General features: G+C 72.6%; 105 protein-coding genes, 1 tRNA gene and 1 pseudogene (1 of these 107 running past the window's edge). 45 read left to right on the top strand and 62 right to left on the bottom strand.

Going from position 1 to position 111,147, the window contains the following annotated elements; translation table 11 throughout:
• A protein-coding gene (locus ACFV9Q_RS05605; protein WP_377228827.1) for a PhoH family protein crosses the window boundary here: on the bottom strand, positions 1-737 show its 5' portion. Its footprint begins 523 nt before the window's first position; the window shows 737 of its 1,260 coding nt (coding positions 1-737); its start codon is at positions 735-737; its stop codon lies beyond the left edge, outside the window.
• Positions 738-1,241: 504 nt separating this feature from the next.
• Between ACFV9Q_RS05605 and ACFV9Q_RS05600 the strand changes: the two genes are divergently transcribed.
• Positions 1,242-1,805, top strand: coding sequence for a DUF1697 domain-containing protein (locus tag ACFV9Q_RS05600; RefSeq protein ID WP_377233542.1), 564 nt, complete (start codon positions 1,242-1,244; stop codon positions 1,803-1,805).
• A gap of 112 nt (positions 1,806-1,917) precedes the next feature.
• Positions 1,918-3,210 (top strand): Na+/H+ antiporter NhaA, encoded by a 1,293-nt coding sequence (gene nhaA / locus ACFV9Q_RS05595; protein WP_377233541.1) that lies wholly within the window; start codon positions 1,918-1,920, stop codon positions 3,208-3,210.
• A 178-nt stretch (positions 3,211-3,388) separates the two neighbouring features.
• Here nhaA and ACFV9Q_RS05590 read toward each other — a convergent pair whose 3' ends face one another.
• From ACFV9Q_RS05590 to ACFV9Q_RS05570, 5 genes are all read right to left on the bottom strand, one after another.
• Complete coding sequence (locus tag ACFV9Q_RS05590; RefSeq protein ID WP_377233540.1) at positions 3,389-4,648, bottom strand: acetyl-CoA C-acyltransferase; 1,260 nt, start codon at positions 4,646-4,648, stop codon at positions 3,389-3,391.
• An 87-nt stretch (positions 4,649-4,735) separates the two neighbouring features.
• Positions 4,736-5,386, bottom strand: coding sequence for a CoA transferase subunit B (locus ACFV9Q_RS05585; protein ID WP_377233539.1), 651 nt, complete (start codon positions 5,384-5,386; stop codon positions 4,736-4,738).
• Positions 5,387-5,389: 3 nt separating this feature from the next.
• Positions 5,390-6,196, bottom strand: a complete 807-nt coding sequence (locus ACFV9Q_RS05580) for a CoA transferase subunit A (RefSeq protein ID WP_377233538.1) — start codon at positions 6,194-6,196, stop codon at positions 5,390-5,392.
• Between the two features lie 82 nt (positions 6,197-6,278).
• On the bottom strand, positions 6,279-7,043 hold the full coding sequence (locus ACFV9Q_RS05575) for a 3-hydroxybutyrate dehydrogenase (RefSeq protein WP_377233537.1): 765 nt from the start codon (positions 7,041-7,043) through the stop codon (positions 6,279-6,281).
• A gap of 80 nt (positions 7,044-7,123) precedes the next feature.
• Positions 7,124-8,488 carry an MFS transporter gene (locus tag ACFV9Q_RS05570; protein ID WP_377233536.1) on the bottom strand — a complete coding sequence of 455 codons (1,365 nt, stop codon included), beginning with the start codon at positions 8,486-8,488 and terminating at the stop codon, positions 7,124-7,126.
• A 166-nt stretch (positions 8,489-8,654) separates the two neighbouring features.
• On the opposite strand from ACFV9Q_RS05570, the gene ACFV9Q_RS05565 reads away from it, so the two are divergent.
• Positions 8,655-9,584 carry a LysR family transcriptional regulator gene (locus ACFV9Q_RS05565; protein ID WP_377233535.1) on the top strand — a complete coding sequence of 310 codons (930 nt, stop codon included), beginning with the start codon at positions 8,655-8,657 and terminating at the stop codon, positions 9,582-9,584.
• A gap of 267 nt (positions 9,585-9,851) precedes the next feature.
• On the opposite strand, the gene ACFV9Q_RS05560 is transcribed toward ACFV9Q_RS05565, so the two are convergent.
• Genes ACFV9Q_RS05560 through ACFV9Q_RS05525 form a run of 8 tightly spaced genes read right to left on the bottom strand, consistent with a single transcriptional unit; the run spans position 9,852 to position 17,725 of the window.
• Positions 9,852-10,844: an alpha/beta fold hydrolase gene (locus tag ACFV9Q_RS05560; RefSeq protein ID WP_377233534.1), complete on the bottom strand. Its 993-nt coding sequence runs from the start codon at positions 10,842-10,844 to the stop codon at positions 9,852-9,854.
• The gene (locus tag ACFV9Q_RS05555) at positions 10,841-11,485 is read right to left on the bottom strand and encodes a TetR/AcrR family transcriptional regulator (protein ID WP_377233846.1); all 645 of its coding nucleotides are present in this window, start codon (positions 11,483-11,485) and stop codon (positions 10,841-10,843) included. Before ACFV9Q_RS05555 ends, ACFV9Q_RS05560 begins: the two co-directional genes overlap by 4 nt.
• 17 nt (positions 11,486-11,502) lie before the next feature.
• Complete coding sequence (locus tag ACFV9Q_RS05550) at positions 11,503-13,053, bottom strand: class I adenylate-forming enzyme family protein (protein WP_377233533.1); 1,551 nt, start codon at positions 13,051-13,053, stop codon at positions 11,503-11,505.
• Positions 13,050-14,111, bottom strand: coding sequence for a branched-chain amino acid ABC transporter permease (locus tag ACFV9Q_RS05545; protein WP_377233532.1), 1,062 nt, complete (start codon positions 14,109-14,111; stop codon positions 13,050-13,052). Before ACFV9Q_RS05545 ends, ACFV9Q_RS05550 begins: the two co-directional genes overlap by 4 nt.
• Positions 14,108-14,983, bottom strand: a complete 876-nt coding sequence (locus tag ACFV9Q_RS05540) for a branched-chain amino acid ABC transporter permease (protein ID WP_377233531.1) — start codon at positions 14,981-14,983, stop codon at positions 14,108-14,110. Before ACFV9Q_RS05540 ends, ACFV9Q_RS05545 begins: the two co-directional genes overlap by 4 nt.
• Positions 14,980-15,753, bottom strand: a complete 774-nt coding sequence (locus ACFV9Q_RS05535; protein WP_377233530.1) for an ABC transporter ATP-binding protein — start codon at positions 15,751-15,753, stop codon at positions 14,980-14,982. Before ACFV9Q_RS05535 ends, ACFV9Q_RS05540 begins: the two co-directional genes overlap by 4 nt.
• Positions 15,750-16,523: an ABC transporter ATP-binding protein gene (locus tag ACFV9Q_RS05530; protein WP_377233529.1), complete on the bottom strand. Its 774-nt coding sequence runs from the start codon at positions 16,521-16,523 to the stop codon at positions 15,750-15,752. Before ACFV9Q_RS05530 ends, ACFV9Q_RS05535 begins: the two co-directional genes overlap by 4 nt.
• Complete coding sequence (locus tag ACFV9Q_RS05525) at positions 16,523-17,725, bottom strand: substrate-binding domain-containing protein (RefSeq protein ID WP_377233528.1); 1,203 nt, start codon at positions 17,723-17,725, stop codon at positions 16,523-16,525. Before ACFV9Q_RS05525 ends, ACFV9Q_RS05530 begins: the two co-directional genes overlap by 1 nt.
• Positions 17,726-17,970: 245 nt before the next feature.
• Between ACFV9Q_RS05525 and ACFV9Q_RS05520 the strand changes: the two genes are divergently transcribed.
• Both ACFV9Q_RS05520 and ACFV9Q_RS05515 read left to right on the top strand, forming a co-directional pair.
• Positions 17,971-19,233, top strand: a complete 1,263-nt coding sequence (locus ACFV9Q_RS05520; protein ID WP_377233527.1) for a PHB depolymerase family esterase — start codon at positions 17,971-17,973, stop codon at positions 19,231-19,233.
• 197 nt (positions 19,234-19,430) lie between these two features.
• The gene (locus ACFV9Q_RS05515) at positions 19,431-20,720 is read left to right on the top strand and encodes a hypothetical protein (protein WP_377233526.1); all 1,290 of its coding nucleotides are present in this window, start codon (positions 19,431-19,433) and stop codon (positions 20,718-20,720) included.
• A gap of 7 nt (positions 20,721-20,727) precedes the next feature.
• On the opposite strand, the gene ACFV9Q_RS05510 is transcribed toward ACFV9Q_RS05515, so the two are convergent.
• Positions 20,728-22,194, bottom strand: coding sequence for a helix-turn-helix domain-containing protein (locus tag ACFV9Q_RS05510; protein WP_377233525.1), 1,467 nt, complete (start codon positions 22,192-22,194; stop codon positions 20,728-20,730).
• Positions 22,195-22,494: 300 nt separating this feature from the next.
• Here ACFV9Q_RS05510 and aceA point away from each other — a divergent pair, with 300 nt between their 5' ends.
• The 4 genes from aceA (at position 22,495) to ACFV9Q_RS05490 (ending at position 28,764) form a co-directional block, all read left to right on the top strand.
• Positions 22,495-23,853, top strand: a complete 1,359-nt coding sequence (aceA, locus tag ACFV9Q_RS05505) for an isocitrate lyase (protein ID WP_377233524.1) — start codon at positions 22,495-22,497, stop codon at positions 23,851-23,853.
• On the top strand, positions 23,853-25,739 hold the full coding sequence (gene aceB, locus ACFV9Q_RS05500) for a malate synthase A (protein ID WP_377233523.1): 1,887 nt from the start codon (positions 23,853-23,855) through the stop codon (positions 25,737-25,739). Before aceA ends, aceB begins: the two co-directional genes overlap by 1 nt.
• A gap of 450 nt (positions 25,740-26,189) precedes the next feature.
• Positions 26,190-27,842, top strand: coding sequence for a D-alanyl-D-alanine carboxypeptidase family protein (locus tag ACFV9Q_RS05495; protein ID WP_377233522.1), 1,653 nt, complete (start codon positions 26,190-26,192; stop codon positions 27,840-27,842).
• Between the two features lie 61 nt (positions 27,843-27,903).
• On the top strand, positions 27,904-28,764 hold the full coding sequence (locus tag ACFV9Q_RS05490) for a hypothetical protein (protein ID WP_377233521.1): 861 nt from the start codon (positions 27,904-27,906) through the stop codon (positions 28,762-28,764).
• 39 nt (positions 28,765-28,803) lie between these two features.
• Here the strand turns inward: ACFV9Q_RS05490 and lysA are convergent, their stop codons facing one another.
• From lysA to ACFV9Q_RS05470, 4 genes are all read right to left on the bottom strand, one after another.
• Entirely contained in the window at positions 28,804-30,165 is a 1,362-nt protein-coding gene (gene lysA / locus ACFV9Q_RS05485) for a diaminopimelate decarboxylase (RefSeq protein ID WP_377233520.1), read from the bottom strand.
• Entirely contained in the window at positions 30,162-31,817 is a 1,656-nt protein-coding gene (gene argS / locus ACFV9Q_RS05480; RefSeq protein ID WP_377233519.1) for an arginine--tRNA ligase, read from the bottom strand. The genes lysA and argS overlap by 4 nt, the downstream gene beginning before the upstream one ends.
• Before the next feature lie 115 nt (positions 31,818-31,932).
• The gene (locus tag ACFV9Q_RS05475) at positions 31,933-33,558 is read right to left on the bottom strand and encodes a hypothetical protein (protein WP_377233518.1); all 1,626 of its coding nucleotides are present in this window, start codon (positions 33,556-33,558) and stop codon (positions 31,933-31,935) included.
• A complete protein-coding gene (locus ACFV9Q_RS05470) occupies positions 33,558-34,151 on the bottom strand; it encodes a SigE family RNA polymerase sigma factor (RefSeq protein ID WP_377229537.1) in 594 nt (197 codons plus the stop codon). The genes ACFV9Q_RS05475 and ACFV9Q_RS05470 overlap by 1 nt, the downstream gene beginning before the upstream one ends.
• Positions 34,152-34,419: 268 nt before the next feature.
• On the opposite strand from ACFV9Q_RS05470, the gene ACFV9Q_RS05465 reads away from it, so the two are divergent.
• Positions 34,420-34,492 (top strand) — tRNA-Arg (locus ACFV9Q_RS05465).
• Positions 34,493-34,593: 101 nt separating this feature from the next.
• Here the strand turns inward: ACFV9Q_RS05465 and ACFV9Q_RS05460 are convergent.
• On the bottom strand, positions 34,594-34,935 hold the full coding sequence (locus ACFV9Q_RS05460; protein WP_377233517.1) for a tyrosine-type recombinase/integrase: 342 nt from the start codon (positions 34,933-34,935) through the stop codon (positions 34,594-34,596).
• A gap of 351 nt (positions 34,936-35,286) precedes the next feature.
• Between ACFV9Q_RS05460 and ACFV9Q_RS05455 the strand changes: the two genes are divergently transcribed.
• The 3 genes from ACFV9Q_RS05455 to ACFV9Q_RS05445 are packed head-to-tail and all read left to right on the top strand — an operon-like array spanning position 35,287 to position 37,542.
• Positions 35,287-36,117: a hypothetical protein gene (locus ACFV9Q_RS05455; protein ID WP_377233516.1), complete on the top strand. Its 831-nt coding sequence runs from the start codon at positions 35,287-35,289 to the stop codon at positions 36,115-36,117.
• Entirely contained in the window at positions 36,114-36,914 is an 801-nt protein-coding gene (locus ACFV9Q_RS05450) for a protein phosphatase 2C domain-containing protein (RefSeq protein ID WP_377233515.1), read from the top strand. The genes ACFV9Q_RS05455 and ACFV9Q_RS05450 overlap by 4 nt, the downstream gene beginning before the upstream one ends.
• A 22-nt stretch (positions 36,915-36,936) precedes the next feature.
• A complete protein-coding gene (locus ACFV9Q_RS05445) occupies positions 36,937-37,542 on the top strand; it encodes a hypothetical protein (RefSeq protein WP_377233514.1) in 606 nt (201 codons plus the stop codon).
• A gap of 579 nt (positions 37,543-38,121) precedes the next feature.
• On the opposite strand, the gene ACFV9Q_RS05440 is transcribed toward ACFV9Q_RS05445, so the two are convergent.
• Entirely contained in the window at positions 38,122-38,907 is a 786-nt protein-coding gene (locus ACFV9Q_RS05440) for a hypothetical protein (protein ID WP_377233513.1), read from the bottom strand.
• 408 nt (positions 38,908-39,315) lie between these two features.
• Between ACFV9Q_RS05440 and ACFV9Q_RS05435 the strand changes: the two genes are divergently transcribed.
• Positions 39,316-39,918 (top strand): hypothetical protein, encoded by a 603-nt coding sequence (locus tag ACFV9Q_RS05435; protein WP_377233512.1) that lies wholly within the window; start codon positions 39,316-39,318, stop codon positions 39,916-39,918.
• Between the two features lie 42 nt (positions 39,919-39,960).
• Here the strand turns inward: ACFV9Q_RS05435 and ACFV9Q_RS05430 are convergent, their stop codons facing one another.
• Both ACFV9Q_RS05430 and ACFV9Q_RS05425 read right to left on the bottom strand, forming a co-directional pair.
• Complete coding sequence (locus ACFV9Q_RS05430) at positions 39,961-40,797, bottom strand: SDR family NAD(P)-dependent oxidoreductase (RefSeq protein ID WP_377233511.1); 837 nt, start codon at positions 40,795-40,797, stop codon at positions 39,961-39,963.
• 37 nt (positions 40,798-40,834) lie between these two features.
• Positions 40,835-42,286 (bottom strand): MFS transporter, encoded by a 1,452-nt coding sequence (locus ACFV9Q_RS05425; protein WP_377233510.1) that lies wholly within the window; start codon positions 42,284-42,286, stop codon positions 40,835-40,837.
• A gap of 105 nt (positions 42,287-42,391) precedes the next feature.
• Between ACFV9Q_RS05425 and ACFV9Q_RS05420 the strand changes: the two genes are divergently transcribed.
• From ACFV9Q_RS05420 to ACFV9Q_RS05400, 5 genes are all read left to right on the top strand, one after another.
• Positions 42,392-42,958 carry a TetR family transcriptional regulator gene (locus tag ACFV9Q_RS05420; protein ID WP_377233509.1) on the top strand — a complete coding sequence of 189 codons (567 nt, stop codon included), beginning with the start codon at positions 42,392-42,394 and terminating at the stop codon, positions 42,956-42,958.
• Between the two features lie 277 nt (positions 42,959-43,235).
• Positions 43,236-44,240 (top strand): TerC/Alx family metal homeostasis membrane protein, encoded by a 1,005-nt coding sequence (locus ACFV9Q_RS05415; RefSeq protein ID WP_377233845.1) that lies wholly within the window; start codon positions 43,236-43,238, stop codon positions 44,238-44,240.
• 128 nt (positions 44,241-44,368) lie between these two features.
• Entirely contained in the window at positions 44,369-45,181 is an 813-nt protein-coding gene (locus ACFV9Q_RS05410) for a TSUP family transporter (RefSeq protein WP_377233508.1), read from the top strand.
• Between the two features lie 41 nt (positions 45,182-45,222).
• Positions 45,223-45,783, top strand: coding sequence for an STM3941 family protein (locus tag ACFV9Q_RS05405; protein ID WP_377229543.1), 561 nt, complete (start codon positions 45,223-45,225; stop codon positions 45,781-45,783).
• A gap of 54 nt (positions 45,784-45,837) precedes the next feature.
• Positions 45,838-46,503, top strand: coding sequence for a CYTH domain-containing protein (locus ACFV9Q_RS05400; RefSeq protein ID WP_377233507.1), 666 nt, complete (start codon positions 45,838-45,840; stop codon positions 46,501-46,503).
• Between the two features lie 21 nt (positions 46,504-46,524).
• On the opposite strand, the gene ACFV9Q_RS05395 is transcribed toward ACFV9Q_RS05400, so the two are convergent.
• From ACFV9Q_RS05395 to ACFV9Q_RS05385, 3 genes are all read right to left on the bottom strand, one after another.
• Positions 46,525-47,388, bottom strand: a complete 864-nt coding sequence (locus tag ACFV9Q_RS05395; protein WP_377233506.1) for a M15 family metallopeptidase — start codon at positions 47,386-47,388, stop codon at positions 46,525-46,527.
• A gap of 127 nt (positions 47,389-47,515) precedes the next feature.
• A complete protein-coding gene (locus ACFV9Q_RS05390; protein WP_377233505.1) occupies positions 47,516-48,562 on the bottom strand; it encodes a hemolysin family protein in 1,047 nt (348 codons plus the stop codon).
• Positions 48,559-50,040: a hemolysin family protein gene (locus tag ACFV9Q_RS05385; protein ID WP_377233504.1), complete on the bottom strand. Its 1,482-nt coding sequence runs from the start codon at positions 50,038-50,040 to the stop codon at positions 48,559-48,561. The genes ACFV9Q_RS05390 and ACFV9Q_RS05385 overlap by 4 nt, the downstream gene beginning before the upstream one ends.
• 173 nt (positions 50,041-50,213) lie before the next feature.
• Between ACFV9Q_RS05385 and ACFV9Q_RS05380 the strand changes: the two genes are divergently transcribed.
• The 4 genes from ACFV9Q_RS05380 to ACFV9Q_RS05365 all read left to right on the top strand — a co-directional run bounded on the left by ACFV9Q_RS05380 (position 50,214) and on the right by ACFV9Q_RS05365 (position 57,204).
• The gene (locus ACFV9Q_RS05380; protein ID WP_377229548.1) at positions 50,214-50,987 is read left to right on the top strand and encodes a response regulator transcription factor; all 774 of its coding nucleotides are present in this window, start codon (positions 50,214-50,216) and stop codon (positions 50,985-50,987) included.
• Between the two features lie 14 nt (positions 50,988-51,001).
• A complete protein-coding gene (locus ACFV9Q_RS05375; protein WP_377233503.1) occupies positions 51,002-52,234 on the top strand; it encodes a sensor histidine kinase in 1,233 nt (410 codons plus the stop codon).
• 352 nt (positions 52,235-52,586) lie between these two features.
• Positions 52,587-56,411, top strand: a complete 3,825-nt coding sequence (locus tag ACFV9Q_RS05370; RefSeq protein WP_377229550.1) for a multifunctional oxoglutarate decarboxylase/oxoglutarate dehydrogenase thiamine pyrophosphate-binding subunit/dihydrolipoyllysine-residue succinyltransferase subunit — start codon at positions 52,587-52,589, stop codon at positions 56,409-56,411.
• A gap of 82 nt (positions 56,412-56,493) precedes the next feature.
• Positions 56,494-57,204: a VOC family protein gene (locus ACFV9Q_RS05365; RefSeq protein WP_377233502.1), complete on the top strand. Its 711-nt coding sequence runs from the start codon at positions 56,494-56,496 to the stop codon at positions 57,202-57,204.
• A 19-nt stretch (positions 57,205-57,223) separates the two neighbouring features.
• On the opposite strand, the gene ACFV9Q_RS05360 is transcribed toward ACFV9Q_RS05365, so the two are convergent.
• Positions 57,224-58,219, bottom strand: coding sequence for an aldo/keto reductase (locus ACFV9Q_RS05360; RefSeq protein WP_377229552.1), 996 nt, complete (start codon positions 58,217-58,219; stop codon positions 57,224-57,226).
• 166 nt (positions 58,220-58,385) lie between these two features.
• On the opposite strand from ACFV9Q_RS05360, the gene ACFV9Q_RS05355 reads away from it, so the two are divergent.
• Entirely contained in the window at positions 58,386-59,330 is a 945-nt protein-coding gene (locus tag ACFV9Q_RS05355) for an aldose 1-epimerase family protein (protein WP_377233501.1), read from the top strand.
• 142 nt (positions 59,331-59,472) lie between these two features.
• A complete protein-coding gene (locus tag ACFV9Q_RS05350) occupies positions 59,473-60,066 on the top strand; it encodes a GDSL-type esterase/lipase family protein (RefSeq protein WP_377229555.1) in 594 nt (197 codons plus the stop codon).
• An 88-nt stretch (positions 60,067-60,154) separates the two neighbouring features.
• On the opposite strand, the gene ACFV9Q_RS05345 is transcribed toward ACFV9Q_RS05350, so the two are convergent.
• The 3 genes from ACFV9Q_RS05345 to ACFV9Q_RS05335 are packed head-to-tail and all read right to left on the bottom strand — an operon-like array spanning position 60,155 to position 62,549.
• Positions 60,155-60,952, bottom strand: coding sequence for a hypothetical protein (locus ACFV9Q_RS05345; protein WP_377233500.1), 798 nt, complete (start codon positions 60,950-60,952; stop codon positions 60,155-60,157).
• A 41-nt stretch (positions 60,953-60,993) separates the two neighbouring features.
• Positions 60,994-61,683 carry a PadR family transcriptional regulator gene (locus ACFV9Q_RS05340; protein WP_377233499.1) on the bottom strand — a complete coding sequence of 230 codons (690 nt, stop codon included), beginning with the start codon at positions 61,681-61,683 and terminating at the stop codon, positions 60,994-60,996.
• On the bottom strand, positions 61,683-62,549 hold the full coding sequence (locus ACFV9Q_RS05335; RefSeq protein ID WP_377230387.1) for a DUF4097 family beta strand repeat-containing protein: 867 nt from the start codon (positions 62,547-62,549) through the stop codon (positions 61,683-61,685). Before ACFV9Q_RS05335 ends, ACFV9Q_RS05340 begins: the two co-directional genes overlap by 1 nt.
• A 157-nt stretch (positions 62,550-62,706) precedes the next feature.
• On the opposite strand from ACFV9Q_RS05335, the gene ACFV9Q_RS05330 reads away from it, so the two are divergent.
• Positions 62,707-62,781 carry a 50S ribosomal protein bL37 gene (locus ACFV9Q_RS05330; protein WP_156968370.1) on the top strand — a complete coding sequence of 25 codons (75 nt, stop codon included), beginning with the start codon at positions 62,707-62,709 and terminating at the stop codon, positions 62,779-62,781.
• A gap of 93 nt (positions 62,782-62,874) precedes the next feature.
• On the opposite strand, the gene rsrA is transcribed toward ACFV9Q_RS05330, so the two are convergent.
• Together rsrA and ACFV9Q_RS05320 are read right to left on the bottom strand one after the other, a co-directional pair.
• A complete protein-coding gene (gene rsrA, locus ACFV9Q_RS05325; RefSeq protein WP_377230388.1) occupies positions 62,875-63,156 on the bottom strand; it encodes a mycothiol system anti-sigma-R factor in 282 nt (93 codons plus the stop codon).
• A complete protein-coding gene (locus tag ACFV9Q_RS05320) occupies positions 63,153-63,899 on the bottom strand; it encodes a sigma-70 family RNA polymerase sigma factor (protein ID WP_377230389.1) in 747 nt (248 codons plus the stop codon). The genes rsrA and ACFV9Q_RS05320 overlap by 4 nt, the downstream gene beginning before the upstream one ends.
• Before the next feature lie 377 nt (positions 63,900-64,276).
• Here ACFV9Q_RS05320 and ACFV9Q_RS05315 point away from each other — a divergent pair, with 377 nt between their 5' ends.
• The 4 genes from ACFV9Q_RS05315 to ACFV9Q_RS05300 all read left to right on the top strand — a co-directional run bounded on the left by ACFV9Q_RS05315 (position 64,277) and on the right by ACFV9Q_RS05300 (position 67,803).
• Positions 64,277-64,750: a DoxX family membrane protein gene (locus ACFV9Q_RS05315; RefSeq protein WP_377230390.1), complete on the top strand. Its 474-nt coding sequence runs from the start codon at positions 64,277-64,279 to the stop codon at positions 64,748-64,750.
• A gap of 88 nt (positions 64,751-64,838) precedes the next feature.
• A complete protein-coding gene (aroA, locus tag ACFV9Q_RS05310; RefSeq protein WP_377233498.1) occupies positions 64,839-66,146 on the top strand; it encodes a 3-phosphoshikimate 1-carboxyvinyltransferase in 1,308 nt (435 codons plus the stop codon).
• Positions 66,146-67,261 carry a ribosome small subunit-dependent GTPase A gene (locus tag ACFV9Q_RS05305; protein WP_377233497.1) on the top strand — a complete coding sequence of 372 codons (1,116 nt, stop codon included), beginning with the start codon at positions 66,146-66,148 and terminating at the stop codon, positions 67,259-67,261. The genes aroA and ACFV9Q_RS05305 overlap by 1 nt, the downstream gene beginning before the upstream one ends.
• A 2-nt stretch (positions 67,262-67,263) precedes the next feature.
• Positions 67,264-67,803, top strand: a complete 540-nt coding sequence (locus ACFV9Q_RS05300) for an endonuclease V (RefSeq protein WP_377233496.1) — start codon at positions 67,264-67,266, stop codon at positions 67,801-67,803.
• A 7-nt stretch (positions 67,804-67,810) separates the two neighbouring features.
• On the opposite strand, the gene ACFV9Q_RS05295 is transcribed toward ACFV9Q_RS05300, so the two are convergent.
• Both ACFV9Q_RS05295 and ACFV9Q_RS05290 read right to left on the bottom strand, forming a co-directional pair.
• Positions 67,811-68,239 carry a VOC family protein gene (locus tag ACFV9Q_RS05295; protein WP_377233495.1) on the bottom strand — a complete coding sequence of 143 codons (429 nt, stop codon included), beginning with the start codon at positions 68,237-68,239 and terminating at the stop codon, positions 67,811-67,813.
• Positions 68,240-68,304: 65 nt separating this feature from the next.
• Complete coding sequence (locus ACFV9Q_RS05290; protein ID WP_377233494.1) at positions 68,305-68,934, bottom strand: DUF6928 family protein; 630 nt, start codon at positions 68,932-68,934, stop codon at positions 68,305-68,307.
• 128 nt (positions 68,935-69,062) lie between these two features.
• On the opposite strand from ACFV9Q_RS05290, the gene ACFV9Q_RS05285 reads away from it, so the two are divergent.
• Complete coding sequence (locus tag ACFV9Q_RS05285; protein WP_377233493.1) at positions 69,063-69,617, top strand: DUF6912 family protein; 555 nt, start codon at positions 69,063-69,065, stop codon at positions 69,615-69,617.
• 42 nt (positions 69,618-69,659) lie between these two features.
• On the opposite strand, the gene hisN is transcribed toward ACFV9Q_RS05285, so the two are convergent.
• The 3 genes from hisN to ACFV9Q_RS05270 form a co-directional block, all read right to left on the bottom strand.
• A complete protein-coding gene (hisN, locus tag ACFV9Q_RS05280; protein WP_377230397.1) occupies positions 69,660-70,460 on the bottom strand; it encodes a histidinol-phosphatase in 801 nt (266 codons plus the stop codon).
• 106 nt (positions 70,461-70,566) lie between these two features.
• Positions 70,567-71,868 (bottom strand): CpaE family protein, encoded by a 1,302-nt coding sequence (locus tag ACFV9Q_RS05275; RefSeq protein ID WP_377233492.1) that lies wholly within the window; start codon positions 71,866-71,868, stop codon positions 70,567-70,569.
• Positions 71,865-72,554 (bottom strand): hypothetical protein, encoded by a 690-nt coding sequence (locus ACFV9Q_RS05270; protein WP_377233491.1) that lies wholly within the window; start codon positions 72,552-72,554, stop codon positions 71,865-71,867. The genes ACFV9Q_RS05275 and ACFV9Q_RS05270 overlap by 4 nt, the downstream gene beginning before the upstream one ends.
• Before the next feature lie 195 nt (positions 72,555-72,749).
• Between ACFV9Q_RS05270 and ACFV9Q_RS05265 the strand changes: the two genes are divergently transcribed.
• Positions 72,750-72,968 carry an AlpA family transcriptional regulator gene (locus tag ACFV9Q_RS05265; RefSeq protein WP_020016485.1) on the top strand — a complete coding sequence of 73 codons (219 nt, stop codon included), beginning with the start codon at positions 72,750-72,752 and terminating at the stop codon, positions 72,966-72,968.
• Positions 72,969-73,067: 99 nt separating this feature from the next.
• Here the strand turns inward: ACFV9Q_RS05265 and ACFV9Q_RS05260 are convergent, their stop codons facing one another.
• Positions 73,068-73,622 carry a hypothetical protein gene (locus tag ACFV9Q_RS05260; RefSeq protein WP_377233490.1) on the bottom strand — a complete coding sequence of 185 codons (555 nt, stop codon included), beginning with the start codon at positions 73,620-73,622 and terminating at the stop codon, positions 73,068-73,070.
• Positions 73,623-73,901: 279 nt separating this feature from the next.
• Between ACFV9Q_RS05260 and ACFV9Q_RS05255 the strand changes: the two genes are divergently transcribed.
• Together ACFV9Q_RS05255 and ACFV9Q_RS05250 are read left to right on the top strand one after the other, a co-directional pair.
• Complete coding sequence (locus ACFV9Q_RS05255) at positions 73,902-74,681, top strand: hypothetical protein (RefSeq protein WP_377233489.1); 780 nt, start codon at positions 73,902-73,904, stop codon at positions 74,679-74,681.
• 57 nt (positions 74,682-74,738) lie between these two features.
• Positions 74,739-75,419, top strand: a complete 681-nt coding sequence (locus tag ACFV9Q_RS05250; protein WP_377233488.1) for an Rv3235 family protein — start codon at positions 74,739-74,741, stop codon at positions 75,417-75,419.
• Positions 75,420-75,449: 30 nt separating this feature from the next.
• Here the strand turns inward: ACFV9Q_RS05250 and ACFV9Q_RS05245 are convergent, their stop codons facing one another.
• Positions 75,450-76,088 (bottom strand): nucleoside/nucleotide kinase family protein, encoded by a 639-nt coding sequence (locus ACFV9Q_RS05245; RefSeq protein WP_377233487.1) that lies wholly within the window; start codon positions 76,086-76,088, stop codon positions 75,450-75,452.
• Positions 76,079-76,963, bottom strand: coding sequence for a PfkB family carbohydrate kinase (locus ACFV9Q_RS05240; protein WP_377233486.1), 885 nt, complete (start codon positions 76,961-76,963; stop codon positions 76,079-76,081). Before ACFV9Q_RS05240 ends, ACFV9Q_RS05245 begins: the two co-directional genes overlap by 10 nt.
• Positions 76,964-77,018: 55 nt before the next feature.
• On the opposite strand from ACFV9Q_RS05240, the gene ACFV9Q_RS05235 reads away from it, so the two are divergent.
• Positions 77,019-77,636, top strand: coding sequence for a DinB family protein (locus ACFV9Q_RS05235; protein ID WP_377233485.1), 618 nt, complete (start codon positions 77,019-77,021; stop codon positions 77,634-77,636).
• Here ACFV9Q_RS05235 and ACFV9Q_RS05230 read toward each other — a convergent pair.
• Positions 77,600-78,403, bottom strand: a complete 804-nt coding sequence (locus tag ACFV9Q_RS05230) for a MerR family transcriptional regulator (RefSeq protein WP_377233484.1) — start codon at positions 78,401-78,403, stop codon at positions 77,600-77,602. The genes ACFV9Q_RS05235 and ACFV9Q_RS05230 overlap by 37 nt on opposite strands.
• Before the next feature lie 126 nt (positions 78,404-78,529).
• Between ACFV9Q_RS05230 and ACFV9Q_RS05225 the strand changes: the two genes are divergently transcribed.
• Entirely contained in the window at positions 78,530-79,048 is a 519-nt protein-coding gene (locus ACFV9Q_RS05225) for a hypothetical protein (RefSeq protein ID WP_377233483.1), read from the top strand.
• Here ACFV9Q_RS05225 and ACFV9Q_RS05220 read toward each other — a convergent pair.
• Entirely contained in the window at positions 79,005-79,436 is a 432-nt protein-coding gene (locus tag ACFV9Q_RS05220; RefSeq protein ID WP_377231504.1) for a DUF779 domain-containing protein, read from the bottom strand. The genes ACFV9Q_RS05225 and ACFV9Q_RS05220 overlap by 44 nt on opposite strands.
• Positions 79,437-79,533: 97 nt before the next feature.
• A complete protein-coding gene (locus tag ACFV9Q_RS05215) occupies positions 79,534-81,057 on the bottom strand; it encodes an aldehyde dehydrogenase family protein (protein WP_377231505.1) in 1,524 nt (507 codons plus the stop codon).
• Between the two features lie 242 nt (positions 81,058-81,299).
• On the opposite strand from ACFV9Q_RS05215, the gene ACFV9Q_RS05210 reads away from it, so the two are divergent.
• Positions 81,300-82,973 carry a von Willebrand factor type A domain-containing protein gene (locus ACFV9Q_RS05210; protein WP_377233482.1) on the top strand — a complete coding sequence of 558 codons (1,674 nt, stop codon included), beginning with the start codon at positions 81,300-81,302 and terminating at the stop codon, positions 82,971-82,973.
• Positions 82,974-83,244: 271 nt separating this feature from the next.
• On the opposite strand, the gene ACFV9Q_RS05205 is transcribed toward ACFV9Q_RS05210, so the two are convergent.
• A complete protein-coding gene (locus ACFV9Q_RS05205) occupies positions 83,245-83,877 on the bottom strand; it encodes a hypothetical protein (protein ID WP_377231507.1) in 633 nt (210 codons plus the stop codon).
• Positions 83,878-84,166: 289 nt separating this feature from the next.
• On the opposite strand from ACFV9Q_RS05205, the gene ACFV9Q_RS05200 reads away from it, so the two are divergent.
• Positions 84,167-85,471 carry a transcriptional regulator gene (locus ACFV9Q_RS05200; protein WP_377233481.1) on the top strand — a complete coding sequence of 435 codons (1,305 nt, stop codon included), beginning with the start codon at positions 84,167-84,169 and terminating at the stop codon, positions 85,469-85,471.
• A gap of 91 nt (positions 85,472-85,562) precedes the next feature.
• Positions 85,563-86,456 (top strand): sulfurtransferase, encoded by an 894-nt coding sequence (locus ACFV9Q_RS05195; RefSeq protein ID WP_377233480.1) that lies wholly within the window; start codon positions 85,563-85,565, stop codon positions 86,454-86,456.
• Between the two features lie 4 nt (positions 86,457-86,460).
• On the opposite strand, the pseudogene ACFV9Q_RS05190 reads toward ACFV9Q_RS05195, so the two are convergent.
• Positions 86,461-86,771 (bottom strand): annotated as a pseudogene (locus ACFV9Q_RS05190) (DUF3175 domain-containing protein).
• Between the two features lie 65 nt (positions 86,772-86,836).
• On the opposite strand from ACFV9Q_RS05190, the gene ACFV9Q_RS05185 reads away from it, so the two are divergent.
• A complete protein-coding gene (locus tag ACFV9Q_RS05185) occupies positions 86,837-87,292 on the top strand; it encodes a SufE family protein (protein ID WP_377233479.1) in 456 nt (151 codons plus the stop codon).
• 79 nt (positions 87,293-87,371) lie between these two features.
• Here the strand turns inward: ACFV9Q_RS05185 and metG are convergent, their stop codons facing one another.
• Positions 87,372-89,090 (bottom strand): methionine--tRNA ligase, encoded by a 1,719-nt coding sequence (gene metG / locus ACFV9Q_RS05180; RefSeq protein ID WP_377233478.1) that lies wholly within the window; start codon positions 89,088-89,090, stop codon positions 87,372-87,374.
• 227 nt (positions 89,091-89,317) lie between these two features.
• Here metG and ACFV9Q_RS05175 point away from each other — a divergent pair, with 227 nt between their 5' ends.
• Entirely contained in the window at positions 89,318-90,847 is a 1,530-nt protein-coding gene (locus ACFV9Q_RS05175; RefSeq protein ID WP_377233477.1) for a CotH kinase family protein, read from the top strand.
• On the opposite strand, the gene ACFV9Q_RS05170 is transcribed toward ACFV9Q_RS05175, so the two are convergent.
• Positions 90,820-92,373 (bottom strand): PLP-dependent aminotransferase family protein, encoded by a 1,554-nt coding sequence (locus ACFV9Q_RS05170; RefSeq protein WP_377233476.1) that lies wholly within the window; start codon positions 92,371-92,373, stop codon positions 90,820-90,822. The genes ACFV9Q_RS05175 and ACFV9Q_RS05170 overlap by 28 nt on opposite strands.
• Before the next feature lie 68 nt (positions 92,374-92,441).
• Here ACFV9Q_RS05170 and ACFV9Q_RS05165 point away from each other — a divergent pair, with 68 nt between their 5' ends.
• Positions 92,442-93,485 carry a DMT family transporter gene (locus ACFV9Q_RS05165; protein WP_377233475.1) on the top strand — a complete coding sequence of 348 codons (1,044 nt, stop codon included), beginning with the start codon at positions 92,442-92,444 and terminating at the stop codon, positions 93,483-93,485.
• On the opposite strand, the gene ACFV9Q_RS05160 is transcribed toward ACFV9Q_RS05165, so the two are convergent.
• Positions 93,385-93,999: a TIGR03086 family metal-binding protein gene (locus tag ACFV9Q_RS05160; protein ID WP_377233474.1), complete on the bottom strand. Its 615-nt coding sequence runs from the start codon at positions 93,997-93,999 to the stop codon at positions 93,385-93,387. The genes ACFV9Q_RS05165 and ACFV9Q_RS05160 overlap by 101 nt on opposite strands.
• Before the next feature lie 51 nt (positions 94,000-94,050).
• On the opposite strand from ACFV9Q_RS05160, the gene ACFV9Q_RS05155 reads away from it, so the two are divergent.
• Entirely contained in the window at positions 94,051-94,467 is a 417-nt protein-coding gene (locus ACFV9Q_RS05155) for a MarR family winged helix-turn-helix transcriptional regulator (RefSeq protein ID WP_377233473.1), read from the top strand.
• Between the two features lie 60 nt (positions 94,468-94,527).
• Here the strand turns inward: ACFV9Q_RS05155 and ACFV9Q_RS05150 are convergent, their stop codons facing one another.
• Positions 94,528-95,409, bottom strand: coding sequence for an alpha/beta fold hydrolase (locus ACFV9Q_RS05150; protein ID WP_377233472.1), 882 nt, complete (start codon positions 95,407-95,409; stop codon positions 94,528-94,530).
• Positions 95,406-95,894, bottom strand: coding sequence for a hypothetical protein (locus tag ACFV9Q_RS05145; RefSeq protein WP_377233471.1), 489 nt, complete (start codon positions 95,892-95,894; stop codon positions 95,406-95,408). Before ACFV9Q_RS05145 ends, ACFV9Q_RS05150 begins: the two co-directional genes overlap by 4 nt.
• Positions 95,895-96,018: 124 nt before the next feature.
• On the opposite strand from ACFV9Q_RS05145, the gene ACFV9Q_RS05140 reads away from it, so the two are divergent.
• Positions 96,019-96,972, top strand: coding sequence for a dihydrodipicolinate synthase family protein (locus tag ACFV9Q_RS05140; RefSeq protein WP_377233470.1), 954 nt, complete (start codon positions 96,019-96,021; stop codon positions 96,970-96,972).
• A gap of 6 nt (positions 96,973-96,978) precedes the next feature.
• On the opposite strand, the gene ACFV9Q_RS05135 is transcribed toward ACFV9Q_RS05140, so the two are convergent.
• The 10 genes from ACFV9Q_RS05135 to ACFV9Q_RS05090 form a co-directional block, all read right to left on the bottom strand.
• The gene (locus ACFV9Q_RS05135) at positions 96,979-97,467 is read right to left on the bottom strand and encodes an Lrp/AsnC family transcriptional regulator (protein WP_377233469.1); all 489 of its coding nucleotides are present in this window, start codon (positions 97,465-97,467) and stop codon (positions 96,979-96,981) included.
• Between the two features lie 93 nt (positions 97,468-97,560).
• On the bottom strand, positions 97,561-98,280 hold the full coding sequence (locus ACFV9Q_RS05130; protein ID WP_377233468.1) for a response regulator: 720 nt from the start codon (positions 98,278-98,280) through the stop codon (positions 97,561-97,563).
• Positions 98,277-100,856: a DUF4118 domain-containing protein gene (locus tag ACFV9Q_RS05125; RefSeq protein WP_377233467.1), complete on the bottom strand. Its 2,580-nt coding sequence runs from the start codon at positions 100,854-100,856 to the stop codon at positions 98,277-98,279. Before ACFV9Q_RS05125 ends, ACFV9Q_RS05130 begins: the two co-directional genes overlap by 4 nt.
• A gap of 4 nt (positions 100,857-100,860) precedes the next feature.
• Entirely contained in the window at positions 100,861-101,487 is a 627-nt protein-coding gene (gene kdpC / locus ACFV9Q_RS05120; protein ID WP_377233466.1) for a potassium-transporting ATPase subunit KdpC, read from the bottom strand.
• A gap of 31 nt (positions 101,488-101,518) precedes the next feature.
• Positions 101,519-103,711, bottom strand: a complete 2,193-nt coding sequence (gene kdpB / locus ACFV9Q_RS05115) for a potassium-transporting ATPase subunit KdpB (protein WP_377233465.1) — start codon at positions 103,709-103,711, stop codon at positions 101,519-101,521.
• A complete protein-coding gene (gene kdpA / locus ACFV9Q_RS05110; RefSeq protein WP_377233464.1) occupies positions 103,708-105,375 on the bottom strand; it encodes a potassium-transporting ATPase subunit KdpA in 1,668 nt (555 codons plus the stop codon). The genes kdpB and kdpA overlap by 4 nt, the downstream gene beginning before the upstream one ends.
• Positions 105,376-105,380: 5 nt before the next feature.
• Positions 105,381-105,473, bottom strand: coding sequence for a K(+)-transporting ATPase subunit F (kdpF, locus tag ACFV9Q_RS05105; protein WP_020016455.1), 93 nt, complete (start codon positions 105,471-105,473; stop codon positions 105,381-105,383).
• A 295-nt stretch (positions 105,474-105,768) separates the two neighbouring features.
• Positions 105,769-106,200: a zf-TFIIB domain-containing protein gene (locus ACFV9Q_RS05100; RefSeq protein WP_377233463.1), complete on the bottom strand. Its 432-nt coding sequence runs from the start codon at positions 106,198-106,200 to the stop codon at positions 105,769-105,771.
• A 26-nt stretch (positions 106,201-106,226) separates the two neighbouring features.
• On the bottom strand, positions 106,227-107,414 hold the full coding sequence (locus tag ACFV9Q_RS05095) for a hypothetical protein (protein ID WP_377233462.1): 1,188 nt from the start codon (positions 107,412-107,414) through the stop codon (positions 106,227-106,229).
• 2 nt (positions 107,415-107,416) lie between these two features.
• Positions 107,417-108,541: an SPFH domain-containing protein gene (locus ACFV9Q_RS05090; RefSeq protein WP_377233461.1), complete on the bottom strand. Its 1,125-nt coding sequence runs from the start codon at positions 108,539-108,541 to the stop codon at positions 107,417-107,419.
• Between the two features lie 225 nt (positions 108,542-108,766).
• On the opposite strand from ACFV9Q_RS05090, the gene ACFV9Q_RS05085 reads away from it, so the two are divergent.
• The gene (locus ACFV9Q_RS05085) at positions 108,767-109,150 is read left to right on the top strand and encodes a universal stress protein (protein WP_377233460.1); all 384 of its coding nucleotides are present in this window, start codon (positions 108,767-108,769) and stop codon (positions 109,148-109,150) included.
• Positions 109,151-109,192: 42 nt separating this feature from the next.
• On the opposite strand, the gene ACFV9Q_RS05080 is transcribed toward ACFV9Q_RS05085, so the two are convergent.
• Positions 109,193-110,056, bottom strand: coding sequence for a carbohydrate ABC transporter permease (locus ACFV9Q_RS05080; RefSeq protein WP_377233459.1), 864 nt, complete (start codon positions 110,054-110,056; stop codon positions 109,193-109,195).
• Positions 110,053-111,003 carry a carbohydrate ABC transporter permease gene (locus ACFV9Q_RS05075; protein ID WP_377233458.1) on the bottom strand — a complete coding sequence of 317 codons (951 nt, stop codon included), beginning with the start codon at positions 111,001-111,003 and terminating at the stop codon, positions 110,053-110,055. Before ACFV9Q_RS05075 ends, ACFV9Q_RS05080 begins: the two co-directional genes overlap by 4 nt.
• Between the last annotated feature and the right edge of the window lie 144 nt (positions 111,004-111,147).

Below are 111,147 nucleotides of genomic sequence, written 5' to 3'. Positions count from 1 at the left end.
AGGGCGAGCGCCGACTTGCCCGTACCGGCCCGGCCGCCGAGCGAGACGATGCCGATCTCCTGGTCGAGGAGCAGGTCGATGGCGACGCGCTGCTCGGCCGAGCGACCGTGCACGCCGAACACCTCCTGGTCGCCGCGGACCAGCCGCACCTTCTTGTCCGGCGTCACCCGGCCGAGCGCGGAGCCGCCCGGCGAGTGCACGACCATGCCCGTGTGCACCAGGAGCGGCGAGGCCGCCTCGACCGTCGCGGGGTCCAGGGCCGCGATCTCGACGGAGTCGTTCTCCCAGAGGGCGCCCATCTGCTCGTCCGAGAGGTCGATCTCACGCATGCCGGTCCAGCCGGAGTCCACCGCGAGCTCCGCCCGGTACTCCTCGGCCTGCAGGCCCACGGCGGACGCCTTGACCCGCATCGGCAGGTCCTTGGAGACGACCGTGACGCTGCTGCCCTCGGCCGCCAGGTTGGCGGCCACGGCCAGGATGCGCGTGTCGTTGTCACCCAGGCGGAAGCCGGCGGGCAGGACCGAGGGGTCGATGTGGTTGAGCTCCACCCGGAGCGTGCCGCCCGTGTCCCCCACGGGGACCGGTGAGTCGAGCCGGCCGTGCTGCACCCGCAGCTCGTCCAGCATCCGCAGGGCGCTCCGGGCGAAGTACCCGAGCTCGGCGTGGTGGCGCTTGGCCTCCAGCTCCGTGACCACGACGATCGGGAGTACGACGTCGTGCTCCGCGAACCGCATCATCGCCTTCGGGTCGCTCAACAGCACTGACGTGTCGATGACGAAGGTCCTGCGTTCGTCACCTGCCGCGCCGGCAGCGGCGTCGGCACTCTGGTCGGACGGACGGGTGGTGTGTGCGGAATGGCTCACTGCGGTTCTCCCTCCGGCGCCGAAACGCCGTGACAGCCTCGTCGCTACCTGGCAGATACCGCCTGTCGGCGGAACCGACCCGGTCGAACCGGGGCTGGTGGATGGGCCGAGCGACCGACTCGGTGCGCCGCGTCGTGGCGCAGAGCCGGGGCCGGCCCTTCTCCACGGAGCGAGCACTCCATAGGTTGGCCTCCCGAAGGGGCGACTGGGTGCCGTCCCTGAGGTGGAAACTACGCGCCCTGCCATCCCGTGACCAGACCCACGCCCCGGCGGGTCGCAAGTTGTCACGAACTGTTCACATGGTGGCAATAGCTTGATTTTTACTCCAAGGAATAGCAAAACTCGCAGGGAGGCGCGCCCAGGCGGCAGGATGGTCACATGGCTTCCTTCGCCGTCCTGCTCCGAGCCGTGAACATCGGACCCGGCCTGCGTGTGTCGTCGGCGGACCTGCGCGGAGCCGCCGAGGACGCGGGTCTCGCCGACGCCCGGACGCTGCTGAACAGCGGCAATCTCGTGGTGACGACCGGGACCTCCGGGGCCGGCAGCGCCGCCGACGTCGCCCGGCTGGTCGAGGACCGGCTCGCCGAGCGCCTGGGACAGGACGTGTCCGCCGTCGGGCTGAGCGCGGAGCAGCTCGAGGACATCGCCTCGGCCAATCCGTTCCCGGCCGCCGCCCGGGACGACCCGTCCCACCTGCAGGTGCACGTCCCGTTCGGTGACCTCGACGAGGCGGGCATCGCCAAGCTCGACCTGGCCAGCCCCGGCCGAGAGATGCTCGCGACGGCCGCGGGCGTGCTGTACGTGCACTACGTGGACGGGATCGGCCGGTCCAAGCTCACGCCGAAGATCGTCGACCGGGCGGTCGGGGCGCCGACCACGGCCCGCAACTGGAACACGATCACCAAGCTGCGCGCCGCCTGCGCCGGGCTGGCCTCCCGGTAGTCCCGGGCCCGCGCCCGGTAGGGTGGGGGCCAGGGAGTGCCGGGAAGTCTGGTCGGCGTGGACCGGGTCGACCGGTCCGTGTCAGCCGACCCCGCACCCGAGAGGACGACCGTTGACCGGTACCGCCCCAGCACCCACCCGAGCCCAGCGCCTGCGCACCTGGCTGTCCCGCGAGACGACCGGCGGGGCGCTCCTGATCGGGGCCGCGTTCCTCGCCCTGCTCTGGGCCAACTCCCCCTGGCGTGAGTCCTACCAGGCGCTGTCCGACGCCGTCGTAGGCCCGGCCGCGATCGGCCCGCTCCCGGTGCACCTCGACCTCTCGCTGGCCACCTGGGCCGCCGACGGGCTGCTCGCGGTCTTCTTCTTCGTCGTCGGCGTGGAGCTCAAGCAGGAGTTCGTCGCCGGGAGCCTGCGCAACCCCCGGGAGGCCGGTGTCCCGATGATCGCGGCCGTGGGCGGCATGGCCGTGCCCGCGCTGATCTACGTCGGCACCCTGCTGCTGCTCGACGAGCCGGGGGCGCTGCGGGGCTGGGCCATCCCCAGCGCGACCGACATCGCGTTCGCCGTGGGGGTCCTGGCGATCTTCGGCCGGGGCCTGCCGGCAGCGATCCGGACGTTCCTGCTCACCCTGGCCGTGGTCGACGACCTGCTGGCGATCGTCGTCATCGCGATCTTCTACACGAGCGAGATCCACTGGCTGCCGCTGCTCGGCACACTCGTCTGCGCCGGGCTGTTCGGCTGGCACGTGCGCTCCCGCACGCCACGATGGTTCGTGCTGCTGCCGCTCGCCGTCGTGGCGTGGGCCCTGATGCACGCGTCCGGCGTGCACGCGACGATCGCCGGCGTGCTGCTCGGCTTCACCGTGCCGGCGGTCGCGCTGCACGGCGAGGCGACGTCGCGCACCACCCGCTACGAGCACCAGATCAGGCCGTTCTCCTCGGGCTTCGCACTGCCCGTCTTCGCCTTCTTCGCCGCGGGCGTCTCGCTGGTCGACGGCGCGGGGCCGGGCGCCGTCGTCGGCCAGCCGGTCGTCGCCGCGATCGCCGCCGGACTGATCCTCGGCAAGCTCATCGGCGTGCTCGGCACCACCGCGCTAATCACGCGGATCACGCCGCTGCGGCTGCCCGACGGGATCGGGGTGCGCGACCTCCTGCCCGTCGGCCTGCTGGCCGGCATCGGGTTCACCGTGTCCCTGCTGATCAGCGAGTTGTCCTTCGGCGACTCCGAGCACACCGACGGCGCCAAGATCGCGATTCTCGGGTCGTCGGTGCTGGCGGCGATTCTGGGCGCGGTCGCGCTGCGCCGGGACGCCCGGCAGGCCAGGACCACGGACATGAACCTCGACGGCCGCCCGGACGACGTCCACGACTACATCGGCGACGCAAAGGACCGCGAGACCCACTGACCCGCCGTCCGCCGTCCGACCACCCGGCTGACTCGGCCACGCACGAACGCCGAGTCAGCGAGTTGGTCCGACCACCCGGCTGACTCGGCAGAGTGGGATCGCCCAGTCAGCCAGCCGGTCCGACCACCCGGCTGACTCGGCAGGGAAAGATCGCCGAGTCAGCCAGCTGGTCCGGCGGTCACACCTCCAGCAGGAGTGCCTCGCCCTGGCCGCCGCCACCGCACAGGCCGACGGCGGCGCGGCCTCCGCCGCGGCGGGCCAGCTCGTGCGCGGCGTGCACCGCGATGCGTGCGCCGGACGCCCCGACGGGGTGCCCCAGCGCGATACCGCCGCCGTGCACGTTGACGATGTCCAACGGCACGCCCAGGGTCTTCGCCGAGACTCCGACCACCACGGCGAACGCCTCGTTGATCTCCACGAGGTCGAGGTCGTCGGCCGTCCAGCCCTCGCGCTCCAGGGCCTGGCCGATCGCCCGGGCGGGCTGGGAGTGCAGGGAGTTGTCCGGCCCGGCCACCTGGCCGTGCGAGCGGAGCGTCGCGAGCACGGGCACGCCGGCCGCCTCGGCCCGGCCGCGCGTGGTGAGCACGAGCGCGGCGGCGCCGTCCGAGATCTGCGACGAGTTGCCCGCCGTCAGCGTCCCGTCGGACTTGAAGGCGGGGCGCAGCCGCGCGAGCGACTCCGGCGTCGTGTCGGGGCGCACGCCCTCGTCGGTGCGGACCTCGACCGGCTCGCCACGACGCTGCGGCACCGAGACCGGCGCCAGCTCGGCCTCGAAATAACCGTCCTTGGCCGCCGCGGCGGCCCGCTGGTGCGAGGCGGCCGCGATCGCGTCCTGCTCCTCGCGCGACACGAACACGTCGCCCGCGTTGTGGTCCTCCGTCGAGATGCCCATCGAGACGTCGTCGAACGCGTCCGTCAGGGCGTCGTGCGCCACGGAGTCGACCAGCTCGGCCGACCCGTACCCGAACCCGGACCGCGCGCCGGCCAGCAGGTGCGGGGCGTTGGTCATGGACTCCTGCCCGCCCACCAGCACCACGGACGCCTCGCCCGTGCGCAGCAGCCGGGCGCCGTCGATGATCGACGTCAGCCCCGACAGGCACACCTTGTTCACTGTCACGGCCTGCACGTCCCAGGACACGCCGGCGGCCACCGCCGTCTGCCGGGCCGGGTTCTGCCCCGCGCCCGCCTGGATCACCTGGCCCAGGACCACCTTGTCGACGTCGGCGGCGAGCGCCCCCGCGCCCTCCAGCGCCTTGCGCGCCGCCACGGCGCCCAGCTCGACGGCGCTCAGCGCCGACAATGAACCCTTCAGCCGACCCTGCGGCGTCCGCACCGCCGAGACGATCACCACGTCGTCGGCGCTGTGTGTCGCGCCCGAACCGGTGGCGCCCGGACCGGTGCTCGTGGCACCCGTCGGAGCAGCAAATGCGTCACTCATGAGACCTCCTTTGGCCGTTCTTCCCAGCGTATCTCTCGGATTCGCGCGCGAGCCCGGCGGTCGCGCGGGCTCGGCGGTCTCGCGGGCTCAGCCCGCCGAACCCACCAGCTCCACCGCGAGCTCCGGCTCCGTCTTCTCCACGACCTCCTCGGCCGTGACCCCAGGCGCGAGCTCGCGCAGCACCAGCCCGGACGGCGTCACGTCGAGCACCGCGAGGTCGGTGATGATCCGGTTGACCACGCCCTTGCCGGTCAGCGGCAGGGAGCACTCGCGCAGGATCTTGGGCGACCCGTCGCGCGCCACGTGCTCCATCAGCACGATCACGCGGCCCGCGCCGTGCACCAGGTCCATGGCGCCACCCATGCCCTTGACCATCTTGCCGGGGATCATCCAGTTCGCCAGGTCTCCCGTGGCCGAGACCTGCATGCCGCCCAGGATCGCGGCGTCGATCTTGCCGCCGCGGATCATGCCGAACGACGTCGCCGAGTCGAAGATCGACGAGCCGGGCAGCAGCGTCACCGTCTCCTTGCCCGCGTTGATGAGGTCCGGGTCCACGGCGTCCTCCGTGGGGTACGGCCCCACGCCGAGGATGCCGTTCTCGGACTGCAGCACCAGGTGCCGGTCGCCTGGCACGTAGTTGGGCACGAGCGTCGGCAGCCCGATGCCCAGGTTCACGTACATGCCGTCCTGCAGCTCGCGCGCGGCGCGCGCGGCCATCTCCTGTCGCGTCAGTGCCACGGTTCAGCCCTCCTTGCCCGACGACGCCGCCGCGGGCTCCGTCACGGTCCGGCGCTCGATGCGCTTCTCGATGTCGGTGCCGACGTGCACCACCCGGTGCACGTAGACGCCCGGCAGGTGCACGGTGTCCGGGTCGATCTCCCCCGGCTCGACGAGCTCCTCGACCTGGGCGATGCAGATGCGCCCCGCCATCGCGGCGAGCGGCGAGAAGTTGCGCGCCGACTTGTTGAACACGAGGTTCCCGTGGCGGTCGCCGCGCAGGGCGTGCACCAGGGCGAAGTCGGTGCTGATCGACTCCTCCAGCACGTACTCGGCGTCGTCCGCCCCGAACGTGCGGACCTCCTTGGGCGGGGACGCGATCGCCACGCCGCCCGAACCGTCGTACTTGCGCGGCAGGCCGCCGTCGGCCACCTGCGTGCCGACGCCCGTCCGCGTGAAGAAGGCCGCGATGCCCGCGCCGCCGGCGCGGAGCTTCTCGGCGAGCGTGCCCTGCGGGGTGAGCTCCAGCTCGAGCTCGCCCGAGAGGAACTGCCGCTCGAACTCCTTGTTCTCCCCCACGTACGAGCTGGTCATCTTCGCGATCCGCTGGGCGTTCAGCAGCACGCCGAGGCCCCAGTCGTCGACGCCGCAGTTGTTGCTCACCACGGACAGGCCGCTGGTGCCCTGCGCCAGCAGCGCCTCGATCAGCGCGATCGGGTTGCCGCACAGCCCGAAGCCGCCCACGGCGAGCGAGGCGCCGTCGGGGATGTCGGCCACCGCCTCGGCCGCGCTCGCGACCACCTTGTCGAACCCGGTGCGTGCCACAGTCATCGTTGACTCCTCCATCAGGTCAGTACTGGCAGGTCATGCCATGTGCCAGTGTCACACTCCCGGCGCGCCGCCGGGCAGCACCTCACCGCGCGCTCCAGCCGCCGTCGATGGTCCACGAGGCACCGGAGACCATCGCGGCCTCCGGCCCCGTGAGCCAGCCCACCAGGGCGGCGACCTCGTGCGGTTCCACCAGCCGCTTCACCGCGGACTCCGCGAGCATGACCTTCGCCATCACCTCGGACTCCGGGATGCCGTGCACCCGCGCCTGCTCGGCGATCTGCTTCTCCACGAGCGGCGTGCGCACGTAGCCGGGGTTGACGCACACGCTGGTGACGCCGTGCTCGCCGCCCTCCAGGGCCGTCACCTTGGACAGGCCCTCCAGCCCGTGCTTGGCCGCCACGTACGCCGACTTGAACGGCGAGGCCACCAGCCCGTGTACCGACGAGATGTTGACCACCCGTCCCCAGCCCCGCGCGTACATGCCGGGCAGGACGGCGCGGACCAGCAGGAACGGCGCCTCCAGCATGATCCGCTGGACCAGCCGGAAGTCGTCCGGCACGAAGTCCTGGATCGGGCTGACCCGCTGGATGCCGGCGTTGTTCACCAGCACGTCGGTCTCCAGCCGGAGGTCGTCGAGCGCCCGGGTGTCGGACAGGTCGACCACCCAGGCCTCGCCGCCCACCTCCTCGGCGACGGCCTTGGCGCCGTCGCCGTCGAGATCGGCCACCGTGACGTGCGCGCCGCGGGCGGCGAGCTCCCGCACGCACGCGGCGCCGATACCGCTCGCGCCGCCCGTCACCAGCGCCCTGCGCCCCTCGAGCCGATGCTCCTCGTGCCTCGCGTTCATCGTCGATCCTGCCCCTCCGTCGTCCTGCACCCGTCGTCCTGCACCCGGTCGTTCCCCCGTACCCGCTCGTGCGCTCCGGCTCAGTCGTTCCGCCCCGCGAGCTCGCGCTCGCGGGCCTGGTCCTGCGCGTCCAGCGCGTGCAGCGACGCGCCCTTGGTCTCGCGCAGCGCGATCGCCGCGACCAGGGTGATGAGCGCGGCGATGCCCATGTAGACGGCGGTGGGCCACCACGAGCCGGTGTTCTTGAGCCAGGTCGTGGCGAGGATCGGGGCCAGCGAGCCGGCCACGATGGACGTGACCTGGTAGCTGATCGAGACGCCCGAGTACCGCATCCGGGTCGGGAACATCTCCGCCATGATCGCCGGCTGGACCGCGTACATCAGGGCGTGGAACAGGAGCCCGGCCATGAGCACGGCCATGATGACCCAGACGTTCTTCGTGTCCATCGCCGGGAAGGCGAACCAGCACCAGGTGGCGCCGAGCACGGCGCCCGTGATGTACAGCGGCTTGCGGCCGATGCTGTCGGCGAGCCGGCCCACGGCGAGGATCACCACGAAGTGGAAGGCGTGCGCGGCCGCGACGACGCCGAGGATGCGCGTGGTGTCCATGCCGAGCGCGGTGCCGAGGTAGACGATCGAGAAGCTGACCACGAGGTAGTACAGGATGTTCTCCGCGAACCGCAGGCCCATGCCGGTGAGCACGCCACGCGGGTACCTCTTGATCACCTCGAGCACGCCGTAACCCTTGTCGCCCTCCTCGATCTCGGCCTTCGCCTCCTCGTAGATGGGGGCGTCGGAGACGCGGGTGCGCACGTAGTAGCCCACGACGATGACCACGGCCGACAGCCAGAACGCGACGCGCCAGCCCCAGGCGAGGAAGGCCTCGTCGGTCAGGGTGGCCGACATCGTGTAGAGCACGACCGTGGCGAGCAGGTTGCCCGCGGGGACGCCGGCCTGCGGCCACGCGGTCCAGCGGGCCCGCTCGGCGTCCTTGCTGTGCTCCGCGACGAGCAGCACGGCACCGCCCCACTCGCCGCCGAGGGCCACGCCCTGGACGAAGCGCAGGATCACCAGGAGCGCCGGTGCGAGGAAGCCGACCTGCTGGAACGTGGGCAGGCAGCCCATGAGCACGGTCGCGACACCGATCAGCACGATCGTGAACTGCAGCGTGTACTTGCGGCCGAGCTTGTCGCCCAGGTGGCCGAAGATGATGCCGCCCAGCGGCCGGGCGAGGAAGCCGACGGCGTAGGTCACGAAGGCCGCGATGATCGCGTCGTAGGCGTTGCCCGTCTCGGGCATCAGCACCTTGTTGAACACGAGCGCCGCGGCGGTCGCGTAGAGGAAGAAGTCGTACCACTCGACGACGGTGCCGGCCATCGAGGCGGCGACGATGCGCCTGATCAGCGACCGGTCGTCCGGTGCGTGGGTGCCCTGCTGTGCGGACATGCTGCTGCTCCTAGGTGTCGACTCTGACACGGGGTGCGGCCGGCCCGCGCGATCCGCGCCGCCTGCCACCTGTGACTCGCCGAGTGTTCCGGGGAAGCACTGTGCGCAGCAATGACGAAGTCGGCAGACGGTATGTGCACGGATGCACACTTGGTAACGTCACGGCATGTCAGCCCGCAACGACCCGCCGGCCGGCCAGGTCGCCGACCAGCTCCTGGTGCTGCTCGCCGTGGCGCGCACCGGCCGGTACACGACGGCGGCGCAGGCGCTCGGCGTCAACCACACCACCGTCGCCCGCAACATCACGGCGCTGGAGCGCGCCCTCGGCGGGCGCCTCCTGGTGCGCGGCGCGGACGGCTGGGAGCTCACGACGCTCGGCCGGCGCGCGGCCCGGGCGGGCGAGGCCGTGTCCGACGCCGTCGACCGGCTCGTCGGGGGCGACACCGAGGCCGATCCGGTCACCGGCGTCGTGCGAATGACCGCCACGGACGGGTTCAGCGCGTACGTCGCCTCCCCCGCGATCGCCCGGCTGCGGGGCGCGCACCCCGAGCTGTCGGTCGAGCTCGTCACGGTCACGCGCGTGGCGACGCACCACCGCTCGGGGGTCGACATCGACGTCGTGGTCGGGGACCCGAAGGTGCAGCGGGCCAAGGCCGTGCGCCTGGGCGAGTACGTGCTCGGCATGTACGGCTCGCGGGACTACCTGGCGCGGCACGGCACGCCCACGACGGTCGAGGAGATGTCCCGGCACGGCCTGGTCTACTTCGTCGACTCCATGCTCCAGGTGAACGACCTCGACGCCCCGCGCCGTCTCGTGCCCGGCATGCCGGACGCGCTGGCCTCGACCAACGTGTTCGTGCACGTCGAGGCCACGCGCGCGGGCGCGGGGCTCGGGTTCCTGCCCTGCTTCATGGCCGACCGGCACGACGACCTGGTGCGGCTCCTGCCCGACGAGGTCACGGAGCGCCTGCCCTACTGGGCCGTGATCCGCACCGAGTCCTGGCGGCGGCCCGCCGTCGCGGCCGTGGTGCAGGTGCTGGCCGACGAGATGTCCCGCCAGCGCGACCGCATGCTGGGCCAGCGCCCGGAGGCCTGACGACGCCGGGCCGACGCCGGGCCGGAGGCGGTCGGCGCGGAGCTCGACGGGGTAAGTCACACACCGGGAGAGGTGGTCGGGTGGACTGAATTTCGTTCACCCCCGACCCGCTGAATTTGGCCCTGCCGGACAGTCCTGCAGAGCCAGAAAGCCCGTGCCCGGGACGAACGGAATTCAGCCCGCCCGGCCACCTCCGCAAGAGCGGTGTTCACCCCGCGGCGCTCACGCCGCGGCAGCTCGATCCGCGGCGGCTGGCCGGGGCGTCGGTCAGCCCTCGACGGTGGTCACCGCTGCCGCCACCGCCGAGATGCCCGGCTCCGCCATGATGATCGTGTAGTGGTTCACGCCGGGCACCTCGCTCGCCGCCAGACGCGGCAGACGACGCTCCCAGTCCGCGACCGTGTCCGCCGGGTACATGCCGCCCGGCTGGTCGAGCAGCCCGCGCGGCGCGCGCAGGAACGTGATCGGCAGGCTCGTGTCCGCGGCCCACGCGAGCGCGGCGGGCAGGGCGTCGCCCCGGGCGGAGTCCGCCGAGTCCGCGGCGACGGCGTCGGACGACGTCGCGGGCCGGAGCACGGGCCCGGCCGCCGCCCCCGCAACGGCAGCGTCCACCGGCGGGTACTCCGCCAGGTCGTAGTCCACGTACTGCTCCACCACGGGGTTCCACTGGCCGAAGGCGGGGTGCGCCCGCCAGAACTCGCGGTACGCCTCGGGACTCGGGAAGGTCTGGGTCAGCCGCTCGATCGCGGGTCCGAGCAGGGCGCGCACCAGCTCCTCCGGGGTCGCGCCGTCCGGCACTCCCGGGGGCAGCGGGATGGGCAGCCCGCCGTCGACGAGCACGAGCCGGGCCACGAGGTCCGGGTGCCGGTGCGTCAGCACGAGCGACACGAACCCGCCCATGGAGTGTCCGACGACGACGGCGGGTCCGTCGGCGAGCGCCCCGATCACGGCGGCGACGTCGGCGGCGTGCGCGGCCATGCCGTACGGGCCGGGCAGCGTGTTGCTGCGGCCGCGGCCGCGCAGGTCGGGCGCGATCACGCGGCGTCCCGGCAGCGCCTCGACCACGGCCGGCCAGGCGCGGTGCGAGGCGGTGATGCCGTGCACCAGCACGACGGCGGGCAGGGGCGCACCGTCCGGGCCGGTCGCCCCGGGCGCCGTCGGCTCCCAGACGCCCACCCGCAGCGTGCCGCCCGCCACCGCCACGTCGTGGGTGGCGTAGGTGTGCGAACCGGTGGCCTCCACCTGGTCGACGACGCTCATGGACGCTCCTCCCCCTCGGTGCTGCCGGTGCCGGTGCCGGTGCCGGCGCCGCCCGGCGCGAGCGCCCGCTCGATGAACCGCATCGCCTGGTCGAACACCTCGGGCGGGACGGCCGACGTCGGGCCGCCGGGCTCGACGTCGGGGCCCCACAGGACCCACCGCATCCCGACGATCTCGCCGATGCCCATGAGCGCCCACGCGGCGACCTCGGGGTCGATGTCGCCGACCTCGCCCGCCGCCTGCGCCTTGGCGAGCCCGTCGCGGTAGCCCTCGACGATCCGGGTGTAGTGCAGGCGCAGCGCACCCGGCGAGACGAACTCGGCCTGCCGCACGATCCGGTACAGCGCGGGGTGCTCGGCCGTGAACTCGAAGAAGGCGCGGAACCCCGCCCGTTCGGCCTCGATCCGGCCGGACGCCTGCGAGGACGCCGCGATCATGGCGTGCCGCACGCGCCGGTTCAGGTCCTCGACCACCTCGTCGAAGATCTCGATCTTCGAGGTGAAGTACAGGTAGAACGTGCCCTGCCCCACCCCGGCCGCCTCCGTGATCTTCACGATCGAGGCGTCGTGGAAGCCGAGCTCGGCGAACACCCGCTCGGCGGCGACGAGGATGCGCGCGCGGGTGCGCTCCCCCTTGGTCATGGGCTGGGAGTTGGTGCTCACCGGGCCTCCTCGGCTGGGCGGACGTGGAGCGCCGAGCGCACCACCTTGTTCAGGGACGAGCGTGGCAGGTCGGGGACGAGGTCGAAGTGCCGTGGGACCTTGTAGCCCGCGAGCTCGCGCCGGCAGAAGGCCTCCAGGTCCTCCGCGTCGGTGAGCCGGCCGCCGCGCGGCACCACGAACGCGTGACCCACCTCGCCCCAGCGCTCGTCGGGCACGCCGACGACGGCGGCGTCCGCGACGGCGGGGTGCCGGCGCAGCGCCGCCTCCACCTCGGCCGGCGTGACGTTCTCGCCGCCCGTGATGAACACGTCCTTGAGCCGGTCCACCACGCGGTAGTACCCGTCGGTATCGCGTTCCACCAGGTCACCGGTGCGCAGCCAGCCGCCCGCGAACGACGCCGCGGTCGCCTCCGGCTCCCGGAAGTAGCCGGCGAACACGCTCGGGCCGCGCACCAGCAGCTCGCCGGTCGCGGTGCCCGCGAGGTGCTCGCCGGTGACCGGGTCGGCCACCGCGACCTCGACGTGCGGGTACGGCACGCCGGCGGAGCCGACGCGGTCGCGTGCCACGTCGTCGGGCAGGCAGAGCACGTTGGGGCCTGCCTCGGTGAGGCCGTAGCCCTGGGTGAGCGCGACGCCGCGGCGGTGCCAGGCGCGCAGCAGCGGCTCCGGCATGGGCGCGCCGCCCACCACTGCGTGCCGCAGCGAGCTCAGGTCGGCCGCCGCGAAGCCGGGGTGCTCGGCGAGCAGCAGGTAGTTGGTGGGCACGCCCATCATGGTCGTGACCCGCCGGTCGGCGACGAGGCGCAGCACCCGCTCGGGCTCGAAGGTGCGCTCCAGCACCACGGTCGCGCCCGTCCACCAGGCCAGGAGCGGCTGGATGTTCCAGCCGCCCACGTGGAACTGCGGGAGCACCGAGAGCACCACGTCCGTGCTGGTCAGCTCCACCGTCCGGGACAGCGACAGGTTGTTCCAGAAGCAGTTCGCGTGGGTGAGCAGCGCGCCCCGCGAGGAGCCGCCGGTGCCGGAGGTGAACACCAGCAGCAGGGGGTCGTCGTCGCGCACCGCTCGGTGCGGCGGGCCGGCGGGCGGCGGCTCGGCGAGGGACATCCGCCGCGTCGGCGGCGGCACCCGCGCCTCCACGCCGTGCGGCCCCAGTGCGGTGCGCGACGGCGGCAGCGGCAGCCGTTCGAGCGCGGCGTCCGCCAGGGTGCCGCACTCCTCCTCGACGAGCACGAGCGCGGGGTCGGCCTGGTCGAGCTGCGCCGCGAGCTCGTGCGGGGACAGCCGCCACGACAGCGGCGCGAGCACCAGCCCGGCCTTGGCGCAGGCGAAGAACAGCACCACCTGGTCGGAGCTGTTGCCGGTCACGGTGGCGATCCGGTCGCCCACCCCGTAGCCGGCGTCGAGCAGCCGGGTCGCGAGCGCCGTCGCCCGGGTCTCCAGGGCGCGGTAGGTCAGGGTGACGCCGCGGTCGTCGACGGCCACCCGGTCGGGCGTCGCGAGCGCGCGGTCGCGCGGCCACCGGCCGAGCGTGTGCAGGTCGCTCATGCCGCCGCCCCCTCGGGCGCGGGGCTCGCCGCGGGCCGACGCCGGGCGGCCAGCCGCTCGGCCGCACCCGCCAGCCCGCCGGGCAGGAAGATCACGACCAGCACGAAGCACGTGCCGAGCAGGAACATCGGCTCCGACAGCGGGATGCGGAGCACGGCGGGCAGCCCGGCCACGGCCTCGGAGTGCGCGAGCTCGGCGAGGCGCTGGTCCAGCAGCGTGTAGAGCACCGCCCCCACGACCGCGCCCCACCGCGAGCCGACGCCGCCCAGCACCACCATGACCAGGAGCGTGAGCGTGAAGTCCGCGGTCGACGTCGCCGGCGAGGCGCCGGACTGCAGCAGCAGGTACGCCATCCCGACGACGGTAGCGAGCGACGCGGCCAGGACGAACACCACGAGCTTGGTCAGGTAGGGGCGGCCGCCGATGATCCGCACGCGCACCTCGTTCTCGCGCACGGCCGCGGCCATGTGCCCGGCCCGGCTGCGCTCGATCCACAGCACGACCAGGTACACGAGCACCAGCACGACGAGCGCCAGCCAGTACAGGTTGCGGGTGTTGACCACGCCCACGAAGGCGTCCGGCACGCCGTCGGTCGCGAGCGCGAGCCCCTCCTCGCCGCCGGTCAGGTCGCCCTGGTCGCGCCGGACGAGCACGTTGCCCGCCTGGGCGAACGCGAGCGTGACCATGGCGAACGAGATGCCGGTGACCCGCAGGGAGATGGCGCCCACGACGAACGCGACGGCCACACCGCCCACGAGCACGAGCGCGGCGGCGGGCAGGAGCGGCACGTCGGTGCGGTCCAGCACGATCGCGAGGCCGTAGATCCCGGCCGCGAAGTAGAGCGCGTGCCCGAAGCTCATCAGGCCCGCCACCCCGAACAGCAGGTGGTACGAAAGCGCGAGCGCCGCCGTCAGCCAGCACAGGGCGAGGAGCTGGAGCGTGCCCGGCTCGTAGGTGTATCCGGGCAGCACGCCGGGGACCGGGAGCGCGAGCAGGGGCAGGCAGGCCAGGAGCACCAGGAGCGCCAGGCCGCCGAGGCGGGTGCGGATGCTGGTCATGCGGGCCTCCCCATCAGTCCGGACGGGCGCACGAGCAGCACGAGCGCCAGGAGCAGGACGACGATCAGGTCGCCGGTGTTGTTCAGGTAGAAGTTCGCGAGCTGCTGCAGCACGGCGACGACGACGGACGCCACCGCTGCGCCGGTCAGCGAGCCCATGCCGCCGATCACCGTGACGATGAACGCGAAGATCAGCAGGCTCGCGCCCAGGTGCGGCGAGACGTAGTTCAGCGACTGCGTGGCCAGCACGCCACCCAGGCCGGCGGCCGCCCCGCCCACGGCGAACACGAGGGTGAACGCCCGGCGCACGTCGATGCCGAGCGCCGTGACCATGGCCCGGTTCTCGACGCCGGCGCGGATGATCAGGCCGTACCGCGTGTACCGCAGGAACGCGACGATGCCGCCGAGCACCGCCGCCGCCGCGAGCACGTTGAGGAACGCGGTGTTCGGCACGTGCGCGCCCAGGACGTCGGTGGTCGAGGACAGCCACTCGGTGCGCGTGACGTTCCGGGGGTTCGGCCCCCAGATCCCCTCGAACAGGGCGACCGTCGCGAGCGAGAGGCCGACGGTGACGAGCACCTGCTCGATGTGCCGGTTGTAGAGGGGCCGGATGAGGCCCAGCTCCGTGGCGGTCGCCGCGGCCGCGCCGGTCAGCGCGCCCACCACGAGGCCGAGCAGGAGCCCGCCCCAGGTGCCCGCGCCGACGAGGTTGCCGGCCGCGAGCCCGACGAACGCGCCGAGCGTGAGGAACGAGCCGTGCGCGAAGTTCAGCACGCCCATCAGGCCGTAGATCAGGGACAGGCCCGAGGCGACGAGGAAGTACAGCCCGCCCAGGCCGAGGCCCGTGGCCAGCAGGAGGATCAGGGTGCTCATCGGCCGGCCTCCGCGGTGGTCGTTGCTTCTGCGCCGGACTGCTCGCCGGCCGGGTCGGGCTCGCCCGCCGAGACGCCCAGCAGCCGCTGGACCAGGTCGGGGTCGTCCAGCAGCGCCCGCGCCGGACCCGTGTGCACCACGCGTCCGGCGTCGATCACCACGACGCGCTCGGCGAGCCGCTCGACCACCTGGAGGTTCTGCTCGACGAGCAGCACCGGCACGGTCAGCGCGGCCGTGGCCAGCGTCTCGGCGACCTCGGTCACGATCCGCGGCGCCAGCCCCTTGGTGGGCTCGTCCACGAGCAGGATGCGGTTGTCGTTGAGCAGCGCCCGCGCCAGGGAGACCATCTGCTGCTGCCCGCCCGAGAGCGTGCCCGCCCGCTGCCCGGCCCGCTTGACCAGGTCCGGGAACAGGGCGTCGACCAGCTCGCGACGCTCCGCCGTCGTGCCGGTCCTCTCCGCGAGCCGCAGGTTCTCCGCCACCGTCAGGCCCGCGAACACCTCGCGGTCCTCCGGCACGTAGCCCACGCCGCGCCGGACGATGCGGTCCGTGCGCTCGGCGTCCACGCGGACGCCGTCGAGCAGCACCTCGCCCGAGCGCTCGATCAGGCCGAGGACCGCCCGCAGCGTGGACGTCTTGCCGACGCCGTTGCGGCCGAGCACCGCGGTGACGCCGGACGCCGGGACCTCGAACGACACGTCGTGCACCACCTCCTGGCCGGCGATGCGCGCCGACAGGCCGCGCACCTCCAGCACGTTCGGCCCGCTCATGCCGCGCTCCCCGCCGTCGTGCCCAGGTACGCGGACTGAACCGTCTCGTCCGCCATGACCTTCTCCGGGACGTCGCAGGTCAGGAGCTCGCCGTGGTGCATGACGGCGACCCGGTCTGCCAGGCCGAGCACCACGTCCATGTGGTGCTCCACCATGAGCACCGTGCGGCCGGAGTCGTTGATGGACCGGATCACCTCGACCAGCCCGGCGACGTCGCCCGTCGCCACGCCCGCCATCGGCTCGTCCAGCAGCACGACGGACGAGTCCATCGCCAGCAGCACGGCGATCTCCAGCTTGCGCTTGTCGCCGTGGGACAGGTCGCCGGCCGCGGCGTCCGCCCGGTGGGTCAGGCCCACGGTCGCGAGGCGCGCGGCGGCCTCCCCCGACGCGGCGTCGCCGCGTCGGGGAAAGCTCAGCACCGAGAGGCTGCCGCCGAGGCGGCGCTGGGTGGCGAGCCGGACGTTCTCGACGACGGACAGCCGCGGGAACAGGCTCGACGTCTGGAACGTCCGGCCCAGGCCGGCACGGGCCCGGACCGCGACGGAGGCCGCGGTCACGTCCCGGCCCCCGAGCAGCACGCGGCCGCTCGTGGCCCGGTAGATCCCGCTGATCAGGTTGAACAGCGTGGTCTTGCCCGCGCCGTTCGGACCGATCACGCCCAGCAGCTCGCCGCGCCCCACCCGGAGGTCCACCCCGTCGAGGATGCGCGCGCCGCCGATCGTCAGCCCGAGGCCGGCCGTCTCGAGGACCGGCTCGCCACCCGTCGCCATTACTCGCTCGCCTCGGCGGGCGCGACGGTCTCGCCGTCGATGACCTCGACCAGCTCCGGCGTCCAGGCGTCGCCGTCCTTGACCAGCTTGGCCTGGTACATCGGCTGGATCAGCGCGTGGTCGGAGGCGCGGACGGTGGTCTCGCCCTTGGGGCCCTCGAACGTGTAGCCCTCCAGCGCGTCGACCATGGCCTCGACGTCGCCGGCGCCCTCCTCGATCGCGTGCACGATGAGCTGCGCCGCCACGAAACCGTCCGGCGTGAACAGGTCAGGCGTGCCGCCGGCCGCCTCGACGGCGTCCAGCATCGCCGTCTCGGTCTCCGTGCCGGCCGCGCCCGGGAAGTAGTGGTTCAGGAAGCTGACCTTCTCGGCCGCTTCCCCGTAGGCGCCGTAGGTGGCCACGTCGCCCAGGCCGGTCACGACGGTGGTCCCGTCGAGCACGCCCTGCTGGTCCAGGCCCTGCCACATCGCGCCCGTCGTCGCGCCGGCCCAGGCCACGAAGACCATGTCGGCCTTCGCGTCGAGCACCTTCTTGGCGAAGGGCGTGAACTCGGTGGCGTCCTCGGGAACCAGCACCGAGGAGACCTCGGCGCCCTGGCCGCCCAGCACGCCGTCGACCGCGGCGAGGTTGCCCTGCCCGAACGCGTTGTCCTGGGCGAAGACGACGACCTTCGCGCCCTTCGGGTCCACGAACGTGCCCGCCGCGGCGACGTCCTGCAGCGACTGCCGGCCGCTGCGGAACGTGTACCGGTTGATGCCGGTGAGCGTGTCCACGGCCGCGGGGCCGGAGACGTACAGGACCTTGTTCTGCTCGGCCTGCTCGGCCAGGGGCAGCGCCACGCCCGAGACGACCGTGCCGCCCAGGATCTGGTAGCCCTTGCCGATCAGGTCCTTGGCCTGCGAGACCGCCTTCTCGGGGTCGCCGGCGTCGTCGTGGTAGGTCACGTTCAGCTCGTGGCCGGCCACCGTCCCGGTGCCGTCCGTGGCGTACTCGATGCCCGCCTCGAACCCCTGCTTGTAGGCCGCGCCGTAGGCGGCGAGCGGCCCCGACTCGGAGTAGACGATGCCGACGTCGATCGGTGCCGCGTCCGCGCCGTCGTCGCCGCTGCCGCCGGTGGTCGCGCCGGTCGGCGCGCACGCCGCGAGCGCCAGGCCCGTGACCGCGGCCGCGGCGACGGCCATGAGGGACTTCCTCGTCCGCATGACTCTGCCCTTCTTCGGGTGGTCGCCGCTCGTGAGGTGCGGGCTACGTCGCCCAAACCTGAGAGGCGATTCAGGTTGCGGAGATAGTGGACGAGACGGGCATCTCGTGTCAACCCATCCGCCGACGGAAGGGGCCGGGTGAACTATTGACAGGTGATTCAGGTCGCACCTAATGTCCGCAGATGTCCGGCTGACCCCGCGCATCGGAGCGCCTCGGGCGGCACGACCTCAACGTGGAGGTTCGCATGACACACCCATCCCCCCGGCGCCCTCGGCGCCTGGCCTTCTGGATAGCGGCCGTCGTCGCCGTGGCGCTCACCCCGCCCGCGGTCGCGGCCGTGGCCGCCGTCGCCCAGCCGGCCGCGCAGTCGGTCGCGGCCGGCGCCTGGTCGTCCCGTACGGCGGGCGGCATGACGACGCAGCTCTACGTGCCGACGTCGCAGCCCGCGCTGGCGGCCGGGCGGGCGCTGATGATCAACCTGCACGGCTGCGTGCAGACGTCGGCCAACCTGAAGAGCGGCGGCAACTGGGCGACGACCGCCGACGAGCACGGCATGGTCGTGGCCGTCCCCGCGGCGCCGAACGGCGGCGTGCTGCTCGGCTGCTGGGACTACTACGACACCTCGCACTCGCGGGCCAACCCGGCGCGGCACGACGACAACCTGTTGCAGCTCGTCGACGACCTCCTCGGGGACGCCTCGCTCGGCATCGACCCGAACCAGGTCTACCTCTCCGGGCTCTCGTCCGGCGGCGGCGAGACCATGGTGATGGGCTGCCTCGCGCCCGACGTCTTCGCGGGCATCGGCATCAACGCCGGCCCGACGGTCGGCACGACGTCGGGCCAGATCGGTTCCGTGGCGACCACCAAGGCGCAGGCCACGACGGTCTGCCGCAACTTCGCCTCGACCGGCTCGCCGGGCTTCGGCACGCAGGTGACGTCGGTGGTGTACGGGTCGTCCGACACGACCGTCGCGACCGGCTACAACACGCTGAACGCGCAGGTCATGGCGGGGATCTACGGCGCCTCCAGCCAGTCGTCGTTCTCCCTGGCGGGGCTGCCGGGCACGAACACCGCCGGTAGCGGCACCCTGTGGTCCGACGCCGCGGGGCCGCGCGTCTCCCTCATCGCCAACACGAACGTGGGCCACGCGTGGCCCGCCGGCGGCGGTCCGGGCGGCTCGTACATCTCGACGAGCTCGGTGAACTACCCGGCGTACGTGACGGACTTCTTCTTCGACAACAACCGGCGCGTGGACCGGTCGGCCGAGCCCACCGACCCGCCGACGGACCCGCCCACCGACCCGCCCACCGACCCGCCGGGCCTGTTCTGCGGAGCGGCCACGAACGCGCAGCACCAGGCCGCGGGCCGGGCGACGTCGTACGGCATCGACCCGTACAACCCGTTCTACGCCGTCGGCTCCCTGGACTACCTCGGCCAGGGGAACGCGACCGTGACGACCCTGCAGGAGACGTCGGAGGGGGTGTACGACCTGGTCACGGGCTGCTGACCCGCTGAACCCGCTCCGGGCCGGGAAGCCTCCCGGCCCGGAGCCGGGGAGCGTCCCGGCCTCGGGCCGGATTTATTCGCGTGCCCCGGACAACCTCCGCGTGCCACGATCGAGGCGGCCTCGGCCGCCCGGCCGGGACCAGGGCGCCGCCGCACCGCCGCGGCAGCGCGCATCGCCTGACACCCCCAGGAGTCATCGTGCGCCGAGCAACCCTGACCGCGACAGCCGCGGCCTCCGTCCTCCTGACCGGCCTGGTCGCGGTCCCGGCAGTCGCCGCACCCGGCGACCCGATGCCGGGCTGGGACCCGCGCCCGGAGGAGGCGCACCGCGAGGTCGCCGTCGCCGGCTCCGGCCGCGTGTTCGTCGACGCGAGCTCCGAGGGCGGGTACAAGGTGGTCTCCTACCTGGAGAACGGCTACGGGAACGACTGGGTCCGCACCGAGAACGACCCGGGCACGTGGGCCGAGATCGCGACCGGCGAGAACGGGTACGCCGTGGACCTCCGGTTCAGCGCGGACGGTGCGGCCCGCTACCGCACCCACGACGGCAGCACCTGGAGCGACGCCGCGACGTTCTACGACGACGACGTCCACGCGACGCAGTTCGCAGCGAACTCCGCGGGCGACGTGGCGGTGCTCCTCCGGCTCCACGAGGACGGCGGCGGCGGGACCGTGCTGGCCCGCCTGGCGCACGGCGGGCAGTGGGTCGTACAGGAGGTCCCCGGCGTCCCCGCGGACGTGCCCGCCGACGTCGCGCTCAACGACCAGGGCAAGACCACGCTGGTCTGGGCGGCGCCCGCCGGCGAGACCGCGGACGTCCGCCGGTCCGTCGTCCGGGCCGGCTCGACCACGCTGACCCCGCCCACGACGGTCGGCACGGTGAACGACCCCGCACCCAACCTCGCGATCGACACGGACGGCGAGGGCCGCGAGACGATCATCGGCGGCAACCTCCTGTGGCGGCAGGCGAGCACGAACCAGCTTCCCGTGTACCGGCTCCGCGCGAGCGTCCATGCGCAGCTCGTCACCGGCGACTCCGCGACGCGCGTGGTCTGGCCGGCCACCACGGAGACCGGCTACGCGATCCGGTCGGTGCTGTTCGACGACGAGACCCAGCGCCCGCAGACCACGCTCTGGTCGCACACGCAGCCGCCCTCGGGCTGCCGCGCCGACAGCGGGATCGCCAACGTCGCCCTCGGCGTCGGGATGGTCCCCGGCGGCCGGTCCTACCTCGCCGTCGGCCTCCGGCGCGACATCGGGACCGACGACACCTGCCCCGACATCGCGTCCCTGCTCGTGGTGGACCGCCAGGACCAGGTGCTGGGCGAGGAGCCCCTCGGCTACTTCGCCAACGGCGAGGAGTTCCAGGTGGACGCCGGTGCCGCCGGCCCGGTCACCGTCGAGTTCAAGAACTGGGACGACGGCGCCGACCCGGTCGGCGAGGACCAGCCGGACGGGCTGTACTCGCTGGGGTTCTTCCAGCGCTGAGCAACGCTCAGCCCTCGGGAGCGTGCCGCTCCAGGAACGTGTAGACCTCCGTGGTCTCCACGCCCGGGTACGCGCCCGAGGGCATCGCGGCCAGCATCGACGCGTGCGGCCGGGCGGAGGGCCAGGCGAAGTCGCCCCACTTCTCGGTCAGGTCCGCGGGCGGACGCCGGCAGCACGACTCGTCGGGGCACCGCGACGCCGACCGGACCGTCGTCTCGCGCCCGGAGAACCACTTGACGTGCGCGAACGGCACGCCGACGGAGACCGAGAAGGCGCCGTCCGACGTGTTCTCCACGCGCGACGTGCACCAGTAGGTGCCCGACGGCGTGTCCGTGTACTGCGCGTACGGGTTGAACCGGTCCTCGACGTCGAACACCTGGCGCGCCGTCCACTGCTTGCAGACGTGCTGGCCCTCGACGGCGCCCAGGGCGTCCGAGGGGAACCGCACGCCGTCGTTCTCGTACGCCTTGTGCAGGATCCCGGACTCGTGGACCTTCATGAAGTGCACCGGGATGCCGAGGTGCCGCGTGGCCAGGTTGGTGAACCGGTGCGCGGCGGTCTCGAAGGACACCCCGAACGCGTCGCGCAGGTCCTCGATCGCGATGGCGCGCTCGTCCTTGGCGTCGCGCAGGAACTTCACGCCCGGCTTCTCCGGCACCATCAGGGCCGCCGCGAGGTAGTTGGCCTCGACCCGCTGGCGCAGGAACTCGCCGTAGTGGCCCGGCTCGGTGTGGTCGAGCACGTGCGAGGCGAGCGCCTGGAGCAGCGCCGAGCGCGTGTTCGAGCGGCCGCGGAACCCCTTGGACGGCAGGTAGACGCGCCGGTTGCGGGTGTCGATCACCGACCGCGTCGAGTGCGGCAGGTCGCTCACGTAGTGCAGCGTGAAGCCCAGGTGCGCGGCGATCTCCGCGGCCATCCGCTGCGGCAGCGGCCCGGAGGTGTGCCCGACGTCGGCGAGCAGCTCCTTGGCGACCTGCTCCAGCTCGGGCAGGTAGTTGTCCTTGGCGCGCATGTCGTCGCGGAGCTCGCCGTTGGCCCGGCGCGCCTCCTCGGGGGTGGCGGCGCGCTCGGTGTGCAGGCGCTCCAGCTCCCGGTGCAGCGCCAGGATGGTCCCGAGCGCGTCGGTGGGCAGCGACTTGCCGATGCGCACACCGTCGATCCCGAGGGACGCGAACAGGGGGCCGCGCTGCACCCGCTCCAGCTCGATCTCCAGCGCGTCCCGCTCCGACGGCGGCTCGGCCGACAGCAGGTCGTCCACCCCGGCGCCGAGCGCCCGGGCGATGGCCTGGAGCTGGGAGAACTTGGGCTCCCGCTTTCCGTTCTCCAGCGTGCTGACCTGCGACGGGGCGCGGTCGATCGCCGAAGCGAGGTCCTCGAGCGTCATGCCCTTGCTGGTCCGCAGGTAGCGGATGCGCCGGCCGATCGTGAGCGCGTCGGGCTCGCCGTCCGCCGTCGGGCCGCCTGCGCTACCCACCGCCGGGCCGCGCGCGGGACGCGCCACCGGACGGCGCGTGGCGCCCGCCGCCTGCCGGCGTGGCTGGGCGCCCTGCCCGCCCTGCGGGGAACGCGAGGATGTCGCGTTTCGGGCGGTTCCGCGATTTTCGGTGCTTCCTGCCATGCCCGAGGGTGACATAGGCAAAGGCTTCCGATCAACAGAAGAACACGAAAACTTCTGCGCGGATCTGCTTGAGAAGGGGGTTGCGGAGGGCAGATGGTCGTAACACGTCACCGGCAGACGCGGTGACAACGTTCCGTCCCGAGAAGGAGACCCGCCATGAGCGCACCCACGATCGACCACACGTCCGAGGCGACCACGTCCGCGACGACCGCGGTGCCGGCGCAGGCCTCCGTCCGCGCCGGTGACCAGGTCCAGACCGCCGAGGAGCTGCGCCAGTCCTGGGAGTCCGACCCGCGCTGGGCCGGCATCGAGCGCAGCTTCACCGCCGAGGACGTCGTCGCCCTGCGCGGCTCGGTCGGCGAGGAGAGCACGCTGGCCCGCCGCGGGGCCGAGCGCCTGTGGCGCCAGCTCCACGAGGAGGACTACATCAACGCCCTCGGGGCGCTGACCGGCAACCAGGCCGTGCAGCAGGTCAAGGCCGGCCTCCAGGCCATCTACCTCTCCGGCTGGCAGGTGGCCGGCGACGCGAACCTCTCGGGGCAGACCTACCCCGACCAGTCGCTCTACCCGGCCAACTCGGTGCCGGCCGTGGTCCGCCGCATCAACAACGCCCTGCTGCGCGCCGACCAGATCGACGTGGCTGAGAACGGCACCCCCACCCGCGACTGGCTCGCCCCCATCGTGGCCGATGCCGAGGCCGGCTTCGGCGGCCCCCTGAACGCGTACGAGCTGATGAAGTCGATGATCCAGTCGGGCGCCGCGGGCGTGCACTGGGAGGACCAACTCGCCTCGGAGAAGAAGTGCGGCCACCTGGGCGGCAAGGTGCTCATCCCCACCCAGCAGCACGTGCGCACGCTCAACGCGGCCCGGCTCGCGGCCGACGTCGCCGACGTGCCGTCGATCGTGATCGCCCGGACCGACGCCGAGGCCGCGACCCTGATCACGTCCGACGTCGACGAGCGCGACCGCCCGTTCATCACCGGCGAGCGCACCAACGAGGGCTTCTACAAGGTGACCAACGGCATCGAGCCGTGCATCGCCCGCGCCAAGGCCTACGCGCCCTACTCGGACCTGATCTGGATGGAGACCGGCACGCCCGACCTGGAGCTGGCGCGCAAGTTCGCCGAGGCCGTCAAGGCGGACTTCCCCGACCAGATGCTGAGCTACAACTGCTCGCCGTCGTTCAACTGGAAGAAGCACCTCGACGACGACACGATCGCCAAGTTCCAGCGCGAGCTGGGCGCGATGGGGTTCAAGTTCCAGTTCATCACCCTGGCCGGCTTCCACGCCCTGAACTACTCGATGTTCGACCTCGCCCACGGCTACGCCCGCGAGCAGATGTCGGCGTACGTGAAGCTGCAGGAGCTGGAGTTCGCCGCCGAGGAGCGCGGCTACACCGCCACGCGGCACCAGCGCGAGGTCGGCACCGGCTACTTCGACCGCGTCGCCACCGCCCTCAACCCGGACTCGGCGACCACCGCGCTGGCCGGCTCGACCGAGGCGGCGCAGTTCTGATGACCGCCACCATCGACACCCGCGCCCAGGGCACCAGCCCCTACGACGCCGACGCCGGCCTGGCCGGGATCGGCACCCCGCCGGCGGCCCGCACCGGGTCGGCCCCGGCCGCCCGCAACGCGTCCGCCCCGTCGTCGACCCCCGCTCCCGCGCGGGCGCCCGCCCCGGCGCCCGCGCCCCGGAGCTCGGCCCCCAGCACGCTGCCGAACGGCGGGGTGGGCGCCTCGGGGACCGGCGCCCGGCGAGGCGTGATCACCGTGACCGCGGCCGTCGGGCCCCGCTACGGCGAGATCCTGACGCCGGAGGCCCTGGCGTTCCTGGCCCTGCTGCACGACCGGTTCGACGCCCGCCGCGACGAGCTGATCGCGCAGCGCCAGCTGCGCCGCCAGGACATCGCCGACGGCAGCGACCCCGACTTCCGGGCCTCGACCCGGCCGGTGCGGGACGACCCGGACTGGCGGGTGGCCGGATCGCGCAACGCGCCCGGCCTGGAGGACCGGCGCGTCGAGATCACGGGTCCCACCGACCCGAAGATGACGATCAACGCGCTCAACTCGGGGGCGCGGTGCTGGCTGGCCGACGCCGAGGACGCCTCCAGCCCCACGTGGCCCAACGTGATCGAGGGGCAGCTCGCGCTGCACGACGCGATCCGCGGCACGCTGAGCTTCACGAACGAGGGCGGCAAGGAGTACACGCTGCGGTCGGCCGACCTCGTGGACCTCCCGACCATCGTGTTCCGCCCGCGCGGCTGGCACCTCGACGAGGCGCACCTGCGCTACACGGACGCGAACGGCATCACGAGCAGCACGCTCGGCAGCCTCGTGGACTTCGGTCTCTACTTCTTCCACAACGCCGCCGAGCTCATCGCCCGCGGCCGCGGCCCGTACTTCTACCTGCCCAAGCTGGAGGGCTACCGGGAGGCGCGGCTGTGGAACGAGGTCTTCGAGGTGGCGCAGGACGCGCTCGGCATCCCGTGCGGCACCGTGCGTGCGACGGTGCTCATCGAGACGCTGCCCGCGGCGTTCGAGATGGAGGAGATCCTCTACGAGCTGCGTGACCACTGCGCCGGCCTGAACGCCGGCCGCTGGGACTACCTGTTCTCGGTGATCAAGTGCTTCCGCACGCGCGGCGACTCGTACGTGCTGCCGGACCGCGCCCAGGTCACGATGACGGCGCCGTTCATGCGGGCGTACACGGAGCTGCTCGTGGCCACCTGCCACAAGCGCGGGGCGCACGCCATCGGCGGCATGAGCGCGTTCATCCCCGACCGCCGCAACCCGGAGGTCACGCGGCAGGCGTTCCAGCAGGTCGCGGCGGACAAGAAGCGCGAGGCAGGCGACGGTTTCGACGGCACCTGGGTGGCCCACCCCGACCTCATCCCGGTGGCCGAGGCCGAGTTCGACGCCGTGCTGGGCGACGCGCCGAACCAGGTCTCCCGCCTGCGGCCCGACGTCGCCGTGGGGCAGCACGAGCTGCTCGACGTCGCGTCGACACGGCGGGCCGGGGCGACCGTGACGTCCGCCGGGCTGCGCTCGAACGTCTCGGTGGCCGTGCGCTACCTCGACGCGTGGCTCCGCGGTACCGGGGCCGCCGCGCTGGACAGCCTCATGGAGGACGCCGCCACCGCGGAGATCTCCCGGTCCCAGGTGTGGCAGTGGATCGCGTCGGGCACCGTGACCGACGACGACCGGCAGCCCGTGACCCGGGAGCGCGTCGAGGCGATCCTGCTCGACGTCGTGGCCTCGCTGCCGCACGGGCACGGCAACCGGATCGACGACGCGGCGGAGATCTTCCGCGCCGTCGCCCTGGAGGACGACTTCCCGGCGTTCCTCACGAGCCCGGCCTACCAGGGACACCTGGTGGGCTCCCCCGTCGACCGGCCCTGACCGGTCGACCTCAGGCTGGGACGCCCCGCTGTCGGGGCGTCCCTTCCATCCGCCCGACGCCGTGCCCGGTCGCCGCTCTCTCGGCGCCCCACCACCCCTGGGGTGTGACCGGCACGGCGTCGGGCCCTCCCGTGGGGTGCCGCCCGGGGTGCCGAGTCAGGTGCCAGGTCCGCCGCCCCGCGAGGCGTCGCCGACGACACGGCCGACAAGCACGACATTCCGGTTGTTGCATGCCCCGTCAGTAGCGTTACCCTGGGCGTTCTTCGACGGACGGCAGCGGGGCGCTCGACGACGCCGCTGCCCCGACCGGTCGGCGGGCGGACCAAGGGTTCGCCGGCGCCGATGTCATACGCAAGGGGGCGTTGACCAGTGAGCGAACAGCCGAGCGGTGCACAGCCGGCGGACCGGACGTCGGGCGAGGGCGGGCCTGCCGGTACTGCCGAGCCGGGCATGTCGAAGCCACGGCCCTCCCCGCCGGGAGCGGCCTTCCGCCGATCCGACGACCGCCGCCGCGGAACCCTGGGCCGCCACGGGCGCAGCGCCTGGACCGGCGTCGTCGCCCTGGCAGTGACCGGAAGCGTCCTGGTCAGCGCGTCCGCGAGCGTTGTGCCGGCGGGTGCCGGCCTGCTCGGTACGCCGACGGCGGGCGTGGCGGCGGTGCCCGCGGCGTCGGGCCCTGGGCAGACAGCGGCGCGACTGGGCGCCGTCCGGCACGACCCGCCCGCGCCGGCCGCCGTGTCGGACGGCGTCACCGTGAGCCAGGTCCTCGCCGTGCTCGACCGCGCCGAGCTGACCCTGCGGCAGAGCTCGGAGCCGAGCCCCGGCGTCGCCCAGGCCGCCGCGGAGCTCGGCATGCTCTACACGACCTACCAGGCGCAACAGCTCGCCCTGGCCGAGGCAGACCGGCCGCTCCGGGTCGAGTCGGCCCCGACGGCGGGCGAGGCGCGCGCGGCGACCCCCGCGGCCGAGGTCGTGCGGGCGGAGCAGGTGTCGCGCACCGTGACCAGCGCGCTCCGGCAGGCCAGGGCCCCGGAGTGGGGTCCGTCGGAGGCCTTCCCGCCGCAGCGCGCCGTCCCCGAGGAGGGGCCGGGCTACGTGACGTTCGACGAGGTGGCCGTCGCCGCCATGCGGCTCGCCAACATGCTCGACCCGTCGTCGCCCACCGCGCTGCTGGACACGCTGCCCGACGCCGGGACGTCGCTGCGCCGCAACCTGCTGCAGACCGTGGCGGCATACGGCGACTCCACCGCGGGGTACGCCAACGGCCGGATCCCCGCCGACGTGCTCTGCGCGCTGCCCTTCGCGCCCGGCCACCTGCTGCGCTGCGACGCCGCCGAGCGGCTGACCGCGCTCAGCGCCCGCTTCGAGGACGAGTTCGGCTACCCGATCCCGCTCACCGACTCGTACCGCTCGTACGACATGCAGGTGACGGTCAAGGGCACCAAGCCGCACCTCGCCGCGATCCCGGGCACGTCGAACCACGGCTGGGGCCTCGCGATCGACCTGGGCGACCCCGTCGCCGGCGGCAGCTCCCCCGAGTACGTGTGGCTGCGCCTGCACGCGCCCGACTACGGCTGGGACAACCCGTCCTGGGCCCGGCTCGACGGCGCCAAGCCCGAGCCGTGGCACTTCGAGTTCTTCGCGGCGGGCTCCGTCCCGAACCGTGCGATCGACCCGGCCGACGTCGGCACGTGGGGGCCGCCCGCGGCGTCCCGGACCGATCCGGCCGACCCGGGCTCCCGGCCCGCGCAGGAGGCCGCATCGACGAAGCGGCCGGCGTCCGGCCGCGGGGGCAGCGCCGGCTCGGGCTCCAGTTCGACGGGCGGGCAGGACGGCGGACTCGCTGGGTCCGGCGGCTCGTCGACGGAGCCGGGCGACAGCACGCCGACGGCCCCCGAGCCGCCGGCCCCGGCCGAGCCCACGCCGACCGAACCGCCCGCGCAGGAGGACCCGGACTCCCCCGCCGGCACGGGCCTCGTCGAGGACGTGGTCGGCGGCACGGTCGGCCTGGTCGGCGACACGGTCGAGGGCGTGGTCGGCGGCGTCGTCGGCGGCCTGCTCGGAGGCGGCAGCACGAACGGGGCCACGAACCAGGCCGGGTGATCTTTCACCTCTGGCTCGAATACGTCGGCTTTTCGCCCGTTTTGCCGGATACGGTGCGCCCATGTCCGACGACGAGGGCGCGACCCGCGCTCCAGAACTGAACCCGTCCGCCGAGCCCGTTCCGGCTCCGGACGCATCGAACGGCTCCGTCTCCGACGCCACGAACGGCAGCACGACGGCGGCCGGGCCGGTCACGACCGACACGGTCGCGAACAACCCTGTCGCGAACGACCCGCTCACGAACGACCCGGTCGCGATCGATGCAGCGGAGCCCGCGGCCGGCCAGGTGCTGACCTCCGCGAGCACGGCACCGCTCGCGGACGACGCGGCCGGACCGGCCGGAACGGAGGAGCCGTCAGCGGTGGCACCGACCGGAGCGGGCGCGTCGGGCGGTCCGGACGCTCCCGCACCGGGGCAGGCCCTCGGCGGCGCCGTGGCGTTCGTCAAGGACCACGCAGTCACCCTCGTGCTGGTGGTGCTGCTGATCGCGGCCGTCGTGTGGGGTGCGCTCGGCGTGGTCTCGACGAACGACTGGCAGTCACGTGCGGCGGCGCTCTCGTCGGACCTGGAGAACGCGGAGCAGACCCTCGCCGAGGCTCGCGCGACGATCGACGACCTGGAGATCGCCAAGGAGCGCGCCGAGACCACGGCGACCGCCTGCATCGGCGCGATCGACGACGCGGACGCCATGCTCGAGGTCTCGGCCAAACTGGACGACAAGACGGTCGTCTACCTGGAGGGCCTGAACGACTTCATGGCCGCGGTCAACGCAGGCGACATCTCCGCGGCGGAGACCATCGGCTCCGAGATCGATGCGCTCGGCGTCCAGCTGGAGGAGCTGGGCAAGCAGATCGAAGGGCACGTCGACGACTACGAGGACACCGCCGAGGGGTGCCACGTGGACGACGCCCAGGGCGTCTGACCCGGGTTCCGGCCGCGCGGCGGCCGGAACCCGGAAGCGTCAGCCCTGGTCGAGGCCCAGCAGGTCGTCCTCGGTCTCGCGTCGCACCAGCACCCGCGAGGACCCGCCGGCCACCGCGACCACGGGCGGGCGGGGCAGCATGTTGTAGTTCGACGCCATCGAGCGCCCGTAGGCGCCCGTGGCGGCGACGGCGAGCAGGTCGCCTGCGCGCACGTCGGCGGGGAGACGCACCTCGTGCACCACGATGTCGCCGGACTCGCAGTGCTTGCCGACCACGCGTGCCAGGACGGTCTCCGCCGTCGACGTCCGGCCCACGATCTCGGCGTGGTACGCCGCGCCGTACAGGGCCGGGCGGATGTTGTCGCTCATGCCGCCGTCGACGGACACGTAGGTGCGCGTGAAGTCCGCGCCGTCGTCGGCCGAGACCGTGACGGGCTTGACGGTGCCCACCGTGTAGAGCGTGAGGCCCGCGGGGCCGACGATCGCCCGGCCGGGCTCGATCGAGAACCGCGGCAGGTCCGTGCCCAGCTCCTGGCACACCCCGGCCACCGACTGCGCGATGTCCTTGGCCACGCGCTCCGGGTCGAGCGCGACGTCGCCGGGCAGGTAGGCGATGCCGTACCCGCCGCCGAGGTCGACCTCGTCGACGAGGACGCCGGACCGCTCGGCCAGGTCGGCGCGGAGGCGCAGCACCACACGGGCGGCGGCCTCGAACCCGTCCGGGTCCAGGATCTGCGAGCCGATGTGGGAGTGGATGCCGAGCAGCTTGAGCTCGGGGTGCTTGAGCACCTGCAGCAGGGCGGCCATCGCGGGGCTCTCCGCCCCGGCCGCGGCGTTGACGGAGAGACCGAACTTCTGGTCCTCGTGGGCCGTCGCGATGTACTCGTGGCCGCCGGCGTGCACGCCCGTGGTCACGCGGACCATCACCGGCGCCACGACCCCGCGCTCGCCCGCGAGGCGCGCGACCCGCTCGATCTCGACCAGCGAGTCGACGATGATGCGGCCGATTCCCGCGTCGAGGGCGCGCAGGATCTCGGCGTCGGACTTGTTGTTGCCGTGCAGGCCGATCTCGGCCCCGGGCACCTCGGCCCGCAGCGCGACGGCGAGCTCGCCGCTGGAGGCGGTGTCGACCCGCAGCCCCTCCTCGCGCGCCCAGCGCGCGACGGCCACGGTGAGCAGCGCCTTGCCGGCGTAGTACACGTCCACGCCCGCACCGACGGCGCCGAAGGCGGCCTCGAACGCCGTGCGGTAGGCGCGGGCGCGCATCCGGAAGTCGGCCTCGTCCAGCACGTAGGCGGGCGTGCCGTGCTCGGCGGCGAGGTCGCGGACGTCCACGCCGGCGACGGCAAGCGCGCCGTCCGGCAGCCGGCCGACGCCGGTGGACCAGGGCGCGCCGGTCACATCCGCTCCGGAGCGCTCACGCCCAGCAGGTCGAGGCCGTTGGCCAGGACCGTGCGGACGGCGTCGTTCAGCCAGAGCCGGGCCCGGTTCGCCTCGGTGACCTCCTCGTCCGGATAGGGCGACACCCGCAGGCCCTGGTTGTACCAGGAGTGGTAGTCACCGGCCAGTGCCTCCAGGTAGCGGGCGACGCGGTGCGGCTCCCGCAGCTCAGCCGCCTGGGCAACGATCCGCGGGAACTCGGTGAGGCGCCCGATCAGCGCGGCCTCGGACCCGTGGTCGAGCAGGGCCGGATCGAACCCGTCCGCGCGACGGACGCCCCGCTCGGCCGCCGTCCGACCGTTGCTGACCGTGCGGCTGTGCGCGTACTGGACGTAGAAGACCGGGTTGTCGTTGGTCTGCTTGAGCATGTCCTCGCCCTGCAGCTCCAGCGGGGTGTCCGCGGGGTAGCGCGCGAGCGAGTAGCGCACGGCGTCCTTGCCGATCCAGTCGACGAGGTCGCGCAGCTCGATGATGTTGCCCGCGCGCTTGGACAGCTTGGCGCCGCCGACGTTGACGAGCTGCCCGATCAGCACCTCGATGTTCGTCTCCGGGTCGTCCCCGGCGCAGGCCGCGATGGCCTTGAGGCGGTTGACGTACCCGTGGTGGTCGGCGCCGAGCAGGTAGATCTTGCCCGGGAACCCACGGTCCTTCTTGGACAGGTAGTACGCGGCGTCCGACGCGAAGTAGGTGGGCTCACCGTTCGCCCGGACCATCACGCGGTCCTTGTCGTCGGTGAAGTCGGTCGTGCGCAGCCAGACCGCACCCTCCTGGTCGAAGACGTGGCCCTGCTCGCGCAGGCGGGCCACGGCCTTCTCGACGGCGCCCGAGCTGTGCAGGTCGCGCTCCGAGAACCAGACGTCGAAGTGCACGCCGAAGCTCTCCAGCACCTCGCGGATCTCGGCGAGCTGGTGCGCGTAGCCCGCCTCGCGGGCCACCGCGACGGCCTCGTCGTGCGGCAGCTCGGGCAGGTCCGGGCGGTCCGTGAGCACCTTGGCCGCGAGCTCCTTGACGTACTCGCCGCGGTAGCCGCCCTCGGGCACCTCGCCGTCCGTGGCACGCGCCAGCACGGACTCCCCGAAGCGGTCCATCTGGGCGCCCGCGTCGTTGATGTAGTACTCGGCGGTCACGTCGGCGCCGGCGGCGCGGAGGATGCGGCCCAGCGAGTCGCCCAGCGCGGCCCACCGGGTGTGCCCGATGTGCAGGGGGCCGGTCGGGTTGGCGCTGATGTACTCCAGGTTGATCACCTGGCCGGTCAGGGCCTCGCCCCGGCCGTACGCCGCGCCGGCCTCGACGATGGTGCGGGCCAGCTCGCCCGCCACGGCGGCGTCGAGCGTGATGTTGAGGAAGCCCGGGCCGGCGACGCCGACGGACTTGATGCCCGGGGCCGCGCCCAGGCGTGCCGCCAGGTCCTCCGCGAGCGCCCGCGGCGTCGTGCCCGCCTTCTTCGCGAGCTGGAGGGCCACGTTCGTGGCCCAGTCCCCGTGCTCTCGCTGCCTCGGTCGCTCCACGTGGACCGAGGCCGGGACGGCGTCGGCGGGCAGGGCGAGTGTGCCGTCGGCGACGGCCGCGGCAAGGGCAGCGCTCAGCGCTTCGGAGAGCTCGGTGGGGGTCACGGATCGATTCTATCGGCCGGGCCGCGTGCCCCGCCCCGGATTTCCACAGGCCGGGAAGCGCGCCGTCCGACGCCGGCCTGTGCACCCGGGTGCACAGGCCGGCGTCGGACGCAGGTCAGGGCGAGGCGAAGCCTGCGGCGTCCAGCGACGCGAGGATCTGCCACCACCGTTCCTCGGTCGCCCCTGAGCCCTCGTACCGGAGCTCGACCGCCTTGCGCCCGTCCGCCGTCAGGTGGAAGGTAGCGGTCCCCAGGAAGCCAGGCTCGCCGGACTCGGTGTCGACGGAGTCGGTGTCGGTCCCGAGGGTCACGACCCCGCGCGTCGTACCGGACGGCTCGTACCGATACCCGTAGTCGGCGAGGTGGATGGGCTGGTCGTATCCCTCGACGTCCCAGAGGGTGATCGCCAGCTCCTCCCAGGAGTCCTCGGAGTCGCTGCTCCAGATCCCCCACGCCCCTTCCGGGCTCTTCAGCTCCCGCGGCAGTGTCAGGTCGAGACCCTCGAACGTGGCGGGTTCCCAGTCCGACGGTGGGTCCTGCAGCAGCGGACCCGCGGGATCGAGCTCGTCGTAGGCAGGGGCGGCGTCCCCGGACGCCTCGGTGAAGCCGAGGCTGCCGAGCACCGCGGCGAGGTCGTCGTCGAGGCCGGTGGCGCCGTCGAACCCGAAGAGGTTGACCGTGTAGCTGCTGCCACCGGTGGCACGCACCTCGATGTAGGCCCGGTACTCGCCGTCGGACTGCTCGACCAGCACGGTCGACACGTCTGCGCCCTCCAGCTCAAAGCCGTAGAAGTCCGGCAGGGGACCGGCTTCGTCGTTCAGTTCGAGGTACTCCAGCCGGTCCACCACGGCGAGCTGCAGCTCCGCCTTGCCATCCGGCCGTCGTAGCAGCAGCGTGTCGGACGGGTGCTCCGCGCTGGCCCCGTCGGCCGCCGCCCAGTCCTCGGGCGCCGCATAGGTCAGGCCATGGAACTCGTCTCGCTCCCAGCTCTCGGGCGCGTCTGCGGACTCGAGGAGCGGCAGGTCCTCCTGGCCGGTCGACGTCGAATCCTCCGGCTCCGCGGAGTCCTCGTCCACGCGGACCGTGCGAACAAGCCGCTCAAAGGTGTCCTGCGGTGTGTCGTCGTCCGTCAGGCTCATGGTCACGCGGACCACCGTCCCGGAGTCGAGCTCGACATCCAGCTCGCCGACGAAGTCGCCGTCTCCCGGCCCTTGCTGCCAGTAGCCCGTGCCGGAACCGTACTGCGGCTCGTACCAGGACCAGCGCGCGGCGACGGCTCCGGGGACGTCGACCTCGGTCACCTGGTTTCCGGCCTGCTCGCCGGCGAGCGGCGCGTCCTCCGCGGGTGCCACGGCGACCCACGAGGCCGCATGAGCGACCTCCTCCATGTCGTCGTCGTCCGGGACCACCGGATCGGCTCCCCACATCGGGTCGCCGACGGGGTTGAACTCCTCGAAGCCGTCCGGCACCTCGAAGACCAGGCCGTCCGAGCGGACCTCGGACGAGGCCTGTACCCACGGCAGGAACGCCGGAAGCGCCGGCCGCTCGGTGAACCAGGCCACCCCTGCCGCGCCCAGGACCACCAGCGCGGCGGCGACGGCGCCGCCGATCACCCCGCGGCGGGTGCGCTCGTGGCGGATCGCCCGCCGGGCCATCATCTCGCCGTCGATCCCGGCCACGGGCCCGACCTGGCCCGCCGCGTCGTGGATCAGGGTCACCAGGGTGTCGCTCTGCTCCTTCATCACTGCGCCTCCTTTCGCGAGGTGTTCCGTTCGACGGCCTGGACGGCCGCCGACTGGTCCGTGCCGAGGACCGCACGCAGCCGGTCGAGGCCGCGGGACGCGCCCGACTTCACGGCACCGACGGAGATCCCGAGGTCCTCGGCCGTCTGCTTCTCCGTACGGTCCAGCAGGTAGCGCAGGACGACGACACGGCGTTGTCCTGCGGGGAGCTGTCGGAGCGCCCGCACCAGCGCGTCGCGGTCGACGACGTGCTGCGTGCCGTCCGACGCGGCGCCCGGGCGCAGGTCGGCCGGGGCCACCAGGACGTCGCGCCGGGTCCGCCGCCAGCTGTCGATCCGGGCCGTGGCGATCACCCGGCGGGCGTAGGCGAACGGGTCGCCGTCGCCCACCCGGCTCCAGGCCCGGTAGGTCCGTTCCAGTGCGAGCTGCACCAGGTCGGCGGCTCGGTGCGTGTCGCCGCACAGCAGGTAGGCGATCCGGGACAGCTCGGGCGAGCGCTCCCTGGCGAACGCCGTGAAACGCTCTGCCGCCGTGCCCGTGGTCACCACCCTGGCACGGGGGTCGTCGAGGACCGCCGCGTCGTCACTCACCATGTCCACCACCTCGTTCGTCGTCCGCGTACCCGTCCGTACGCCTCAGGTCTCGAGCACTTCGAAGATTCACGGCACACAGACGCACGCGGTCGAGAGAAGGTTGCCGGGCGATCTGTATCTCTCCTACCCGCAACGGGGTTTCACGTGGCATGCTCCCCCGGGCCGCACGGCAGCGCGGGTCACACCGCCCGATGCACGCTCCGGGCCGCTCACCTGGTAGTCTCGCTTCGGCCGTTAGGAGAGCATCGCCTCCCCGAACAGCGGTCTCGCGCCTGTAGCTCAGTGGATAGAGCGTCTGCCTCCGGAGCAGAAGGTCGGGGGTTCGAATCCCTTCAGGCGCACAGACAAAAACAGGCCGTGACCAGCGCGAACGCTGGTCACGGCCTGTTGCTTTCCCCGCTCTTCCGGCCCCCTGTCGGCTACTGCTGGCCTAACTGCTGGCCTATGGGGTGCTGAGTACACCGTCCATCGCTCGCGCTCCGTTCTGGAGAACGGGCCGCAGCTCGTGCCGGTAGACGTTCTCCGTCGTGCCGATGTCGCTGTGCCCGACGAGCCGCGAGACCTCCTCGATGGGAACTTCACTCTGCGAGAGCAGCGACACGAAGGTGTGCCGCATGTCGCGTGGAGTCCACTGCTCCGGCTCGATGCCGGGCACGTCACGGAGCAGGACGCGGAAGTCACGGCGGACGTTGTCGGGCTGGAGCGCCGTCCCCGATCCTGTGGTGAAGACCAGGTCCGGGGTCGGCCACGCCTGCCCATCGCCCGCCGCCGGTCGTCCTGCCATGCCCATTGCCGGTTGAGCGCCCGCACGGCGAGGCTCGGCAGCGCCAGCGTGCGGCGGGACTTCTCCGTCTTGGTGTCGCCGTCCTCGCGCACGGAGCGCCAGACCCACACGTGCGGCACCGGAGAGAGGTGGACGTGATCCCAGCGCAGCGCCCGAGCCTCCTCGGTCCGCAGACCGACCGTGAGCGATACGACGACGTAGGGACAGATGACCCGTGCCCAAACCCTTCAAAGTTGAGGGGCCTAAACACGAAGGTAAGCCCCATCCGTCGTGGCGTCAAGGGGTCTAAACTCGAAGCGTTTCAGACGGGCACAGACCCGTGCCTACCCCGACGATTAGTGAGCCCAACCCATGGACCTGAGCCCCGACGAGTTCGAGGACGTACGGACGGACACAGACCCCGTCCGTCAGGCCCGGCGCGCCACGGAGCTCCTAGTGGTCTACGGCCAGCGAACAACCGAGCTCGCACGATTACGGAAGGCCGCGATCGACCGAGCGCACGACGAACTCGGCATGTCGTATACCGAGGTCGCGAACAAGGTCGGCATCACCAAGGGCCGGATTACGCAGCTCCGGAAGTCCGCACCGTCCGTCGAGCGCGCATTCTTCGGCGTTGGCCCGGTCACGGTCGGCATCCCGCTACGAGCGATCGGGGACCGCGCGCACGCCGTCATCGCATCCGAGGACGACATCGCTGCCGAACGCCTCACAGGCATCCTCGAATCACTCAGCCTCGCCGCCGAGCGCTTCCAGATCCCGCCCAGCGGCGAATGGGACCCGCCGGCCGACGCCGTGGCGATCTGCGGCCCGAAGTCGTCCCGCCTCACCGCCGAGGCGATCGAAGCCGACCCATATCTCTCGTTCAAGCCGGACGATGACGGCCGTTGGGTTATCACCGACAAGGACACTGGCGAGACGTTCGTTTCCCCCGCGGACGCCGGTAACCCCACACAGGACATCGCCTACGTCGCGCGGCTCCACCGACTCGGCCGAGTCCTGCTCATCGTCGCTGGCGTGCACGCTCTCGGATCAGTCGGAGCCGTCGAGTACCTGCGCCGGCACCTAGCCGAGCTGTACGCGGCCGTGGGCGATGCCCCGTTCTCGCTGGTTGTCACGAGCAAGTTCGACGGAACCACCGTCACGGACACCACCACCCTATGGGGCCCGAAGGTGCACGCATGACTATCCAAGCCGCGACACTGGCTGGTGGCAGCAACAACCAGGACCGCTACATCATCGGCGACGGGTTCGCGGCCGTGCTCGACGGCGCAACCTCGTTTGCCAGCGACCGCTCGCACGACCCCGGTTGGTACGCCGAGCAGCTAGGCCAAGCTCTCACCGTCGCGGTGCCGGCTAACCGCTCGCTGCCCGAAGCCGTCACCGATGCGATCCGCACGGTGCGCGACGCCCACCACCTCAGGCCCGAGACCACACCGACAAGCACCATCGCTCTTGCCCGGTGGACCGCCGACATCGTCGAGACCTACCTCCTCGGAGACAGCTTTGCCGTGATCCTGCGGGACGACGGCACCGAGGAGCTGCACGACGACGACCGACTTTCAGCCGTCGCCGTCGCGGAGCGTGCGGCGTACCGCTCCCGACTCGCCGACGGAGAGGGCTACGACGACGCCCACCGCGCGCAGCTACTCAGCCTCCAGGCAGAGCAGGCGCAACACCGGAACCGACCCGGCGGCTACTGGATCGCCGGAGTCGAGGCCGAGGCCGGCCAGCACGGCATCACCCGGTCGACCGCTCGCGAGCAGATCAGCGCCGTCCTGCTCGCCAGCGACGGAGTAGCACTCGACCGCCACCCCACCGCAAACACCTGGCGTGACCTGTACGACGAGACGCGGCGCGACGGCGCGGCCGCCGTGCTCCAGCGCATCCACGACGCCGAAAACACGGATCCGAACGGGCAACAGTGGCCAAGGGCGAAGATCCATGACGACAAAACAATCATTATCACCGGAATGCACTAAGCAACCATGGCTGAGGAGTGCAGTGGACTGGGACTGGTCAACTTTCACAACCACACTACTGGGCGGAGCCCTAACGATCCTTGGCGGAGCCGCCGGCCAAATGTTCAGCGAAAAGAACGCTCGTGCGCGCGAAAAGGCGGAACGCGATCGGGTCGAGCGGGAGGAAGTTCGCGATCTCCTCACCCGACTTGTCTTTAGGGTCAAGCAGTGGGCGGGCGGAGCCGAGACACTGGCGTTGACGCTTGCGGTCACTCCGACGTTCCTTGGCACCGCCGACGTCTTCCGAGGCGACGGGTTCAAGGAGCACCATGAAACGCTCCAGGACATGTACCTCGCCTTCGGCGAGGCCCGTATGCGAATCGCAAATCCCGAACTCGCCGCAGAACTGCGCGCGGTCGAGGAACGGATAATTGCATCCGGGCAGAGCGTGTTTCAACCAGTCATGCCACACCCCATGGCGACGAAACTAGACTCGGCCGAAATGACAGCCAGGATGCAGCGCATTCCTGAAGTCAGGGAGACCATCTCGGAGATTCGACAAGCCGTTGCGCGACTTGAGCTGGTCGCCGCACCTTACGTTCGTCGGACTTTGGAGCCAGCAGAACCAGGGACCTCTTCCGCGTCGTGATGAGTTCCCTACCGACTCACCGAGCCGGAGAAGCACTGCCGAATTGACCTCTATTAGATCAAGGCGCGCCTGACGGCGCGCGGGCCCGCGCCTACGGCGGGACCCCGCGATGGGGACCCCCGCGCGGCGGGCCTGGCGGCCCTTGCGCCACCCCCACCGCACCCCACCCGCGGCACGGGCCCACACAACGAAGACGGCCTCGACCCAGTAGTCGGGGCCGTCTCTCGTCGTTTATGGGCCAATGCCTCCGGCGGGCACCCGGGAATCAAGAGGATCGAGGGACCGCGGTGTCCCTGTTCCTCCGTCATCCATTGGCTTGACCGGGACCCTGACAGCGAACCCGCCGGCAATGCAACAGGCCCCGCCGGCACCTCGTACCACCGCACCCCGAGCTGCATGGGCGGGACCTGTTGCATTGCCGGCAGAACCGATGTCCGAGACGTGCCCCGCGCCAACGGATGACGGAGGAACAGGGACCCCGAAGCAGGAGCACGGTGGGGTCACAAGCCCGCACTGGGGCGCCAATAGACAGTCTTGCCTTCTCACACCACTACCACCACCAGCTCTGAGCAGTGCCACCTAAGCCAAGTCCGACTCCAAGACCGGTATATTCACTTGGTTTTTCCCCGCTCCGATGAGCGCTTCACCGAAGCTCATTGGCAAGTCGGACGCAGACTCGCGCAGTGCTGCATACAGGCGGCGAGATGCGGTCAGGAGTTCCCACACGATCTCGTAATCTCGCCCTGGCGTAATGGACTGATTCGCGCTCGGAGTAACTTGGATCTGCCTAAGGCCCGACTTGGACGGAAAGTACGCAATAGCCTGCGCCACGCGAACGTCGAGAAACCCTTGGCAAAGTCGAACATCCTCCAGCGCGGCATGCATCCCCATGATGTGAGTGCTGACATAACCGGTGCGCTCGGAGGAAAAGAACGTAGGGTTGGAAGCGTCTATCGACTGCGCGGCCTGCTTAATGCTTTCTTTGTCCCACGAGTCAACCCCTGGCACATAGTGCCGGTAATGGGCGAGCAAGAGCGGTCCGGCGTTAACGAGCAACATAAGAGAGGTATAGTTTATTTCGCTCGTCGCCCGACTTCGCCTTTTCCCTGGAATTTCAACTATCAGCCATTCAAATATAACAGCGGCGATCAGGCCATATACAATATTGCGGACGACCACGGAAACCGCATGGCCACCAGGAACGATTTCGACGCGATACTGTGCTATTTCGAGGACGAGAGCTGCGGCGGTGAGAATGCCCAACGTGAGCAGCGGGTGGCTCAAAATGCTCTCGCCGAGAGTCAGAGCCCGCGACCGGACTCGTACCGCCTGTCGTGGTGCGGCGGCACCCTGGACTGTGCTCATGCCATCGAGCGTAGGACGCGCAACACGGTCTCGTCAGGTGCGCGACTCCCCACCAAACTCCCCACCGAAGCATCAGAACCAGCCGCGCGAGCCCGAGTTTTCCGGGTGAACCGTGCCACGGCAGCCGCTAGATTCCGCCAATCCGGACCGATCCAGGATGCTCCGGAGCAGAAGGTCGGGGGTTCGAATCCCTTCAGGCGCAACATAGAAAACAGGCCGTGAGCTGCTACTACGCAGCCACGGTCTGTTTCTTTTCCCCCGGTGGGCTTCGGCCGCTCGGGGTAGCCGTGCCATGTCGAACATGTGAGCCAGCGACCTCACGGTGGCACCCGACCCGCTCGAGCGAAGTCGGCCGCAGGCGCTCGCCACAACACACGTGCGGCGCCGGCTGCGGGTACGTTGAATTTCATGACCACAAATACCGCTGAAGACCTCCGCCTGGCAGAGAAAACAGTTGAAGCGGCGATCGATGCACTCGATGCACCGCGAGATGCGTGGATCACTGAAGCCACAGCCACCGCCGCCGCTTGGACCTTGGCTCAGGCAAGGTTGTATGTAGTGAACCAGGCCGACCTCTCCGTGAAGCTCGGCAAACCCGGCGTCGCAGGCCTTCATGCCCGTGTCGACGCCCTGGTTCAGGATGTCCGGACCTCGCTGCCGGGTTCGCTTCGCTCTGTGCTGACCGACCCGCACAACAGGCGAGCGGCCACTGGCGGCGCCTACGGGGTCGTTCGGCCGTTGACCAACTCGGTCTTCGAGAAGTCGGTGACACGCTCGCTGGCCGCGATCCTGAAGGAGGCGGGATATTCCACGTCGAGCAGCAGGTTCCACAAGTCCCGACAGTGGTATTCCGAGGATGCGGCCGATCGCACCAGCCAGGGGCCGGATACGCCTTCTCCCGACCACGACTACATAAGAGCGCTTGAAGACGTTCGGCGCGCGCAGATCAAAGTGGACGAACTCCAGCAAGAATTGACCAGAGAACAAGCCGCCCGCCTGTGGGACAACTGACGCGAACGCCCGACACTCGTACGGAGCCCCCGGCCGGGCCGCTCAGACCGGATAGTCGACGTTCCCAGCCGTCGAGGCGTTGGCGGCGACGTCCTCCTGGAGCAGGTCGACCGCTCGCGCTACGTTCGCCAGGGCGTCGCTGCCCAGGATCAGCCGACGCCGCGGGTGCGGCGCGGTGACCTCGGCGTAGACGGCCGCGGCGGACGCCGTGGCGTCCCCGGGGAAGAGCAGCGTGGCCGCGTCCGGCAGGGCCACCGCGTCCAGGAACGGGCGCACGGCGGGCTCGTAGTCCGCGATCCGCGCGCCGGACACCCTGGTGCGGCCGATGATCCCGGTCCGGATCGAACCGGGCTCGACCAGCAGTGTCGTGATGCCGAGATGTGCCACCTCGCCGGCCAGCGCGTCGGTGATGCCCTCCAGCGCGAATTTGCTCGCCGAGTAGTAGCCGTTCACCGGGAGGCTGGCGATCCCGTCCATCGAGGAGACGTTGACGATGGTGCCGCCGCGCTGTTCGCGGAGCATCGGCAGGACGGCGCGCATCATGCCCACCGCCGCGAAGAAGTTCACCTCGAACACGGCGCGGTAGTCGGCCTCGTCCTGCTCCTCGACCGCGCCGATGAAGTCGATCCCCGCGTTGTTGACGAGCACGTCGATCCGCCCGAACTGCTGTCGGGTCGCCTCGACCAACCGCCCACGGGCGTCGGCGTCGGTCACGTCGGCCGTGACCGGGAGCAGGGTGTCCGGGTAGCGCCCGGCCAGGTCGCGCAAGGGGTCGACGTCGAGCGCGGCAGCCGCGACGTGGTGCCCCTCGGCAAGAACGTGCTCGGCAAGCAGGCGGCCGAGTCCGGTGGCCGCGCCAGTGATGATCCAGGTGGACATGATGGTTCCCTTCGGTAGGTGCGGGGTAGGTGGGGGCTCAGGCGGCGGCAGGGCCGTCGAGCAGCGCGGCCGCCCGCCGCCGGGAGCGGCGGTTCGCGACCAGGATCGCGACGGCGACGACGACGGCACCCATGTAGAAGAGCGTCGAGACCTGGAACACCGCGGCGTAGCCCTGCGCCTGGGCAACCGGGTCCGGGTCGGTGTCGTGGCCGACGGCCGAGGCGAAGATCACGGTCAGGATCGCGAGCCCGATCGAGCCGCCGATCTGGTGAGCCGTGTTGACGAGGCCAGAGGCCGCGCCGGCGTCGGACTGGTGCACGTCGGCCATGCCGAGCTCGGTGAACAGGATGATCGCGATGCCCTGGCCCACACCGAGGACGAGCAGCGGGAGCACGATCTGCGGGAAGTACGGGGTGGTGGAGTCGAGACGGCTCAGCCACGCCATCCCGACGGTCGCGAGCACGAGCGAGGCGACCAGCAGGACGGACTTGTTGATCCGCTCGCCGAGAAAGCGGACGACGTACACCATCGCGAAGAACATCGCGGTGATCGGGATGTACGCGAAGCCGGTCTCCAGCGGGCTGAGGCCCAGCACGTTCTGCAGGTACTGGGACAGGAAGTAGAACATCGAGAACATCGCGCCGACGATGAGAATGCGGCCCACGTACGCTCCGGACCGCTGCACGCTGGCGAAGAGCCGCAGCGGGACGATCGGCTGGGCCGCCCGGCGCTCGACGAGCACGAAGGCGACGACGAGCACGAGTGCCGCGGCGAGCGGGACGATCGTGAGCGGACTGGACCAGCCCGCCTCGGCCGCCTCGACCAGGCCGTAGACCAGGGCGGACATGCCGAGGGTGATCGTGAGCGCACCAGGGACGTCGATCCGGCCGGGCTGACGCTCGCCCTCGGGCAGCACGCGGGGCGCGAGCGCCACGACGAGCGCGCCGATCGGCACGTTGATCAGCAGACCCCAGCGCCAGGACCAGAACTGGGTGAAGATCCCGCCGACGATGATGCCGACGCTCGCGCCGGCACCGATGACGGCGCTGTAGACCGCGATGGCGCGGGCACGTTCCTCGGGAGCCGGGAAGCTGGAGACCAGCAGCGCGAGCGTGGCCGGGATCGCGAACGCGGAGGCCACGCCCTGCACCGCGCGCGCCGCGATCAGCAGCTCCGCCGTCGGCGCGACGCCGGCGAGGAGCGAGGCGAGGGTGAAGACGACGACCCCGGCGACGAACACGCGCCGGCGGCCGAACAGGTCCCCGGCGCGGGCACCCAGGAGCAGCAGACCACCGAACACGAGGACGTAGCTGTTCTGGATCCACGAGAGCGCCGAGTCGGTGAAGCCGAGCTCCTGCTGGATGTGCGGCAGCGCCGTGGTCACGATCGAGGCGTCGAGCGTCATCATGAGCTGGCAGCCGAGGATGACCGCCAGGACGATGCCCCGGCGGCCCGCGCCCGGACCTGCCGGGATGGATGAGGTGGACATGGGAGCTGCTCTCCGATCTGGAAGTAACTAACAAGTTCGTTACCTCAAGTGAAGCACCACCCGGCAGAGTTTGCAACTAACTAGTTACTCACTAGAATGGGCCGCATGGTCAGAGACTCCGACGCGACCCGAACCCGCATCCTTGACGCCGCGGAGGCCGAGTTCGCCGCGTACGGCATCGCCGGCGCACGGGTCGACCGCATCGCCGAGAACGCCCCGGCGAACAAGGCGCTCATCTACAAGCACTTCGGCAGCAAGGACGAGCTGTTCGACGCCGTCTTCGCGCAGCGCGTGCTCACGTTCGTGGACCAGGTCGACTTCGACGCGTCCGATCTCCCCGCCTACGCGGGCCGCGGTTTCGACCTCTACGAGGCGAACCCGACCACGCTACGGCTCACCACCTGGTACCAGCTGGAGCGGCCCGAGGGGCAGCTCGAGGCGATCAAGGCGTCCAACACCGCCAAGCTGACCGCGATCAAGGAGGCCCAGGAGGCAGGCGTGCTGACCAACTCCTACACACCCCTCGAGCTGCTCACCGAGGTTCGAGCGCTCATGATGAGCTGGCACCTGCACACGCCGGAGCTCGCGATGGTGCGGCAGCCGCGTCGCGACCGCCGGCGCGAGGTCGTCGTCGAGAGCGTGCGCCGCCTCGTCCAGGGGGACAACCACTGAGGTCGGACCCGGTTCCCGCCCGCCCGCCGCGCCGCCTCGTGGGCCGGGGGCCATAGGCACAGGCCGGACAGATGCCGTACAGTGTGCGGCGCGGGGGGAGTACTTCCCAACACCGTCCCGGTCATTACGGCGCTGCTACCAGCGCCTCGGGCGGCGGCCTTGCTCAGCAAGGCGAAGGAGACCTCGGAGCCGACCTATCTTTGGAGACTCCTTGCTCGCCTCGCTGACGAGTTCTGCTGCCCCTGCCTCCGGCCTGACCACGGTGGCCACCCCCACGATGTGGGCCGTCACCATCGTCGCCGTCCTCGCCCTGGTGGTCGTCGACTTCCTCATCACCCGGCGCCCGCACGAGGTCTCGATGCGTGAGGCCCTGGGCTGGAGCGCCTTCTACATCGCCCTTCCGCTCGCGTTCGGCGGCTGGATCTGGGCGACCTTCGGATCGTCGACCGGCGTGCAGTACCTGACCGGGTACCTCGTCGAGAAGTCGCTGTCCGTCGACAACCTCTTCGTGTTCATGCTGCTGCTCAGCGCGTTCGCGGTGCCCAAGGCCCTGCAGCAGCGCGTGCTCCTGCTCGGCATCGTCGGAGCCCTGGTGCTCCGCGGCGTCTTCATCGCGCTCGGCGCGGCCGTCCTGGCCAACCTGAGCTGGGCCTTCCTGCTCTTCGGCGCGATCCTGCTGGCCACGGCGGTCAAGATCCTCCGCGACCAGGTCAAGGGCGACGACCACGCGATCGACGTCTCCGAGCTGCGGTCGGTCAAGGTGATCCGCCGCTTCATGCCCGTCACGGACGAGTACCGCGGCCCCGCGCTCTCCGTGCGCGAGGGCGGCAAGCGGATGCTCACGCCCCTGGCGGTCGTGGTCGTCGCGATCTTCGCCGCCGACGTCGTCTTCGCCGTCGACTCGGTGCCCGCCGTCTACGGCATCACCAGCGACCCGTACCTCGTGTTCGCGACGAACGCCTTCGCCCTGCTCGGCCTGCGCGCCCTGTACTTCGTGCTCCAGGGCGCCCTGAGCAAGCTCGTGCACCTCGGCTACGGCCTCGCGACGATCCTCGCCTTCATCGGCGTCAAGCTCGTGCTGCACTGGGCCCACGGCATCTGGGCCGGCGTGCCGGAGATCCCGACCCTTGCCTCGCTCGGCGTGATCATCGGCGTGCTCGTCGTCGTCACCTTCACCAGCCTCCACGCGACCCGCAACGACGACGTCGAAAAGGGCGACGCCGAGAAGGCAGAGGTGGAGAAGGCCGGCGACGCCGAGAAGGCCGAACCCGGAGCGCACTGACCGACCAGCCCTCGTGTCAGACGTACAGGTCCCTCGGGTGACCCGTACGTCTGACACGTCGGGGAGGGTCCCGCGAGGCGGGCGGCCACAGCGGGCCGCGACCGTTCCGCCGTAGAGTCCAGCCCGTCATGGACAGCGCACTGGACCTCACGATCCCCGTCGTCGTCGGCGGCACGATCGCCGCGCTCCTCATGGGCCTGTCCAAGACCGGGCTGCCGCCGCTGGGCGCGCTCGGTGCGGCGCTCATCGCCTCGGTGCTCCCGCCGGTCCAGGCGGCCGGGGTCGCGCTGCCCCTGCTCATCGTGGGCGACCTGGTCGCCGTCAGCGCCTACGGCCGGAACGTCCGCTGGCACGTCCTGCGGGCCCTCCTCCCCAGCGTCACGCTCGGGCTGATCGTCGGCTTCGCGGCCCTGCGCTGGGCCTCGCCCGACGTCAGCGCCCGGATCGTCGGGGCGCTGCTCCTCCTCGCCGGGCTCGGCGACCTGGTCCGGCAGCTCGCCGCGCGCCGCGCGCGCCGTCGGCCACCACCGCAGGCCGACACCCCCGTGCCCGACGGCGACGCCGCCCCCGGCGGAACCCGTCCCCGCGACCGGCTCGCCCGCGCCGCGCTCGGCGCCACGGCCGGGGTCTCGACCATGATCGCGAACGCCGGCGGCCCGCCCATGAGCCTCTACCTGCTACGGACCGGGATCTCGCGCGCCGGCCTGCTCGGCACGGTCGCGCTGTTCTTCCTCACGGTGAACGTGGCCAAGCTGCCGTTCAGCGCCGGGCTCGGGCTGGTCTCCCCCGCGTCGCTGCACGTCTCGCTGGTGCTGCTCCCGGGGATGGTCGCCGGGCTCCTGCTCGGCAGGCTCGTGGCCCACCGCATCTCGGGCCCCGTGTTCAGCACCTTCGTGCTGGTGGCGACGGCGGCGGCCGGCGGCCGGCTGCTGCTCACCTGACGGGCTACCGATCCGGGCCCGCGGCCCGCTAGTGTCCGGATATGCCCGACGAATCCGTCGACTTCTACCCGTCCCGAGCGCACGTCGTCACGCTCGCCCTCGCCACGCTCGCCCTGGTGGTGCTCTGCGCGATCGCGACCCGCCTCGGCTTCGACGCCGCGCAGACCAGCGGCTCACCGGCCGCGCTGACCGTGGTCTCCGTGAGCGCGATCGGCGTGCTCGTCTTCACCGGCCTCGGCCTCATCGTGGTGCGCCGCCTGCTGCTGCCCGCGTGGCCCGTGCTCACGCTCGACGACGAGGGCCTCACCGACTGGCTGCCCAACCTCGGCGTCGAGCAGGTCCTCTGGTCGGAGGTGACCGGTGTCCGCGAGGCCCGGCTGGCCTTCCGGCGGGTGCTCGCCGTCGACGTCGCCGACCCGCGCGCCGTCGTCGTCCGCCAGCGCACCTTCGTCCGGCGCATCGCCGCCTCGGTGAACTCTCTGGTGGTCGGCACCCCCGTGGTCCTCAAGCCCGGGAGCATCGCGACCCGCCCCGAGGAGCTCTCCGCGGCGCTGACCGGGTTCGTCGCCGGCCGTGCGCCCCACGCGAAGCCGGTTGCGTAGACTTCTGGGATCATCCGCCGGGAATCATCTGCCGAGCATGGCGAAGGACCTCTCATGAGCGACGACCTCTTCGACGAGCCGGCCGCTGACGACCCCGACCAGGGGTACGCCGACTTCGAGTTCGAGCGGCGGTTCTTCGTCCGCGACCTGCCGGCCGAGCTCAGGGACGCGCCGGCCCTGATCGTCCAGTCCTACTTCCTGGCCGACGACGGTTACGCCCTCCGCGTCCGCGTCCAGGCGGGCGACGTCGACGCCGACATGATCGCCGAGACCGATCCGGCCGAGCTGCTCCGCGCGCACGTCGCGGACATCGACTTCGCCGCCGTCACCGTCAAGGGACCGGCGGTCGGGGGCACCCGCTACGAGGCGGAGCGCGAGCTCGACCCGCGCGTCGGCGTGGAGCTGGTCCGCCGCGGCGGCGCACCGATCGTCAAGGTCCGCTACGCGGCGTGGCTCGGCGCGGACGGCTGGTCGATCGACGTCTTCGGCGGGGCCAACCACCCGCTGGTGGTGGCCGAGTGCGAGCGTTCCGGCCCCGTCACCGGCCTGCAGATCCCGGACTTCTGCGTCACGGAGATCACCGACGACCGGCGGTTCTCCAACGAGTCGCTGGCCATGGAGCCCTACAGCGCGTGGGCGCCTTCGTTCGCCGCGGAGCTCGCGGAGCAGGGTCCGACCTTCCGGCAGGACTTCGGGCCCAACACGCACCTGCGCCTCTGAGCGAGATGCCTCAGGGCACCGTCAGCCCCGCCACTCGCCCTTCTCGACGACGCCGGTCACGAACTCCCAGTGCCACGGCTCGTACTTGCTGCCGCCGAGCTGCGCCCAGGACGGGTTCTGCCAGCCGTACGCCGGCGCGTTGGCCCACAGCCACGAGTAGACGTCGCTGTCGCCCGTCTCCTTGGAGCAGAGGTCGATCGCCAGGCCCCAGCCGTGCATGGAGGTGCCCGGGGAGGCGGCGAAGTAGCCGCGGGAGGCCTTGAGCTCGTACTGCGTGCTCAGGTCGCGGTAGCTCGCCACGAGGCACAGCTCGCGGCCGAACGACGCGCGGAACGCCTCGTTGAGCGCGCTGAGCGACATCGCGGCGTCGGGCCGGAGGTACTCCCCCGGCTGCCACAGCTCGCACAGCGAGTGGTCGGCGAGCCCGCCGTTCGTCCCGTCCACGGAGGCGTTGACGTCGCAGTTCGGCAGGGGGCTGCGGTCCAGCGAGCGGCTGGCGGCCGACTCGGGCCGGGTGAGGGCCTCGGCGCGGACGACGGAGCCCGAGGTCTCCGGCCGCTCCACGGGCTGCGTCACCAGGTCGAGCACCGACGGGCCGGTGGGCGGCGCCTCGACGTCGAACGGCGACTCGCCCGGCGTGTCGACCGCCTGCGCGAACGGCGCCGCGATGGTCGCGGCGGCGAGGGTGCCGACCACGGCGGCCCGGGAGATGAGCCGCTGCCCGGCGGGGACCGACGACGTGGGCCGGGGTGCCTTGGGGACCGCTCCGGTGACCAGCCGGTCGAACGACGTCACCTTGCGCATCGCCTGCGTGTGCAGCTCCGCCTCGCGCCGCTCGCGGCGCGTCATCAGCACGGGCGCACTCGTCACAGCCGTGGACTCCACTCGTCCTCCGTCGTCATGTGTCCGCGGCCCCCTCGCGTTCCGTTATGTGCACGTGACATTAACCTGGGTCGGCCCGGCTGCCAAGCCCGACCTGTGGCCGGGCTGTGGACAGCCGCCCGCGCCGCCCTCAGCGGCGCTGCATCGCGTCGCGCACCTCGCCCACGAGCTCCTCGAGGATGTCCTCGAGGAACACCACGCCGAGCACCTCGCCGTCCGGCCCCTCGACCCGCGCCAGGTGCGAGCCCGAGCGCTGCATCACGCGCAGCGCGTCCTCGACCTCGTCGTCGGGCGCGACGGCCGCGAGGGCGCGCACGCGCCAGACGGCGACCGGCTCGAACCGGGCGGGCCCGGTGGCGTACAGGACGTCCTTGAGGTGCAGGTAGCCGACGAGCTCGTCGCCGTCCTCCCGGCGCGTCACGACGGGGAACCGGCTGAAGCCGTGCTTCGAGACGAGCCGCTCGACGTCGTCCGGCGTGCTGGTCTCGTCCACGGCCACCAGGCCGTCGACCGGCACCATGACGTCGCGCGCGGTGCGGTTGGAGAACTCGATGGCGCCCGTCAGCAGGCCCTGCTCGTCGCGCAGCACGCCCTCCGCCTGGGAGTGCTCCACGATGGACTGGACCTCCTCGGCGGTGAACGCCGAGGCGACCTCGTCCTTGGGCTCCACGCCGGCGAGCCGCACCGCGTGGTTCGCGATCCAGTTCAGGCCGACGATGACGGGGCGCAGCGCCCGGCCCAGGAGCACCAGCGGCGGCCCGAACCACATGACGGCCCGGTCCGGCCCGGAGACCGCCAGGTTCTTGGGCACCATCTCGCCGAGCACGACGTGCAGGTACACGACCAGCGACAGCGCGACGACCAGCGCGATCGGGTGCGTGAGGTCCTCGCTCACGCCGAGGGCGTGCAGCGGCCCCTCCAGGAGGTGCGCGATGGCGGGTTCCGCCACGATGCCCAGCCCGGTGGAGCAGACGGTCACGCCGAGCTGCGCGCAGGCCAGCATGAGCGACACATGCTCCATGGCCCACAGGACGGTGACGGCACGCCGGTCACCGGCCGCGGCCAGCGGCTCGATGGCGCTGCGGCGCGCGGAGATGACGGCGAACTCGGCGCCCACGAAGAACGCGTTCCCCGCGAGCAGCACGAGGCCGACGACGAGTGCGGTGGTGGTGCTCATCGGTTCGCCCCCTTCCCGGAGCCGGTCCGGTCGAGACCGGCGCCGTCGGGCGGGACGTCGTCGGGCAGCGGGCGGACCCGCAGGCGCTCGACGCGCCGGCCGTCCATCGCCTCGACGCGCAGGGTGACGCGGGCGTGCAGGCCCTGCGGGCCGGGCTGGCCCACCACGACCTCGTCACCCACGACGGGGACGCGGCCCAGCTCGGCCATCACCAGGCCGCCGAGCGTCTCGTACGCGGCGCCCTCCGGGACGTCGATGCCGGTGTACTCGTCGAGCTCGTCGGGCCGGAGCACGCCCGGCACGATCCACGACCCGTCTGCGGCGCGGGCGGCGCCGGCACGCCGGGGGTCGTGCTCGTCGGCCACGTCGCCCACCAGCTCCTCGACGACGTCCTCCAGCGTCACGACGCCGGACGTGCCGCCGTACTCGTCCACGACCACGGCCATCTGCAGCCCGAACCCGCGCAGCTCCACGAGCAGGGGTCCGAGGCGCACCGTCTCCGGGACGCGGGGCGCGTCCACCATGAGGGCGGCCGCGGGCACCTCGGCCCGCCGGTCGTGCGGCACGCCGACGGCGCGGCGCAGGTGCACCAGGCCGACGATGTCGTCGCGGTCCTCCCCGATCACGGGGAACCGCGAGTGCCCCGTGCGGCGGGCGAGCGCGACGACGTCCTCAGCCGTCGCGTCCCGGTCCACGACGGACATGCGCAGGCGGTCGGTCATGACGTCGCGCGCGCTGAGGGTGTCCAGCTCGATCGAGTTGGTCAGCAGGGTCGCCACCGACTCCTGGAGCGTGCCCTCCTCGGCGGACCGGCGCACCAGCGAGGCGAGCTCGGACGCGGAGCGCGCCCCGGACAGCTCCTCGCGGGGCTCGACGCCGAGGCGGCGCAGCAGCGCGTTGGCCGAACCGTTGAGCACCGCGATCAGCGGCTTGAACGTGATGGTGAACACGCGCTGGACCGGCACGACGACGCGCGCGGTGGCCAGCGGCGCCGACAGCGCGAAGTTCTTGGGGATCAGCTCGCCGCAGACCATGGAGAACGCGTTCACCAGGATGAGGGCCAGGACGCCCGCGAGGCCGGCGGAGACCGCCGTCGGCACGGGGGTCGACCCGAGGGCGGACGAGATCAGGGAGTTCAGCGCCGGCTGGGCCGTGTAGCCGAGCAGGATGGTGGTCAGCGTGATGCCGACCTGGGCGGAGCTCAGCTCGGTGGAGAGGTGGCGCAGCGCGGTGCGCACGCTGCGGTCCCGCATGCCGTGCCCGAAGACGGGCTGGGCGCCGGAACCGGCCCGGGCACCATGGCCCGGATCGGACGAGGAAGCAGACCTGGACCCGCCGGGTCTGTCTCCCTCCGAGTCGTCGGAGTCGCCGATCACGGCGGGGTCGATGGTGACGAGGGAGAACTCCCCGGCCACGAAGACGGCAGTACCGGCCGTGAGGAGGACGCCGACCGCGACCATGATCCAGTCGCCGGTCATCTCGCCCTCCGGGGGGCACTGCAGGGGGCCTGATTCGTCCAGGGTTCTCGGTCTGGATATCGCTCGATCATCGTGCGATAGATCGTAGCGGGAACAGGGCACGGAGCGCCTCGGGGTCCGACTCTCAGGCTGGCTTCAGTGTCTTATCAGGCAGGTACGGGCATGATTGACCTATGTCATCTGGTACTCCCCAGCCGTCTGGGGCCCCGCAGCAGCCCGGCGCGGCGCCGGCCACCACCTCGACCGGTCAGCAGAGCGCGACCGTCCTCGTGGTGGAGGACGAGCCCACGATCGCCACCGCGATCGCCCAGCGGTTGTCCGCCGAGGGCTGGCGTGTCGAGGTCGCGCGCGACGGCCTGTCCGGCGTCGACGCCGCCTCCCGGCTGCGCCCCGACCTCGTGGTGCTCGACGTGATGCTCCCGGGCATCGACGGGCTCGAGGTCACGCGCCGCATCCAGGCGGAGCACCCCACCCCGATCCTCATGCTCACCGCGCGCGACGACGAGACCGACATGCTGGTCGGCCTGGGCGTCGGCGCGGACGACTACATGACCAAGCCGTTCTCCATGCGCGAGCTGGTGGCCCGGATCAAGGCGCTGCTGCGGCGGGTCGACCGCGCGGCGCAGGCCGCCGCGACCACGCCCGCGGACCCGCCCATGACGATGGGCGACGTGACGGTGGACCGCGCCCAGCGCCGCGTCTACCGCGGGGGCGAGGAAGTGCACCTGACCCCCACGGAGTTCGAGCTGCTCGTCATGCTCGCCGGCTCCCCCAAGACCGTGCTCACGCGCGAGCGCCTGCTCGCCGAGGTCTGGGACTGGGCCGACGCCAGCGGCACCCGCACCGTCGACTCCCACATCAAGGCGCTGCGGCGCAAGCTCGGGCCGGACCTGATCCGGACCGTCCACGGCGTCGGGTACGCGTTCGAGCCGCCCGCGAACCAGTAGCAGGTGTCGTTCCGATGAGACCGCACGTGCCCCGCGTCCCCGACGTGCGCCCGCTCGACCCCCTGCGGTCGCTCAAGATCAAGCTCGGCGTGCTCGTCGCGGCCACCGTGACGGCAGCGGTGCTCATCACCTGGCTCGGCCTCCAGGCGTCCCTGGGGCCGAGCCGCACGTTCCCCCTGGCGATCATCCTGTCGCTGCTGGTCACCCAGATCCTGGCCCGGGGCATGACGTCGCCCCTGCGGGAGATCACCGAGGCCGTCCAGGCCATGGCCGACGGCGACTACTCCCGCCGGGTGCGCGCGACGAGCAGCGACGAGGTGGGACAGCTCGCGCACGCCTTCAACCGGATGGCGGAGGACCTCGCCTCGGTGGAGCAGACCCGCCGCGACCTCATCGCGAACGTGTCGCACGAGCTGCGCACGCCCGTCGCCGCGCTCCAGGCGCAGCTCGAGAACATGGTCGACGGCGTGGTCGAGCCCACCCCGGCCGCGCTGGAGCAGGCGCACGCCCAGACCGAGCGGCTCACCCGGCTCGTCACCTACCTGCTGGACCTCTCCCGGATCGAGGCGGGCGCCTCGGCCCTGAACATCGGCCAGATCGCCGTGGGCGACTTCCTGGAGCACTGCGCCGAGGACCTCCAGATGGTCGACGCCGCCAAGGACCTGCACTACGTCGTGGACGTCACCCCCGAGGACCTGATCATCGAGGGCGACGCCGAACGCCTGCACCAGGTGGTCATCAACCTGCTGCAGAACGCCATCCGGCACTCGCCGCAGGGCGGCGTCGTGCGGCTCGACGCATACCCCGTGGACGGCACGGAGGGGTCGGACATCGTGCTGGAGGTGAGCGACGAGGGGCCCGGCATCGCCGCCGCGGACCGCGAGCGGATCTTCCAGCGGTTCGTCCGCGGCACCGGGTCGACCGGCGCGCAGCGCGGGGATGCGGGGCGCGACGGGGGCGGCCGGGGCGTCAGCCGCCGGGGCGGCCGGAACCGGGGCGACAAGGGCCGGGCCGGCACCGTCGACGAGTCCCTGGTCGACACGATGGGCGGCGGCGGAACGGTCGGGTCGGGCACCGTCGGGTCGAGCGGCGGCACCGGCATCGGCCTCGCGATCGTCCGCTGGGCGGTCGAGCTGCACGGCGGGCAGGTCGAGGTGGTCGACTCCGACCGGGGCGCGACGATGCGCGTCACGCTCCCCGCGCGGGCCCACCCGGCGCCGGGTGTCACGACGACGCACTCGGTCTGAACCGGGCGGCGAGAAACCCAGCAGCCTAGGGCTGCGCGGGGCCAGAACGTGAGACGGAGTCCCGTGATTTCTGTCACAGACGCCAAAGATTGTCCGTGCCGGGCGAAACCCCGTAACACCACGTTGGGGACTTCGAGGCCGAATGTTGCCCTGCGTTTGCTCTGGGTGCGAGAAACATGACGAACCGACTTCTTTGGCACCGGACCCGCCCGCAACACCCGCGGGATCACGCCCCCCGCGGAGCGCAGAGGGCCTACCCTTGGAGGGTCCGAAAACCATTCGGGCTGTGCGCGCTGTGACCCCTGTGCGGCGCGCGACGAACGCAACTGTGGTGAAGGTGGGCGATCCGCGCGTGTCCCCTAAGGCTGGTTCAGAGTCGATCAGCGTGGCGAGCTCGTCATTCGGAGCCAACGAATGGCTTGTGGACGAGCTCTACCAGCAGTACCTGAAGGACAAGAACGCGGTGGACCCCGCGTGGTGGGACTTCTTCGCCGACTACACGCCGGGCGAGAACGGTTCCACCAAGGACGGCGCCCAGGCGCCTGCCCCGGCCTCGCCGACACCGACCGCAGCGCCTACGGCCGCGCCCGCGGCGTCCGCCCCGGCTGCCGCGCCCGCCGCGACGCCGGCGCCCGAGGCACCCGCGCAGAGCGCCGGCCCGGTGACCGGCGGCACCGCCGCCGCCGAGGCCGAGCAGCAGGTGCGTGAGAAGGCCCTGCCGGCCGACCCGAAGGTCAACCCGGCCAGCCCGATCGCCACCCCGCCCACCACGCACTACGCGGACACGTTCGAGCGCCCCGTGGCGCACCCGGACGCCGTCGACGACATCCAGAAGCTGCGCGGCCCCGCCGCGCGCGTGGTCACGAACATGGAGGCCTCGCTGGAGGTCCCCACCGCCACCTCGGTGCGCGCCGTGCCCGCGAAGCTGATGGTCGACAACCGCATCGTCATCAACAACCACCTCAAGCGCGGACGCGGCGGCAAGATCTCGTTCACGCACCTCATCGGCTTCGCGCTGGTCGAGGCGCTGGCCGACATGCCCGTCATGAACGCGCACTACGAGCCGGTCGACGGCAAGCCGGGCGTGAACCAGCCCGCGCACGTGGGCTTCGGCCTCGCGATCGACCTGGCCAAGCCGGACGGCTCGCGCCAGCTCCTGGTGCCCAGCATCAAGAAGGCCGAGGAGCTCGACTTCGCCGAGTTCTGGGCGGCCTACGAGGAGCTGGTCCGCAAGGCCCGCGGCAACAAGCTCGCCGTGCCGGACTTCCAGGGCACCACGATCTCGCTGACCAACCCCGGCGGCATCGGCACCGTGCACTCGGTGCCGCGCCTCATGCAGGGGCAGGGCACGATCATCGGCGTCGGCGCCATGGACTACCCGGCGGAGTTCGCCGGCGCGTCCGAGGAGCAGCTCGCCCGGATGGGCATCTCGAAGGTCATGACGGTCACGTCGACCTACGACCACCGCATCATCCAGGGCGCCCAGTCCGGCGAGTTCCTGAAGATCATCTCGAACAAGCTGCTCGGCCTGGACGGCTTCTACGACCGCGTCTTCGCGGCGCTGCGCGTCCCGTACGAGCCCGTCCGCTGGGTGCGCGACAACACGGTCGACGCCGACGTCGAGGCCGCCAAGCCGGCCAAGATCGCCGAGGTCGTGCAGGCGTACCGCTCGCGCGGCCACCTCATGGCCGACACCGACCCGCTGGCCTACCGCCAGCGCAAGCACCCGGACCTGGACATCCAGACCCACGGCCTGACGCTGTGGGACCTGGACCGCACGTTCCCGACGGCGGGCTTCGGCCCCAAGCCGAAGGCGACGCTGCGCGACATCCTCGGCCTGCTGCGCGACTCGTACTGCCGCACCATCGGCATCGAGTACATGCACATCGCCGACCCGGGTCAGCGCAAGTGGCTCCAGGAGCGTCTGGAGGCCGGCTACGCCAAGACGCCGCGCGAGGACCAGCTGCGCATCCTGCGCCGCCTGAACTCCGCCGAGGCGTTCGAGACGTTCCTGCAGACCAAGTTCGTGGGGCAGAAGCGCTTCTCGCTGGAGGGCGGCGAGTCCCTGATCCCGCTGCTCGACGCGATCCTGTCGCGCGCCGCCGAGGGCGGCCTCGACGAGGTCGGCATCGGCATGGCCCACCGCGGCCGCCTCAACGTGCTGGCGAACATCGCGGGCAAGAGCTACGGCCAGATCTTCAAGGAGTTCGAGGGCCAGCTCGACCCCAAGAGCGTCCAGGGCTCCGGCGACGTGAAGTACCACCTCGGCACCGAGGGCACGTTCACCTCCGAGTCGGGCGCCACCACGCGCGTCTACCTCGCGGCGAACCCGTCGCACCTGGAGGCGGTGGACCCGGTGCTCGAGGGCATCGTCCGCGCCAAGCAGGACCGCATCGACCTCGGCGGTGACGGGTTCTCCGTGCTGCCGATCCTGGTGCACGGCGACGCGGCCTTCGCCGGCCAGGGCGTGGTCCCCGAGGTGCTGAACCTGTCGCAGCTGCGCGGGTACCGCACCGGCGGCACCATCCACGTGGTCGTCAACAACCAGGTGGGCTTCACCACCGGCCCGACGGCGTCGCGGTCGACCACCTACGCGACCGACGTCGCCAAGGGCTACCAGGTCCCCGTCATGCACGTGAACGGTGACGACCCCGAGGCCGTCGTCCGCACGGCGGAGCTCGCCTTCGCCTTCCGCGAGCAGTTCGGCCAGGACGTCATCATCGACCTCATCTGCTACCGCCGCCGCGGGCACAACGAGGGCGACGACCCGTCGATGACGCAGCCGCTCATGTACAACCTCATCGAGACCAAGCGCTCGGTGCGCAAGCTGTACACCGAGAACCTGGTCGCGCGCGGTGACATCACCGTCGAGGAGGCCGAGCACGCGCTGCAGGACTACCAGTCGCAGCTCGAGCGGGTCTTCACCGAGACCAAGTCCGGCTTCACGCCCGCCCCGGAGACGGAGCACCTCGCGGGCCTGGAGCGCCCGGAGTCGCAGCGCGAGGACGCCGGCACGATGGTCGGCTGGCAGACCGCTATCTCGCACGACGCGCTGCAGCGGGTCGGCGACGCGCACGTCACGCCGCCGGAGGGCTTCACGGTCCACCCGAAGCTGGCCCAGCTGCTGGAGAAGCGCCAGCTCATGGCCAAGGAAGGCGGCATCGACTGGGGCTTCGGCGAGCTCGCGGCCTTCGGCACGCTGCTCGCCGAGGGCACCCCGGTGCGCCTCGCCGGCCAGGACTCGCGGCGCGGCACGTTCGTGCAGCGCCACGCGGTGCTCCACGACCGGGAGACCGGCGCCGAGTGGACCCCGCTGCTGTACCTGTCGGGCGACCAGGCCAAGTTCTGGGTCTACGACTCCTCGCTGTCGGAGTACGCGGCACTCGGCTTCGAGTACGGCTACTCGGTGGAGCGCCCGGACGCCCTGGTGCTCTGGGAGGCGCAGTTCGGCGACTTCGTCAACGGCGCCCAGACGGTGATCGACGAGTTCATCTCGTCCGCCGAGCAGAAGTGGGGCCAGTCGTCGTCGGTGGTCATGCTGCTGCCGCACGGGTACGAGGGCCAGGGGCCCGACCACTCGTCGGCCCGCATCGAGCGGTTCCTGCAGCTCGGCGCCGAGGACAACATCACCATCGCGCAGCCGTCCACGCCGGCGTCGTACTTCCACCTGCTGCGCCGCCAGGCCTACGCCCGGCCGCGCCGTCCGCTGGTGGTGTTCACGCCCAAGCAGCTGCTCCGCCTCAAGGCGGCGGCGTCCGCGGTGGAGGACTTCACCTCGGGCACGTTCCAGGAGGTCATCCCGGACGCGACGGCGGACACCGCCAAGGTCGACCGCGTGCTCCTGTGCACCGGCCGCGTGTACTACGACCTGCTCGCCGAGCGCACCAAGCGCGGCGACGAGGGCGTGGCCATCGTCCGCCTGGAGCAGCTCTACCCGTTCCCGGAGGCGCAGATCCGCGCGGAGCTCGCCAAGTACGGCGACGCCGAGGTGGTCTGGGTCCAGGACGAGCCGCAGAACCAGGGCGCGTGGGGCTTCATCCACCTGGCGCTGCCGCTGGACGTGCCGTACGTCAAGGTGGTCTCCCGCCCGGCGTCCGCCTCGACGGCGGCCGGTACGGCGAAGCTGCACCAGGCCCAGCAGAAGACCCTGCTGGAGCAGGCCTTCACCCGCGGCTGACCGCATCCTGAGCAAGGCGGGCGTCCCCCCGGGGGCGCCCGCCTTTCTCACGCCCGGGACCGGCGCACCCTAGGCTGGCGGCATGGCAGACGCAGCCGTCAAGGACCTGGTCATCGACGCGACCGACGGACCGACGCTCGGCGCTTTCTGGTCGGCGGCCCTGGGCCTGCGGTCAAGACCGGCCGGCGACGACTCCGCCGCGGACCTCGTGCTCGAGGACGACGTCCCGGAGCACACCATCTGGATCAACCAGGTCCCCGAGCCGCGCTCCGTGAAGCAGCGGGTGCACCTGGACCTGCACGCCACGGTCGACGAGCTGACCCGGCTGGGCGCGGTGCCCGCCGCGGAGTACGCGGACATCGAGCAGGACCACTGGACGGTGCTGCGCGACCCGGAGGGCGGCGAGCTCTGCGCGTTCCCGGACCAGGGGTCATCGGTGGGCCGCTACCGCCTCTACGCCCTGGTCGTGGACTGCGCGGACGCCGCGGCGGCAAGTGCCTGGTGGGGCGAGCGGCTGGGCGTGCGGCCCGTGCGGTTCGCCGACCGGCCGTGGTACCGGCTGGAGCCGGGCGCCGGGCTGCCGTGGCTCATGCTCTTCATCCCGGTGCCCGAGCCGAAGACCGTCAAGAACCGGATCCACTGGGATGTCTGGGGCGACACGGATCGGTTCCTCGCGGCCGGGGCGACACTGCTCACCAGCCGCGAGGACTCACCTGACCCGCACGTCTTCTGGGACGTGCTGGCCGACCCCGAGGGCAACGAGTTCTGCGTGTTCCGCCCGGACCAGGGCTGACCCGGCCCGGGCGGGAGCCTCACCACTTGTCGTGGACGTGCTCCTTGATCAGCTCGTCGTAGATCTCCCGCACGCCCGACGTGAACAGCGGGCCCAGCGTCTCTGCGTGGCCGGCGGCCGCGTTGGCCCGGGCCTGCTCGACGTTGCGCGCGCCCGGGATGACGGACGAGACGCCCGGCTGCTGCCACACCCAGGCGATGGCGGCCTGGGCCGGCGTGAGGCTGTCGCCCAGGATGTCGCGGGACAGCTCGGTGAACCGCGCCGCCGCCTCGAGACCCACCTCGTAGGGCACGCCCGAGAACGTCTCGCCGACGTCGAAGGCTGCGCCGTCCCGGTTGAAGCTGCGGTGGTCGTTCTCCGCGAACACCGTGTCCTTGGTGTACTTGCCGGAGAGCAGCCCGGAGGCGAGCGGCACGCGCGCGATGATGCCGACGCCCGCCGCGGACGCCGCGGGCAGCACCTCCTCGAGCGGCTTGAGCCGGAACGCGTTGAGGATGATCTGCACGGAGGCGACGTTCGGACGCGCGATGGCCTCCAGGGCCTCCGTGGTCTTCTCGACGCTCACGCCGTACGCCGCGATCACGCCGTCGGACACGAGCTCGTCGAGCGCGTCGTACACGGCGTCCGTGGAGTAGACGGCCGTGGGCGGGCAGTGCAGCTGCACCAGGTCCAGGCGGTCGACGCCGAGGTTCTGCCGGGAGCGGTCGGTCCACTCGCGGAAGTGCTCCAGCACGTAGTTCTCCGGCACCTGGTCCATGCGCCGGCCCATCTTCGTGGCCACGGTGATCCCGGCCTCGGGGTGCTCCTTGAGGAACCCGCCGATCACCTGCTCGCTGCGGCCGTCGCCGTAGACGTCCGCGGTGTCGAAGAAGGTCACCCCGGCCTCGAGCGAGGCCTCGAGAACGGCATGGGCGTCGCTCTCGCTGACCTCTCCCCAGTCGGCGCCGAGCTGCCAGGTGCCCAGGCCCACGGCCGATACGAGCCGACCAGTCCGTCCGAGTACCTGCTGTTCCATGGTTCCTCCTACTGCTGGGGCGGGCAGAGCTGCCCGCGCGGACCCGCCGTCGGGTCCAGTTCGTCAGGGGCCCCGCGTGCTGTGTGGGGCCCGACCGTCTAGCCTGCTCTCTAGTCTGCTGTCTCACGCTACGTGGCGCAGGCGAAAATTGCCCTACGGTTACGGTGTGAGTGTGACGACAGAAATTCCTCCGGTTGCTGCCGCAAGGCCCCATCCTTCCGGGGACCAGTTCCGCATCAGCCACGCGGGCCATCGCGCCACCGTCACCCAGGTGGGTGCGGCGCTGCGAGAGTACTCGGTGGACGGCCGTGATGTCGTGGTGCCGTTCGGCGCCGACGAGATCAACCCCGTGTTCAACTGCGCGGTCCTCATCCCGTGGCCCAACCGCCTGCGGGACGGCGCCTACGAGTACGGCGGCGTGAGCCACCAGCTCCCGGTGACCGAGCCGGCGCGCAACACCGCGCTGCACGGCCTGGCGGCGTTCGACCGCTGGTCCGTGGTGGAGCACACCGGCTCCGCCGTCACGCTCGAGCTCGAGCTCGTGGCGCGGCCGGGCTACCCGTTCCAGCTCGTGGCGCAGATGCGCTACTCCCTGTCCGACGCCGGCCTGGAGATCACCCTCGACGTCACCAACGTGGGCGCCGACACCGCGCCGTACGGCTGCGGGTTCCACCCGTGGCTGTCCACGGGCGGCGCCGACCTGGACGAGTGCACGCTGCGGCTGGACGCCGCGACCCGCGTCACGACCGACGAGCGGCTGCTGCCGACCGGCACCGAGCCGGCGTCGGGCATGTTCGACCTGCGCGAGGCGCGCAGCGCCGCCGGCGTGGACCTCGACGACGCCTACGTGGACGTGATCCGCGACGAGAAGGGCCTGTCCTGGGCCCACCTGACCGGCCCGGACGGGAAGACGGCCGCGGTCTGGATGGACGAGTCGCAGGACGTCTGGCAGGTCTGCACGGGCGACCACATCGAGCCGGGCCGCCGGCGGATGGGCCTCGCCGCCGAGCCGATGAGCTGCGCCGCGGACGCCTTCCGCACCGGCGAGCGGCTCGTGCACCTCGCCCCGGGCGCGCACCACGGCGTCCGCTGGGGGATGACCCTGCTCTGAGGATCTCCGCGTTGCCGCGACGCGGCGCGCGGCCGTCGGCGCGTTGTCACCGATCGGCCGCGCTCCGTGCACCACAATGGGGAACCGGCCGTCCGCCAGGCTGCCGGGAACAGGCAAGGAGAGTCCGTTGCAGGATCGCGAGGTGCGCATCTGCGTCGTCGGTGACGAGCTGGCCACGGGTGTCGGAGACGCCCGTGCGCTCGGCTGGACCGGCCGTGTCGTCGCGCGTACCCACTTTTCCCGGACCGCAATGCTCTTCACGCTCGCCGTCCCCGGCGAGAACAGCACGCAGCTCGGCGCCCGCTGGGAGGCCGAGACCGCAGCGCGGTTCGGCCCGGACTCCGAGGTCGAGAACCGCCTGGTCGTGGCCCTGGGGCGGCATGACGTCGCCGCGGGGCTCACGGTCGCGCGCTCGCGGCTGAACCTGGCGAACATCCTCGACGTCGCGGACGCGAACCGCACGGCGGCGTTCGTCGTCGGGCCGCCGCCCGGCGCGCCCGCGGAGGGCGACCGGATCGCGGAGCTCTCCGACGCGTTCGCCGACGTCGCCAGCCGGCGCCGGGTGCCGTACGTCGACACCTACACGCCGCTGGCGCAGCACGAGCAGTGGCTCGCCGACCTGGCGCAGGGTGGCGGCACCTACCCCGGCCAGGCCGGGTACGGCCTCATGGCGTGGCTGGTGCTGCACACGGGCTGGCACAGCTGGCTGGGCCTGCCTCAGGACGAGGTCGCCTAGGCGACAAAAAGTAGAGCGTGCGCCGGAGGCGCAGACCGGAAGCCCGGGTCCCCAAGGTGACCCGGGCTTCCGGCACTGCGGGGCGGCGTCAGCCGCGGGTGACCGTGGCCGTACCCGAGACCGTGTTGGTCGAGATGTAGGCCGCGGCACCCGGCTCCGCGTGGTCGACGACGACGGTGCGCTGCGCGCTCGACGTCGCCTGCGCCCCGTCGATCACGACCTTGCCCGTGACGCTGCGCGCGCGGAGGTTGACCGGTGCGCCGGCGTCGAGCTGGACGGCCGCCGCGCCGGAGACGGTCTTGGCGTTGACCAGCGGCGTGGTGCCGACGGCGGTGACGTCGACCGCACCGGACACCGTCTGGACCGAGACCCGGCCCAGGGCACCCGCGAGCGACACGGCGCCGGACACGGTCGTGGCCGACGCGTCGCCCGAGTGCTCGGCGATGCTGACGGCTCCCGTGCCGGACTTGGTGGTCACGGAACCCGTGGTCCCGGTGACGGTGATGGCGCCGCCCGCGGTCTTCACGTTCACGCCGGCCTGCGCGCCGGTCACCACCACCTCGGCGCCCACGGTCGCGACGTCGACCACGGACGTGGCCGGCACGGTGATCCGCACGACGGCGCTGTCCTGGTCCTTGAGGCCGCGGAACCGGTCCACGAAGCCCTCGAGGCCCGGGAAGTCGTACGCGACCCGGAGGTTGCCGTGCTCGGCGAGGACCTGCAGCGGCCGCGTGGAGACCTCGAGAACCTCCACGACGGCACCGGACGTGCGGTTCGGGTCGGCCACGATCTCAGCGCGGCCGTTCGTCAGTCGGACGGTCAGGGTCGTGGCGCCGCCGACCTCGATGGTCTGCGGTGCGGCCACGCTCCAGGACTCGGTGGTCATCGCTGTGCTCCGTTCATGGGGATGGGGGGTCACTGATCTGGTCACTGCGGGCTCGTGCGGTGCGCGCCGGGCGGTGCGCTGCTCGCGCTGTTCGGCAGGGTCCCACGGATCGCGGACCGCGCCGAGTCGAGGACGGTGCGCAGCGTCTCCACGGTCAGCGCCGACACCGTACCGGTGACGTCGGCCTCCCGCAGGTCGGCCAGCACGTCGTTGCGGAACCGCTGCAGCACCGCCTCGGCGTCGTGCCGCAGCGAGTAGGACTGCGTGCGGCGCGGGTCCGGCGCGGTGTCCGGACCCGGTCGCGGGCGGGTGCGCACCTCCTGCGCCGCGGCGGCCAGCTCGGCCCGCAGGCCGCGCATCGTGTCGCGGATGTCGGCCCGCACGTCGTCCGCGAGGCTGCGTACCGTCTCGGCGACGCTGCGCTCCAGGCGCTTGACGTCGTCGAGGCGGGCGTCGAGCTCGGCCTGGCCGGCGGGGGTGAGCTCGTACGTGCCCTTGCGCCCGGCGCCGGAGAGTCCCGGCGTGCCGGACGGTCCGGGCGCGGAACGGCGCACCAGCCCTTCCTCCTCCAGCCGGGCCAGCCGCGGGTAGATGGTCCCCGCGCTGGGGCGGTACGTGCCCCCGAAGCGCCGGGTGAGCTCGGTGATGAGCTCGTACCCGTGCCGGGGCCCGTCCATGAGCAGCACCAGGAGGTAGAGGCGCAGCTCGCCGTGGGCGAAGACCGGTGGCATCAGAGCTCCACGGGCGAGTGGTCCGCGGGGGTGGCGTCGACGGGAGCATCCTGCGGGCCGCCGACGACGGTGACCTCGCCGGAGACGCTGGTCGCCCGCAGGCGGGTGGTGCCAGCGCCGGCGGGCCCGGCATCGGTGCGTCCGACGCCGGAGAACGTGGCGCCGCCGCCGCCGGAGAACTGGGCGCCGCCCACCGTCACGCGCCCGCTGACGCTCTGCGCCGACACGGCCACCGCGCCGTCGTCCGGCACGCGCAGCAGCAGGTTCCCGGACACCGAGTTGACCTTGACCGACCGCGGCTGGGTCGCCAGGTCGATCGTCACGTCCCCGGAGACCGACGACGACACGACGTTCTCGGCGGACCCGCTCACCACGACGTCGGCGGACACGGTATTGCTCGTGATGTCGCCCACGTGGTCGCGGACCGTCACCTCGCCGGAGACGGTGTTCAGCCTGAGGTCGCCGGCCGTGCGGGAGACCAGCAGGGAGCCGGAGACGGTGGACGCGGACGCCCCCGCCGTCGTGCCCGCCAGGAGGCACTCGCCGCGGATCGTGCCCAGGCGCACCGCGGTGCCGGCAGGCACGGCGACGTGGATGTCGGCGCGCGCCTTGCCACCGAAGTCGGCGAACCGCTTCATGAACGAGCCCCAGCCGCCCAGGCCGCTCTCGTGCTCGATGACCAGGCGGCCGTCCTCGAGGCGGACGTCCAGGGACCGGCCCTCGACGGAGTGCACCTCGACGCGGACGACGGGCTCGTCGTGGGCGACGACGTCCAGGCGGCCGTCGACGACATGGGCGTCGACGGTGGTCACGTCGCGCAGCTCGATGGTCTGCGGACCCGTGACGGTCCAGCTGTCCGTGCTCATGAGTGCCTCCGATGGTCAGGTCCTGAACGCGATATATCGCGTTGATGCGAGACACGATATATCGCGTTGCTCGACCTGACAACCCCGTGCGGCCTGACAACCCCCGGATCTGTGGGACCATTGAGCCATTCAGTCCGTCACCTGTCAGGAGACACCCATGAGCAAGCGCGGTCGCAAGCGCCGTAGCCGCAAGGGCTCGGCCGCCAACCACGGCAAGCGTCCCAACGCCTGAGGCCTGAGCCTGAGCCGTTGTTGAGGCGAACAGCCTGAGCATGCGAAAGGGCCGGCACCCCCGCGGGGTACCGGCCCTTCGTCATGCCCGGTGTCAGGCGGTCTCGACGACCGTCATCACCGTCAGCTGCTCATGGATCCGAATGCGCAGCGTGTCCGGCGCGCGCTCGCTGCACGACCGCTTCACGAGCTGCTTCACCAGGTCCTCGACGCTCAGCTCCGCCAGGCACGGCGAGCAGTGGGCGACGTGGGCGCGCATGCGCTGCTCGTCGTCCGGCGTCATCTCGGAGTCCAGGTACTCGTACAGGTGCGTCAGTGCGTGCTCGCACTCGGACTCCCCCGCCGTGTCGTGCGGGACGGGTTCGATGTTGTTCACTGCGCACCTCCGGGCGCCTGGCTGACGAGTCCTCGCTGTGCGGCGTAGTCGGCGAGGAGCTCACGCAACTGCCGGCGTCCGCGGTGCAGGCGGGACATAACGGTCCCGATGGGCGTCCCCATGATCTCCGCGATCTCCTTGTAGGGGAAGCCCTCGACGTCGGCGTAGTACACGACCATCCGACGGTCCTCCGGGAGCTCGGCGAGCGCCCGCTTCACATCGCTGTCCGGCAGCCGGTCCAGCGCCTCGGCCTCGGCCGAGCGCAGGCCGCGCGACGTGTGCGACGCCGCGCGCGCGATCTGCCAGTCCTCGACGTCCTCCGCCTGGGACTGCTGCGGCTCGCGCTGCTTCTTGCGGTAGCTGTTGATGAACGTGTTCGTGAGGATCCGGTACAGCCAGGCCTTCAGGTTGGTGCCCGGCCGGTACTGGTGGAACGCCGCGAACGCCTTGGCGAACGTCTCCTGGACCAGGTCCTCCGCGTCCGCGGGGTTGCGCGTCATGCGCAGCGCCGCGGAGTAGAGCTGGTCGAGGTACTGGAGGGCGTCCCGCTCGAACCGCGCGGCGCGAGCCGTCGCGTCCTCCTCCTGGGGGGACCGCTCGGTGCCCTCGTCGTCGGTGTCGGAGTCGACATCCGTGGTCCCGACGACGGCCTCGCTCGCGGTCTCGCCGGGGCGCGCCTCGACGTCGGCGCTGCCGGCCTCGGCGCCTGTGCCCTGGTTCTGCTCACGGGAAGTGTCAGTCATCGCCCTTGAGCCTAGCCGCGTCGGCCAACCGGTGTTGGCCGGAAGGGCGCCGAAAGCGCTCGGGACGCTGCCGGACAGGACGTCCGCCGTGGCCTTCGCCGAGTCCGTGCCGGCGTCCAGAAGGTGCGTCGGGACTGCTCCGAACATCAGGGGAGCGCTCGGCGCGACCGCCGCCGGACCTGCCGTCGCACCGGACAGGCCGCTCGTCTCCGGGCTGGTTGTTGCGTTTGTCACCGTGCCGATCACCGTCTCGTTCACCGCATCCTTCTCGAGGCATTGCTCCACGTCCGCTTCAACCCCGCTCCCCGGCGTCGAATTCCCGGCGGCTCGCGGGGCATCCTGCTGCGTCTGCCGCCCGCATCTGCCAAGGTGGAGCCATGCTGCTTCGACACATCGCGCGACCGCTGCTGGCCTCCTCGTTCATCTACGACGGCGTGCAGGCTGCCCGGAAGCCGAGCGAGCACGTGGCCGCAGCCCGCACGGGATCGGCCCTGGCGACCAAGGCACTCGGTGCCGAGCCGCTCAGCGAGAAGCAGGTCGCCACGCTCGTGCGCGCGCACGGGATCGCGACCGCCACGGCGGGCACGCTGCTCGCGCTGGGCAAGGCGCCGCGCGCCTCCGCCCTCGCCCTCGCGCTGCTGACGCTGCCGCTCGCCGTCGTGAACCAGCCCTTCACCGCGCCCAAGGCGGAGCGACCCGCGCGTGCCGACCGGTTCCTGCACAACCTCGCCTCGGTCGGCGCCGCCCTCATCGCGGGTGCGGACCTGGAGGGCCGGCCGGGCATGTCGTGGCGCGTCCAGCAGGCGCGCGCGGCGCGCGCGGAGGCAAAGGCCGCTGCCGCCGAGGCGTGACCGCCGTGTCAGACGTGCAGGTCACCCCGGTGACCTGTGGGTCTGACACGAGCCGCCGCGCTGGTCCGCTCCGCGATAATCTCGGCACATGACTTCTTCGACCACCGCGCCCGCACCGACATGGGAGGCGCCGCTCGCCGGCGCACCGCTGGACGCGACGGTCGAGGTACCCGGCAGCAAGTCGCTCACCAACCGGCTCCTGGTGCTCGCCGCCCTCGCGGACTCCCCCGGCACCCTGCGCGGCGCCCTGCGCAGCCGGGACGCGGACCTGATGATCGGCGCCCTGCGCGCCCTCGGCGCGCGGATCGAGGAGGGCGACCAGCCCAGCACCCTGCACATCACGCCGGGGCCGGTCACCGGCGGCACGGAGGTCGACACCGGGCTCGCCGGCACGGTGATGCGGTTCCTGCCGCCGTTCGCGGCCCTCGCCGACGGCCCGGTCCGGTTCGACGGCGACCCCGAGGCCCGCGTGCGGCCGATGCTGCCGGTGCTCGCCGCGCTGCGCGCCCTCGGCGTCACGGTGCACGACCCGGAGCACCCGGGTGAGCTGCCGAGCTTCCTCCCGTTCACCGTCGAGGGCCGCGGCAGCGTGCCCGGCGGTTCCGTGGACGTCGACGCGTCGGGGTCCTCCCAGTTCGTGTCCGGCCTGCTCCTCGCCGCCGCACGGTTCGAGCGGGGCCTGACGCTGCGGCACATCGGCGCCACGCTGCCGAGCCTGCCCCACATCGAGATGACGGTCGCCACGCTGCGCGACGTCGGCGTCGAGGTCGACGACTCGCGGGACGGCATCTGGAGCGTGCGGCCCGGCCCCATCGCCGGCCGCGACGTGCGCGTCGAGCCCGACCTCTCCAACGCGGCGCCGTTCCTCGCGTCCGCCCTCGTGGCCGGCGGGACGGTCCGGGTCCCCGGCTGGCCCACGCTCACCACCCAGCCGGGCGCGATGGTGCCCGAGCTGCTGGAGCGCATGGGCGGCACGTACACCCTGGCCGACGGCGTCCTGTCCGTCACCGGCACCGGCGAGATCCACGGGATCGACGTCGACCTGCACGCCGGCGGCGAGCTCGCGCCTACGTTCGCCGCGCTGGCCGCGCTCGCCGACTCCCCCTCGCGGCTGCGCGGCATCGCGCACCTGCGCGGCCACGAGACCGACCGGCTGGCCGCGCTGGCCCGCGAGATCACCCGGCTCGGCGGGCAGGCGGAGGAGACCCGCGACGGCCTGGTCATCACGCCGCGGCCGCTGCGCGGCGACGTCGTGCGCACCTACGCCGACCACCGCATGGCCACCTCGGCCGCGCTGCTCGGCCTGCGCGTACCCGGGGTGCTGGTCGAGAACGTCGGCACCACGGCCAAGACCCTGCCCGACTTCACGGGCATGTGGCTGGGCATGCTGGGCTGATGGGCCGCCGAGACATCCGCGACGAGTCGGACTTCAAGTCCCGCCCGTCCAAGCGCGGGTCCCGCCCCCGGACCAAGCAGCGGCCTGAGCACTCGGACGCCGTGACCGGCCTGGTCACCGGCGTGGACCGGGGGCGGTACACGCTGCTGGTCGACGATGACCTGACGGTCACCGCGATGAAGGCGCGCGAGCTCACCCGCACGCGGGTCGTCGTCGGCGACCGGGTCGACGTCGTGGGCGACACCTCCGGCGGGGAGGGGTCGCTCGCCCGGATCGTGCGGATCCAGGAGCGCACCTCCACGCTCCGCCGCACAGCGGACGACACCGACCCCTACGAGCGGATCGTCGTGGCCAACGCGGACCAGCTCGTCATCGTCACGGCCCTGGCCCAGCCGGAGCCGCGTACCGGCATGATCGACCGCTGCGTCGTGGCCGCGTACGACGCCGGGATGTCGGTGCTCCTGTGCCTGACGAAGGCCGACCTCGCCTCCCCCGACCACCTTCGCGAGCTGTACGAGCCGCTCGGGGTCCAGGTGGTGGTGACGCAGCGCGCGCCGTCGGGCGACGACGGCGCCGTGGTGCTCACGCCCGGGTCCGTCGAGGAGGTGCGCGACCGGCTGCGCGGCCTGTCGTCGGTGCTGGTGGGGCACTCGGGCGTCGGAAAGTCCACCCTGATCAATGCGCTGGTGCCCGCGGCGAAGCGGGCCACCGGCGTGGTCAACGACGTGACGGGGCGCGGCCGGCACACCTCGACGTCGGCGGTCGCGCTGCGGCTCCCGGTCGGGGGCGCGGACGCCGAGCCCGAGGGAGACGGCGCGCCCGACGAGGGGGGCGCCGAGCCCGGCGAGGCCTTCGACGGCTGGGTGATCGACACCCCGGGCGTGCGCTCGTTCGGCCTGGCGCACGTCGAGGTGGCGCACCTGCTGCACGCCTTCGAGGACCTCGACGAGGTGGCGCAGGAGTGCCCCCGCGGCTGCACGCACCTCGCGGACGCCCCCGACTGCGCCCTGGACGACTGGATCGAGGCCTCCCCCGAGACCGAGCGTCCGGCACGCGAGGCCCGGCTCGCCTCGTTCCGCCGCCTGCTCTCGTCCCGGACGGGCTCGGACGCCTGACCATGACCGACACCACCCCGCGCTACGGCGCGGTGGACGTGCAGTACCTGGACGACGGCGGGGCGCGCGCCGCGCTGGTCGTCGCCGAGGACTCGGCGTTCGCCACTCTGGTCGAGGAGCGCACCGTGCTGGTCGAGCAGGTCGCGGAGTACCGGCCGGGGCGGTTCTACGAGCGCGAGCTGCCGCCGCTCCGCGAGGTGCTGGCCGGCGTGGCACCCCTGGACCTGCTGATCGTGGACGGCTACGTGGACCTCGACCCGGCCGGCAGCCCGGGGCTGGGCGCCCACGTGGCCGACGCCGGGCTGGCCCCCGTGGTGCTCGGTGTCGCCAAGACCCGGTTCCACGCCGCGTCGCACGCCGCCGAGGTGCTGCGCGGGCAGTCCGCCAAGCCCTTGTACGTCACTGCGTCGGGGATGCCGCTCGGCGAGGCGGCCGACCTGGTCCGCGAGATGGCCGGCGACGCGCGGTTCCCCGCCGCGCTGCGCCGCGTGGACCGGCTGGCCCGGGGCGGGGACCCTGCGCCGCCGACACCTCGGCACTGACGACGCGTCAGGGCTGGAGGAACATCCAGCGGTGCCCCTCCAGGTCCTCCGCCCGGTACGACCGGCCGTACGGCGCCTCCTCGATCTTCGAGAGCACGCCCGCGCCCGCCGCCTGGGCGTGGGCGAGATGGGCCTCGACGTCGTCCACGTGGACCAGCACGCCGTCGATCACCCAGGGTGTCGACAGCCACGCGTCCGCGGCCCGGCAGTGCTTGCGGTGCTCGGCCGGGCCCTCGTAGGACGCGAGCTCGGACAGCATCAGGCGACCGCCGCCGGCGTCGAGCTCGCCGTGGGAGAGGTGTCCGTCGTCGTCCAGCCAGCGTTCCGCCTCGGTGAAACCGAAGGCCTCGATGAGCCAGTCCATGGCGGACACGCCGTCCTGGTAGGACAGCATGGGGACCACCCCGGTCGGACGGGCAGTGGTGGGTTCGGGCATGACGACCTCCTCGCTCTCGAACAAATGTACGAGTCATTCGGAGATCTGTCGAGCGCTCGGCCCGGTTACACCACCTGGAAGCCGAACAGCTCCACGGCCCACGGGTCCAGGCGGCCGGCGGACGGGCCGCCGTCGTCGGCCCCCTCCATGTTGAAGCCGAAGAACTCGCTCAGGGCGTGCTCCCCCAGCTCCAGCGGGTGGAACGGGAGCGCGTAGTCGCCTCTGGCGGGATGCTCGCCCGCCCAGAACGGCTGCTCGAAGGCGAGCCGCTCGCCCGTGTCCTCCAGCACGCCGTCGTCCGGCGAGAGGCTGAGCGAGCGCACGAGCACACCGTCCCGCCACACCGCGAAGGCGAACCAGTCCACGACGCTGTGCATCGCGTGCAGGTACAGGGTGCGGCCCATGCTGGCGTCCACCAGGTGGGCCGGCAGCTGCGAGGGCCGGTCGAGCATGAGGGCCTGGTCGCACAGGACGTCCACCTCGGGCGTGGACAGCGCGCAGGCGCGCCCCTCGGGCGGGAACACCGCGTCCCCGAGGTCCCAGGGCTCCTCGCCGTCCGGCCGGATCCGGGCCGGCGGCCACAGCAGGCCGAGCAGCTCGGCGGCGCTCGCCTCGTCGGCGAAGTCCGCCGCACCCGTCAGGCCTGTCGCCACGTCTCCGTCCGCGTACACCAGCATCGCGGTCTTGGCACCCATCTCGTCTCCTGCCCTCGGCTGCTACCACTACCCGCGGCGTCCCGCCCCGACGCCGGACACGAGAGTACGGGGACTGGGTGACACCGCCACTCCACTCGCGCGAGCTCGACACACGGCAGACTGAGCACATGCGCATCTACGTGCCCGCCACGCTCGACGAGCTCGACGCCGTCTCCCACTCCACCGCCGCCGCCCGCTGGACGGTCGCGCCCCGCCGGGCCCACGCCGTGACCAAGGAGCTCGAGGCAGCCCTGCCGGACGAGGACGCCGAGGGCCTGGAGTACGTCGCCGCGCTCAACGCCGCCGACGACTCGCTGGCGCTGATCGCCGGCCGCACCGACGCCCCGCACCAGCGCGTGATCATCACGGTCGAGGTCCCGGACGCGTCCGTCGGCCCCGTCGTTCCCGGCGGTGCGGACGACGACGAGCCCGTCGCCTCCGAGGTCCAGGTGACCAGCACGGTCGAGCAGGTGGCGATCGTCTGCGTGCACGTCGACGAGCCGGAGGCCGCCGCCGACATCGCGGACGTGCTCGCCGCCGCCGACGAGGAGAGCGACGCAGAGACCACGGCCGAGGTCGGCGAGGAGTCCGACTCCGCGCTGGACGAGGCGCTGCAGCGCGTCACCGACCGCGACCTGCTCTGGTACGACTGGAGCGAGATCAAGGACGTCCCGCGCGGCTGACGAGGTCGGGGGCTGGTCTGGGGGCGGCGGCGGGGCCCGTCGTCAGCCCAGGAAGTCGAGCGCTTCCTTGTGCAGCTTGCCGTTCGTCGCCACCGCGTTCCCGCCCCACGGGCCGGGCCTGCCGTCGAGCGAGGTGAAGGTGCCGCCGGCCTCGGTGACGATCGGCACGAGCGCCGCCATGTCGTAGACCTCGAGCTCGGGCTCCGCCGCGATGTCGACGGCGCCGTCGGCCACCAGCATGTACGACCAGAAGTCGCCGTACCCGCGGGTGCGCGCGCACGCCCGGGTGAGGTCGAGGAACCCGTCCAGCTTGCCGCGCTCCTCCCAGCCGCCGAGGGACGCGTAGCTGAACGACGCGTCGGCGACGCGGGAGATACCGGAGACCGACATCCGCGACGCGGACGCCATCGACTTGCCGGTCCACGCACCCGAGCCCTTGGCCGCCCACCAGCGCCGGCCCAGGGCGGGCGCGCTGACCAGGCCCACCACGACCTCGTCGCCGTCGGCGAGCGCGATGAGCGTGGCCCACACGGGGACGCCGCGCACGAAGTTCTTGGTGCCGTCGATCGGGTCGACGATCCAGCGCCGCGCGCCGCTGCCCGCGGAGCCGTACTCCTCGCCGACGATGGCGTCGCGCGTGCGCGCGCGGGCGAGCTGGCCCCGGATGAAGTCCTCGGCTGCGCGGTCGGCGTCGGACACGGGCGTCAGGTCCGGCTTGGTCTCCACCTTGAGGTCGAGCGCCCGGAAGCGGGACATGGTGATGGAATCGACCTGGTCGGCGATCACTTGCGCCAGACGCAGGTCGTCGGCGTAGTTGTCCTTCGTCACGGCGGCCACGGGCACAACCTAGCGCCGGTTGCGAGGTTTCCGTCGCCGAGCCGCGCCGGGCGGGCGGATTGTTACGCGCGATGTGCCTCGCACGGGGGCACCGAGCCGCCCGGGTCGCCCCTCAGACCGCCGCGGGCACGAGGTCCCGGACCCGCGTCGCGAGGCCCTCGAACGCGGCCCGCGCGGGCGATCCCGGCGCGCACTCGGCCAGCACCCGGCCCGCCAGCAGCGCGGCGTCGAGCCCGGCCGGATCGTCCGGCACGAGGTGCGCGTCGCCCACTCCCCCGTAGCGCGCGAGGGCGTCGCGCACCTGGGCCTCGGCCCGGCGCCCGACGGCGGAGGCCCGCACCCGGTTCACGACCACCACGCGTGCCGCCGGGATCGGCACCGCGGCGTCCCGCAGGTCCTCCAGGCCCCGCACCAGCCGCTGCAGCCCCACGGGGTCGGCGCTGCCGACCACCACGACGACGTCCGCGGCCTGGAGCGCGCTCAGGGTCGCGCCGTTGCGCTGCGGGGCGCGCGTGTCGTACATGAGCAGCTCGTCGGCCTCGAGCACCGGCCCGCAGTCGACCACCGTCCAGGCCGCGAGCTCGCGGCAGGCCTGGAACACCACGTCGAGCGAGCTGGCGGGCAGCTCGGGCCAGCGGGACGCCCGGGTGATGCCGGTCAGGACGCGCACTCCCGGCAGCACCACCGGGGCGTGCCCGGCCAACGTGCGCGCGTCGAGCAGCCCCTGGCCGGCCGCGCGGGCGGCGGCGGCCAGGCCGGGCGCGTCGTCGAGCAGGCCGAGACGGGAGGTCACCGAGGAGGCGTAGGTGTCGGCGTCGGCCAGCACGACGGTGCTCGCACCGAGCGCCGGGGACGCCGGGCGCGGCCGGCGCAGCAGGCCGGCGCGGCGCGGCGCGGTGGCGCCCACCCCGGCGAGGGCGGCGGCGAGCTCGATGGCGGTGGTGGTGCGGCCGGGCGAGCCGGCCGGGCCCCAGACGGCGACGAGCGCGCCGGGCCGGGTCCCGTCGTCGGGCACGGCCACCGGGCCGGCGGGGGTGACCGCACCGTCGTCGTGGGCCGAGCCGTCGCCGCGGACCGCGGCGACGAGGTTCTCCGCGTCCCCGCCCGCGACCACCACGTCGCAGCCCAGGCCCGCGAGCCGGGCGGCGGGCGTGGCCGGGTCCTCGACCACGACGACCCGCAGACCCGCGGCCCGCAACCGCGCCACCGCGTCCCGGTCCAGGCCCGGCAGGTCCCCGGAGACGACCGCGGCCGTGCCGGCACCCGCCTCGGCCGCGGCCAGGAGCTCGGCGAGCTCGGCGCACCGCCGGGAGATGGTAGTCCGCGGCTGCGCGCCGAGCACGGTCACCACCGCCGCCTCCTCCTCGGGCGCCTGCACCGCGACCAGGACGGTGACCGTCCGCTCCTCGCTCACCGGACGCCGCCCGCCACGGGCACTACGGCGACGGTGCCGGTGTCGGAGAGCGCCGCCAGCACGGTCGGCAGGGCATCCTCCGGGACCAGCACGTGCAGCGTCACCGTGCCGTCCACGACGATCGCGCCGTCCTGCGCGTCCACCTGCTCGACCACCACGTCCTCCGCCAGCGTGACCGGCTCCGGCCGGGCCGCGCCCGCCTCGGGCGAGACGGGCGCGTCGGGGACGAACCACAGGTCCACCACGACGCCGGCCCGGATCCGGTCGGACAACCCCGAGGCCACGGGGACGGCGACCGAGCGGACGGCGGCGTCCGCGCCGAGGGCCGTCAGCGGCACCAGCTCGCCGTCGTCCACCACGCGGAGCACCACCAGGTCCGCCGGCAACGGCTCGGCGGCGGACAGGTAGTGGCCCGTCCCCGACCCGAGCCGGACGTCGACCGTGCGTAGCGAGTCGACGGTCAGGGGCGCACCGGGCGTGAGGGCGCCGTCGGCCACGAAGACCGGGACGGTGCGGCTCGCCGCCGAGACCACCCAGGAGCCGGAGGCCACGGACAGCGCGACGATGACGAGCCCGGTCACGAGCCGCGGGTCGCGCCAGCCAGGCCTGCGCAGCCTGGTCGCGACCGGCTCGGGGAGGCCCTGGTCCCGGACTGCGGGCGCCGGGGCGGCCGGGGCATACGTCATCTCGGTCCTTCCGCGTACTTTGGTGGACTTTGGGTAGGGCGTCGAGTACAAGTTGAACCCCGAACCCGCGTGGAATGACGCACAGCCTGGGCAGAGCGCCGGAACCATAGTGATCGAACGCCGCCGATCCGGCATCAGATAAACACTTCTTGTGGATAACCCCCTCATGTCGGTGTCTCGTGCCACACTGTTCCCATGGAAAAGCGCTTTCTCTCTCTGGCGGATGTGGTCGAGACCCTCAACATCTCGATGGCCCAGGGCTACGCACTCGTTCGCACCGGCGACCTTCCCGCCATCCAGGTGGGGCCCAAGAAGGTCTGGCGTGTCGAGGCAGCCGAGCTCGAGTCGTACATCGAGCGTATGTACGCAAAGAGCCGTGAGCGGCTCAAGGGATCTGCGGCCGCTGACGGCTGAGCAGACGGCTGAAAAGCCGCGTCGTACACCGACGGGACCGGCACACTCCATACGGGGTGAGACCGGTCCCGCTGTCCATTTCCGGGCATTCCAGTCGGTTTAGGGTGCCTCGCTCACGACCAGCAGAGCGGTGAAGGGAACCAGCCGGGTTCCGCGACCGTCGAGCAGGTCGACGTCCAGGTGGTCCTGGCCGACGCGCGCGATCCGCCCCGCCCACACCCCGCTCAGGGTGCGCACGGCGACCCGGGCCCGGTCCCGCTGCAGGCTACGCAGTACCGGCCCCAGCCCGTGGGAGTCCCGCCGCGACGTCGCGGACGTCGCCTGACGGGCCAGCCCGTGCACCGCCGCCACCGCGGCCAGCGGCACGAGGTGCTGGCTCACCGGTTCCGGCCGGACACCCTGGAGCAGCACCCACTCGTCCGCCGCCTCCAGCAGGACGCCGCGCAACGGTGCGCCGTCGAGCAGCTCGACCGTCACCACCGCGCCGACGACGGCGCGGAACCTGTCGGCGAGCGTCATCGTCGCGTGCTCGGCGCGTGTCAGCTCGGACACGAGCGCGTCGGTCTCCGCCACCACCTGTGCGCGTGCCTGCGCCTCGAGATCGCTGAAGAGCGCCTCCCAGCGCGTGGGGCCGGCCGGGCGCACGGATGTCATGGAGACACCCTGCGCCATCCACAGGCATCTCGCCCTCCGGTGGACACCCTCCTGACGCCCCTGTTGAATAACCATCGCCGGACGACATCAAACGACATCACCGATGCCGTCCGAACGCGTAATGTCTGGAATCGAACCGCAGCAGGGGGAAACATGTTGACGCACGCCCTAGAGCACGCACCGGCTGCCGACCGCCACGACGACAGCCGGGGTCCGTCGCACGCGGGTCGCCCGCCCGGCGGCTGCCCGGCCCCGGACACGTCCCCGGCCTCGGACGCGGTGACCGGAGGCACCTGGAGAGGGCTCCTCGGGCTGCTCGCCGTCGCGACGGCGCTCGTCGCGACGTGCGGCGTGCTCGGTATCCGCACGTGGCAGGTGGGGTCCGGGCTCGGCGCCGCGCTGTTCCCGGTGGAGGACGTCGTCGAGCTTGCGACGGTCGCCGTCGGCACCGCGGTGGCCGGCTGGACGGGCGTGCACGCGCTGCTCGCGCTGGCCTGCGTCCTCGCGGACCGCCGCGGCAGGCGCTGGGCGGCGGCCGAACGCACCGTGGCCCGCCATGCCCCGGCCGTGATACGGCGCCTGGCCCGGGTCGCCGCGGGCGCCGGGCTCGGCCTGGCGCTCACCGCGCCGACCGCGATGGCCCTGCCCACCGGCGGCGTCCCGGCCGCTGACGAGGGGCCGGCGGTCGTGCTCGACCTCGGCTGGCGGCCGACGAGCACCGTGGACGGGGAGCCGACGGGCCGCCCGGACCGGGCGGCCGCCTCGGACGCCTCGGACGCCTCGGACGCGGGGTCGACGCCAGAACGGGGGTCCGAGCAGGCCTCGCTCGTTGATCGGGGCCGGCACACGGGAGTGGGCAGGGAACCGGTGGTGGTCGAGGCAGGCGACACCCTGTGGGCGATTGCCGCCGACGGGCTCGCTGCCGACGGGCTCGCTGCCGACGGGCCGTCCGACGCCGAGGTCGCCGACGCCGTCGTCCGGTGGTACGACGCCAACCGCCAGGTGCTGGGCCCCGACCCGGACCTGATCCGGCCGGGCACGGTGCTGCACCAGCCTTGAAGTCATCTGACCCATCGCACCCGCCCGCACCCGCATCCGCGTCCCCAGGAGATCCGTATGACCACGCTCGACAGCCCACCCGAGGCAGCACCGGCACCTCCTCGACCCGGCCCGGCCACGCCGGCCCCGGCCCCCGCTGCGGATCGCCTGACCGGACCGGCCGCGCCGTCCCGCACCCGCCGCACCGCCCCGCGCCCGGCCACCGGGGCGACGGCGCCGCCCGCCCAGCTACCCGCCCAGCGGCCAGCCGTGCCGCCGGCTGGACCGGTCACCGGGCCCGGCATCGGCCGGCGGCTGCGCCGCATGCGCATCGGCGGCACCCCGTACCCCGAGCTGCAGAACGCGGCGGCGGCTCTGGAGGCGCTGTCGGGACGGCCGGTGCCCGAGCCGGACCCCACCCTGCCCGACCCCACCGCGCAGGTCTGCCGCGTGGTCCGCGCCGCGGTCGAGGTGCTGCGCGGTGAGCGGCCCGCCGCCCAGCTTGCCCGCTGGGTGACGCCGCAGGTCTACGACCAGCTGCTGGAGCGCGGCCGGCTCATGCGGGAGGCCCGGCAGGTACGGCCGCCACGGCCCAAGGCGCACCCGGCCGCGGTGCGGCGCGTGCGGCTGGTCCGGCTGGGCGCCACGTCCGCCGAGGCGACGGTGATCCTGCACGACGAGGGGCGGGTGCGCGCCGCGGCGGTGCGGCTGGAGGCGCGGCGCGGGGTGTGGCGCGTCGCGGTCCTCGAGATCGGCTGAGCGGGTGGGGCAGACAGCCGTGACGGCGGGCTAGATCCAGTCCACGACGAGGTCCGCGGCGTCCCGGGTGGTGGCGATGAGATCCGCGTTGTGCTGGTCGGAGCCACGGGCCCACGCCTCGGCGTCGGGCAGTGGCTTGCCGAACGCGTGGTGGCGCGCGACGAGGCGCCGCAGACGCTCGGCGTCGGGCAGGTCGACGTACCAGACCTCCGCCATGCGGGCGCGTGCGGCGGGCCAGGCTCCGTCGGCCGCGAGGAGGTAGTTGCCCTCCGTGATCACCAGGGGCTCGTCGGCGACGACGGTGCCCGCAGCCACGGGCTCCTCGATCTCGCGGCGGAACTCCGGCGCGAAGACCTGCGGGCTGCCCGGCCGACGCCCCGCGATCCGGTCGATCAGCGCGGCGTAGCCGGCGTCGTCGAAGGTGTCGATCGCGCCCTTGCGCGCGCGGCTGCCGCGGGCCTCCAGCACGGCGTTGGACAGGTGGAACCCGTCCATCCCGACCACCACAGCGGTGCCGGGCGCCAGCCCGTCGGCGAGGGCGGCGGCCAGGGTCGACTTCCCCGCGCCGGGCGGGCCGGTGATGCCGAGCACCCGCGCCTCGCCCGCACGGACGGCGTCGGCGGCGAGCCGCGCCGCGCGCTCGACGAGCTCGGCGGTGGTCAGGCGCACGCCGCGTACTCCAGCCAGGACCGGGGACCGACGTGCTGCACGCGGATGGACGCCACCCGGATCGCCTCCTGGACCGCGGACTCCAGCCCGGCGCCCTGGGCGAGCGCCACGCACAGGGCGCCGTGGAACGCGTCGCCCGCGCCGAGGGTGTCGCGCACCGAGACGCTCGGCACGTAGGTGGATCCGTCCCGTCCGTCCTTGTCGCACCAGGTCACGGGCGCGGATCCGTGCGTCGTCACGACTGCCCGGGGCGTGGCGGCGCCGTCGGGTGCGCGGAAGTCCGCGGACCGGGCGGCGACGTCGGCCGCGCCGAGCAGGTCCGCGAAGACGGGGCGCCAGCGGCCGGCGTCGAGCACGATCAGGGGCCGGGGTTCGAGCGCGAGCGCGTACGCGAGCACGCTCCGCGCCAGGTCGGGGTGGTGCCCGTCGAGCAGGACGACGTCGGGCCGCGGCAGGGTGTCGAGCTCCGCGCACGTCACGTCGAGGCCGTTGGTGAGGGTGGCGTCCGGCGAGACGACCGACCGGTCGCCGGTGACGTCGTCGACCAGCACGGCCGACACGGCGATGGGGATCTCCCGGCCGCCTGCCGTGTCGTGGATCTCGACCCCGTGGTGCTCCAGGTCGCCCCGGGCGGCCGAACCCACCGGTCCGGTGCCCATCGCGCTGATCAGGAGCGCACGTGCCCCGAGCGTCGCCGCGATGACCGCGGCGTTCGCCGCGGGGCCACCCGCGGACACGTCCTGGCGCACGGCGGTGATCTTCTCGTCAGGCCCCGGCCGGACGGCGCTGCGGTGGATCACATCGAGCGTCGTGAGACCTGCAAACCAGCAGGTCACCGGGGGTTTTTGCGGAGATTCGGCTGCGGTGTCGCGCATGGGGCAGAGGCTACCTTTGAAACTAGGTGTCAGAGACCGGGCGTACTGTCCGAACATGACGACGACGGAGCCGACCATACCGCCGACGCCGCCTCCTGTGGGGTGGCGCGACCTCCTCCTGGACCAGCTCTCGTTCTACTGGGAGTTCCACCTGTGGCCCCGCCTGGAGGGGCTCACCGACACCGAGTACCTGTGGGAGCCCACGTCGCCGGCGTGGAGCGTGCGCGCCGGGGCCGACGGGGTGCCCCGGCTCGAGCAAGAGGTGCCCGAGCCGGAGGTCCCGCCGGTGACCACGATCGCCTGGCGCATGGTGCACGTCGGCCGCGACGTCTTCGGGCGGCGCGCCCGGGCCCTGTTCGGCCCGACGGACGCGCCGCCCGACGCCGACATGTTCGACGCGCGGCACTGGCCCGAGGCCCCGGTCACGGCCGCCGGTGGCCTGGCCATGCTCGAGGAGGGCTACCGGTCGTGGCAGGCGGGCATCGCAGCGCTCGACGACGAGTCGCTGCTGCGCCCGATCGGCCCCAAGGGTCTCGCCTACGCCGAGTTCCCGATGGCGGCGCTGGTGACCCACCTCAGCCGTGAGGCCATGGCGCACGGCGGCGAGATCTGCCTGCTGCGCGACCTGTACCGGGCTCAGTACGCACCGTCCGCGTCGGCCGCGGCGGGATAGGCCCGCTCCGCGAACACGCGCAGCGCGTCCCGGACGAACGTCGCGCCCTCCGTGCCGCCGTAGTTCGCGGCGAACCGGTCGTCCGCCACGTACATGTCGGCCAGGCCCAGCAGGTACCCGCGGTCGGGCAGCGGCTGGGCCGCGCCGGGCGTGCCCGGCACGGACACGAGCCACTCGGCGTGCCGGGCGGCCAGGGCCTGCGCCTCGTCCGAGGCCGGGTCGGTCCCCGCCGCCGCGGCGTCGGCCCAGTCCTTGCTGAGCGCCGCGACCCGCCCCTTCCACTCCTGCTGCTCCTGCGGGCTGAGCCCGCGCCACCACGCGTCGCTCTTCTGGTACGCGTCGCGGCCCCAGCGCTCGGTGACCTCCTGCTCGTACTGCGTGTGGTCGAAACCGTCGAACATGTCCTTCGCCATGATGCTCTCCCTGGTGGTGTCCGGGTCCTTCTCGAGATCCGCGACGGTCCGTTCGACCGACGCGATCTGCCGGGCCAGCCGGCCCTGCTCCGCCCGCAGCGACACGAGGTGCGTGCGCAGCGCCTGCGCCTCGTCCCGCTGGGCGTCGAGCACCTCGGCGATGGCGCCGAGGCCGAGCCCGAGATCCCGCAGCAGCAGGATCCGCTGCAGCCGCACCAGTGCGGTGCGGTCGTAGCGGCGGGGGCCGGCGTCCGTCGTGCGGACGGCGGGCAGCAGGCCGACGGCGTCGTAGTGCCGCAGCGTCCGGCTCGTGACGCCGGTCAGCCGCGAGATCTCCTGGATGGACCATTGCATGTTCACCACCGTAAAGGTTGACGTCGCGTCAACTTCAAGCCTTCTCTCTTTTCGGCTAAGAGCAGCCAACAAACTGAACCTGTGGATAACTCATGTCCAATGGCATCCTCGTCCAGACTCGTCGTCATGACAGCATCGAGCGAGATCATCCCTGGCCACCCACTGGTCGACGACGCGGCACTCCTCGCCTTCGCACACCTCCTGCACGGCGGCATCCGGCCGCGGCGCCGCACGCTGTGGTTCGCCCTGCTCGACGGCGAGCGCCGCCCGCTGCCGATGCTCGTCCCCGTGGACCTGGTGCCGGAGCTGCCCGACCCGGTCGGGGTGGGCAACCTGGGCCGGGCCTGGCACGAGGTCCTGCGGGGCGAGCCGGGCGCGTCGGTGGTGGTCCTGCTGGAACGCCCCGGCCCCGGTGACCCCTCCTTCGAGGACCGGGCCTGGCACGTGGCCCTCCGGTCCGCCGCCGCCGAGCACGGGCTCGCGGTGGCCGCGTTCTTCCTCGCCACGGCGGACGGCGTCGCGGCGCTCGCCCCGGAGGAGGCCCCGGCCCCTGACGGCGCCCCGACCGCGGACCGCACGCCGACCGGAACCGAACCCCGGATCAGGCCCCGATGGCCTCGAGCCGTTCCCACTCGTCGTCGGTGAACAACCGCGACCGGATGAGGAACCGCACGCCCTCAGGCGCCTCGACGCTGAAGCCGGCGCCACGGCCCGGCACCACGTCGATCGTCAGGTGCGTGTGCTTCCAGTACTCGAACTGGTTGCGGCTCATCCAGACCGGCACGGTGAACGACCCGGCCTCCGCGGCCGGGATCGCGAGGTCGCCGAGGTGCACGTCGGCGTCCCCGGTGATGAAGTCGCCGTCCGGGTAGCACATGGGCGACGAGCCGTCGCAGCAGCCGCCGGACTGGTGGAACATGAGCTCGCCGTGCTTGTCCCGCAGGCGCACGAGCAGCGCGGCCGCGTCGTCGGTCACCGCGACCCGTGCGGCAGGTGGCCCGGTCGCGGGGGCCGGGCGGACGTCGTCGGACATGGAACCTCCCAGTGCTCGAAGCCGAACCGGACCGCCGGGCGGGAGGCCGGTGACGTACCGGCCCAGGCCTCCCGCCCGACGTGCTGCCCCCGCCGGCCTAGAAGAAGCCCAGCTTGTCCGGGGAGTAGCTGACCAGCAGGTTCTTGGTCTGCTGGTAGTGGTCGAGCATCATCTTGTGGTTCTCGCGACCCACGCCCGAGCCCTTGTAGCCGCCGAACGCCGCCGCGGCCGGGTAGGCGTGGTAGTTGTTCGTCCACACGCGGCCGGCCTCGATCGCCCGGCCGGCCCGGTAGGCGGCCGCGCTCGACCGCGTCCACACGCCCGCGCCCAGCCCGTACAGGGTGTCGTTGGCGATCTTGATGGCGTCGTCGTAGTCCGCGAACTCCGTCACCGCCACCACCGGCCCGAAGATCTCCTCCTGGAAGATCCGCATCTCGTTCTTGCCCTCGAAGATCGTGGGCGTCACGTAGTATCCGCCCGCGAGGTCGCCCTCCAGCTCGGCCCGGTGCCCGCCGGTGAGCACCTTGGCGCCCTCCGCCTTGCCGATGTCGAAGTAGCTGAGGATCTTCTCGAGCTGGTCGTTGCTGGCCTGGGCCCCGATCATCGTGTCGGTGTCCAGCGGGTTGCCCTGCTTGATCGCCTCGGTGCGCGCCACGGCGTCGGCCAGGAACGAGGTGTAGATGTCGCTCTGGATGAGCGCGCGCGACGGGCACGTGCACACCTCGCCCTGGTTGAGGGCGAACATCGTGAAGCCCTCCAGGGCCTTGTCGTAGAACTCGTCGTGCGCCGCGGCGACGTCGCTGAAGAACAGGTTGGGCGACTTGCCGCCCAGCTCCAGCGTCACCGGGATGATGTTCTGCGACGCGTACTGCATGATCAGGCGGCCCGTCGTGGTCTCGCCCGTGAACGCGATCTTGCGGATCCGGGACGAGCTCGCGAGCGGCTTGCCCGCCTCCGCACCGAACCCGTTGACCACGTTCACGACGCCCGGCGGCAGCAGGTCCGCGATGAGCTCCATGAGGTACAGGATCGACGTCGGCGTCTGCTCCGCCGGCTTGAGCACCACGGCGTTGCCCGCCGCGAGCGCCGGAGCCAGCTTCCACACCGCCATCAGGATCGGGAAGTTCCACGGGATGATCTGGCCGACCACGCCCAGCGGCTCGTGGAAGTGGTACGCGATGGTGTCGCCGTCGATCTCGCTGATCGACCCCTCCTGGGCCCGGATCGCGCCCGCGAAGTAGCGGAAGTGGTCGATGGCCAGCGGCAGGTCCGCGTTCAGGGTCTCGCGGACGGGCTTGCCGTTCTCCCAGGTCTCGGCGACGGCGAGCTCCTCGAGGTGCTCCTCCATGCGGTCGGCGATCTTGTTCAGGATGATCGCGCGCTCGGTGACCGACGTGCGCCCCCACGCGGGCGCCGCGCCGTGTGCGGCGTCGAGAGCCCGGTCGATGTCGTCGGCGTCGCCGCGGGCGACCTCGGTGAACGTGCGCCCGTTCACCGGGCTGGGGTTCTCGAAGTACTGGCCGTTCGCCGGGGGCACGTACTCGCCCCCGATCCAGTGGTCATACCGGGGCCGGAAGCTCGCGATGGCACCTTCGGTACCTGGGGCTGCGTACACGGTCATGGTCTGCCTCCTCGCAGGATCTCGCGCCCGCCCCGGGATGCCCGACGGCGGAGCCACGCCCCGGGCACACCGGTGCGCCCGAGTGCGGCGAGATTAGGCGGCGGAGCGTTGCATCCGCGTTGCAACCCGACCGTGACCTCGTGGGAGCAAGCCCGGCGGACGCCGGCACAGATGGACAGACAAGGACAGATCGCCGGGCCGACCGTGCCCGTGCGACGAGCCGACACCGAGGAGAAGTCCCCATGAACCTCGCACCACGCCGCCCCGCCCCCGCGGTCCCGCTGACGGTCCCGCTCGCCGCGGCGCTGTCCGTGGTGCTGGCGCTCGCGGGCTGCACCGCGCAGGACGGCGGGTCGGACTCCGGCGCGGAGACGACGACCCAAACTGCCCCCGACACGGCCACCGTCCCCGACGGCGCGCAGGCCCTGGACGGCGCGTCGGCCCCCGAGTCGCGGAGCGACCAGGCGTTCGTGCCGCCCTACCCGGAGCCCTACCCCGAGCCCGGCCCGGTCGACCCCGGGGGCGAGGAGTACGACGAGTCCCCCGAGTCGCCGTTCCTGGACGTCGCCACGAGCCCGCTGTCCACGTTCTCGGCCGACGTCGACACGGCGTCGTACTCGAACCTGCGCCGTCAGGTGAACCAGGGCGTGGCGCCCGAGGGGGTGCGCATCGAGGAGCTGGTCAACTACTTCGACTACGACTACGACGCGCCCGCCGCCGGGGCCGAGCACCCCTTCTCGGTGACCACCGAGGTCGCGCGGGCCCCGTGGAACCCGGAGCACCAGCTCGCGATGGTGGGCGTGCAGGCGACGGAGGCGCTGCCGACGTCGGAGGGCAACAACATCGTCTTCCTGCTGGACGTGTCCGGGTCCATGGACGAGCCGAACAAGCTGCCGCTGCTGGCGGAGTCGTTCGCTCTGCTGGTGGAGCAGCTCGACGAGCGCGACCGCGTGTCGATCGTGACGTACGCGGGCGACAACCGGGTGGTCGCGGACTCGGTGCCCGGCTCGGAGCACGGCGTGCTGGTGGACCACCTGCGGTCGCTGCGGGCCGGCGGGTCCACGGGTGGCGCGGCCGGCCTGACGACGGCGTACGAGCTGGCCGAGAAGAACTTTGTCGAGGGCGGCAACAACCGGGTGATCCTGGCGACCGACGGCGACTTCAACGTGGGCCCGTCCTCGCCCGCGGAGCTCACGACGCTGGTCGAGGCGGAGCGGGCGTCCGGGGTGTACGTCTCGGTGCTGGGCTTCGGCATGTACAACCTGAAGGACAGCATGATGGAGGCGATCGCGGACCACGGGAACGGCAACTACGCGTACATCGACACCCTGGCCGAGGCGCGCAAGGTGCTGGTGGACGAGTTCGGCTCGACGATGTTCGTCGTCGCCCAGGACCTGAAGCTGCAGGTCGAGCTGAACCCGGCCGCCGTCGGCTCGTACCGGCTCATCGGGTACGACAACCGGCGCTTGGCGGACGAGGACTTCGACGACGACACGAAGGACGCCGGCGACGTGGGCGCGGGCCACTCGGTGACGGCGTTCTACGAGCTCGTACCGGCGAGTTCGGACGGCGATACGGACGGCGGCCTGAAGTACTCCGACCGGGAGGTCGGCACGAGCGACGACTTCATGACGGTGCACGTGCGGTACAAGTCGCCGGACGGCGGGCCGTCCGGCGCGAGCACCGAGGTGGAGTTCCCGGTCGGCGCCGCCGCGTACACGACGACGCCGTCGGCGGACTTCGAGTTCGCCTCCGCGGTCGCGGAGCTCGGGCTGATCGCCACGGACTCGGAGTACCAGGCGCAGGCGAACCTCGACGGGGCCCGCAGCCGGGCGGCGGGCGCGCTGGGCGCCGACCCGTACGGGCTGCGGGCGGAGTTCGTCGACCTGGTCGACGCCTACCGCGAGATGGGGTGAGGGTGGGGTGATCTCGACGCGGTACCGCATCTGTCACCCGGCGCGCTTTCGACCAACCGGATCGAAAGACATACAGAATGCGCTGGAGATAGTTTTACCACCGACGAACCGTCCGGGAATTTTCGACCGAACGCGTTTCAATGCCGAATTCGAATCCGCACCGGCCGCGCGCCACCCGGGAATGACGCCGGACGCCGATCTTCGCGCTTTCGGTCCCCGAGGTCGTTCTCGAGGCGGACCGTGCGCTCCGGGCGGCCGGCGGTCGGCGGGGTCAGGAACCGTCGTGCGACGTGAGGATCGTGCGGTTGCCGACCGGCTCGCGGGTGTCCAGCGCGCGCTGCGCGCCCTGCGACTGCTGCACCATGTCGACGGCGACGCGCAGGTCCTCCACGGCCCAGTCGAGCGAGGTCTCGATGTGGGTGGCCTGGGCGAGCAGGGTGCGGGCCTGCGTCACCGACGTCGGCGGGGCGTCGGTCAGCCGCTGGGCCCCGGCCTGGCGCGCCTCGGCGAGCGCCTGGGCGAGCACGTCGCGGGTGGCCGGGTCCGCGACCTGGCCCTCCGAGTGCTCGTAGACCCGCTCGGCCGTCTCGAGGACGGCGGCGAGGTCGTGCGACCGGGCTGAGGTGCTGGTGACCTGGGTGTCGATCTGGGCGGTCAGGGTGAGGATGTGTCCGTTCTCCTCGGCGCGGGCGGACATCGACCAGAGCGTGATCGCGACCGCCAGGCACGTGATGATCGCGGCGCCGAAGGTCCACCGGCGGCGGCCACGCGCGCCGGCGAGGTCGAGGCCGGCACCGGGTTCGAGCGGCGGCGCGGGGGTGTCGAGCGCGGGCAGGTCAGCGAGCTCGATCGCGGGCAGTGCGGGGCTCGGACTGTCTCCGGCCGGTTCATCGGTTCCAGACATCTGCGATTCCGGTCTAGCTAAAGCGACGGTGTTCAACTCTTCCCCCAAAGAGAGTTCTCATGAAAACTATCTGTCGGACGCGAAGCCCGTTTAACTACCGGCACTATTGACGCTAAGACTACTTTCCGTGGTGCGCGCGGCGAGACCGTAATGCGACTGTGATCTGTGGATAACCATCCTGAGACGGTGGAAAACTTGGGGATCACGGTGGACAACTTGTTGATGAACTTGGTCCGATGCCTACACTGGCGTGGTTCGACGACGACGTCGGGACAGGGTGAGGGGCAGCATGCAGCAGGTGCCACACCGGGACGCGCGCTGGGTTCGCGCGGCATATGAGAGCTTCGTCAGTTCCGCCGGCTCGCTGGAGCCCGACGGGATCGACCCGATCGTCGCGGCGTCGTGGCGACGGAGCCTGCGCAACGGTGTGGACCCCGACCGGCCGAGCGCGGTGACGGTCGCGGCGTCGGACGAGCTGGACGAGTACCGCAGCGCCCATCCCCTGGCCGTCGCGATGCCGCTGGTGCGCGACCTGGTGGGCGGTGCGACGGGTGACGGCCTGGTGGTCGCGGTGTCCGACGACGTCGGCCGCCTCCTGTGGGTCGAGGGCCGCGGGCAGGTGCGCTCCGCCGTGGACGGCGTCGGCTTCGTCGAGGGCGCGCTCTGGCGCGAGGAGTCCGTGGGCACCAACGCGCCCGGCACCGCGCTGGCCACGCGCCGCCCCGTCCAGGTGCTCGGCGCCGAGCACTTCGCGCGCCCCGTCCAGCGGCTGAGCTGTACCGCGGCACCCGTGCACGACGCGGCGGGCGGCATCCTCGGCGTCCTCGACCTGACCGGGGGCAGCGCCGCCGGGTCGCACGTCGCCCGCGCCCTGGTGCGCGCCACGGTCGCCATGGTCGAGCGCGAGCTCGCGCTGCGGGCCGCGGCCGCGCCCGGGACGGACGCCGGGCACGCGCCCTGGGTGGCCGACGTCGCCCCGGTCGGGGACCCCGGGACGGCGGGCGGCGCCTCCGACCGCGCCCCCGACCTGCGCCTGCTCGGCACCCCGACGCTGCGCGGCCGCCGCCTCTCCCTGCGGCACGCCGAGATCCTGCTGCTGCTCGCCGAGCGGCCGCGCGGCCTGAGCGCCGAGGAGCTCGCCGTGCTGCTGCACCCGGGCGACCTGTCGCCGGTGACCGTCCGGGCGGAGATCTCCCGCCTGCGCCGGGTGGCCGACGGCGTGCTCGACGGCCCGTTGCTCGCCGGGTCCCGCCCCTACCGGCTCGCCCGGATGCTCCGGTCCGACGTCGACACGGTGCGCTCCCGGCTGCGCCGCGGCGACGTGCGCGGCGCCCTGTCCGCCTACCCCGAGCCGCTGCTGCGCCGCTCGGTCGCGCCCGGCGTGGAGCGGCTGCGGGAGGAGCTGGAGGCCGAGGTCCGGGCGGGGGTGCACGCCTGCGACGACGCGGTCGCCGTCGAGCAGTGGACCGCCCGCGACGAGGGCGTGGACGACCACACTGCCTGGACCCGCCTGGTCCGGCTGGCCGAGCCCGGCGGACCGCAGGCCGCCCGCGCGCGGGCCCACCTGGGCGTGCTGGAGCGACGGTTGTCCTGAGCGGCACCGGCGGGATCATCCGGGGCCCGCCCCGTGTTCCTAGACTCGACAGTGCACGGACTCGACAGTGCACGCCCATCGAGGAGGAACCATGCCCGCTCCCATCGACCCGTCGGACAAGATCGCGCAGTACGCCCACCCCGAACGGCTCGTGAGCACGGCGTGGCTGGCCGAGCACCTCAAGGACCCGGGCATCGTCGTGGTCGAGTCCGACGAGGACGTGCTGCTCTACGAGACCGGGCACATCCCCGGCGCGGTCAAGGTCGACTGGCACACCGAGCTGCAGCACCCGCAGATCCGGGACTACCTCGACGGCGCCGCGTTCGCCGCCCTGCTGGGCGCCAAGGGCATCACGCGCGACACGACGATCGTGCTCTACGGCGACAAGAACAACTGGTGGGCCGCGTACACCGCCTGGGTGTTCACGCTGTTCGGGCACCAGGACGTGCGCCTGCTCGACGGCGGCCGTGGGCTGTGGAGCGCCGAGGGCCGCGAGCTCACCACCGACGTCCCCGCGCCCGCCCCGGTCGAGTACCCCGTGGTCGAGCGGGACGACACGACGATCCGCGCCTTCCGCGACGACGTGCTGGCGCACCTCGGCAGCGGCCCGCTCGTCGACATCCGCTCCCCGCAGGAGTACACGGGCGAGCGCATCGCCATCCCGGACTACCCCGAGGAGGGCGTGCTGCGCGGCGGCCACATCCCGACGGCCCGCAACGTCCCGTGGGCCACGGCCGTGGCCGAGGACGGCACGTACAAGACGCGCGCGGAGCTCGACGCGATCTACACGTCCGGCCTGGGCCTCGACCCGGACGACGCCGTGGTCACCTACTGCCGCATCGGCGAGCGCTCCAGCCACACCTGGTTCGCGCTGACCTACCTGCTCGGCTACACGAACGTGCGCAACTACGACGGCTCGTGGACCGAGTGGGGCAACGCCGTGCGCGTCCCGGTCGCGACGGGCTCCGAGCCGGGCACGGTCTGACGGGTCAGGCCCGGCCGAAGGCCTTGCGCAGCTCGTCCTTGGCGCGTTCGAGCACCTCGCGCTGGTCGGCGTCGAGGTCCTTGCCCGCGCGGTTGACGTAAAACGTCAGCATCGACATCGCCGAGCGGTACGGGGAGCTCTTGCGCCGGTGGCCTCGGCCGACCTCTTGAGGGACCGGGCGATCCGCGCGGGATCGGCCCAGGTGAACACGCCCTCCTCCAGGTCCAGGGCGTCGCTGCCCTCGGTGACGCCCTGCGACCAGCGGTCGGGACCGCCGTCCGGCACCTTGTTCCCTGCCCTGTTGTTCCCGGCCATACGGCCACGCTACGACGCCGTCCCGCGGCTCGCCCGGGCCGCCGCGACGGTGAAAGGATGAACGGATGAGCACCGACGACGTCGAACTGCCCGAGGCTCTCGCCGAGCTGCGGGACGCCTTCCTGGAGACGCCCGAACGGGACCGGCTCCAGCTTCTGCTGGAGGTCTCGCGCGAGCTGCCCCCGCTGCCCGAGAAGTACGCGGACGCGCCCGAACGGCTGGAGCGGGTGCAGGAGTGCCAGTCCCCCGTCTACGCGTTCGCCGAGGTGGACGACGCCGGAGTGGTCACCTTCCACGCCAGCGCACCGGAGGAGGCGCCCACCACGCGCGGGTTCGCGTCGATCCTGGCGCAGGGCCTGACCGGGCTCACGGCGCAGCAGGTGCTCGACGTGCCCGAGGACTACCCGCTGCAGCTCGGCCTGACCAAGGTCGTCAGCCTGCTGCGCCTGAACGGCATGGCGGGCATGCTGACCCGCGCCAAGCGCCAGGTCCGCGAGCAGCTCGCGGCCGCGCAGGTCTGACCTGGTCGGCGCCGGCCACAGCGACGTCGGCCGCCAACCCGGCCGGCAGCCGCAGCCGGCGACCCTCAGCCCGCCGGGCTCAGGACTCGCCGCCGCCGAAGCGCTCGCGGTAGCCGTCCAGGTCGTCGTCGCTGATCTTGGCGAACAGCACCGGCGGCACCGTGAACGCGGTCCCGGCGGGCACGGCGTCGAGCGACGTCGCGGCCTCGGGGGTCACCCAGGTCGCGGTGTCGCCGTCGAGGGCGAACACGGCGCGCAGGGTCGCCGCCGTCTGCGGGACGAACGGCTCGGAGACCACCGCGTACAGGCGGATCAGGTTCATCGCGGTGCGCAGCGAGACCGCCGCCGCCTCCGGGTCGACCTTGACCTGCTTCCACGGCTCCTTCTCGACCAGGTAGGCGTTGCCGGCCGACCACAGCGCGCGCAGGGAGTTCGCGGCCTTGCGGTACTGGAGCGCCTCCAGGTGCCCCTCGTACTCGGCCAGGAGCCGGGACACCTCGGCGCCGAGCTTGTCCTCGGCCTCCCCCGGCTCGCCGCCCGCGGGGACGGTCTCGCCGAACCGCTTGGCCGAGAACGTCAGCACCCGGTTGACGAAGTTGCCCAGCGTGTCGGCCAGATCCTTGTTCACCGTGCCGGCGAAGTGCTCCCAGGTGAACGACGAGTCGTCGGACTCCGGGGCGTTCGCGATCAGGTACCAGCGCCAGTAGTCGGCCGGCAGGATCTCCAGCGCGGCGTCGGTGAAGACGCCCCGCTTCTGCGACGTCGAGAACTTGCCGCCGTAGTAGGTGAGCCAGCTGAAGCCCTTGACGTAGTCGACCATGGTCCACGGCTCGCGGACGCCGAGCTCCGTGGCGGGGAACATCACCGTGTGGAACGGGACGTTGTCCTTGGCCATGAACTGCGTGTAGCGCACGTCGTCCGCCTCGTACCACCAGGACTTCCAGTCCCGGGTCTCGCCCGCGGGGGCGGCGTCCGCCCACTCCTGGGTGGAGCCGATGTACTCGATCGGGGCGTCGAACCAGACGTAGAAGACCTTGCCGTCGGCCGCGAGCTCGGGCCAGGTGTCGGCCGGGACCGGCACGCCCCACTCCAGGTCGCGCGTGATCGCGCGGTCGTGGAGGCCCTCGGAGAGCCACTTGCGGGCGATCGACGTCGACAGCAGCGGCCAGTCCTTGCTGTTCTGGTCGATCCACGCCTCGACCTCGGCCTGGAGCTTGGACTGGAGCAGGAACAGGTGCTTGGTCTCGCGCACCTCGAGGTCGGTCGAGCCGCTGATCGCCGAGCGCGGGTTGATCAGGTCGGTCGGGTCCAGCACACGGGTGCAGTTCTCGCACTGGTCGCCGCGCGCCCGGTCGTAGCCGCAGTGGGGGCACGTGCCCTCGACGTAGCGGTCGGGCAGGAAGCGGCCGTCGACCGGCGAGTACACCTGCCGGATCGCCCGTTCCTCGATGAAGCCGTGCTCGTTCAGGCGCCGCGCGAAGTGCTGCGTGGTCTCGGCGTTCTGCGTCGAGGAGCTCCGACCGAAGTGGTCGAACGACAGCCCGAAACCGTCGTAGATCTTCTTCTGCGTCTCGTGCGCGCCCGCGCAGAACTCCGCGACGGGCAGGCCCGCCTCGGCCGCCGCCAGCTCGGCCGGCGTGCCGTGCTCGTCGGTGGCGCAGATGTACAGCACGTCGTGGCCGCGTTGGCGCAGGTACCGCGCGTAGACGTCGGCCGGGAGCATCGACCCGACCATGTTCCCCAGGTGCTTGATGCCGTTGATGTACGGAAGCGCACTGGTGACAAGGTGGCGAGCCATCGCTGGATGCTCCGATTCTGAGGTGTGGATCTCGGGTCCGGACGGGTAGTCCGGCGGGCTCGCGGGGCGAGCCACCGCCCAGCCTAGATCCCCGCGCCGCCGCGGGTGCCATCGCAACCACGGTGTGAGCCGACGGCGGTGGTGCCGGCGGGCTGGTTCGGCCCCCGGTCATGAGTTCACCAGCAGACGCGGAGGAGCCGCACAGAGCGTCGTGATGATGTCTTCGCATGATCACGACACCCGCACCTGACCACGAACCGCACCGCCGCACCCGGGCCGGCCGCACCCGCAGGACCGCCGCCGGGGCGGGCGCCCTCGCCCTGGCCGCCTCGCTGACGGCCTGCACCGCGAGTGCCGAGGCCGACGAGACCGCCGACGGCTTCTGGGACACGTCCACCGTCCACGAGATCTCGGTGGAGTACGACGAGGCCGAGTACCAGGAGATGCTCGACACCTTCTCCGAGACGGGCGACAAGGACTGGATCGAGGCGACCGTCACGATCGACGGCGAGGAGTACGACGACGTCGGCCTGCGGCTCAAGGGCAACTCCAGCCTGCGCGGCCTGAGCGGCGACACCGCCGCGCCCGCGCCCGACGAGGGTGACGGCTCCGTCTCCGCCGACGACCCGACCGGGCTGCCGTGGCTGATCCGGCTCGACAAGTACGTGGACGGCCAGGAGCACGACGGGCGCGCCGACTACGTGGTGCGGGGCAACAACTCCGAGACCTCCCTGAACGAGGCGGTCGCGCTGAAGGTGCTGGAGCTCTCCGACGTCCAGGCGGAGCAGGCCTCCTACGCGCGGTTCAGCGTGAACGGCAGCGACGAGCAGCTCCGGCTCGTGGTGGACCTGCCCGACGACGACCTGTGGAACGAGGACAACTACCCCGACGAGGGCATCACCTACAAGGCCGACAGCGAGGGCGACTGGACCTACCGCGGCGAGGACGTCGCGGACTACGCGGACGCTTTCGAGGCGGAGTACGACAGCACGGGCGGGACGGACGACGAGGCGTACGAGCCGCTGGTCGCGTTCCTCGACTTCGTCAACAACTCGACCGACGAGGAGTTCGCGGAGCAGCTCGGCGACTACCTTGACGTCGACTCGTTCGCGCGCTACCTCGCGGCCCAGGACCTGGTCGCCAACCAGGACGACATCGACGGCCCGGGCAACAACGCCTACCTGCACTACGACGCCGCCACGGGGCTGATGACCGTGGTCGCCTGGGACCAGAACCTGTCCTACGGCGGGCTCGGCGGCGGGGGTGGCGGCGGTTTCGGCGGCGGGAGCGGCGAGCCGCCCGAGGGCGGGCCCGGCGACGGCACCGTGCCGGAGGGCATGGAACCTCCCGAGGGGATGGAGCCGCCGGACGGCGCCGAGCTCCCGGAGAACCCGGACGGCGCGGACGGCGGCACGCAGGACGGCACGGCGCAGGGCGGCGGGCAGGGCGGCGGCATGGGCGGCATGGGCGGCCGGGACAACCCGCTGGTGACCCGCTTCCTGGCGGACGACGACTTCGCCGCCGCGTACGAGTCGGCGACGGAGGAGCTGACGGCGTCGGTCTACGAGAGCGGCGACGCCCAGGAGTACTTGGACGGGCTGGTCGAAACGCTCACCGACGAGGCGTCGGACCTGGTGGACGCCGACACGATCGCGAGCGAGGCCGAGGACCTGTCGGCCCAGCTCACGGGGAGCGCGGACCAGGAGACTGACTCGGCATCCGGGTCGGCTCAGGCGTCGGGGTCGGCCTCGGAGTAGCCGGGGTGGTGGTTGGCGCGTGCGATGCGCGCCACCGCCTCGGTCAGCCGGTCCGGCGGGTTGGCGGCGTACCCGATCACCAGCCCGGGCGGCCCGTCGCCCACCCGGTGGGCCGACAGGGGGTGCACCCGGACCCCGGCCGCGGCGGCCCGCCGGGCCAGGTCGGCGTCGTCGACGCCCGGCAGGGTGACCAGCAGGTGCAGGCCGGCGGCCACGCCGTGGGCCGTGGCGCCGGGCAGGTGCGTCGCGAGCGCGGTCAGGAGCGCGTCGCGCCGGGCCCGGTGCCGGCGTCGGACCTGGCGCAGGTGCCGCTCGAAACCGCCCGTGGTGATGAAGTGCGCCAGGGCGAACTGGGGCAGCGCGGGGCTGGCGAGGTCGGTCCAGTACCGGGCCTCGACCAGCTCGGACCGGAGCGCGGCGGGCGCCAGCAGCCAGCCGATCCGGATCGCCGGGGCGAGCGTCTTGGACACGCTGCCCAGGTGCACCACGTGCTCGGGCGCGAGGGCGCGCAGCGCGGGGACCGGCGGGCGGTCGTACCGGTGCTCGGCGTCGTAGTCGTCCTCGATCACGAGCCGGCCCGGCAGCCCGTCCGGACCCGGCGCCGCCCCGGACCGCGCCCAGGCGACCAGCGCGCGCCGCCGGTCGGGCGCGAGCACCACACCCGTGGGGAACTGGTGCGCGGGGGTGACCAGGACGGCGTCGACCCCCGACCGGTCCAGCGCCGCGACGTCGAGCCCGTGCCGGTCCACCGGGACGGGCACAGGCGCGAGGTCCCAGCGGCGCAGGTGCTCGCGCGCCCCGTAGGAGCCCGGGTCCTCGAACCCGATCCGGGTGGTGCCGCGCGCGACGAGCGCCCGGGCGAGCAGCATCAGGCCCTGGGAGACGCCGTTGACCACGAGGATGTCGTCGGGGTGCGCGCGCAGGCCCCGGGTGCGGGCCAGCCAGCCGGCGAGCGCCTCGCGCAGCGCGGGCAGGCCGTGCGGGTCGCCGTAGCCGAGATCGCTCGACGCCAGACCGTCGAGGGCCGCGCGCTCGGCGCGGGCCCAGGCGGCGCGCGGGAACGCGGACAGGTCGGGCAGGCCGGGCGAGAGGTCGATCAGGTCGGCACCGGGCGCGCCGGGTGCGCCTGGGACAGGCGGCGTGAACACACCGGGCAGGCCGCCCGCGAGGCCCGACGACGGCGGACGGGTCGCCGGGGCGGTGCCGTGAGCGGCCCGCGTGTCGGGGCCGGGGGCCGGGGCCCTCGCGTCGGGGCCGGGGACCGTGGGCCAGGCCGCCCGGACCGTCGTCCCGCCGCCGTGCCGCCCAGCGAGCAGGCCCTCGTCCGTCAGACGCCGGTAGGCGTCGACCACCACACCGCGGGAGCAGCCGAGCTGGTCGGCGAGCACCCGCGTGGCGGGGAGCCGGTCGCCCGGGACCAGGCGGCCTTCGGACACCGCGCCGCGCACCGCCTCGGCGAGCCAGGCGGTGAGCCCGCCGGCCGGGGCGTGGGCGGGGTCGAGCTGGAGGAAGTCGGCCCCGGCCATCTTGGTCCTCTCAGAATCCGCGATCTTGGCTCTGTCAGATATACCAAAGTGGCGGCAGGCTCGCAGACATGACGACCAGCACCCCAGCCCTGCGCACCGGCACCGGCCCCAACACCGGCACCGGCCCCACACAGGACGCCGCCGCCCCTCGGACCGACCAGCACGGCCCCGCCTGGACCGGTCCGCTCTTCGCGGCGCTCGGCATGGCGCTCGTGGGCAGCCAGGTCGCGGTCTCGGGCGTGCTCGCCGACGCGCCGCTGTTCGCGGTGCAGGCCGTGCGGTACACGCTGGCGGCCCTGGTGCTGGCGGTGGTGCTGCGGCTGACCGGCCGGGCGCTGCCCACACCCCGGGGCCGGGAGTGGGCCTGGCTCGCGGGCGTGGCGCTGAGCGGGCTGGTGCTGTTCAACGTGGGGGTGGTCCGCGGCGTCGCGCACGCCGAGCCCGCGGTGATCGGGGTGGCGGTCGCCGCCGTGCCCGTGCTCCTCGCCCTGGCGGGACCCCTCCTGGGCGGGACCCGGCCGACGCCGGTGGTGGTGGGCGCCGCCGCGGTGGTGACCCTGGGCGCCGTCCTGGTCACGGGCGGCGGACGCACGGACGCGGCGGGAGTCGGCTACGCGCTCCTCACCCTGGTGTGCGAGGCCGGGTTCACGCTGCTGGCCGTCCCCGTGCTGCGCCGGCTCGGGCCGCACGGCGTCTCGCTGCACGCCGTGTGGATCGCGGCCGTGGCGCTCTGGGTGCTGAGCGTGGCGGTCGAGGGGCCGGGCGCCGTCCTGACCCTGCGGGCCGAGCACCTGCCGGCCACCCTGCACCTGGCCCTGGGTGTCACTGTCGTGGCGTTCCTGCTCTGGTACACCGCGGTGGGCCGGATCGGTCCGGGTCGGGCCGGGCTGTTCACCGGCGTCGTCCCCGTGGCCGCGGCCGTGGGCGGTGTGGCGCTCGGCGGGCCGGTGCCCGGCCCCGCCGTCTGGCTGGGCGTCACGATCGTGGTGACGGGCGTCGCGCTCGGGATGGTCAGCCGGCCGGCCGCGGGTCCCGGCCGAGCAGGCCCGACTGCGGGTCCCGGCCCAGCAGGCGCAGGGCGTCGGTCCACGGGTCGGAACCGGTCCCGGTGAGCGGCGGCGCGAACACACCCGGAGTCCCGCCGGGGCGGGCGGCGATCGCGCCCGCGTTCTCGAGCACGAAGGCGACCGTGGCGTCGTCGGGCCGGTAGGTGGTGCCGAGCGCCGTGGCGACGTCCCAGGCGTGCACGGCGGTGTCGAGCAGCTGCATGCCGAGGGCGAGCGTCGCCGAGACCTGCGTGTCGAACTCGGCCAGGTGGACGGGGGCGTCCGGTTGCGCGCGTGCGGACGCCTCACGCAGCGCCGTCGCGGACGCCTCCCACGCGTCGACGACGCCGTCCGGCGTCACCTCCGGCCCGGCGTAGAGCGCGACGTCGGCCTCACCGTCGCCGAGGGCGGCCGCGAAGCCGTGGTTCTGGCCGATCATGTGCGACAGCAGCGCGGCGAGGTCCCACTCGTCGCACGGCGTCGCGATGTGCAGCGGGCCGCGGGCGGCGCGCTCGACGAGGCGGGAGGTGTCGGCGAGCGCGGTGTGGTGCAGGGTGAGCATCTCCGAATAAGTAGGCATGAGTAGACGATACACCTGGGTAGATTATCGCGGCCTGGTTAGGATCAGCGGGTGGAGCGACCCGAGCTTGGCTACCTGCTCGACCGGCTGCTGCGCGTCGTGATCGCCCGCGAGGAGCCAGTCCTCGCGGCGGCCGGCCTGCAGATGTGGGACCACGTGGTGCTCACCGCGCTCGCCCGGCAGGACGCCCCGACCCAGGCGCAGCTAGCGGCCGCGACCGGGCGCGACAAGACCCGGCTGATCGGCAACCTGGACCGGCTCGTGGAGCTGGGGCTGGTCAGCCGCGTGCCCGACCCGGCCGACCGCCGCAACCGCGTCGTCTCGCTCACCCCCGAGGGGCGGCGGGTCCTGGAGCAGTGCCAGGCCGGCATCCGCGCGATGGAGCAGGAGCTGCTGGGCGGCCTGCCGGCCGGGGACCGCGCGGACTTCGAGCGGTCGCTGGTGGCGCTCGCGGCGTCGCTGGACTGACGCACCGCGCACGAGCGCACCCGCGGACGAGCCCGCACGACCCCGCCCGCGCGACGCTCGTCAGAGGAGCTCGGCAAGGAAGCTCTGCACCGCCCGGTGCACCTGCGCGGCGTGCGGCCCGACCCAGAACAGGTGCGTCGGCGCGTCGAGCTCGGCCAGGCGCGCGTCGTCGATGTGCTCGGCGAGGTCCAGGGCGTGGGCGAAGCGCACGGCGCCGTCGTGCCGCGACCCGGTCACGAGCGTCGGGCAGGACACCCGGCGCAGCAGCGCGTGCCGCGCGCCGTCGTCGTCCGGCCGGCCCTGCCGCAGGTCGGCGGCGAGGCCGCCGCCGGAACCCGTCGCCCGGAACGTCGCGCGGGCCCGGTCGCGGTCCTCCGGGCCCCAGGTTTGCCACCAGACGCTCGTGGGCAGCCGGGACAGGGACCCGGCCACCATCCGGAGCCCGGCGTCCGTGGCGACCGTGCGGGACACCACGGACCGGAGCCCGCGCTGTACGCGCGGGCCGGACAGCACGCGCCCCAGCGCCCGCCGCCCGGCGGAGTCGGGGTACCGGAGCGTCGACGACACCGCGCTGTGCAGGACCAGCCGCGTGGGCCGGACCGACCCGGACGCCGCGACGTGCAGCGCCTGGAGCCCGCCCGACGACACACCGACAACGGCGGTCACCGTCGAGATGCCGAGCGCGGCGCACACCTCCTCGACCGCCGGGACGAACCCCGCCGCGGTGCGGTCACCCACTCGGGTCCGGCCGTGGCCGGGCCGGGAGAACGCGATCACGCGGTACCCGAGGCGCGTGTACGACTCCCAGCCGCAGTCGACGGTCGCGCCGCCGTACGAGTCGGGGAAGAACAGGACCGGCCCGCGCCGTCCGCCGGTCACGCAGACCTCCACGTCGCCGAGGCTCGTGCCGACCACCTCCGACGCGGCCGCCAGCCGGATCACGACGGCCGCCCGGTTCGAACAGAAGAGCCGGCACGGGCGCCGCCGCGGGCAGCCGTGCCGACGCACGGCACGCCGAGCAGGTCCGCGGCGCCGATGTCGGCGGGCAGCGGCACCTCCGCGAGCGGCACCTTGTCCGGGTCGCAGACGACGGTGGGCACCAGCCGCGCCACCGACGCCCGGCCCAGCAGCCGCAGCTCCGACCACGTCGCGCCGCCCGGGCGGGCGAGGCCGGCGTCGAGGACCAACAGCCGCCGGCCGTCGTGCGTCGTCGTCGTGTCGACGACGGCGGTGACCACCACGGCCGGCTCGCCGGCGTCGGCCGTGTGCGCGCAGGGCGTGCCGCACAGCAGGGCGAGGCAGTGCAGGGACATGCCGTCCACCACCAGGTCGGTGGTCGTCGCCCGGGTGTCCGCCGGCCAGGCGTCCGCGGTGAGCGGATCGGGGATGCTCGCACGGAGCGTGGGCAGGATCGCGGTGAGGGTCATGCGTCCGTCGTACGGCGCGCGCCGTCCCGGGAACGGCGGCCTTGACGCATCCCGTACGGGCGCGGGCCAAGTCCTGACGCAGCCCGTACGGACCGCCGCCCACCCGGCGGCATAGCGTGATCGGGTGCCTGATCCACGCCCCACGCGGCTCTTCGCCGCGACTGTCACGCCCTTCACCTCCGACGGTCACCTCGACCTCGACGCGCTCGCCGCGCACGTCGACCGCCTCGTGCGAGAGGGGGTGGACGGGCTGGTCGTCGGCGGGACCACGGGCGAGTCCGGCGCGCTCGCCCCCGAGGAGCGGGTCGCGCTCCTGCACGCGGCGATCGACGCCGCCGGCGACCGCGCCGCCGTCGTCGCCGGGGTGGGCGAGCACGACACGACGACGGGGATCGCCCTCGCCGTCGCCGCCGCCCGGGCCGGGGCCGACGGCGTGCTCGTCGCCGCCCCGGCGGCCAGCCGCCCCTCCCAGGCCGGGCTCCTCGCACACGTGCGGGCGCTCGCCGACGCCGCCGGCGTGCCGGTGATGCTCTACGACAACCCGCGCCGGTTCGGCGTCGGCTTCGAGATGGAGACCCTGCTCCGCGCGGCCGGGCACCCGAACGTCTGGGCCGTCAAGGACGCGACGGAGAACCCGCACCGCGCCGCGGAGATCATGGGGCTGTCCGACCTGGCCTACTACGCGGGGTCGGACGCTGCGGCCATGGTGCTCACCGCGGGCGGGCAGGGCGTGGTCGGCGTCGGCGTCAACGTGGAGCCCGCGCGCTGGCGGGCCTACGTCGACGCCCTGCTGGGCGGCGACCTGGACGCCGCGGACGACCTCTCCCGGCGCCTCGCCCCGCTCGACCACGCCCTGCACCGTCACGTGCCGCCCGCCGTGGCGACCAAGGTGGTGTTGCGCGGCCTCGGCCTGCTGCCGACCGCCCGGGTGCGCCTGCCGCTGGTGGGCCCGGTCCCCGAAGAGACGGCGGCGATCCGCCGCGACCTGGAGGTGTACGAGGGTTTCCCGGACTTCCGCAGCGGCCTCGCCCGGCTGGACCACCCCGACGCGCACGGCGGCGCGCTCCGCCTGCTCTGAGCTACCTCAGGACAGCTGCACCTGGTGCAGCAGGAGCTGCGCCGACGCGCGCCGCACGCCCGGCTGCTCGCGCAGGCGGCGCAGCTCCTCCTCGACGTCCGGCAGGCTGCGGCACGCGAGGTGGACGGCGTAGTCGTACTCCCCCGTGACCTGCCACGCCGACACCACGGCCGCGCTGCCCGCCAGCGCGTCCTCGAACGCCGCGAGGTCGGCGTCCGCGCGCACCTGCACCTGCGCCAGGACCTCCACCGGGCGGCCGAGGACGGCGCGGTCGACCCGGGCGTGGAAGCCCGCGATGACGCCCCGCTCGACCAGCCGGCGCACCCGGACGGACGTCGCGGACGTGCTCAGGCCGGTCGCCGCGGCCAGCTCGTGGAGCGTGGCCCGCCCGTCGTGCAGCAGCAGGTCCAGGATCACCCGGTCGGTGTCGTCCGGCGTCGCGTCCGGCACCGGCCCGGCACCGGAGGAACGGCGGGAAGCAGAGGTCAGGGCCATACCCGCGACGCTACGAAGACCGCGTGACGGAACGGGCCGCGTGAACGTATCCCGTACGCCGGTCCCGCACATCCTGACGGGACCTTGACGCCCTCACTCCTCGAACCGGTACCCCGCCCCCGGGTGGGTCAGGATGTGCTTCGGGTGCGACGGGTCCTTCTCCAGCTTGCGGCGCAGCTGCGCCGTGTAGACGCGCAGGTAGTTGGTCTCCGTCGAGTACGCGGGGCCCCACACCTCGTGCAGCAGCAGCTTGCGGTCCACGAGCCGGCCGCGGTTGCGCACCAGCACCTCCAGCAGCGCCCACTCCGTCGGGCTCAGGCGCACCTCGGCCCCGGCGCGGGACACCTGCCGCCGCGCCAGGTCGATCCGCAGGTCACCCGCGGTGACCACGGGCTCCTCGGCCTGCGCGGGCTCCGCCCGGCGGACGGCGGCGCGCAGCCGGGCCAGCAGCTCGTTCATCGCGAACGGCTTGGTCACGTAGTCGTCTGCCCCGGCATCGAGCGCGTCCACCTTGTCGTCACCGAGCTGCCGGGCCGACAGCACCACGATCGGCACCCGCGTCCAGCCCCGGATGCCCGCGATGACGTCGAGCCCCGGCATGTCGGGCAGCCCGAGGTCGAGCAGCACCACGTCGGGCCGCGCCGACGCCACGGCGTCGAGCGCGGCCGCCCCCGTCGGCGCGGCGGTCACGTCCCAGCCGTGGGCGCGCAGGTTGATCGCCAGGGCGCGGGTCAGCGCGGCGTCGTCGTCCACCACGAGCACGCGGTTGCCCGACGTCGTCGCGCGCGCCTCACCGTCCGTCTCACCGGTCACGAGGCCATCCCATCATCCAGGGCGGTCTCGCGCGGCACCGTGAGCACCATCGTGAGGCCGCCACCGGGGGTGTCCTCGGCCGAGATCCGGGCGCCGACGGCGTCCGCGAGGCCCGCCGCGACCGCGAGACCCAGGCCCAGGCCGCCCGCGCTCGTGTCGTCGAGCCGCTGGAAGGGCTCGAACATCGTCGCCTTGCGCTCCTCGGGCACGCCCGGCCCGGTGTCGGCCACGCGCAGCTCCACCGCGTCGCGCGCGGCGGAGGCCGTGAACAGCACCTTGGCGCCGGGCGGCGAGTGCCGCACCGCGTTGGAGACCACGTTGGCCACGACCCGTTCGAACAGGCCGGGGTCGGTGTGCACGAGCGGGAGGTCCTCCGGCACGTCGAGCGCCAGGTCGGCGAGCCACGGCTCGACGGCGATCGGCACCACCTCCTCCAGCGACGCCGCCCGCAGCGCGGGCCGGACGGCGCCGGTCTGGATGCGGGACAGGTCCAGGAGGTTGCCGATGAGGCGCTCCAGCCGGTGCGTCGAGTCCGCGATCGTGGCAGTCAGGACGTCGCGGTCCTCCCGGTCCAGCTCGACGTCGGGCGAGGACAGGCCGTCCACCGCCGTGCGGATCGCGGCGAGCGGCGTGCGCAGGTCGTGCGAGACGGCGGCGAGCAGCGCGGTGCGGGTGCTCTCGGTGCGCTCCAGCACCTCGGCCTGGGCGGCCTGCTCGCGCAGGCGGCGCCGCTCCAGGACGATCCCGGCCTGCACGCCGAACGCCTCCACCACCTGCCGGTCGCTCGCCGGCAGCACACGACCGGCGAGCACCAGCCGGTGCCGGTCGTCGATCACCACCTCGGTCACGGTCGGGTCCGCCTCCGCGTCGTTGGAGGCACGGCCGGACGCGCCGCCGGACCCGCCGCCGGGCGCGGGCTCCGCGTCCGTTACCCACCGCTCGTGCGCCACCACGGACCACGGCGCGCGGTCGTCGGCCCGCTCCTCCAGGCGCACGTCGGCCATCGCGAACGTCTGCGCGAGGCGGTGCACGATCGCCTGCGCCGTGTCCTGGCCCGACAGCACGGAGCGGGACAGCGCGGCCAGCGTGGACGCCTCGGCCCGCGCCCGGTACGCCTGGGTGGTGCGCCGCGCGGCCAGGTCCACCACGGAGGCGACGGCGACCGCGATCACCACGAAGACGGCGAGCGCGAGCACGTTCTCCCCCTGGGCGATCGTGAACCGGCCCACCGGCGGCGCGAAGAACCAGTTGAGGCACAGGTTGGACACCACGGCGGCCACCACGGCGGGCCACAGCCCGCCGATCAGCGCGACGCCGACCACCCCCGCCAGCAGCAGCATGGCGTCCGTGGCGAGCGCGACGTCGTCCGTGCCGATCACCAGGAGCGCGGCCGTCAGCAGGGCCGGGATCAGCAGGGCCGAGCCCCAGCCCACCGCGCGGCGCTTCGGGGACAGGGAGGAGTACCGCGAGCGCACCCCGACGCCCACGCGGGCGCGCTCGTGCGTCACGAGGTGCACGTCGATCGTGCCCGAGAGCCGGGCGATCTCCGCGCTGGACGAGCCGAGCAGCGCCTGCCGCCACACGGGGTGGCGGGAGACGCCCACGACGATCATGGTCGCGTTCACGCCGCGGGCGAAGTCGACGACGGCGGACGGCACGTCCTCCCCCACCACCGTGTGGAACACGCCGCCGAGCGACTCGACGAGCGCCCGGTGCGCGGCGATCGTGGCCGACGGCGTGGACGGCAGCCCGTCCGTGGGCAGCACGTGCACCGCCAGCAGCTCCGTCCCCGCGGCCCGCTGCGCGATGCGCGCCGCCCGGTGCAGCAGCGTCTCCGTCTCCGGCCCGCCCGTGACGGCCACGACGATGCGCTCGCGGGCCGGCCAGGTGCCGCCGATCGAGTGGTCGGCGCGGTACCGCGTCAGGGCGTCGTCCACCCGGTCGGCGAGCCACAGCAGGGCGAGCTCGCGCAGCGCCGTCAGGTTGCCCACGCGGAAGAACGACGACATCGAGGCGTCGATCTGCTCGGCCCGGTACACGTTGCCGTGCGCGAGCCGACGCCGGAGCTGCTCCGGCGAGAGGTCCACGAGCTGGATCTGGTCGGCGTCGCGCACCACCTGGTCCGGCACGGTCTCGCGCTGCCGCACGCCGGTGATGGCCTCGACGTCGTCGGTCAGCGACGCGATGTGCTGCACGTTGACGGTGGTGACCACGTCGATGCCGGCGTCCAGCAGGTCGTGCACGTCCTGCCAGCGCTTGGCGTGCTGCGAGCCGGGCGCGTTGGTGTGCGCCAGCTCGTCCACGAGCGCCACCTCGGGTGCGCGCTCCAGCAGGGCCGGGACGTCGAGCTCGGTGAGCGTCGACCCGCGGTGCTCGGCCAGCCGCCGCGGGATCATCTCCAGGTCGCCGATCTTGGCGACCGTCGCGGCCCGCCCGTGCGTCTCGACCAGGCCGATCACCAGGTCGGTGCCCCGCGCGCGGCGCCGGTGCGCCTCGTCCAGCATGGCGTAGGTCTTGCCCACGCCAGGGGCCGCCCCCAGGTAGACCGTGAGGCGGCCCCGGCGTCCGGTGCTCATGGGATCAGTGTGCGTCATCGAGGGCGAGGTTGAGCTCCAGCACGTTCACCCGCGGCTCGCCGAGCACGCCCAGGTCGCGCCCGGCGGTGTGGGCGGCGACAGCCGCCTCGACGTCGGCCACGGACAGCCCGCGCGCCTCCGCGACCCGGGCGACCTGGATCGCGGCGTACGCCGGGCTGATCTCCGGGTCGAGGCCCGAGCCCGACGCCGTGACGGCGTCGGCCGGGACGTCCGCCGGGTCCACGCCCTCCAGCTCGGCGACGGCGGCCTTGCGCTCCTCGATCGTCGCGACCAGGTCCGGGTTGAGCGGGCCGAGGTTCGACGCGGCGGAGGCGGACGTGTCGTACCCGTCGCCCGCGGCGGACGGCCGCGGGTGGAAGTACTCGACGCCCTCGAAGCCCTGTGCGACGAGCGCGGAGCCCACCGCCTCGGAGCGGTCGGTGGTGTGCGAGCCGTCGGCCCGCACCAGCGAGCCGTTGGCCTGCCAGGGGAAGGCCACCTGCCCGACGGCGGTCGCCGCGAGCGGGTAGGCCAGGCCCAGCAGGAGGGTGAACACGAGCAGCATGCGCAGCCCCGCCAGGGAGTGCCGGGTCAGCGCCGCGAGATCGCTCGCGACCGTTGTTGATGCCATGGGATTTCCTTTCGGTCTGCTCGGGACCGGGCTACAGGCCCGGGAGCAGCGAGACGACGAGGTCGATGAGCTTGATCCCGATGAACGGCGCCACCAGGCCGCCGAGGCCGTAGACCAGCAGGTTGCGCGTCAGCAGGGACGACGCCGACGCCGGCCGGTACTTCACGCCGCGCAGCGACAGCGGGATCAGCGCCAGGATGATCAGCGCGTTGAAGATGACGGCCGACAGGATGGCGGAGCCGGGGCTCGCCAGCCGCATGATGTTCAGCGCCTCGAGCTGCGGGAACACGGTCATGAACATGGCGGGCAGGATCGCGAAGTACTTCGCGACGTCGTTCGCCACGGAGAATGTGGTCAGCGCCCCGCGCGTGATCAGGAGCTGCTTGCCGATCTCCACGATCTCGATGAGCTTGGTGGGGTCCGAGTCGAGGTCCACCATGTTGCCCGCCTCCTTGGCGGCGGACGTGCCGGTGTTCATCGCCACGCCGACGTCGGACTGGGCCAGCGCCGGGGCGTCGTTCGTGCCGTCGCCGGCCATCGCGACGAGCTTGCCGCCCTCCTGCTCGCGCTTGATGAGCGCCAGCTTGTCCTCCGGCGTGGCCTCCGCCAGGACGTCGTCCACCCCGGCCTCCGCGGCGATAGCCCGCGCGGTCACGGCGTTGTCGCCCGTGACCATCACCGACCGGATGCCCATGGCGCGCAGCTCGTCGAACCGCTCGCGCATGCCCTCCTTGACCACGTCCTTGAGCCGGACGACGCCGAGCACCCGCGCGGGGGCCTCGCCGACCTGCTCCGCGACCACCAGCGGCGTGCCGCCGGCCCGGGACACGGAGTCGACGTGCTTCTCCAGGTCCTTGACCTCCTTGTCGGAGATCTGCGCACCCGTGCTGTGCACCCAGCGCTGGATCGCGCTGCCGGCACCCTTGCGGATGCGGTGCAGCTCGGTGTGCCCCGCGCCGCCCGCCTCGCTCGACCGGGTCAGCGGCAGGTCCACGCCCGACATCCGGGTCTGGGCCGAGAACGGCACCAGCTCAGCGTCCAGCGGCAGCTCCTCGCCCGCGCCGTACTTGTCGTCCACCAGCTCGACGATGCTGCGCCCCTCCGGGGTCTCGTCGGCCAGCGACGCGAGCCGCGCCGCGATCGCGAGCTCCTGCGGCGTCACGCGGCTCACCGGCAGCACCTGCGTGGCGCGGCGGTTGCCGTACGTGATGGTGCCCGTCTTGTCGAGCAGCAGCACGTCCACGTCACCCGCCGCCTCCACGGCGCGGCCCGACATCGCCAGCACGTTGCGCTGCACCAGCCGGTCCATGCCCGCGATGCCGATCGCGCTCAGCAGCGCGCCGATCGTCGTCGGGATGAGGCAGACCAGCAACGCCACCAGGACCAGCAGCGACTGCCGCGAGCCCGAGTAGACCGCGAACGGCTGCAGCGTGGCCACCGCCAGCAGGAACACGATGGTCAGCGACGTGAGCAGGATGTTCAGCGCGATCTCGTTCGGCGTCTTCTGGCGCTCGCTGCCCTCGACGAGGGCGATCATCCGGTCCACGAACGTGGCCCCGGCGGGCGCCGTGATGCGCACGACGACCTGGTCGGACAGCACCACCGTGCCGCCCGTGACGGCGCTGCGGTCGCCACCCGACTCGCGGATGACGGGCGCCGACTCGCCGGTGATCGCCGACTCGTCGATGGACGCGACGCCCTCGATGACGTCGCCGTCGCCCGGGACGGTCTCGCCCGCGGCGACCACGACGACGTCGCCCACCTGCAGCGTCGAGGACGGCACCTCGACCGTGGGCAGCAGGTCCAGCCGCGTGCCCGAGGTCAGGGTGTCCTGCGGGGCGTCGACCTTGCGCGCCGTCGTCTGCTTCTGCGTGGCGCGCAGCGTGGAGGCCTGCGCCTTGCCGCGCGACTCCGCCACGGACTCGGCGAGCGTCGCGAACAGCACGGTGGCCCACAGCCACACCGCGATCCACCAGGCGAACATGTCGGGGTCGACGATCGCGAGCACGGTCGTGACGAACGCACCCACCTCGACCACGAACATGACCGGCGAGGTGTACAGCACGCGCGGGTCCAGCTTGCGCAGCGCGCCCGGGAGGGCGGACCGCAGCTGCGCCCAGGTCAGCGCGCGCGGCGTCTGCCGCTTCGCGGGGCGCCGCGCGCCGCCGGCGGCCGCGGGCTCCTGGGTGGGAACGTCCGGGACGTTCCGGGTGTCGATGGTCATGACAGGGACTCCACAACGGGACCGAGGGAAAGAACAGGGATGAAGGTGAGCCCCACGACGATGATCGCGACCGTCGCGAGCATGCCCGCGAACAGCGGGCGGTGCGTGGGCAGGGTGCCCGACGTCGCCGGCACCGCCGTCTGGCTCGCGAGGCGACCCGCCAGGGCCAGCACCAGCGCGATCGGCACGAACCGGCCGGCGAGCATCGCCAGACCCTGCGTCACCTCGTAGAACGGGGTGCCGGAGGTGAGCCCGCCGAAGGCGGAGCCGTTGTTGTTCGCCGCCGAGGCGAACGCGTACAGCACCTCGGACAGGCCGTGCGGACCGGACTCCTGGATACCCACCAGGCCGGGCTCGACCACCACGGCGGCCGCCGTGCCCACCAGGACCAGCGCGGGCGTGGTCAGCACGTACAGGGCGACGAGCGTCATCTCCTGCTTGCCGATCTTCTTGCCCAGGTACTCGGGGGTGCGCCCCACCATGAGCCCGGCGATGAACACCGCGACCACGGCCAGCACGAGCATGCCGTACAGGCCGGCGCCCACACCGCCCGGCGCGATCTCGCCCAGGAGCATGTTGAACAGCACCAGCCCGCCACCCGGCGCCGTCAGCGAGTCGTGCGACGCGTTCACCGCGCCCGTCGACGTCGCCGTCGTCGCCACCGCGAACAGCGCGCTGCCCGCGAGGCCGAACCGGGTCTCCTTGCCCTCCATCGCTGCGCCCGCGGCCTGCGGCGCGGCACCCGGCCCCGCCATCTCGGCCCAGGTGGTGAGCACGAGCGAGGCCAGCGCGAGGCCGCCCATGACGCCGAGGATCGCCCAGCCCTGGCGCTTGTCGCCCACGAGGATGCCGAACGTGCGGGGCAGGGTGAACGGGATGAGCAGGATCAGGAAGATCTCGACGAGGTTGGTGAACGGCGTCGGGTTCTCCAGCGGGTGGCCGGAGTTCGCGTTGAAGAAGCCGCCACCGTTGGTGCCGAGCTCCTTGATGGCCTCCTGCGAGGCCACCGGACCGCCCAGCGACTGCTGGGTGGCGCCCTCGACCGTGGTGATCGCGGTGTGCGGGTCCAGGTTCTGGATCACGCCGCCCACCATGAGCAGGACCGCGGCCACCAGGGACAGGGGCAGCAGGATGCGCGTCACGCCGCGCGTCAGGTCGGACCAGAAGTTGCCGACGCGGGCGTCCGTCCCGGAGCGGGCGAAGCCGCGCACCAGGGCGATCGCGACGGCCATGCCGACGGCGGCCGAGACGAAGTTCTGCACGGCCAGGCCGGCCATCTGCACCAGGTGTCCGGCGGCGGCCTCACCCGAGTACCACTGCCAGTTCGTGTTGGTCACGAAGCTGACCGCGGTGTTCCAGGCGCCGGCCGGGTCGAACCCGTCGAAGCCCAGGCTCCAGGGCAGGTACGCCTGGAGACGCAGCATCCCGTACAGGAAGAGCACGGAGACGAGCGAGAAGCCCAGCAGGGACATCAGGTAGGTGGTCCAGCGCTGCTCGGCGTCCGGGTCCACCCGGACCAGGCGGTACCAGAGGCGCTCGGCGCGCAGGTGCTTCGGGCTGGAGTAGACGCGCGCCATGTACGCGCCCAGCGGCGCGTGGACGGCGGCGAGCAGGGCGAGCAGGACGAGCACCTGCGCCACCGCGACGAGAACCGGTGTGCTCATGGCGTTCACCGCGTCCGGTCGGCGCGGATCAGCGCCACGAAGAGGTAGACGAGGCCCGCCAGGGTGAGCACCAGGCCCACGGCGTCGAAGGGGTTCACTTCCGCCTCCCCGAGGGGCGGGCGGAGTCGGGGCTCGCGGAGGCGCGGCGCGCCACCAGGGCCACCGCGGCGAAGAACGCCACGGTCAGGAGGATGAAGGCCAGATCGGTCATGCCACTGGTCTACGCCTGCGCGCGACCGGTGGAACCGCTCCTTGACGGAACGCTGACGGCGCCCAGACGCTCGCTAACGCCCCTCTGACGCGGCACGCCCCGCAAAGGCCCGGGGAGCTGAACGTAGGGTCCGTCGGCCCATGAGCGCTCATGGGCCGACGGACCCTACGTTCGACGCCTCGTCAGAAGTCGAACAGGTCCTCCAGGAAGGACTCCTTGCGCTTCTTCTTGTACCGCGGGTCGTGGCGGCGGTCGTCGTACGACCCGTACCGGCGTTCGTTGTCGTACCGGCGGTCCCGGTCGTAGCGCCGGTCGTCGTCACGACGCCGGTCGTCGTCGCGGCGCCGGTCGTCGTAGCGCGGGTCGTAGGCCGGCTGCGGCGAGCCGTACGCCGGGCCGGCGTGCACCGGGTTGGGCGCAGCGGGGGCGGCGGGTGCGGCCGGCGGCGTCGCCGGCCGGTTCTCGGCCGCGATCTCGGTCTCCACCGAGCGGTCGATCACCTTGTCGAGCTCGCCACGGTCGAGCCACACGCCACGGCACGTGGGGCAGTAGTCGATCTCGATCCCCTTGCGCTCGGACATGACGAGCGTGGTCTGGTCGATGGGGCACAGCATCGGATTGGTCTCCTTGCGGTCGTCGTCTACCGATCGGCCAACGGACGGGGCGGGCCCGCGGTTCCTCGGAGGCCGTCCACCAGGCCGTCCGCGAGCGCCCCGGCCGAGCCGCCGTCGCCGTTCGCGACGACCGCCCAGACGATCGCCGCGACGACGAGCAGGCCGGCCAGCACGGCGAGCGTGATCTTCCACGCCGACCACGGCCGCTCCCCGACCACCTCGGCCGTGCGGGCGTTGACCAGCACCTGGAACGGCTTGCCGCCGTACAGGTAGGTGGCGATCCACACGGGCAGCAGCAGGAGCTTGTACGTCACGGCCGCGTAGCTGGTGTGCACCTGGTGCACGCGCTGCACGTCGCCGCCGATGTCCCGCTCACAGTCGTTCTCGATGACCGGCGCCATCTCCCCCTTGGCGTTCTCCAGCCCGGCCTCGGGCTCGACGTCGTACCGCAGGGTCTCGTAGCCGGCGAGGTAGTCGGGCTGGTAGGCCCGGGCCTGCTGGAGCGGCCACGGGCTGAGCTTCGCCAGGTGCTCGGGCATGACCCGGTGGGTCCCGGTGACGAGGACGTCGTCGAAGTCCCGCGCCACCGTGCCCGACGCCGGGTACCAGCGGGTCTTCTGCACCTGCCGGGTCTGGGTCTGGCTGCGGCCCTCGGAGTCGGTGGTCGTGTACGTCTCGGTGACCCAGTAGTGCTCGCCGCGCTGCCCGGTGTAGTCCGAGCGGGTGCGCGCGTCGAAGGTCCAGTGCGGCAGGTAGACGCCGTGGGCCTGCTCCGCCGAGACCACCTTCTTCAGGGCCGACGGCGCGAACCAGCGTGAGCGCACCCAGGTCTGCAGGGCGCCCTGCATGGCCGACCGGTCGACCTCGAAGGGCAGCACGGCCTCGGGCTCGACGAGGCCGAGGGTCTCGACCTCGGCGACCATCGGCGAGCCGCAGAAGCCGCACTTCTGGGACAGGTGGTCGCTGGTGGTGACCGCGCCGCAGGTGTCGCACCGGTAGTCGTGCGCCGCGGGCGCGGCGGGCCGCGCCGTCGCCGCCAGGGCCGCGAAGTCGTGCTCGCGCACCTCGCGGACGACGGCGGCGACCTCCTGCTCGTGGCCGCAGTACGGGCAGGTCAGCGTGCCGGTCCCGGCCGCGAACTCGACCGCGGCCCCGCACTGCGCGCAGGGGTAGGCGTGGTGGGCGGCGGGGCCGCCGTCGGTGAGCTCCGCCATGCTCAGGCCTGCGGCAGCGGGGGCGGCGTGGCGCCGAGGTGCTTCGCCACGTCCGGGACCGACGCCGCCGGCTCCCAGCCGGCCATGCCGGCACGCCAGATCAGCGTGGTCGCCGTGAGGGTGCCCGCGGCGGCCTGACCCGCGAGGGCGGCGTCGTCGAACGGGCCGGTCTGCGCGCCGCCGTTGCCGAGGTACCAGCCGCCGGGCAGGGGCGGCGGGCCCGACGCCGCGGCCGGGGCCGGGGCGGGTGCCGCGGGCGCCGGCTGCGTGGGCGGCACGATCGCGTTGCCGACCCCGTGGCCCAGGCCCATGCCGATCACCGCGCCCGCCGCGCCGCCGCCGTCGGCCGCCGCCTCCATGGCCTGGCCGGCCTGGAACTGCTGGAAGGCGGCCATGCTGCCCACGGTGCCGGACGAGACGATGCCCATGGACGTGCGCTTGTCGAGGGCCTCCTCGACCTCGGGCGGCAGCGAGATGTTCTCGATGACGAACTTCGGCACGGAGATGCCGATGTCGGCGAGCTCGTCGGTGAGCCGGGTGGCGAGCTGGTCGCCCAGGTCGCCGTGGTGCGCGGCGAGCTCGATCACCGGGATGCCGGACGTCGCGAGCACGCTCGCGAGGTGGCTCACCACGTTCTGCCGCAGGTACTCGTGCACCTCGTCGGTGCGGAACTGCGGGTCGGTGCCGACCAGCTCGCGCAGCAGCACCTGGGGGTCGGTGACCCGGGCCGAGAACGCGCCGAAGGCCCGCACGCGCACCATGCCCAGCTCGGGGTCCCGCATCATGACGGGGTTCTTGGTGCCCCACTTCATGTCGGTGAACTGGCGGGTGCTGACGAAGTACACCTCGGCCTTGAACGGCGAGTGGAAGCCGTGCTTCCAGCCCTTCAGCGTCGAGAGCACCGGAAGGTTCTGGGTCTCCAGCGTGTAGGTGCCGGGCTGGAAGACGTCCGCGATGACGCCCTCGTTGACGAAGACCGCGGTCTGCGACTCGCGCACCACGAGCCGGGCGCCCATCTTGATCTCGTTCTCGTAGCGGGGGAACCGCCAGACGATCGTGTCCCGGGTGTCGTCGAGCCACTCGACGATGTCGACCAGCTCGCCCTTGATCTTGTCCAGCAGGCCCATGTCGTCTTCCTCTTCTCTCCGCCCGGGCACCCGCCCGGAAACCCCAAGCACTCGGACCCTACAAGTCCGGTACGTCCCGGCAAACGAAAAGGGGTCCCGTTCGGTGCCCAGGACGTCCCACGGGTGTTCCACGCGTTGTCCGGCGCCTGCCGGTGGACCGGACATGTGAGAGAGTTTCACCGCAGGGTGACTACCCGGCGAACCTGTCCGGAGGTGCTAGGACCGATGACCGTCCTCGTGGCATATAACGAGTCGCCCCAGGGTGAGGCGGCCATGCGCGCAGCCGTCGCCGAGGCGGTACGACGCCGGCAGGAGCTGGCCGTCCTCGTGCTCACGCCGCAGGCGGACACGAAGGTCCCCGCGTCCCTCGCGCACCTGCTCGACACCGTGCCCGGCACGGTCACCGTCGCGCCCGTCACGTTCCGCGCCGAGCAGGCCGAGGTGGCCGACGCGATCGTCGACCAGGCCGAGGCCGTCGCCGCGGAGCTCGTGGTCATCGGCTCGCGCAAGCACTCCACGGTGGGCACGTTCCTGGTGGGGTCGACGACGCAGCAGGTGCTGCTCGACTCCCCCGCCCCGGTCCTGGTGGTCAAGGCCAGCTACGCCTGAGCCGCCGGCTACGCCTGAGCCGGAGACCCAGGCGTAGCCGCACTACTTGACCGCGCCCGACGTGATGCCCGAGATGATCTTGCGCTGGGCCACCACGAACACGACCAGCAGCGGCAGGCTCATCAGCACCACGTAGGCGAAGATCAGGTGCCAGTTGTCCAGGTACAGCCCGGCGCTGGCCACCTGGAACAGGTTCAGCGGCAGCGTGTCGAGGCGCCCGCCGACCACGAAGAACGCGTAGAAGACGTCGTTCCACACGTACAGGCAGATCAGGATGGTCGCCGTCGACAGCACCGGGGCGAGCAGCGGCAGGATGATCCGGCCGAACACCCGCAGCGGCCCGGCGCCGTCGACCCGCGCCGCCTCCTCGAGCTCCACCGGGATGGTGCGGATGAACCCGGTGACGAAGAAGATCACCGTGGACAGGTACATGCCCATGTAGACGCCGATCATCCCGATCGCCGTGCCCGCGAGGCCGAGCTGGCGCAGCAGGAGCACCACGGTCACCACGGCGGGCGGCAGCACGATGCCGCTGATCGCGAGCGCGTAGAACACCGCCATGAGGCGGGAGCTGCGCCGGGCCAGCACCCACGACGCGAGCGAGCCGAGCGCCAGCACCCCGACCACCGCGGGGACCATGACCAGCAGGCTCCCGAAGAACGCCGCGGGGACCCGGCCCTGCTCCCAGACGGCCGCGAAGTTCTCGGCGTACTGCCAGGTCGTGGGCAGGGAGAGGTCGGGGTTCAGGGCCTCGCCCTGGGACTTGCCCGCGGTGACGACGACGATCCACAGCGGCAGGCCGATCAGCAGCACGACCGCGAGGATCGCGACCACCGGCTGCACGCGCCGCCAGAGCCCGTGCCGGCCGCCGTTCAGGGAGCGGGTGCTCACAGGACTGGTGCTCACAGGACGTCCTCCCTCTTGCGCAGGGTCCGGATGACGGGGAACGCGAGGGCCACCACGACCACGAAGAGCACGAGGCTCATGGTCGTGGCCTGGGCGAACAGCCCCTGCCCGAACGTGCGGAAGATGAAGATGTTGAGCAGCTCCGTGGTGCGCGCCGGCCCGCCGCCGGTGGTCGCCTGCACGATGTCGAACCCGTTCATCGAGCCGAGCAGCGCGGTGGCGACGTTGAAGGTCAGCGCGGGCGCGAGCAGGGGGAACCGGATGTCGCGGAACGTGGTCCACGCCGAGGCGCCGTCCAGCCGCGCGGCCTCCAGCACGTCCTCGCTGATGGTCTTGAGGCCCGCGAGGTAGATGAGCATCGACAGCCCCATCCACTTCCAGGCGTGGATCAGCGCGACCACGACCAGCGTCCACGTGGTGTCGCCCAGCCACGGGATCGTGACCGGGTGGCCCACGAGCGCGCCGAGGATGGCGTTGGCGGCGCCGTCCGGCTTGAGGATCGCCTGGAACACGTAGCCGGCGGCGAGCGCCGACATGACCACCGGGATGAAGAACATGACCCGGGCGAACCGGTTGATCCGGGTGTCGCGTTCGAGCAGCAGCGCGAGGAGCAGCCCGAAGAGGTTCTGGAAGATCGCCACGAGGACCGCGTACACGAGCGTGATCCGCAGCGACGTCAGGAGCGTGCCGCTGGCAAGGAGGTCCTGGAAGTTCTGCAGCCCGACGAACGCGATCTCGCTCTTGAAGCTCGACCAGTCGGTGAGCGCGTAGACGAAGTTGAAGATCGTCGGCAGGAAGAAGAACACGCCGAGCACCGCGAACGCCGGGATCAGGAAGGCGGCGGGGTGGCTCGCGCGGTGGCGGCGGCCGGTGCGCGCCGTCGGGCGGCGCGACGCCGGCGGTCGCGCCGGCGGGATCGATGCTCTTGCGGTGGTCTGTGCGGTCACGATCAGTCCTCGGACGGTGGGTGCCGGGGGGGGCGGCGGGGGGGCCGGACCCCAGGGGGGGTGGGGGGTGGGGGTCCTGCTTCCCCTGGGTGGGGGGGGGGGGGGGGAAGGTGGACACGTCCCCATCACGGAGGGTGGGGGGGG

Source organism: Promicromonospora sp. NPDC059942 (assembly GCF_042731755.1).
Lineage (GTDB): Bacteria > Actinomycetota > Actinomycetes > Actinomycetales > Cellulomonadaceae > Promicromonospora.
Note: the sequence above shows the minus strand (reverse complement) of the source record. Positions and strands in the feature narration are given on the sequence as shown.

Coding starts and splice junctions, on each gene's coding strand:
- ACFV9Q_RS05335 (WP_377230387.1), bottom strand. CDS start 62,549: ATGAGCACGGACAGCTGGACCGTCACGGGTCCGCAGACCATCGAGCTG.
- ACFV9Q_RS05200 (WP_377233481.1), top strand. CDS start 84,167: ATGCAGCAGGTGCCACACCGGGACGCGCGCTGGGTTCGCGCGGCATAT.
- ACFV9Q_RS05125 (WP_377233467.1), bottom strand. CDS start 100,856: ATGAGCACCGGACGCCGGGGCCGCCTCACGGTCTACCTGGGGGCGGCC.
- ACFV9Q_RS05095 (WP_377233462.1), bottom strand. CDS start 107,414: ATGGCGGAGCTCACCGACGGCGGCCCCGCCGCCCACCACGCCTACCCC.
- ACFV9Q_RS05265 (WP_020016485.1), top strand. CDS start 72,750: ATGGAAAAGCGCTTTCTCTCTCTGGCGGATGTGGTCGAGACCCTCAAC.
- ACFV9Q_RS05420 (WP_377233509.1), top strand. CDS start 42,392: ATGGTCAGAGACTCCGACGCGACCCGAACCCGCATCCTTGACGCCGCG.
- ACFV9Q_RS05300 (WP_377233496.1), top strand. CDS start 67,264: ATGACCGACACCACCCCGCGCTACGGCGCGGTGGACGTGCAGTACCTG.
- ACFV9Q_RS05145 (WP_377233471.1), bottom strand. CDS start 95,894: ATGACCCTCACCGCGATCCTGCCCACGCTCCGTGCGAGCATCCCCGAT.
- ACFV9Q_RS05220 (WP_377231504.1), bottom strand. CDS start 79,436: ATGTCCGACGACGTCCGCCCGGCCCCCGCGACCGGGCCACCTGCCGCA.
- ACFV9Q_RS05290 (WP_377233494.1), bottom strand. CDS start 68,934: ATGGGTGCCAAGACCGCGATGCTGGTGTACGCGGACGGAGACGTGGCG.
- ACFV9Q_RS05385 (WP_377233504.1), bottom strand. CDS start 50,040: ATGACCGGCGACTGGATCATGGTCGCGGTCGGCGTCCTCCTCACGGCC.
- ACFV9Q_RS05365 (WP_377233502.1), top strand. CDS start 56,494: ATGGCAGACGCAGCCGTCAAGGACCTGGTCATCGACGCGACCGACGGA.
- ACFV9Q_RS05100 (WP_377233463.1), bottom strand. CDS start 106,200: ATGCTGTGCCCCATCGACCAGACCACGCTCGTCATGTCCGAGCGCAAG.
- ACFV9Q_RS05570 (WP_377233536.1), bottom strand. CDS start 8,488: ATGTCCGCACAGCAGGGCACCCACGCACCGGACGACCGGTCGCTGATC.
- kdpB (WP_377233465.1), bottom strand. CDS start 103,711: ATGACCATCGACACCCGGAACGTCCCGGACGTTCCCACCCAGGAGCCC.
- ACFV9Q_RS05235 (WP_377233485.1), top strand. CDS start 77,019: ATGACGACGACGGAGCCGACCATACCGCCGACGCCGCCTCCTGTGGGG.
- ACFV9Q_RS05430 (WP_377233511.1), bottom strand. CDS start 40,797: ATGTCCACCTGGATCATCACTGGCGCGGCCACCGGACTCGGCCGCCTG.
- ACFV9Q_RS05530 (WP_377233529.1), bottom strand. CDS start 16,523: ATGGCGACGGGTGGCGAGCCGGTCCTCGAGACGGCCGGCCTCGGGCTG.
- kdpA (WP_377233464.1), bottom strand. CDS start 105,375: ATGAGCACACCGGTTCTCGTCGCGGTGGCGCAGGTGCTCGTCCTGCTC.
- ACFV9Q_RS05295 (WP_377233495.1), bottom strand. CDS start 68,239: ATGCCCGAACCCACCACTGCCCGTCCGACCGGGGTGGTCCCCATGCTG.
- ACFV9Q_RS05425 (WP_377233510.1), bottom strand. CDS start 42,286: ATGTCCACCTCATCCATCCCGGCAGGTCCGGGCGCGGGCCGCCGGGGC.
- metG (WP_377233478.1), bottom strand. CDS start 89,090: ATGGCTCGCCACCTTGTCACCAGTGCGCTTCCGTACATCAACGGCATC.
- ACFV9Q_RS05435 (WP_377233512.1), top strand. CDS start 39,316: ATGACCACAAATACCGCTGAAGACCTCCGCCTGGCAGAGAAAACAGTT.
- ACFV9Q_RS05360 (WP_377229552.1), bottom strand. CDS start 58,219: ATGGAACAGCAGGTACTCGGACGGACTGGTCGGCTCGTATCGGCCGTG.
- ACFV9Q_RS05250 (WP_377233488.1), top strand. CDS start 74,739: ATGACCACGCTCGACAGCCCACCCGAGGCAGCACCGGCACCTCCTCGA.
- ACFV9Q_RS05575 (WP_377233537.1), bottom strand. CDS start 7,043: ATGAACGCGAGGCACGAGGAGCATCGGCTCGAGGGGCGCAGGGCGCTG.
- ACFV9Q_RS05260 (WP_377233490.1), bottom strand. CDS start 73,622: ATGACATCCGTGCGCCCGGCCGGCCCCACGCGCTGGGAGGCGCTCTTC.
- ACFV9Q_RS05535 (WP_377233530.1), bottom strand. CDS start 15,753: ATGAGCGGGCCGAACGTGCTGGAGGTGCGCGGCCTGTCGGCGCGCATC.
- ACFV9Q_RS05580 (WP_377233538.1), bottom strand. CDS start 6,196: ATGACTGTGGCACGCACCGGGTTCGACAAGGTGGTCGCGAGCGCGGCC.
- aceA (WP_377233524.1), top strand. CDS start 22,495: ATGAGCGCACCCACGATCGACCACACGTCCGAGGCGACCACGTCCGCG.
- ACFV9Q_RS05195 (WP_377233480.1), top strand. CDS start 85,563: ATGCCCGCTCCCATCGACCCGTCGGACAAGATCGCGCAGTACGCCCAC.
- ACFV9Q_RS05565 (WP_377233535.1), top strand. CDS start 8,655: ATGTCAGCCCGCAACGACCCGCCGGCCGGCCAGGTCGCCGACCAGCTC.
- ACFV9Q_RS05550 (WP_377233533.1), bottom strand. CDS start 13,053: ATGAGCGACCTGCACACGCTCGGCCGGTGGCCGCGCGACCGCGCGCTC.
- ACFV9Q_RS05225 (WP_377233483.1), top strand. CDS start 78,530: ATGACAGCATCGAGCGAGATCATCCCTGGCCACCCACTGGTCGACGAC.
- kdpC (WP_377233466.1), bottom strand. CDS start 101,487: ATGGCATCAACAACGGTCGCGAGCGATCTCGCGGCGCTGACCCGGCAC.
- ACFV9Q_RS05390 (WP_377233505.1), bottom strand. CDS start 48,562: ATGAGCACCACCACCGCACTCGTCGTCGGCCTCGTGCTGCTCGCGGGG.
- ACFV9Q_RS05470 (WP_377229537.1), bottom strand. CDS start 34,151: ATGGTGAGTGACGACGCGGCGGTCCTCGACGACCCCCGTGCCAGGGTG.
- aroA (WP_377233498.1), top strand. CDS start 64,839: ATGACTTCTTCGACCACCGCGCCCGCACCGACATGGGAGGCGCCGCTC.
- ACFV9Q_RS05490 (WP_377233521.1), top strand. CDS start 27,904: ATGTCCGACGACGAGGGCGCGACCCGCGCTCCAGAACTGAACCCGTCC.
- aceB (WP_377233523.1), top strand. CDS start 23,853: ATGACCGCCACCATCGACACCCGCGCCCAGGGCACCAGCCCCTACGAC.
- ACFV9Q_RS05285 (WP_377233493.1), top strand. CDS start 69,063: ATGCGCATCTACGTGCCCGCCACGCTCGACGAGCTCGACGCCGTCTCC.
- ACFV9Q_RS05450 (WP_377233515.1), top strand. CDS start 36,114: ATGACTATCCAAGCCGCGACACTGGCTGGTGGCAGCAACAACCAGGAC.
- ACFV9Q_RS05400 (WP_377233507.1), top strand. CDS start 45,838: ATGAGCGACGACCTCTTCGACGAGCCGGCCGCTGACGACCCCGACCAG.
- ACFV9Q_RS05560 (WP_377233534.1), bottom strand. CDS start 10,844: ATGAGCGTCGTCGACCAGGTGGAGGCCACCGGTTCGCACACCTACGCC.
- ACFV9Q_RS05545 (WP_377233532.1), bottom strand. CDS start 14,111: ATGACCAGCATCCGCACCCGCCTCGGCGGCCTGGCGCTCCTGGTGCTC.
- ACFV9Q_RS05315 (WP_377230390.1), top strand. CDS start 64,277: ATGCTGCTTCGACACATCGCGCGACCGCTGCTGGCCTCCTCGTTCATC.
- ACFV9Q_RS05215 (WP_377231505.1), bottom strand. CDS start 81,057: ATGACCGTGTACGCAGCCCCAGGTACCGAAGGTGCCATCGCGAGCTTC.
- ACFV9Q_RS05320 (WP_377230389.1), bottom strand. CDS start 63,899: ATGACTGACACTTCCCGTGAGCAGAACCAGGGCACAGGCGCCGAGGCC.
- ACFV9Q_RS05230 (WP_377233484.1), bottom strand. CDS start 78,403: ATGCAATGGTCCATCCAGGAGATCTCGCGGCTGACCGGCGTCACGAGC.
- ACFV9Q_RS05170 (WP_377233476.1), bottom strand. CDS start 92,373: ATGGCCGGGGCCGACTTCCTCCAGCTCGACCCCGCCCACGCCCCGGCC.
- ACFV9Q_RS05455 (WP_377233516.1), top strand. CDS start 35,287: ATGGACCTGAGCCCCGACGAGTTCGAGGACGTACGGACGGACACAGAC.
- ACFV9Q_RS05185 (WP_377233479.1), top strand. CDS start 86,837: ATGAGCACCGACGACGTCGAACTGCCCGAGGCTCTCGCCGAGCTGCGG.
- ACFV9Q_RS05375 (WP_377233503.1), top strand. CDS start 51,002: ATGAGACCGCACGTGCCCCGCGTCCCCGACGTGCGCCCGCTCGACCCC.
- ACFV9Q_RS05440 (WP_377233513.1), bottom strand. CDS start 38,907: ATGAGCACAGTCCAGGGTGCCGCCGCACCACGACAGGCGGTACGAGTC.
- ACFV9Q_RS05600 (WP_377233542.1), top strand. CDS start 1,242: ATGGCTTCCTTCGCCGTCCTGCTCCGAGCCGTGAACATCGGACCCGGC.
- ACFV9Q_RS05340 (WP_377233499.1), bottom strand. CDS start 61,683: ATGCCACCGGTCTTCGCCCACGGCGAGCTGCGCCTCTACCTCCTGGTG.
- ACFV9Q_RS05540 (WP_377233531.1), bottom strand. CDS start 14,983: ATGAGCACCCTGATCCTCCTGCTGGCCACGGGCCTCGGCCTGGGCGGG.
- ACFV9Q_RS05460 (WP_377233517.1), bottom strand. CDS start 34,935: ATGGCAGGACGACCGGCGGCGGGCGATGGGCAGGCGTGGCCGACCCCG.
- ACFV9Q_RS05205 (WP_377231507.1), bottom strand. CDS start 83,877: ATGTCTGGAACCGATGAACCGGCCGGAGACAGTCCGAGCCCCGCACTG.
- ACFV9Q_RS05160 (WP_377233474.1), bottom strand. CDS start 93,999: ATGCCTACTTATTCGGAGATGCTCACCCTGCACCACACCGCGCTCGCC.
- ACFV9Q_RS05410 (WP_377233508.1), top strand. CDS start 44,369: ATGGACAGCGCACTGGACCTCACGATCCCCGTCGTCGTCGGCGGCACG.
- ACFV9Q_RS05135 (WP_377233469.1), bottom strand. CDS start 97,467: ATGGCCCTGACCTCTGCTTCCCGCCGTTCCTCCGGTGCCGGGCCGGTG.
- ACFV9Q_RS05405 (WP_377229543.1), top strand. CDS start 45,223: ATGCCCGACGAATCCGTCGACTTCTACCCGTCCCGAGCGCACGTCGTC.
- ACFV9Q_RS05380 (WP_377229548.1), top strand. CDS start 50,214: ATGTCATCTGGTACTCCCCAGCCGTCTGGGGCCCCGCAGCAGCCCGGC.
- ACFV9Q_RS05090 (WP_377233461.1), bottom strand. CDS start 108,541: ATGGGCCTGCTGGACAAGATCAAGGGCGAGCTGGTCGACATCGTCGAG.
- ACFV9Q_RS05165 (WP_377233475.1), top strand. CDS start 92,442: ATGACGACCAGCACCCCAGCCCTGCGCACCGGCACCGGCCCCAACACC.
- ACFV9Q_RS05305 (WP_377233497.1), top strand. CDS start 66,146: ATGGGCCGCCGAGACATCCGCGACGAGTCGGACTTCAAGTCCCGCCCG.
- ACFV9Q_RS05495 (WP_377233522.1), top strand. CDS start 26,190: ATGTCGAAGCCACGGCCCTCCCCGCCGGGAGCGGCCTTCCGCCGATCC.
- ACFV9Q_RS05175 (WP_377233477.1), top strand. CDS start 89,318: ATGATCACGACACCCGCACCTGACCACGAACCGCACCGCCGCACCCGG.
- ACFV9Q_RS05475 (WP_377233518.1), bottom strand. CDS start 33,558: ATGAAGGAGCAGAGCGACACCCTGGTGACCCTGATCCACGACGCGGCG.
- ACFV9Q_RS05590 (WP_377233540.1), bottom strand. CDS start 4,648: ATGAGTGACGCATTTGCTGCTCCGACGGGTGCCACGAGCACCGGTCCG.
- ACFV9Q_RS05525 (WP_377233528.1), bottom strand. CDS start 17,725: ATGCGGACGAGGAAGTCCCTCATGGCCGTCGCCGCGGCCGCGGTCACG.
- ACFV9Q_RS05240 (WP_377233486.1), bottom strand. CDS start 76,963: ATGCGCGACACCGCAGCCGAATCTCCGCAAAAACCCCCGGTGACCTGC.
- ACFV9Q_RS05345 (WP_377233500.1), bottom strand. CDS start 60,952: ATGACCACCGAGTCCTGGAGCGTGGCCGCACCGCAGACCATCGAGGTC.
- ACFV9Q_RS05210 (WP_377233482.1), top strand. CDS start 81,300: ATGAACCTCGCACCACGCCGCCCCGCCCCCGCGGTCCCGCTGACGGTC.
- ACFV9Q_RS05085 (WP_377233460.1), top strand. CDS start 108,767: ATGACCGTCCTCGTGGCATATAACGAGTCGCCCCAGGGTGAGGCGGCC.
- ACFV9Q_RS05270 (WP_377233491.1), bottom strand. CDS start 72,554: ATGACGTATGCCCCGGCCGCCCCGGCGCCCGCAGTCCGGGACCAGGGC.
- ACFV9Q_RS05555 (WP_377233846.1), bottom strand. CDS start 11,485: ATGACCAAGGGGGAGCGCACCCGCGCGCGCATCCTCGTCGCCGCCGAG.
- ACFV9Q_RS05520 (WP_377233527.1), top strand. CDS start 17,971: ATGACACACCCATCCCCCCGGCGCCCTCGGCGCCTGGCCTTCTGGATA.
- ACFV9Q_RS05415 (WP_377233845.1), top strand. CDS start 43,236: ATGTGGGCCGTCACCATCGTCGCCGTCCTCGCCCTGGTGGTCGTCGAC.